The sequence below is a fragment of the Nocardioides speluncae genome (assembly GCF_003121585.1).
In the GTDB taxonomy this organism is placed as follows: domain Bacteria; phylum Actinomycetota; class Actinomycetes; order Propionibacteriales; family Nocardioidaceae; genus Nocardioides; species Nocardioides speluncae.
The window spans coordinates 54,554-150,722 of sequence record NZ_QEOO01000050.1 but is presented as its reverse complement, the minus strand read 5'-3'; the positions used below and the strand labels follow the sequence as shown (position 1 = coordinate 150,722).

Annotated in this window: 89 protein-coding genes and 1 tRNA gene (1 of these 90 only partly in view); 63 read left to right on the top strand and 27 right to left on the bottom strand. The window is 69.3% G+C overall.

The genetic code is table 11. The features are described 5' to 3' along the window. Positions 1-146 precede the first annotated feature (146 nt). From DDV73_RS28545 to DDV73_RS26585, 3 genes are read right to left on the bottom strand one after another with little or no spacing between them, the layout of a single operon-like run. On the bottom strand, positions 147-350 hold the full coding sequence (locus tag DDV73_RS28545; protein ID WP_170126061.1) for a hypothetical protein: 204 nt from the start codon (positions 348-350) through the stop codon (positions 147-149). Between the two features lie 17 nt (positions 351-367). Further along, complete coding sequence (locus DDV73_RS26590) at positions 368-2,824, bottom strand: ABC transporter permease (protein ID WP_109510291.1); 2,457 nt, start codon at positions 2,822-2,824, stop codon at positions 368-370. After that, complete coding sequence (locus DDV73_RS26585) at positions 2,821-3,525, bottom strand: ABC transporter ATP-binding protein (protein WP_109510290.1); 705 nt, start codon at positions 3,523-3,525, stop codon at positions 2,821-2,823. Before DDV73_RS26585 ends, DDV73_RS26590 begins: the two co-directional genes overlap by 4 nt. Before the next feature lie 83 nt (positions 3,526-3,608). Here DDV73_RS26585 and DDV73_RS26580 point away from each other — a divergent pair, with 83 nt between their 5' ends. Together DDV73_RS26580 and DDV73_RS26575 are read left to right on the top strand one after the other, a co-directional pair. Next, positions 3,609-4,238, top strand: coding sequence for a TetR/AcrR family transcriptional regulator (locus tag DDV73_RS26580; protein ID WP_161962542.1), 630 nt, complete (start codon positions 3,609-3,611; stop codon positions 4,236-4,238). Between the two features lie 72 nt (positions 4,239-4,310). Further along, entirely contained in the window at positions 4,311-5,225 is a 915-nt protein-coding gene (locus tag DDV73_RS26575) for a helix-turn-helix domain-containing protein (protein ID WP_109510288.1), read from the top strand. 10 nt (positions 5,226-5,235) lie between these two features. Here DDV73_RS26575 and DDV73_RS26570 read toward each other — a convergent pair whose 3' ends face one another. After that, positions 5,236-5,970 carry a hypothetical protein gene (locus DDV73_RS26570; protein ID WP_109510287.1) on the bottom strand — a complete coding sequence of 245 codons (735 nt, stop codon included), beginning with the start codon at positions 5,968-5,970 and terminating at the stop codon, positions 5,236-5,238. Between the two features lie 79 nt (positions 5,971-6,049). Between DDV73_RS26570 and DDV73_RS26565 the strand changes: the two genes are divergently transcribed. Then, the gene (locus DDV73_RS26565) at positions 6,050-7,912 is read left to right on the top strand and encodes a Na+/H+ antiporter (protein WP_109510286.1); all 1,863 of its coding nucleotides are present in this window, start codon (positions 6,050-6,052) and stop codon (positions 7,910-7,912) included. Between the two features lie 119 nt (positions 7,913-8,031). Next, entirely contained in the window at positions 8,032-8,475 is a 444-nt protein-coding gene (locus DDV73_RS26560) for a hypothetical protein (RefSeq protein ID WP_109510285.1), read from the top strand. Positions 8,476-8,510: 35 nt separating this feature from the next. Here DDV73_RS26560 and DDV73_RS26555 read toward each other — a convergent pair whose 3' ends face one another. The 3 genes from DDV73_RS26555 to DDV73_RS26545 form a co-directional block, all read right to left on the bottom strand. Continuing rightward, positions 8,511-9,353, bottom strand: coding sequence for an alpha/beta fold hydrolase (locus tag DDV73_RS26555; RefSeq protein ID WP_161962541.1), 843 nt, complete (start codon positions 9,351-9,353; stop codon positions 8,511-8,513). A gap of 77 nt (positions 9,354-9,430) precedes the next feature. Continuing rightward, complete coding sequence (locus tag DDV73_RS26550) at positions 9,431-10,021, bottom strand: TetR/AcrR family transcriptional regulator (protein WP_109510283.1); 591 nt, start codon at positions 10,019-10,021, stop codon at positions 9,431-9,433. Then, a complete protein-coding gene (locus DDV73_RS26545; RefSeq protein ID WP_109510282.1) occupies positions 10,018-10,569 on the bottom strand; it encodes a GNAT family N-acetyltransferase in 552 nt (183 codons plus the stop codon). The genes DDV73_RS26550 and DDV73_RS26545 overlap by 4 nt, the downstream gene beginning before the upstream one ends. 110 nt (positions 10,570-10,679) lie before the next feature. Between DDV73_RS26545 and DDV73_RS26540 the strand changes: the two genes are divergently transcribed. From DDV73_RS26540 to DDV73_RS26515, 6 genes are all read left to right on the top strand, one after another. Beyond that, positions 10,680-12,698: a S8 family serine peptidase gene (locus DDV73_RS26540; protein WP_109510281.1), complete on the top strand. Its 2,019-nt coding sequence runs from the start codon at positions 10,680-10,682 to the stop codon at positions 12,696-12,698. A gap of 74 nt (positions 12,699-12,772) precedes the next feature. Further along, positions 12,773-13,414: an MBL fold metallo-hydrolase gene (locus DDV73_RS26535; RefSeq protein ID WP_109510280.1), complete on the top strand. Its 642-nt coding sequence runs from the start codon at positions 12,773-12,775 to the stop codon at positions 13,412-13,414. Further along, positions 13,411-14,328 carry a nucleotidyltransferase domain-containing protein gene (locus tag DDV73_RS26530; protein WP_240617499.1) on the top strand — a complete coding sequence of 306 codons (918 nt, stop codon included), beginning with the start codon at positions 13,411-13,413 and terminating at the stop codon, positions 14,326-14,328. The genes DDV73_RS26535 and DDV73_RS26530 overlap by 4 nt, the downstream gene beginning before the upstream one ends. Beyond that, complete coding sequence (locus DDV73_RS29410) at positions 14,231-14,725, top strand: histidine phosphatase family protein (RefSeq protein WP_240617503.1); 495 nt, start codon at positions 14,231-14,233, stop codon at positions 14,723-14,725. The genes DDV73_RS26530 and DDV73_RS29410 overlap by 98 nt, the downstream gene beginning before the upstream one ends. 135 nt (positions 14,726-14,860) lie before the next feature. After that, complete coding sequence (locus tag DDV73_RS26520) at positions 14,861-15,040, top strand: hypothetical protein (protein WP_109510278.1); 180 nt, start codon at positions 14,861-14,863, stop codon at positions 15,038-15,040. 84 nt (positions 15,041-15,124) lie between these two features. After that, entirely contained in the window at positions 15,125-15,988 is an 864-nt protein-coding gene (locus tag DDV73_RS26515; protein ID WP_109510277.1) for a lysozyme, read from the top strand. Here the strand turns inward: DDV73_RS26515 and DDV73_RS26510 are convergent. After that, positions 15,985-18,798, bottom strand: coding sequence for an AfsR/SARP family transcriptional regulator (locus DDV73_RS26510; protein WP_109510276.1), 2,814 nt, complete (start codon positions 18,796-18,798; stop codon positions 15,985-15,987). The two genes, DDV73_RS26515 and DDV73_RS26510, sit on opposite strands and share 4 nt — an antisense overlap. 51 nt (positions 18,799-18,849) lie before the next feature. Here DDV73_RS26510 and DDV73_RS26505 point away from each other — a divergent pair, with 51 nt between their 5' ends. Next, on the top strand, positions 18,850-19,335 hold the full coding sequence (locus DDV73_RS26505; RefSeq protein WP_109510275.1) for a hypothetical protein: 486 nt from the start codon (positions 18,850-18,852) through the stop codon (positions 19,333-19,335). Positions 19,336-19,387: 52 nt separating this feature from the next. Here DDV73_RS26505 and DDV73_RS26500 read toward each other — a convergent pair whose 3' ends face one another. Both DDV73_RS26500 and DDV73_RS26495 read right to left on the bottom strand, forming a co-directional pair. Further along, complete coding sequence (locus tag DDV73_RS26500) at positions 19,388-20,641, bottom strand: isochorismate synthase (protein ID WP_109510274.1); 1,254 nt, start codon at positions 20,639-20,641, stop codon at positions 19,388-19,390. A 170-nt stretch (positions 20,642-20,811) separates the two neighbouring features. Beyond that, positions 20,812-21,873, bottom strand: a complete 1,062-nt coding sequence (locus DDV73_RS26495; RefSeq protein ID WP_240617498.1) for a L,D-transpeptidase family protein — start codon at positions 21,871-21,873, stop codon at positions 20,812-20,814. A gap of 124 nt (positions 21,874-21,997) precedes the next feature. On the opposite strand from DDV73_RS26495, the gene DDV73_RS26490 reads away from it, so the two are divergent. The 22 genes from DDV73_RS26490 (at position 21,998) to DDV73_RS26385 (ending at position 44,894) form a co-directional block, all read left to right on the top strand. Further along, the gene (locus DDV73_RS26490) at positions 21,998-22,687 is read left to right on the top strand and encodes a demethylmenaquinone methyltransferase (RefSeq protein ID WP_109510273.1); all 690 of its coding nucleotides are present in this window, start codon (positions 21,998-22,000) and stop codon (positions 22,685-22,687) included. Positions 22,688-22,747: 60 nt separating this feature from the next. Next, positions 22,748-23,368, top strand: coding sequence for a nucleotidyltransferase domain-containing protein (locus DDV73_RS26485; RefSeq protein ID WP_109510306.1), 621 nt, complete (start codon positions 22,748-22,750; stop codon positions 23,366-23,368). After that, positions 23,361-23,750, top strand: a complete 390-nt coding sequence (locus DDV73_RS26480; protein ID WP_109510272.1) for a hypothetical protein — start codon at positions 23,361-23,363, stop codon at positions 23,748-23,750. The genes DDV73_RS26485 and DDV73_RS26480 overlap by 8 nt, the downstream gene beginning before the upstream one ends. Before the next feature lie 78 nt (positions 23,751-23,828). Further along, positions 23,829-24,419 carry a helix-turn-helix domain-containing protein gene (locus DDV73_RS26475; RefSeq protein WP_109510271.1) on the top strand — a complete coding sequence of 197 codons (591 nt, stop codon included), beginning with the start codon at positions 23,829-23,831 and terminating at the stop codon, positions 24,417-24,419. A gap of 567 nt (positions 24,420-24,986) precedes the next feature. Further along, positions 24,987-25,472, top strand: a complete 486-nt coding sequence (locus DDV73_RS26470) for an LGFP repeat-containing protein (RefSeq protein WP_109510270.1) — start codon at positions 24,987-24,989, stop codon at positions 25,470-25,472. Beyond that, entirely contained in the window at positions 25,463-26,671 is a 1,209-nt protein-coding gene (locus DDV73_RS26465) for a basic secretory protein-like protein (RefSeq protein ID WP_109510269.1), read from the top strand. Before DDV73_RS26470 ends, DDV73_RS26465 begins: the two co-directional genes overlap by 10 nt. Positions 26,672-26,888: 217 nt before the next feature. Next, entirely contained in the window at positions 26,889-28,187 is a 1,299-nt protein-coding gene (locus tag DDV73_RS26460) for a geranylgeranyl reductase family protein (RefSeq protein ID WP_109510268.1), read from the top strand. A gap of 25 nt (positions 28,188-28,212) precedes the next feature. Continuing rightward, the gene (locus DDV73_RS26455) at positions 28,213-28,572 is read left to right on the top strand and encodes an NADH-quinone oxidoreductase subunit A (RefSeq protein WP_109510267.1); all 360 of its coding nucleotides are present in this window, start codon (positions 28,213-28,215) and stop codon (positions 28,570-28,572) included. A gap of 4 nt (positions 28,573-28,576) precedes the next feature. Further along, the gene (locus DDV73_RS26450; RefSeq protein ID WP_109510266.1) at positions 28,577-29,131 is read left to right on the top strand and encodes a NuoB/complex I 20 kDa subunit family protein; all 555 of its coding nucleotides are present in this window, start codon (positions 28,577-28,579) and stop codon (positions 29,129-29,131) included. Between the two features lie 26 nt (positions 29,132-29,157). Further along, positions 29,158-29,913 (top strand): NADH-quinone oxidoreductase subunit C, encoded by a 756-nt coding sequence (locus tag DDV73_RS26445; RefSeq protein ID WP_276310148.1) that lies wholly within the window; start codon positions 29,158-29,160, stop codon positions 29,911-29,913. Further along, complete coding sequence (locus DDV73_RS26440; protein WP_109510265.1) at positions 29,913-31,280, top strand: NADH-quinone oxidoreductase subunit D; 1,368 nt, start codon at positions 29,913-29,915, stop codon at positions 31,278-31,280. Before DDV73_RS26445 ends, DDV73_RS26440 begins: the two co-directional genes overlap by 1 nt. Continuing rightward, the gene (gene nuoE / locus DDV73_RS26435; RefSeq protein ID WP_109510264.1) at positions 31,280-31,933 is read left to right on the top strand and encodes an NADH-quinone oxidoreductase subunit NuoE; all 654 of its coding nucleotides are present in this window, start codon (positions 31,280-31,282) and stop codon (positions 31,931-31,933) included. The genes DDV73_RS26440 and nuoE overlap by 1 nt, the downstream gene beginning before the upstream one ends. Then, entirely contained in the window at positions 31,930-33,282 is a 1,353-nt protein-coding gene (gene nuoF / locus DDV73_RS26430; RefSeq protein WP_109510263.1) for an NADH-quinone oxidoreductase subunit NuoF, read from the top strand. Before nuoE ends, nuoF begins: the two co-directional genes overlap by 4 nt. After that, positions 33,279-35,708, top strand: coding sequence for an NADH-quinone oxidoreductase subunit G (locus tag DDV73_RS26425; RefSeq protein WP_109510262.1), 2,430 nt, complete (start codon positions 33,279-33,281; stop codon positions 35,706-35,708). The genes nuoF and DDV73_RS26425 overlap by 4 nt, the downstream gene beginning before the upstream one ends. 38 nt (positions 35,709-35,746) lie before the next feature. Next, entirely contained in the window at positions 35,747-37,045 is a 1,299-nt protein-coding gene (nuoH, locus tag DDV73_RS26420; protein WP_170126063.1) for an NADH-quinone oxidoreductase subunit NuoH, read from the top strand. 2 nt (positions 37,046-37,047) lie between these two features. After that, positions 37,048-37,632, top strand: coding sequence for an NADH-quinone oxidoreductase subunit NuoI (gene nuoI, locus DDV73_RS26415; protein WP_109510261.1), 585 nt, complete (start codon positions 37,048-37,050; stop codon positions 37,630-37,632). Continuing rightward, entirely contained in the window at positions 37,629-38,456 is an 828-nt protein-coding gene (locus tag DDV73_RS26410) for an NADH-quinone oxidoreductase subunit J (RefSeq protein ID WP_109510260.1), read from the top strand. Before nuoI ends, DDV73_RS26410 begins: the two co-directional genes overlap by 4 nt. Continuing rightward, positions 38,453-38,752 carry an NADH-quinone oxidoreductase subunit NuoK gene (nuoK, locus tag DDV73_RS26405; protein ID WP_109510259.1) on the top strand — a complete coding sequence of 100 codons (300 nt, stop codon included), beginning with the start codon at positions 38,453-38,455 and terminating at the stop codon, positions 38,750-38,752. The genes DDV73_RS26410 and nuoK overlap by 4 nt, the downstream gene beginning before the upstream one ends. 22 nt (positions 38,753-38,774) lie before the next feature. Beyond that, entirely contained in the window at positions 38,775-40,721 is a 1,947-nt protein-coding gene (gene nuoL, locus DDV73_RS26400; protein ID WP_109510258.1) for an NADH-quinone oxidoreductase subunit L, read from the top strand. Continuing rightward, positions 40,718-42,277: an NADH-quinone oxidoreductase subunit M gene (locus tag DDV73_RS26395; protein ID WP_109510257.1), complete on the top strand. Its 1,560-nt coding sequence runs from the start codon at positions 40,718-40,720 to the stop codon at positions 42,275-42,277. Before nuoL ends, DDV73_RS26395 begins: the two co-directional genes overlap by 4 nt. After that, complete coding sequence (gene nuoN / locus DDV73_RS26390; protein ID WP_109510256.1) at positions 42,274-43,878, top strand: NADH-quinone oxidoreductase subunit NuoN; 1,605 nt, start codon at positions 42,274-42,276, stop codon at positions 43,876-43,878. Before DDV73_RS26395 ends, nuoN begins: the two co-directional genes overlap by 4 nt. Next, a complete protein-coding gene (locus tag DDV73_RS26385; protein ID WP_109510255.1) occupies positions 43,875-44,894 on the top strand; it encodes a polyprenyl synthetase family protein in 1,020 nt (339 codons plus the stop codon). The genes nuoN and DDV73_RS26385 overlap by 4 nt, the downstream gene beginning before the upstream one ends. A 92-nt stretch (positions 44,895-44,986) precedes the next feature. Here the strand turns inward: DDV73_RS26385 and DDV73_RS26380 are convergent, their stop codons facing one another. Both DDV73_RS26380 and DDV73_RS26375 read right to left on the bottom strand, forming a co-directional pair. After that, a complete protein-coding gene (locus tag DDV73_RS26380) occupies positions 44,987-45,700 on the bottom strand; it encodes a class I SAM-dependent methyltransferase (protein WP_109510254.1) in 714 nt (237 codons plus the stop codon). A 133-nt stretch (positions 45,701-45,833) separates the two neighbouring features. Then, a complete protein-coding gene (locus tag DDV73_RS26375; protein ID WP_109510253.1) occupies positions 45,834-47,906 on the bottom strand; it encodes a PhoX family protein in 2,073 nt (690 codons plus the stop codon). 213 nt (positions 47,907-48,119) lie between these two features. On the opposite strand from DDV73_RS26375, the gene DDV73_RS26370 reads away from it, so the two are divergent. Together DDV73_RS26370 and DDV73_RS26365 are read left to right on the top strand one after the other, a co-directional pair. After that, entirely contained in the window at positions 48,120-48,533 is a 414-nt protein-coding gene (locus DDV73_RS26370; protein ID WP_109510252.1) for a hypothetical protein, read from the top strand. Positions 48,534-48,675: 142 nt separating this feature from the next. Then, positions 48,676-49,146: a hypothetical protein gene (locus DDV73_RS26365; protein ID WP_109510251.1), complete on the top strand. Its 471-nt coding sequence runs from the start codon at positions 48,676-48,678 to the stop codon at positions 49,144-49,146. Between the two features lie 24 nt (positions 49,147-49,170). Here DDV73_RS26365 and DDV73_RS26360 read toward each other — a convergent pair whose 3' ends face one another. From DDV73_RS26360 to DDV73_RS26345, 4 genes are all read right to left on the bottom strand, one after another. Next, positions 49,171-50,172: a hypothetical protein gene (locus tag DDV73_RS26360; protein WP_154402922.1), complete on the bottom strand. Its 1,002-nt coding sequence runs from the start codon at positions 50,170-50,172 to the stop codon at positions 49,171-49,173. A gap of 20 nt (positions 50,173-50,192) precedes the next feature. Next, complete coding sequence (locus tag DDV73_RS26355; RefSeq protein WP_206051111.1) at positions 50,193-50,729, bottom strand: SigE family RNA polymerase sigma factor; 537 nt, start codon at positions 50,727-50,729, stop codon at positions 50,193-50,195. 363 nt (positions 50,730-51,092) lie between these two features. Further along, a complete protein-coding gene (locus tag DDV73_RS26350; RefSeq protein WP_109510248.1) occupies positions 51,093-52,166 on the bottom strand; it encodes a 2-oxoacid:ferredoxin oxidoreductase subunit beta in 1,074 nt (357 codons plus the stop codon). Continuing rightward, complete coding sequence (locus tag DDV73_RS26345; protein WP_109510247.1) at positions 52,163-54,094, bottom strand: 2-oxoacid:acceptor oxidoreductase subunit alpha; 1,932 nt, start codon at positions 54,092-54,094, stop codon at positions 52,163-52,165. Before DDV73_RS26345 ends, DDV73_RS26350 begins: the two co-directional genes overlap by 4 nt. Positions 54,095-54,353: 259 nt before the next feature. Between DDV73_RS26345 and DDV73_RS26340 the strand changes: the two genes are divergently transcribed. From DDV73_RS26340 to DDV73_RS26325, 4 genes are read left to right on the top strand one after another with little or no spacing between them, the layout of a single operon-like run. Then, positions 54,354-55,379 carry a sulfate ABC transporter substrate-binding protein gene (locus DDV73_RS26340; protein WP_109510246.1) on the top strand — a complete coding sequence of 342 codons (1,026 nt, stop codon included), beginning with the start codon at positions 54,354-54,356 and terminating at the stop codon, positions 55,377-55,379. Further along, positions 55,376-56,254 carry a sulfate ABC transporter permease subunit CysT gene (gene cysT, locus DDV73_RS26335; RefSeq protein WP_109510245.1) on the top strand — a complete coding sequence of 293 codons (879 nt, stop codon included), beginning with the start codon at positions 55,376-55,378 and terminating at the stop codon, positions 56,252-56,254. The genes DDV73_RS26340 and cysT overlap by 4 nt, the downstream gene beginning before the upstream one ends. Then, positions 56,247-57,068 (top strand): sulfate ABC transporter permease subunit, encoded by an 822-nt coding sequence (locus DDV73_RS26330; RefSeq protein WP_240617496.1) that lies wholly within the window; start codon positions 56,247-56,249, stop codon positions 57,066-57,068. Before cysT ends, DDV73_RS26330 begins: the two co-directional genes overlap by 8 nt. After that, positions 57,065-58,051, top strand: coding sequence for a sulfate/molybdate ABC transporter ATP-binding protein (locus DDV73_RS26325; RefSeq protein ID WP_109510244.1), 987 nt, complete (start codon positions 57,065-57,067; stop codon positions 58,049-58,051). The genes DDV73_RS26330 and DDV73_RS26325 overlap by 4 nt, the downstream gene beginning before the upstream one ends. 206 nt (positions 58,052-58,257) lie before the next feature. Here the strand turns inward: DDV73_RS26325 and DDV73_RS26320 are convergent, their stop codons facing one another. After that, positions 58,258-59,829, bottom strand: a complete 1,572-nt coding sequence (locus DDV73_RS26320) for an alpha/beta hydrolase family protein (RefSeq protein ID WP_109510243.1) — start codon at positions 59,827-59,829, stop codon at positions 58,258-58,260. A gap of 84 nt (positions 59,830-59,913) precedes the next feature. On the opposite strand from DDV73_RS26320, the gene DDV73_RS26315 reads away from it, so the two are divergent. The 4 genes from DDV73_RS26315 to DDV73_RS26300 all read left to right on the top strand — a co-directional run bounded on the left by DDV73_RS26315 (position 59,914) and on the right by DDV73_RS26300 (position 63,564). Further along, positions 59,914-60,234 (top strand): hypothetical protein, encoded by a 321-nt coding sequence (locus DDV73_RS26315; RefSeq protein WP_109510242.1) that lies wholly within the window; start codon positions 59,914-59,916, stop codon positions 60,232-60,234. Then, positions 60,231-60,554 carry a type II toxin-antitoxin system PemK/MazF family toxin gene (locus tag DDV73_RS26310; RefSeq protein ID WP_109510241.1) on the top strand — a complete coding sequence of 108 codons (324 nt, stop codon included), beginning with the start codon at positions 60,231-60,233 and terminating at the stop codon, positions 60,552-60,554. The genes DDV73_RS26315 and DDV73_RS26310 overlap by 4 nt, the downstream gene beginning before the upstream one ends. 165 nt (positions 60,555-60,719) lie before the next feature. Then, entirely contained in the window at positions 60,720-63,077 is a 2,358-nt protein-coding gene (locus DDV73_RS26305; protein ID WP_240617494.1) for a molybdopterin cofactor-binding domain-containing protein, read from the top strand. Between the two features lie 10 nt (positions 63,078-63,087). After that, a complete protein-coding gene (locus DDV73_RS26300) occupies positions 63,088-63,564 on the top strand; it encodes a (2Fe-2S)-binding protein (RefSeq protein ID WP_109510240.1) in 477 nt (158 codons plus the stop codon). A gap of 21 nt (positions 63,565-63,585) precedes the next feature. On the opposite strand, the gene DDV73_RS26295 is transcribed toward DDV73_RS26300, so the two are convergent. Then, on the bottom strand, positions 63,586-64,077 hold the full coding sequence (locus DDV73_RS26295; RefSeq protein WP_109510239.1) for a YajQ family cyclic di-GMP-binding protein: 492 nt from the start codon (positions 64,075-64,077) through the stop codon (positions 63,586-63,588). A gap of 84 nt (positions 64,078-64,161) precedes the next feature. On the opposite strand from DDV73_RS26295, the gene DDV73_RS26290 reads away from it, so the two are divergent. Further along, a tRNA-Tyr gene (locus tag DDV73_RS26290) sits at positions 64,162-64,243 on the top strand. Between the two features lie 56 nt (positions 64,244-64,299). Here the strand turns inward: DDV73_RS26290 and DDV73_RS26285 are convergent. After that, positions 64,300-64,776, bottom strand: a complete 477-nt coding sequence (locus DDV73_RS26285; RefSeq protein ID WP_109510238.1) for a lamin tail domain-containing protein — start codon at positions 64,774-64,776, stop codon at positions 64,300-64,302. A 135-nt stretch (positions 64,777-64,911) separates the two neighbouring features. On the opposite strand from DDV73_RS26285, the gene DDV73_RS26280 reads away from it, so the two are divergent. From DDV73_RS26280 to DDV73_RS26265, 4 genes are all read left to right on the top strand, one after another. Then, a complete protein-coding gene (locus tag DDV73_RS26280) occupies positions 64,912-65,307 on the top strand; it encodes a GntR family transcriptional regulator (RefSeq protein ID WP_109510237.1) in 396 nt (131 codons plus the stop codon). Continuing rightward, positions 65,304-66,233 carry an ABC transporter ATP-binding protein gene (locus DDV73_RS26275; protein WP_109510236.1) on the top strand — a complete coding sequence of 310 codons (930 nt, stop codon included), beginning with the start codon at positions 65,304-65,306 and terminating at the stop codon, positions 66,231-66,233. Before DDV73_RS26280 ends, DDV73_RS26275 begins: the two co-directional genes overlap by 4 nt. Further along, positions 66,230-67,084 carry an ABC transporter permease gene (locus tag DDV73_RS26270; RefSeq protein ID WP_109510235.1) on the top strand — a complete coding sequence of 285 codons (855 nt, stop codon included), beginning with the start codon at positions 66,230-66,232 and terminating at the stop codon, positions 67,082-67,084. Before DDV73_RS26275 ends, DDV73_RS26270 begins: the two co-directional genes overlap by 4 nt. Positions 67,085-67,198: 114 nt before the next feature. After that, positions 67,199-67,474 (top strand): hypothetical protein, encoded by a 276-nt coding sequence (locus DDV73_RS26265; RefSeq protein ID WP_154402921.1) that lies wholly within the window; start codon positions 67,199-67,201, stop codon positions 67,472-67,474. 74 nt (positions 67,475-67,548) lie between these two features. Here DDV73_RS26265 and DDV73_RS26260 read toward each other — a convergent pair whose 3' ends face one another. Next, positions 67,549-68,349 (bottom strand): SDR family oxidoreductase, encoded by an 801-nt coding sequence (locus DDV73_RS26260; RefSeq protein ID WP_240617493.1) that lies wholly within the window; start codon positions 68,347-68,349, stop codon positions 67,549-67,551. Positions 68,350-68,477: 128 nt separating this feature from the next. On the opposite strand from DDV73_RS26260, the gene DDV73_RS26255 reads away from it, so the two are divergent. Then, positions 68,478-69,341, top strand: a complete 864-nt coding sequence (locus tag DDV73_RS26255; RefSeq protein WP_109510232.1) for a methylenetetrahydrofolate reductase — start codon at positions 68,478-68,480, stop codon at positions 69,339-69,341. Here DDV73_RS26255 and DDV73_RS26250 read toward each other — a convergent pair. Genes DDV73_RS26250 through DDV73_RS26230 form a run of 5 tightly spaced genes read right to left on the bottom strand, consistent with a single transcriptional unit; the run spans position 69,315 to position 74,153 of the window. Then, positions 69,315-69,989, bottom strand: coding sequence for a DUF1638 domain-containing protein (locus tag DDV73_RS26250; protein ID WP_109510301.1), 675 nt, complete (start codon positions 69,987-69,989; stop codon positions 69,315-69,317). The two genes, DDV73_RS26255 and DDV73_RS26250, sit on opposite strands and share 27 nt — an antisense overlap. Next, positions 69,922-71,847, bottom strand: a complete 1,926-nt coding sequence (locus DDV73_RS26245) for an ASKHA domain-containing protein (RefSeq protein WP_109510231.1) — start codon at positions 71,845-71,847, stop codon at positions 69,922-69,924. Before DDV73_RS26245 ends, DDV73_RS26250 begins: the two co-directional genes overlap by 68 nt. Positions 71,848-71,854: 7 nt before the next feature. Next, on the bottom strand, positions 71,855-72,733 hold the full coding sequence (locus DDV73_RS26240; RefSeq protein WP_109510230.1) for a dihydropteroate synthase: 879 nt from the start codon (positions 72,731-72,733) through the stop codon (positions 71,855-71,857). Further along, a complete protein-coding gene (locus DDV73_RS26235; RefSeq protein ID WP_109510229.1) occupies positions 72,730-73,395 on the bottom strand; it encodes a corrinoid protein in 666 nt (221 codons plus the stop codon). Before DDV73_RS26235 ends, DDV73_RS26240 begins: the two co-directional genes overlap by 4 nt. Next, positions 73,392-74,153, bottom strand: a complete 762-nt coding sequence (locus tag DDV73_RS26230; RefSeq protein ID WP_109510228.1) for an IclR family transcriptional regulator — start codon at positions 74,151-74,153, stop codon at positions 73,392-73,394. Before DDV73_RS26230 ends, DDV73_RS26235 begins: the two co-directional genes overlap by 4 nt. Before the next feature lie 68 nt (positions 74,154-74,221). On the opposite strand from DDV73_RS26230, the gene DDV73_RS26225 reads away from it, so the two are divergent. From DDV73_RS26225 to DDV73_RS26215, 3 genes are all read left to right on the top strand, one after another. After that, positions 74,222-75,712, top strand: a complete 1,491-nt coding sequence (locus DDV73_RS26225) for a trimethylamine methyltransferase family protein (RefSeq protein WP_109510227.1) — start codon at positions 74,222-74,224, stop codon at positions 75,710-75,712. A 38-nt stretch (positions 75,713-75,750) separates the two neighbouring features. After that, positions 75,751-77,412, top strand: a complete 1,662-nt coding sequence (locus tag DDV73_RS26220; protein ID WP_154402920.1) for an alkaline phosphatase family protein — start codon at positions 75,751-75,753, stop codon at positions 77,410-77,412. A 290-nt stretch (positions 77,413-77,702) separates the two neighbouring features. Further along, entirely contained in the window at positions 77,703-78,704 is a 1,002-nt protein-coding gene (locus tag DDV73_RS26215) for an HNH endonuclease (RefSeq protein WP_161962538.1), read from the top strand. Between the two features lie 140 nt (positions 78,705-78,844). Here the strand turns inward: DDV73_RS26215 and DDV73_RS28535 are convergent, their stop codons facing one another. After that, on the bottom strand, positions 78,845-80,443 hold the full coding sequence (locus tag DDV73_RS28535) for a DUF4244 domain-containing protein (protein WP_109510225.1): 1,599 nt from the start codon (positions 80,441-80,443) through the stop codon (positions 78,845-78,847). Positions 80,444-80,554: 111 nt separating this feature from the next. Then, the gene (purU, locus tag DDV73_RS26205; protein ID WP_240617491.1) at positions 80,555-81,436 is read right to left on the bottom strand and encodes a formyltetrahydrofolate deformylase; all 882 of its coding nucleotides are present in this window, start codon (positions 81,434-81,436) and stop codon (positions 80,555-80,557) included. A 93-nt stretch (positions 81,437-81,529) separates the two neighbouring features. Here purU and DDV73_RS26200 point away from each other — a divergent pair, with 93 nt between their 5' ends. The 11 genes from DDV73_RS26200 to DDV73_RS26150 form a co-directional block, all read left to right on the top strand. After that, entirely contained in the window at positions 81,530-82,303 is a 774-nt protein-coding gene (locus tag DDV73_RS26200; protein WP_109510224.1) for an IclR family transcriptional regulator, read from the top strand. Positions 82,304-82,464: 161 nt separating this feature from the next. Beyond that, positions 82,465-84,090 carry a BCCT family transporter gene (locus tag DDV73_RS26195; RefSeq protein WP_109510223.1) on the top strand — a complete coding sequence of 542 codons (1,626 nt, stop codon included), beginning with the start codon at positions 82,465-82,467 and terminating at the stop codon, positions 84,088-84,090. 157 nt (positions 84,091-84,247) lie between these two features. Next, positions 84,248-85,717 carry an aldehyde dehydrogenase family protein gene (locus DDV73_RS26190; protein ID WP_109510222.1) on the top strand — a complete coding sequence of 490 codons (1,470 nt, stop codon included), beginning with the start codon at positions 84,248-84,250 and terminating at the stop codon, positions 85,715-85,717. Positions 85,718-85,724: 7 nt separating this feature from the next. Further along, entirely contained in the window at positions 85,725-87,425 is a 1,701-nt protein-coding gene (gene betA, locus DDV73_RS26185; RefSeq protein WP_109510221.1) for a choline dehydrogenase, read from the top strand. After that, the gene (locus DDV73_RS26180) at positions 87,422-88,504 is read left to right on the top strand and encodes a quaternary amine ABC transporter ATP-binding protein (protein WP_109510220.1); all 1,083 of its coding nucleotides are present in this window, start codon (positions 87,422-87,424) and stop codon (positions 88,502-88,504) included. The genes betA and DDV73_RS26180 overlap by 4 nt, the downstream gene beginning before the upstream one ends. After that, positions 88,501-90,513, top strand: coding sequence for an ABC transporter permease (locus DDV73_RS26175; protein ID WP_109510219.1), 2,013 nt, complete (start codon positions 88,501-88,503; stop codon positions 90,511-90,513). Before DDV73_RS26180 ends, DDV73_RS26175 begins: the two co-directional genes overlap by 4 nt. A 53-nt stretch (positions 90,514-90,566) precedes the next feature. Beyond that, entirely contained in the window at positions 90,567-91,529 is a 963-nt protein-coding gene (locus DDV73_RS26170) for an ABC transporter substrate-binding protein (RefSeq protein WP_109510218.1), read from the top strand. Between the two features lie 183 nt (positions 91,530-91,712). Further along, positions 91,713-94,190 (top strand): GcvT family protein, encoded by a 2,478-nt coding sequence (locus tag DDV73_RS26165; protein ID WP_206051109.1) that lies wholly within the window; start codon positions 91,713-91,715, stop codon positions 94,188-94,190. Between the two features lie 5 nt (positions 94,191-94,195). Then, positions 94,196-94,966 carry an electron transfer flavoprotein subunit beta/FixA family protein gene (locus tag DDV73_RS26160; protein WP_109510216.1) on the top strand — a complete coding sequence of 257 codons (771 nt, stop codon included), beginning with the start codon at positions 94,196-94,198 and terminating at the stop codon, positions 94,964-94,966. An 11-nt stretch (positions 94,967-94,977) separates the two neighbouring features. Next, the gene (locus DDV73_RS26155; RefSeq protein ID WP_206051108.1) at positions 94,978-95,952 is read left to right on the top strand and encodes an electron transfer flavoprotein subunit alpha/FixB family protein; all 975 of its coding nucleotides are present in this window, start codon (positions 94,978-94,980) and stop codon (positions 95,950-95,952) included. A gap of 69 nt (positions 95,953-96,021) precedes the next feature. Then, a protein-coding gene (locus DDV73_RS26150; protein ID WP_109510214.1) for an acyl-CoA dehydrogenase family protein crosses the window boundary here: on the top strand, positions 96,022-96,169 show its 5' end (the start). The gene runs 1,013 nt beyond the window's last position; only the first 148 of its 1,161 coding nucleotides appear in the window; it begins with the start codon at positions 96,022-96,024; the stop codon falls past the right edge of the window.

Sequence of the window (96,169 nt, the reverse complement as noted above, 5' to 3'; positions counted from 1 at the left end):
CGCCCTGCCACTGGCCGCCGCCGGCCTCCTCAACCCGATGCTGGCCGGTGCCGCAATGGCACTCTCCTCGGTGTTCGTGGTCAGCAACAGCCTGCGGCTGCGCGGCTTCAAGCCACTGACCGACAGCGTCTGCTGACGCGTTGGCATCAGTGACCTCCGGCGGGCGGAGTGTGTCCCGGTGGCTCGCTGCTCGGGGTCTCGCGTCCGGGCGCGTGTCGGCCGGGGCCGTGTTCGCCGCCGCCGATCAGCGTCATCATCAGTACGCCGAGGATGGCCAGGATCGCGATGGTGAGGCCGGTGATCTTGACCCAGCGGGGCAGGCGCTCGGTGTCAGTGTGCGGGTCGGGCATGGTTGTTCTCCGATTGGTCATAGGTAGGCGAGGCCGTCGCGGACGGTGAGTCGGGATGCTCGAGTGGCGGCCGCGTCGGTGGCGAGCAGGGAGCCGAGAACGACGATGGCGACCCAGATCCCGGCCGCTACGGCCGAGATCCGGTAGGGCAGGGGCGCGGAGAAGAAGAGGTTGCCGAGCCCGTCACCGAGGACGGCGGTCAGGCCGAGGGTGGGCAGGATCGCGGCCAGGCAGCTGGCGAGGGCGAGGAAGAGCCCTTCGGCGATCACGATGCGGCGTACGGCCCTGGGCCGGGCGCCGATGGCGTGCATGATCGCGAACTCTCTGGTGCGGTCGAGAATGTTGGCGCTCATCGTGGAGGCGAGCCCGATGGTGCCAACCACGCCGAGTGGCAGTGCAACGCCGAGCAGGATCAGCACGATGGGGCCGAGATGGCCGGCGGAGATGGCTTCGCTGCGGCTGATCGAGACCGCCGACCTGACCTCGATCCCAGCGTCGGTCAGAGCTTGGCCGACGGCGGCGGCTACGGCTTGTCGGGTCTGCTCGTCGTGCGCGTCGGTGGTGATCCGCAGCTGGTTGGCACGCGCTGGTTGGCCGAGCGCTTGGGCGAGACCTTCGGTGGTGGTGTAGACCCCGCCGCTTCCGCCGGCGAGCTCCTCGATGACGCCGGTCACGCGCCAGCTGGTGCTGCGTCCGTTGAGGGTGAGCCGGACGGTGTCGCCGGAGCGGATGCCAGGCACGGTGTTCTTGCGGGTCAGCTGGTTGAGTACGACGGCGCCGGTCTCGCCCTCCCGGAGCCAGCGGCCGTCCAGCAGCTTTGGGCTGGTGGCAGCGAGGCGATCCCCCGGTAGCGCAGTCACCGACACCCGGCCGTGGCCCTGGTCGGGGTAGGTGCGGGTGATCGGGATCTCGCCTTCCCCGGCGACCCCGGCGGGCAGCACCTGGAGGGCCTCGACGGACTGGACGCCGGGCACTCCCTGCGCGAGCTCCGTGACCTCCTCCAGGGTGGTGGTGACGGCAAGCTGGACCTCGACGTCCCAGGTGACTTGTGACTTCTGTTCCTCGGTGATCGCCTCGGTTCCGGTGCTCAGCGACATTCCCGACACGAACACGGTGCCGGCTGCGGCCAGGAGGCCGACCGAGAGCAGAAACCTGGACGGGCGGCGCACGGTGTTGCGCAGCGCCATCAGCAGGCCGCGGTTGAGCCCGCGGATCCGGCCGATCCGGGCTAGGACGCCGGTCGCCGCATGCGGGGTGGTTCCGCCGCCGTGGTGGTCGATCGCGGCGCGCACGGTGGTGCGGCTGGTCCGCACCACGGGGACCACGGCCATCAGCGGAGGGAGAGCCAGGCCGATCACCACGACGACGGCATAGGTCCACCACGGGGGTGCCAGGCTGACCGGTTCGATGCCCAGGAAGCCCAGGAAGGTGCCGACGGCGACGCGGCCCAGGGCGACGGCTACCGGTACCGCGAGTGCCGTGGCAGCGAGCGCCACCACCAGGGTCGTGGCGAGGTAGTGCCGCCCGATCTGGACGGAGCTGGCGCCGGTGGCCTTCATGATCCCGATCTGGGGGATCTGTCGGGTGAACATGTTGTTGAGCATGTTCGCGACCAGGATCGTGCTCAGCAGCAGTGCCGCCGCGCCGCCGGCGAGCAGCGAGACGAGCAGGGCGTCGGCCTGCCACTGGTGCGGATGCTCGAACGGCTCGGGAACCTGGATCTCCCGGACCGTCACGCCAGCCTCCTGCTCCAGCCACGAGCCCACGTCGTTGGCCGCGGTCACGATCGCGTCGCGGTCGCGGGTGGGCTTGCCGGTGGCGGGATCGGGGACCTGGAGCTTGAGCTGGTCGAGCTCGGCCGCGCGTCCAGCGGTCCCAAGCGCGGTCGAGGCCAGGTAGCCGTGGCCGGTCTGCTCCTGCGGCGACGGGGCCAGGCTGGGGTCATAGACCGTTGCTGCGACCCGCACCCGTAGCGGGTCGCCAGCCGGCGTCTCCAGCGTGAGGGTGTCTCCGAGGCTCACCCCCAGCAAGGACAGGGAGTCGGCGCCGAGGAAGATCTCCTCGGTTGTGGGTGGCCACGACGCCTGGTCGACATCGAACCGGGCCACCCGCATCGCGTCGTCAGGACCGGCGGCGAACACCTGGAGCGGGATCTCGCGGATCCGGCCGTCGACCGTGACCTCGCTGGTGAACTGCGTGCGCGCGCTCGCGACCAGGACGTCGGGGCGGCGCTCCGCCTGGGCTGCGAGCGCCACGAGGCGCTCGGCGTCGACGGCCTGGTCGAGCAGGATCGTCGCCGAGGCCGGCTCGGTGCGCGCATAGGCGCCGTCGGTCTCCCGGCCGCTGGCCGACCACGCGAACAGCACCCCGCCGAATGCGGACAGGCTGATCGCGATTGCGATCACCATCATCGTCAGCCGCGGCCAGGTCGCCTTCAGGTCGCGGACCAGCTTGACCGTGAGCAGACTGGTCATCGCTGCGTGCTCCCCACCGCGCGCTCGTCGGCGACGATCCGGCCGTCGGCCAGCGTGACCTCTCGTCCGACCAGGGAGCGGATGTCGCGTTCGTGGGTGACCACCACGATGGTCCGGCCCTCGGCGTTCATCTCGGCGAACAGCCCCAGTACGTCGTCGGCGGTCGCTGAGTCGAGGTTTCCGGTGGGCTCATCGGCCAGGAGCAGAGGCGGATCGTTGGCGAGTGCGCGGGCGATCGCGGCCCGCTGCTGCTGACCTCCCGACAGGGTGCTGGGCAGCTTGTCGGCCTGTTCGCCGATGCCCACGCGATCCAAGAGCCGTTCCGCGCGGGCCCGGCGCTCGGCCGGCGACACCTTGCCGACGAAGTCCATCGGCAACATCACGTTCTCGACCACGGTGAGCGTGGGCAGCAGCTGGAAGAACTGGAACACCAGCCCGACGTGGCGTCCGCGCCACCCGGCAAGGCCCGACTCCGACAGCGTCCCCAGGTCGGCGCCGGCGACCCGCACCGTTCCGGCCGTGGCGCGGTCGATGCCGGCCAGCAGGTTCAGCAGTGTGGTCTTGCCGCTACCGGATCGGCCCACGATCCCGACGAATTCACCCTCGGCGACCTCGAGGTCGAGGTCGTGGATGGCCACAAACTCCCCGGAGTTCGAGGGATACGCCTTGCGGACACCACTGATCTGGATCGCGAGCTCCATGACAACTCTCCACCTTCGGGCCTAGTATGGGCGAACGCCCATAGACTATGGGCGAGTGCCCATTCTCGCAAGAGGACCTTCCGATGCCCCGTGGTGTAGCCATCCCAGAGCTGCGCGAGAACCTGTTCGCGGCAGCGGAACGACTCCTGCTCCGCGACGGCCCGAGCGCCCTGTCCAGCCGGGCGATCACCACCGAGGCAGCCTGCGCCAAGGGCGTGCTGCACAATCACTTCACCGACCTGGACGGCTTTCTCGCCGCGTTCGCCGTCGAGCAGTTCCGCCGAGCGCATGGGGACGTGGCGCAGTTGCACTGTCTTGTCGGCCGGGCGACCGTGGTCGACAACCTCCGGGCCGCCTCGACCACGCTGCTCGGATCCCCGCTTCTCGCCGTACACAGCGTGATCGCACTGCGGCCCACCCTCGCCCAGCGGCTCCGCGAGTCGGGAGGTCACCGGTCTCCCAACCTCGGGGACATCGAACGAGTCATCGCCGCCTACCTTGAGGACGAGAAGAAGCTGGGCCGAATCACGCCGGAGGCCGACACGGCCGCGATCGCGCTCGCGCTCGTCGGAACGATCCACAGGGTCCTGATGAGCGACCACGGGGACTCGACCGAGGCATGCGAGGCAGTCACCAGGGTTCTCGACCTGCTGTTGCTCGGCCTCACTGCCACGACTGAGGCCAGTGGCGAGCAGGAAGGCCGGCCGCGCTGACCGGCCAGTTCGACTGCGCTACAGCGCAAGCTCGATCAAGCCACCGTCGCGGCCCGCCGTCAGGATGAGTGCATGACCGTCGCAGCCGACACCTTCGTCGCCTTCGTGGACGCCCTCGCCGAGGCGCTGGACGATCACGCGGCCACCGCGGAGGAGCTGGCCGGTCGCCTTTATGTGTCTCGGTTCCACCTGGACCGGATCATCAGCTCGGTTGCGGGGGAGGCCCCGCGAGCGTTCCGGCGGCGGATTCTCCTGGAGCGCGCGGCGTACCGGATGATCACCACCCAGGCCCCGCTGATCGACATCGCGGTCGAGGCGGGATATGGCAGTCACGAGGCGTTTACCCGGGCGTTCGTGAAGGGGTACGGCGTGCCGCCGAGCGCGTGGCGGCGGTCTCCCGGGCACATCCAGCTCGAGGCGCCGAGCGGCGTGCACTTCCACCCACCGGCAGCGATCCGGCTGCCCTCCCGAGAAGGAGTCACCGCCATGGAACTGCTGACCAAGATGGTCGAGCACCACATCTGGCTCACCGGCGAGATGGTCCGGCTGGCCGAGCGGCTCACCGACGAGCAGCTCGACGAGCCGATCGAGCTCAACGTCGACGACGACCCGCAGACGATCCGAAGCCTGCTGTCCCGGCTGGTCGGCCAGATGGGCATGTGGAACGCCGCGCTGGCGAACCGTGAGTACGACTGGTCGGTCGAGGAGCACGAGTCGCTCTCGTCGCTGCGCGAGCGGCTCGCCGCCGAGGGGCCGACCTACCTCACCCACGTCCGTGAGGTCGTCGACGCCGGCCGCCTGGACGAGACGTTCGTCGATGCGCTGTGCGACCCGCCCGAGGTCTTCACGTACGGCGGCATGTTCGCGCACGTGCTGACCTTCGCCGCGCACCGCCGTACCCTCGTCGTCCTGGCACTCGGCAAGCACGGCGTCACCGACCTCGGCTGGGGCGACCCGATGCTCTGGGTCGCCCAGCCGACGGCGTGACCGCCGGGGGTCAGTACCGGATCAGCAGCCCGCGGAGGGCGGCAGCGGAGCCACAGGTGTCGCCGGCCTGGTTGATCCGGGTCACGGTCAGCAGGATGAACTGCCCGGCTCGGGTGCCGCTGTAGCGCCAGGTCGCGGTCTTCTTGGCCGCGACCAACCCGGACCCGCTGGGGAACGAGACCGTGCCGAGGATGCTGTCGCCCGAGAACCGCCAGCGGTTGACGAAGCTGATCGCCCCCGAGGAAGTGGGACCTGACTCGCCTTCGACCCGGAACGTAGCCCGGCACGGACCGCCGTTGCCGTGCTGGATGACCATGTCGGCGGAGAGCGGGCTGCCGGCCTTGTAGTCGGGCGGTACGACGAAGCTGTACGCCGCGGACCCGTTCACCGGCAGCACCACCTCACCGGCCGGGGTCACGCTGGCACCACCGGCGAGCGCACCGCCCTGGACCAGCACCGGGATCGTGCGCAGCGCGGCGTGGGTGTAGCCGCCGAGCCGGGACGCGTCGGGCGCCTTCTTGATGATGTTGTCGGGCAGCCGGCCGGTGGTCGGCCTGGTGGCGACCAGCTTGCCCTTGCGCTGCGCCGTACTCGCCCCAGCGCCGACGGCGTGCTTGCCGTCGACCTTGTCGGAGTTGTTGGCGTAGATCGCGCGGGCCTGCTCGGCGGCCGCGGGCAGGGACAGCCCGACCACCAGGCAGCCGGCGGCGACGGCGATGATCTTGACGTTCTCTCTGGACAGCATGGGCCGACGCTAGGGCCGGCGCCAGCCACTCCGCGGGCGAATGCGCACCTCCTAGGGCTCAAGGCACGACACTGTTGCGGTGGAGATCGCCTTCTACCTCGTCCTGCTCGCCGTCACCGTCCTAACGGTCACCGCGATCGCCGAGCGCTTCGACCTGGCGGCGCCGCTGCTGCTGATCGCGGTCGGCATCACCGCGTCGTACCTCCCGGGGATCCCGGTGGTCCATCTGCCCCACGACGTGGTGCTGCTGGGCCTGCTGCCGCCCCTGCTGTACGCCGCCGCGGTGCAGACCTCGCTGGTCGACTTCAACGCCAACCGGCGCCCGATCCTGCTGCTGTCGATCGGGCTGGTGGCGTTCACGACGGCCGGTGTCGCGGTCGTCGTACACGCCCTGCTGCCGGGCATCAGCTGGTGGGCGGCGTTCGCGATCGGCGCGGTCGTGGCTCCGCCTGACGCGGTGGCGGCCACCGCGATCGCGCGCCGGATCGGGCTGCCGCGGCGGATCGTGACCATCCTCGAGGGCGAGGCGCTGCTCAACGACGCGACCGCGCTGGTGGCGCTAAGGACGGCCATCGCGGCCGGTGCAGGCGGGGTGACACTGCTGGAGGTCGGCACGGACTTCGCACTGGCGGCAGGCGGCGGCGTGCTGTTCGGCCTGGTGGCGTTCATCGTGGTCGCCTGGCTGCGCAAGCGGGTCACCGACCCGCTGCTGGACACCGCGATCTCGCTGGTGACCCCGTTCGCGGCGTACATCGCCGCCGAGAAGGTGCATGCGTCCGGCGTCCTCGCCGTCGTGGTCGCCGGCCTGCTGCTCGGCCACAAGGCGCCGATCCTGCAGACCGCGCAGTCGCGGATCGCGGAGCGCATGAACTGGCAGACGATCGCCTTCCTGCTGGAGAACGCGGTGTTCCTGCTGCTCGGCCTGCAGGCGCGCTGGATCCTGCGCGACGTCGGCGAGTCCGAGGTGAGCGCGGGCCGGATCGCCCTGGTCTGCGGGGCCACCCTGGTCGCGGTGATCGTGCTCCGGCTGCTGTGGGTCTTCCCGGCGCGCTACCTGCTGGTGCGGCCGGGCCGTGACCGGGACAGCGGCCGGCGCCCCCCGGCGTCGTACACGTTCATCCTGGGCTGGGCCGGCATGCGTGGCGTGGTCACGCTGGCGGCCGCGTTCGTGATCCCGGAGGACACCGAGCACCGCGAGATCCTGCTGCTGATCGCATTCTCGGTGCTGGCCGGCACCCTGTTCATCCAGGGCATGACCCTGCCGTGGCTGGCCCGGCGGTTGCAGGTCCCGGCGCCCGACCCGAACGAGGACGCGCTGGCCCGGGCAACCCTGCTGCAGCAGGCGTCCAAGGCCGGGCTCAAGGAGCTGGAGAGGCTCGAGTACGACGACCCGCACGGCGTCACCGACCTGATCCGGCAGCGCGTGGACCAGCGCAACTTCGCGGCGTGGGAGCGGCTGGCCACCACGTCCGACAGTGAGCCACCGAGCGAGCTCTACGCGCGTGCCCGGCTGGCGATGATCGAGGCCGAGCGGGGGAGAGTGCTGGAGGTGCGGTCGTCCGGGCAGGTGCCGGCCGACGTGGTGGCCGACGTACTTGCCATGCTCGACGTCGAGGAGTCCATGATCGACGTGGCGTCGCGCGAACGGGAGGAGCTGGTCGTGACCAGAGCAGGAGTCAACCGAGGCGCGGGCTGTGCCCACCTCGACGAGCACCCCGCAGTCGAGACCGAGCCGTCGCCGGTGTGCGCGCAATGCGTCGCCGACGGCGGCACCTGGGTCTCGCTGCGCCAGTGCCTGCACTGCGGCAACATCGGCTGCTGCGACTCCTCACCCGCCCGGCACGCCACCGGCCACTTCTACGACACCACCCACGCCGTCATCGAGTCCGCCGAGCCGGGCGAGGACTGGCGCTGGTGCTACGTGCACCACGTCACGGGGTGACACCGCTTCGTCCCATGCCGCCCTGGACCGGGTGGCAACCCGGACCCCGGCTCTGCTTGGATCGGTGCGGCAATTTACTTCTCTCAGAACGGGGCGACGATGAGGCGGAGATCGCGACGGTGGTGCTGATCGGACTGGCAGCAGTGGGGTGCGGCGAGGACGACGGCGGCGGTGACGGGGACGGCGGTGGCACGGGCGAGGGCAGCAGCTCGACCGATGCCCAGGCCTCGCCGGAGGACCTGCACAGGGAGTTCGCGACCCGGCTGGCCGAGGCGGACAACGACGGTGTCTGCGCTCTCTTCACCGAGGAAGGCCAGGCTGCCTACGCGCAGTCGGCCGGTGCCGAGAGCTGCTCGGGCGCCGTGGATGCGGAGGCGGCCGACAAGGCTGACGTTGCCTTGGACTACGCCGACGCGTTCGACGAGGACTACCCCGAGGTGACCGACCAGTTCGCCGACTGGGGTGGTAACGCCTGCCGCCTCGGAGGCTTCAAGGCGAAGAAGACCGACGACGGCTGGCTGCTGATCGACCACGAGCCCCAGTACGGCACCTGCGGCGGCTGACCCGTCCCCGGCTGGGGGGCGCCGACTATCCAGATTTAGGCCACGGAGTACTCGTCCACGCGGGTGTCGGTGAGGAACATGACGACCTCGCGGAGGACGCCGGGGTCGCTGATGATCCGGTTGTGGCCTAGGCCGTCGGTGCTGACCAGCTCAGCGTCGGGGAGGGCGTCGACGAGCGCGACGGCGTCGGTGTACGGCGTCTGCCGGTCCTTGCGGTCGTGCAGGACCAGGGTCGGCAGCGGGTCTGCGTAGCTGGCCTGGATCCGGGCGTCGAATTCGTCGACCGGGATCCTGACCCAGTCCTTGGTGAGCCGGTCGAATGCGGCCTTGGTGCGCGGCCCGATCCCGAGCGCTTCCTGGAACGCCGCGAACAGCGACGCCGCCTCCACCATCGGCGCCAGCAGCACCAGCCGTGCGGTCCCGGTCCAGCCGAACCGAAGCGCGAGGTAGGTCGCGATCGTGCCCATCGAGTGCGCGACCACGGCATGCGCCGGCCCGAACTCGGCGGCCATCGCGTCCAGCGCGTGCCCGAGCTCGATTCCGTTGGTACGGCGGCGGCCCTGCAGGCCGGGGTCGGACTCGCCGTGACCGAGGCCGTCGAAGAGTACGACGCGGTACCCGGCCGCGGTCAGCGGCCCGACGTACGCCGCGAACTGGGTGCAGTTGCCCGCCCAGCCGTGCACGAAGTAGATGACCGGGCCCTCGCCCCAGACGTGGCCGCGGACGGTCTGGCCGCCGACGGTGACCGAGACCTTTCGGCCGCCGTCGGGCAGCGGGACCCGGCTCGGCCCGGCCGGCACAGAGAACCACAGGTGCCTGGCCAGCCGCCCGCCGAGCGACGGTGCGATCACCTCGGCTGTGCGGAAGAACCTACGCAAACTGACATTTTTAACACGAACGGTCGTACTTTTTTTGAAGGACACCTTGGCCATGAAGAGAACTCCTCGTTGAGTGGTTAGGTCGGGCGGGCCGCGGCGAGCAGTGACTCGAACGCGGTGCGTACGCGGTTGGCCGCCTGCTCGTCGTGCAGCAGCCGGACGTAGAGGTGGTAGCCGACGGTGATCGCCTCGAACTCGAAGGCGAACTGCTCCGGGTCGAGGTCGGCGCGGAAGTGGCCCTCGGTGACCGCCATCCGGGTGACGCCGACGACCAGGTCGCGCCACTCCTGTTTCTGGCCGACGATCGCGTCCTGCATCGGCCCGGGCTGGTCGTCGTACTCGAAGGAGGCGGCGACGAAGATGCAGCCACCGGAGAGGGTGTCGGTGGCCCAGTCGAGCCAGCGGTCGAACAGCTCGCGGACCCGCGGCTCGCCGCGCGGCGCGCGCAGCGCCGGCCGGATCACGACGTCGACCATCTGCTGGCGGGCGTGCTCCAGGGTCTGCAGCTGGAGCTGCTCCTTGGAGCGGAAGTGGGCGAACAGGCCGCTCTTGCTCATGCTGGTCACGTCGGCGAGGTGACCGATGGTGAGCGCATTGAAGCCGACCTTCGACGCGACCTGGGCGGCCTCGTCGAGAATCGCGGTCTTGGTCTCCTGACCCTTGCTCACGAGTTCGAGAATAGCACGACCGTGCTCAGTGCTGATCTGACCAGCCGCACCTCCCAGGTGCCGAGCCGCTCGTACAGCTCCCGGGACCCGTCGGTGACGAAGCCGTTGCGCTCGTAGAACCGGCGGGCCCGGGCGTTGTCCTCCAGCACCCAGAGCGAGCACGCGTTCGCGCCGAGTACGGCGTCCAGCAGGGCCTGGCCGAGCCCGCTGCCCCACCACGCCTGCCGGACGTAGAGCGCGTACAGCTCGTCCGCATGGGCGAGGTCGGGGTCCCGGCACGGCCCGGTGACGCCGAAGCCGACCAGACCGTGGCCCTCGTGTACGGCGAGCTGCCGCGGCGGCCCGGCGGCGAGCTGCTGTCGCCAGCGGCTCTCCCAGTCGGCTTCGTCGGCGGTGGCCTCGGTAAGGCGCCCGGGGTCGGCGTACGGCGCGTAGGCCTCCTGCCAGCACGCTCGATGCAGCGCGGCGCCGGCCGCGGCGTCGGCCTGCGTGGCCGGACGGATCCGGACTCCCGGCGGCAGCGCGGTCATGGTGCCTGATCCTGCCATCGCCTGATTCTGCCAACACTTTCTCCGGTTCCGGGGTATCGCTCGCGACGATCGCTCAGCAAGATGTGCGCAGTCTTGCCCCATCTTCCTGTCTCGGAACGGAGTCTCGGATGTCTCGTACCTCAGCTCGCGTCCGTCGGGTCGGCATAGCCGGTGCGCTGGCGGCGCTCACCGCCGGGTTGGCGCTCGCCGTGCCGGCCCAGTCGGCGCCGTCGGTCGCAGGCGACCCGGTCCCGTACGACGGCAAGAACGCGAGCCCGTCCAAGCCCAACGCCTCGCTGGCGGAGGTGCGTGGCTGGGAGGCCGGGCTGCGGTCCTACTTCGTGATCACCGACCCGGCCAAGGTCGCCGAGGGCAAGGCGGCCGTGACCGCGGCCGACGGCACCGTTTTCTCGTCGTACGACGCGATCGGGGTGATCGTGGCGCACTCGACCTCGGCGAGCTTCGCCTCGACGGTGCGCGGCAACGCCAACGTGCAGCAGGTCGGCGCGACCCGGACGAGCGACGTACCGCAGGAGGCGTACGCGCCGACGATCCCGTCGTCGCCCTCGCAGAGCACGCCGACCGCCAGCGAGACCAACCGCTGGGACATGACCCAGATCAACGCCGACGACGCCTGGGCGATCGACACCGGCTCGCCGTCGGTGACCGTCGGCGTCCTCGACACTGGGGTCGACGACCAGCACTACGACCTCAAGGACAACTTCGACGCCGCCAACTCGGCGTCCTGTGCCTACGGCAAGGCCGACAGCCGCGCGGGCTCCTGGCGCGACACCGACCAGCACGGCACCCACGTTGCCGGCACCATCGCCGCCGCCAAGAACGGCAAGGGCATGATCGGCGTCGCCCCGACGGTGAAGATCGCCTCGGTCCGGGTGGCGGAGACCCCGAGCGGCCTGTTCTTCCCCGAGAACACCGTGTGCGCCTTCATGTGGTCCGGTGACCACGACTTCGAGGTCACCAACAACAGCTACTACACCGACCCGTGGATGTACCTCTGCCCGACCAACGTCGACCAGGCCGCCATCACCGAGGGCGTCAAGCGGGCCACGGCGTACGCCGTGGGCAAGGGCGTGGTCAACGTCGCCGCCGCCGGCAACGACTCGACCGACCTGGCCAACAAGCCGTCCAGCGAGTCGTCGAGCCCCAACGACTCGACCCCGGTCAGCCGTCCGATCACGACCGCGTGCCTCGACGTACCGACAGAGCTGCCCGGCGTGGTCACCGTGTCGTCGCTGACCTCGACCCAGGCGCTGTCGTCGTTCTCCAACTACGGCCTGAACAAGATCGACGTGGCCGCACCCGGCTCCAGCGTCTACTCGACCGTCCCCGGCGGCGGCTACGCCACCCTGTCCGGCACCTCGATGGCCTCGCCGCACGCCGCCGGCGTTGCCGCGCTGCTCGCCGGTGAGCACCCGGACTGGACGCCGACCCAGATCCGCGACGCCCTCGGCGCGCAGGCGATCAACCTCAACAACCCGACCAAGTTCGGCTCCGGTGAGGTGGACGCGCTCAAGGCGGTGCAGAGCGGCACCGGCAACACCGTGACGGTCACCAACCCGGGCGCGAAGACCGGCACCGTCGGCACCGCGGCGTCGCTGCAGATCACCGCGTCCTCCTCGGGCGCCGGCGAGACGCTGAGCTACTCGGCCACCGGGCTGCCGACCGGCCTGTCGATCAACGCGACCAGCGGGCTGATCTCCGGTACGCCGTCCGCGGCCGGCACCTTCAACGCCACCGTCACCGCGAAGGACTCGACCCAGGCCACCGGCTCCATGTCGTTCACCTGGACGATCAGCGGCGGCACGGCTCCCAACGTGCTGACCAACGGGGTCCCGGTCACCGGGATCTCCGGCGCCCGGGGCTCGGCGACCCGCTACACGCTGGTGGTCCCGGCGGGCGCGACCGGGCTGCGGTTCACGCTGGCCGGCGGCACCGGTGACGCCGACCTCTACGTGAAGTTCGGTACGGCGCCCACGACGAGCAGCTACGACTGCCGCTCGTGGAGCTCCACCAATACCGAGACGTGCAACATCACCACGGCTCGGGCCGGCACGTACCACGTCCTCGTCCAGGGCTACGCCGCGTACTCCGGCGTCACCCTGACCGGCCGCTTCACCCAGCCCTGATGTTCAAGTCGTGGGTCTCAGAGGACCCGAACTCATCCCCTGAGGCCCACGACTCCCGGGCTAGCGTGGGTCCCATGCGGATCACCAAGTTCGGGCATGCGTGTGTGCGGGTCGAGCACGACGGGCACGTGGTGGTGCTCGACCCCGGCATGTTCGCGACACCGGATGCGCTGGACGGGGCACACGCCGTACTCATCACGCACGAGCACCCCGACCACGTCGCTGTCGACCTGCTGCGCGACTCCGACGCGGCGGTGTTCACGATCGGGGCCGTCGCCGACAAGATCCGGGCCGAGTCGCCCGAGGTCGCCGAACGGGTCACTGTTGTCGGGCCGGGCCAGGTCTTCGAGGCGGCTGGGCTGCGGGTGCGCACCGTCGGCGAGCTGCACGCCGTGATCCACGCGGAGTACCCGCGGGTGTTCAACTGTGGGTACGTCGTGACCGCCGGTGGCTCGCGCCTCTACCACCCGGGCGACGCACTGGAGGAGCCCGGCGAGCCGGTCGATGTCCTCTGCCTGCCCGTCTCCGCGCCGTGGATGCGCGCCAGCGAGGCAATCGACTTTGCCCGCCGGGTCACCGCCCCGCGCAACCTGGCGATCCACGACCGGGTCTACTCCGAGTTCGGCGCGGCCGTCTTCGACACCCACGCCGGCAACTTCCTGCCTGCCGCCGGCCTCGCCTACCACCGGCTGGCCGACGGCACCGACCTCCCGTGAGATCGCTCGCGCCCGACATGGACGCGAACGTGGCCGCGGCCATCGACGAGCGGCTCGGCGGCGTGGCGCGCGACCACGGCGTGGCGGTCCCGTGGGCCGTCGAGAGCGGCTCGCGGGCGTGGGGCTTCCCGTCGCCGGACAGCGACTACGACTGCCGGTTCATCTTCGTCCGGCCGATGTCGGCGTACGCCGCCCCGTGGCGGGAACGCGATGTCGTCGAGACTCCGCTCGACGTCGTACTCGATGTCAACGGGTGGGACCTGGTCAAAGCTGTCCAGCTCGCCGTCGGCGGCAACGTCACCGTCGCCGAGTGGCTGCGCTCGCCGCTGGTGTACGCCGGGGAGACCGCCTTCCGCGACGACCTGCTCACGCTGTTCGAGGCAGTCGCCGATAGGGCCGCCGTTGGGCGCCACTACCTCCACGTGGGCCGCGACCAGTGGGTCCGGTCCGGCGCGGCCGACGGCGACGAGGTCTTGTTGAAGAAGGTCTTCTACGCGCTGCGCCCGGCGTGCGCCCTGCACTGGATGACGCTCCACGACGGCACCGCGCCGCCGATGAACCTGCTTGAGCTGCTCGCAGAAGCGCCGCCAACGGCCGCCGTCGCCGAGGCGATCGCCGAGCTGGTCGCTGCCAAGGCCGTGACCCGCGAGCTGGGCGTGGGGGCCGACCCCACCCCGATCCGCGACTTCGTCGCCACCCAGTTCGCCGCCGGCGAGGCGTCGTACGAGCGCGTCCCGCCCACTGACCCGGACGGCGCCCGTGCCACCGCCTCCGCCGCCTTCCTCGACCTCGTCGAGCGCTGGGCGGACCCTCTCTCTGATCCGGCACGCCCGGACCGTCCAGGACCGAACTGCTCCGGCCGAGGAGTGGTGTCTGGACCCGGCGGGCCTGAACGAGGTCGCCGCGCTCCGTGACCGCCTCGCCGGCCGGACTATCCACTGGTACGCCTCCGACGAGCCCAAGGCACTCGACACCGCGGCTGCCCTGACCTCCGAGCCCGTCACGGCGGTTGCCGGGTTCCGGGAGGTGCAGCGCGGCGGCTGGACCGACGACTACGACCAGCTGGTCGCCAAGCTCTTCGCCGACCCCGACCGCCCGGCCGCTCCCGGCTGGGAGACCGGCAGCGACGCGGTCCGCCGCTTCGACGCCGCGGTCCGCAACATTCGGGCCAGGCATCACGCCGAGGAGGAGGTTGCAGTCGTCACTCATGGACTAGTCATCTCACTCTGGCGGGCCTATCGCGCGGGTGCGACCGTGGACCTCGCCGGGTGGCGGGCCCTTCGCTTCCCAGACCTGATCGAGCTGGACTGAGCCACGCCGGTCCCACGGATAGGCAAACGGGCGCCGATCGGGCCGAAACCCGGCCCGCTCGGGTGTGTTTGCCTACTGGCAGGGCCCGTCGGCGTGGCGCCGCGCCTCGGCGTTGGAACGTGCCAACGTGGGGACATGAACACCTCCGACCGACTGCTCCACAACGGTGTGGTGGCGATGTGCCCGGACTGCCGGGACGAGCGGCTGCTCGTCCCCGTCGACGCGTTCGAGTACTGCTGCACGACCTGCGACGCCGCCGTCCTCCTCTTCGACGAGGCCGTGAACACCGCCGTGCGGGAGCGCGCAACAGCCTGACCTCTAGCGGACAAGCCCGGTGACACCGGGCTTGTGCCGAGGGCACGGTGGGGATCCGTCCCCACCGTGAGAGGAATCTCGGCTATGTCCCCCACGAAGACCCGGCTTCGCGCGCTCGCAGCGACGGCCGCCGCCGCACTCACCACTCTGGCCCTCGCCGCACCACCGACCAACGCCGTCGACGTACCGTCCGACCGCGACAACCGCACCGACCGTACGCCGACCGCCGCCGCCAAGCGCGAGGGGGTGACCACCGCCAACGGCGGCTACCTCGGCTGGAAGACGCCCGAGACCGGCAACGCACCGGAGGCCCAGACCCGCCTCGCCGCGACCGTCGCCGGCATGGACGTGGCCAGCTACCAGGGCAACGTCAACTGGGCGTCGTGGTGGAACGCCGGCAAGCGGTTCGCCTACGTCAAGGCGACCGAGGGCAGGTACTACCGCAACCCCTACTTCGCCCAGCAGTACAACGGCTCCTACAACATCGGCATGATCCGCGGCGCCTACCACTTCGCCAACCCGAACGACTCCAGCGGCCGCGCGCAGGCCGAGTACTTCGTGGCCCGCGGTGGCGGCTGGTCCCGCGACGGCAAGACGCTGCCCGGCGTGCTCGACATCGAGTACAACCCGTACGGACCGTCCTGCTGGGGCATGAGTGCGTCCCAGCTGGTCAGCTGGATCCGCGACTTCACCACCCGCTACAAGCAGCTGACCGGCCGCGACGCGGTGATCTACACGGCGTACAACTGGTGGTCGCCGTGCACCGGCAACTCCACCGCGTTCAACACCACCAACCCGCTGTGGGTCGCCCGGTACTCCAGCTCCCCGGGCACGCTTCCGGGCGGGTGGCCGTTCTGGACGTTCTGGCAGTACACCTCGACTCCGCTCGACCAGAACTACTTCAACGGCTCCTACGACCGGCTGAGGGTGCTCGCCAACGGCGGCTAACGCTGAGCAGCGGCGGCCGGAGGGAGGTCGGCGAGCAGCTGAACCAGCTCGGTCCGGCTGAACTCCGGCTCGTCGCCCGCACGGACCTCGTCGAAGATGTGCACGGCCTGCTCCCAGGCCGCGCGGGCCCGGTCGGGATGGCCGAGCGCGAGCTGGGCGCGACCCACGTTGACCAGGACGGCGCCTTCGGCCCAACGGTTGCCGGCCTCGACGAAGTACTGCAGGGCGGGCTGGAAGCACTCTGCCGCGTCGTCGGGCCGGCCCTGCGCGAGGCGAACCAGACCGAGCGTGTCCAGGACGCTGACCTCCTCATCGTGCCTTGCCAGCTGCCGATGGATCTCGATGGCCTGCAGGCAGGCCTCGGCCGCCTCGTCGTACCGGTGCGTCGCGAGGTAGGCGTAGGCAAGGTGGTTCAGCGGCGTGGTCAGCTCTCGCGAGTTGCCTGTCCGGCGCGCCAACGCGAGCGAGCGTTGGGCGTAGTCGGCGGCCTCGGCATGCTGGCCGCGACGGACACAGTTCGCACACAGGTTGGCGAGAGCGGCGATCTGACCACGCTCGTGCTTGCTGTGCTCGAAGAGGGCAAGGGCGTGCTCGAAGTGAGTGTGCCCGGTGCCGAAGTCCGCGAGCTGTCGATGAGCGAGGCCGAGGAGGTTCGACACGTGCGCCTCGGCCTGGACCTCGCCCGCCGCGCGAGCAGCGTCCACGGCAAGTGTGGTGAGCCGCAACATCTCGTCGGCCGGCGCGGCCCGGCCCCCGGGGCTCCACACTGCCTGTACCAGCCGGTAGGTGGCCTGGTGGTGACCTGCAACGGTGGCCGCATAGACCGCCGCGATCAGGGTGCCCATCTCCGCGTCGCGCCAGGCCGCGGCCTGAGCAGAGTCTGCGAACGCCATCGGCTCGATGTCGCACTCGTACGCATCGCTGGGGACCAGTGGCGGATCCAGGTTGAGTGCCCGCTTCGCGGCAGCGGTCGAGTGCACCAGCCAGTCGAAGAGTCTCACGATCGCGGCACGGCGCTCGTCCTCGCCGTCATGTGCCTCCGCGAGCTCGGCGGCGTAGGCACGTACGTGGTCGTGGAGCTGGAAGCGGCCCCCGGCGCGCTGGTCGATCAGGCTGCGGTCGACCAGGCGGTCGAGGAGACCGCGCGCCTTGCTGAGCGACGTACCGGCGAGCGCGGCAGCTGCCGGCGCGCTGATGTCGGTTCCGGGCGGCAGCCCGAGCAGGCGAAACATTCGGGCGGTGTCGGCGTCGAGTGCCTGGTAGGACCACGAGAAGACCGCGCGCAGGTTGGTGGTCTCGTCGTCGCCGGCATCGAGCGCGGCCAGCCGGTCGCGTTCGTCGCGGAGCTCGGCGACCACGCTGTGCAGACCACCCGTCGCCTGGCGGGCGGCGCGCTCCGCGGCGATGACCAGGGCGAGCGGAAGGTAGCCGCAGGCCCGCGCCAACTCGGACAGGTCAGCGGCGCTGCCGGGCGCGTGCAGGTCGCCGAGCCGGCTCAGCAGCAGCGCCTCGGCCTCCGCCTCGGACAGGGTGTCCACGGCGATCCGCCGGGCGCCCTCCCGGGCGGCGAGACCGCGGAGCTGGCCGCGGCTGGTCACCAGCACCACCGACCCGGAGCCGGGCAGCAGCGGCCGGACCTGCTCGGCGCCACGTGCGTTGTCGAGCACGAGCAGAACGCGGCGGCCTGCCAGCAGGCTGCGGAACATCGAGCTCCGGCCGTCGATGTCGGCCGGGATCTGGTTGCCGGGGACGCCGAGACCGCAGAGGAGTATGTCGAGCGCGGTCGCCGGCGACAGCGGCTCGCCCGGCCCGAATCCGCGCAGGTCGACGAAGAGCTGGCCGTCGGGGAACTCGCCGCGGACCTGATGCGCCCAGTGCAGTGCGAGCGTGGTCTTGCCGATGCCGCCCAGCCCGTGCAGCGCCAGAATCTCGAGCTGGTGGTCCGGGCCGCCGGCTTCGGCCAGGTGCTTGTCCAGCAGGCGCAGCACAGTGCTCCGGCCGGTGAAGCCGCTGATGCTGGCCGGCAGCTGCTGCGGTACGACGACCGCCGGGGTGCCCGCCGACGCCGGTACGACCGGGGTCCCGGCGAGCAGGGCGGCATGGAGCTCGCGCAGCTCTGGGCTGGGATCGATGCCGAGCTCGTCGGCCAGCCGGACCCGGATCCGCTCGTAGGCGTCGAGTGCCTCGGCGGGCCGGCCCACCTTGTCGAGCGCGATTAGCAGCCGCGCCCACAGCGGCTCGCGGAGTGGGTGGGTGGCGGTCAGCTCCTGGAGCTCGGCCACCACCTCGGCGTGGCGGCCTTCGGCGAGATCGGCGTCGATGCGGTGCTGGACGGCGGCCAGGTGGCGGTCGGTCAGCCGCCGGGTCTCGACCAGGTTCAGCCAGTCGGACAGCGGCTCGTCGAAGGGTGTGCCGCGCCAGAGGGCCAGCGCCTCCCGGACCAGCCGCTGCTCGTCGGCGGGCGGCGCGATCCGGGCTTGGTCGAGCAGTCGCGTGAACCTCAGCGCATCGACCGCGTCCGGCTCGGCGTGCAAGGTGTAGCGGCCGCTGTCGTTGCTGATCGCGTCGTCGCCCAGCACCGCACGCAGGCGGCGTACACAGGCATAGAGACTGCCCCGGACATCGCCGGGAAGGTCGTCGCCCCAGACCCGATCGAAGAGGGTGTCGGTCGCCACGGGACGGCTGGCGGACAGCGCGAGTACGGCGAGCAGTGCGCGCGGGCGAGGGCCTTGGATCTGTACCTGCTCGCCGCCCAGCCGTACCTCGAGTGGTCCGAGGAGCCGGACTTCGAGCGCGGGGCCACGACGCATGGGCAGAGGCTACCGAGAGCTCTCCGCGCGGCCCGACTCGCTGTCAGATCTTTGTCAGACCCTTCCGAGATCCTGGGGGCACGAGCGGGCGTCGCCGTCGCCGCGACGGCGCTCATCGCCAGTCTGGCGCCGTTGACCGGCGCCACGCCTGCCGCGTCGGCGGATAGTTCGTGTGGCGCGTGGACGACCGTCGACCACGCTTCGCTCCCCGACCACGGCTACGACGTGGACTACTACCTCAAGACGCGAAAGTGCACCACGTCCACCGGCGCGGTCAGCAGGCGTTTCACCAGCGTCGCGTGCAACCGGAAGGCAACCGGCAAGTCCGACTGGACGGTCCACCTGGTCAGGAACGGGACGATCGTCTGGCAGCCCGCCCCGGGCTGGACGTTCCCCAGTGTGGGCAACTGCAAGGCGCTCAACAGCGAGGGCGAGTTTGCCCGTGCCGGGGACGAGGTCGTCGGCGGCCTGACCATCGGGTACGACGGTCAGCAGGACGAGGCCGACTACCTCCGCGTCGAGTACACCATGCCCTGAGGATCGTCTGCGCCGACTCTGCCTCTGGGTCGGCGCGGACTCGTCTCCCGGCTCACGCGCTGCCGAGGGCGTCGCGGACCGGGACGAACTTGGCCTGGGACTCGGCGAGTTCAGCCTCGGGGTCGGACTCGGCGACGATGCCGCAGCCGGCGAACAGGCGTACCGACGAGCCGGACACCCTGGCCGAGCGCAGGGCGATGCCCCACTCACCGTCGCCGTCGGCGGCCATCCAGCCGACCGGGCCGGCGTAGCGGCCGCGGTCCATGCCCTCGATCTCGGAGATCAGCGAGACCGCCACGGGCGTGGGAGTGCCACCGACGGCGGCCGAGGGGTGGAGTGCTTCGGCCAGCTGGAGCGAGGAGACCGTCTCCGCGTCGTGGACCACGCCGGCCACGTCGGTGGCCAGGTGCATGACGTTGGGCAGGTGCAGGACGAACGGCACCTCCGGCACGTTCATCGACGAGCAGTGCGGCTCCAGCGAGTCGGCGACCGAGCGGACGGCGTACTCGTGCTCCTCGAGGTCCTTCGACGACCGGGCCAGCGCGGCGGCGAGGGCGAGGTCGTGGGTGTCGTCTCCGGTACGGCGGATGGTGCCGGCCAGCACCCGCGAGGTGACCAGGCCGCGCTCGCGGCGTACCAGCATCTCGGGGGTCGCGCCGAACAGGCCGTCGACGTGGAAGGTCCAGCACATCGGATAGCCCGACGACAGCCGGGCGAGCGGCCAGCGGACGTCGATCGGCGCGGACGCGGTGGCGACCAGATCGCGCGCGAGGACGACCTTCTCCAGGGAGCCGGCACTGATCCGGGACACGGCGTCGGCGACCACCGTCATCCAGGCCTCGCTGTCCAGGGCGCCGTCGGCGAAGCTGACCCCGGCCGGCGCCACTGCGGGCTCGGCGGCGGCGAGCGCCTGGGCCGGCCAGTCGCCGACCACGGTCATCCAGGAGCGGTCGCCGCGGCGGCCGATCACGACCTTGGGTACGACGAGCACAGAGTCGCCGGGCTCGTCACCGAACGCGAACGAGCCGAACGACACCAGCCCGCTGCCGGGCTCGTCGACGTGGTCGTGCACGATCGCGCGGGCAACCATCTCGCTCCACCACTTCGCGGCGTCCGAGAAGCGGGTCGCGCCGCTGGTCCGTACCTCAGCCGCGACGCCCCAGCCCACCAGACCGTCGCCGCGACGCAACCAGGACACGGGCGCCTCGTCGGGAACCAGGTCGAGGAGCGATGCCGAAGGGTCGAGGTCGAGCGGAACCGTGCGTACGACGAGTGGTTGCTCGTCGCCCTCCAGATCCCTCGTCATGGACCGAGCGTAATGGGAATCGGTTCACAAGCGGCTACCGCAGTGGCCGGATTCACTCTGACGGGATGGTGGGCCCGCTGGTTTCGAGACGGTTGCTGCGCAACCTCCTCAACCGGCGAACTGCGCAGGTTGAGGAGGTCGTTCTGCGACCGTCTCGAAACCAAGCCCACCTACGACCAGTAGACGATGACCTTGTCGCCGACGTTGACCTGGTCGAACAGCCAGGCCATGCCGTCGTAGTCGCGGATGTTGGCGCAGCCGTGCGACGCCCCGTTGTAGCCGTTGGCGGCGAAGTCGGGGGAGTAGTGCACGGCCTGGCCGCCGGAGAAGAACATCGCGAACGGCATCGAGGTCCCGTAGAGCTTCGAGACGTGGTCGCGCGACTTCAGGTAGACCGAGAAGGCGCCTTCGCGCGTCGGCAGCTCGGCGGAGCCGAAGCGGACGTCGTACGTCGACTGCACCTTGCCGTCGATCACCCACCGCATGCTCTGGGTGGTCTTGTCCACGCACAGCGCCCGGCCTTCTCCGCAGCGCGGGTCGAGGGCGCCAGGCTGAGGCTCGATGTTGTACATCTCCTCGTGGGTCGGCTCGTAGGTCATCGCCACCAGCCGGTCCAGCGTGCGCTGGTCGACGTTGCCGGTCACCGGGATCTCGCGCTTCTCCTGGAAGCCCTTCACCGCGGTGACGGTCGCCGCGTCGTACGTTCCGGTCACGTCACCGGCGTACCAGTCGATCTGCTTGAGCCGGGCCTGTACGGCGCGCACGTCGTCGCCGCTGGCTCCCGGACCGTGCAGCGTCGCGCCGGCCTTGAGGACGTTGAACTTCTGGTCCCGAGTCGGCGCCTTGGTCATCTTCACCAGCGCGTCCCAGGTCTTCTGGTCGACCGCGCCGGTCGCCTTGAGTCCGCGCTTGCCCTGGAAGCCCTTGACCGCCTCGACGGTGGTCCCGTCGTACACACCCGTGGTCAGCTCGGGCAGCCACTGCAGCTGGAACAGCCGGTGCTGTAGCTCCCGAACCTCCTCGCCCTTGTCGCCGGACCGGAGTGAGAACGGCGGCTCCGGGCTGTTGGACGGCTCGGTCCCCCCGTCTGACGGGCTCGCCGACGGCGTACCCGACGACGCCGGCTTGCTGCCGTCGTCGAACTGCTTGATGGCGTAGCTCGCACCGAACGCAGTCGCGCTCAGCAAGCACACCGTCATCACCATCAGCGCCAGCGCGCGTAGTGCCTTCATGACTTCCCCCAATGGGTGCTCGCGTGTTTTCAGTCTTGCCCAGTTGACGCACTGAACGAGGGATTGGTTGCCGCAGGGACGGTCACGAGTTTGTGATCTGCGCCAACGCTCTACGATCGACGCCGTGGCCCGAGCTGAGCTGGACAAGAAGCCGACCGACGTCGCCCGGATGTTCGACGCGGTGGCGAAGCGGTACGACATCGCCAACGATGTGCTGTCCCTCGGGCAGGACCGGCGGTGGCGCCGCGACGTGATCGAGGCGGTCGGCGCCAAGCGTGGCGAGCGGGTGCTCGACCTGGCCGCCGGCACCGGCACCTCCAGCGAGCCGTTCCACGAGCTGGGCGCGGTGGTCGTGCCCTGCGACTTCTCGGTCGGGATGCTCAAGGTCGGCAAGCAGGCGCGCCCGCACCTGCCCTTCACCGCCGGTGACGGCACCCGGCTGCCGTTCGCCGACCAGACCTTCGACCACGCCACGATCTCGTTCGGGCTGCGCAACATCGTCGACCCGCACGCCGGCCTCCGCGAGCTGCGCCGCGTGGTCCGGCCCGGCGGCCGGCTGGTTGTGGCTGAGTTCAGCACGCCGACCTGGGCGCCGTTCCGGATCGCCTACCTCGAGTACCTCATGAAGGCGCTCCCCGCCGTCGCCCGCGTGGTGTCGTCGTCACCCGACGCCTATGTCTACCTCGCCGAGTCGATCCGCGCCTGGCCGGACCAGCAGGGCCTCGCCCACATGATCGAGGACGCCGGCTGGCGCGACGTCGAATGGCGCAACCTCTCCGGCGGCATCGTCGCCCTCCACCGCGCCACCGCCTGAAGGTGACGCGCACTATTGTGCGCGAACGTGTACTATAGTCCACGTCAGGAGGTGTTGAGGGTGCTTCTCGAGCGGCCGTTCCTCGTTGTCACGCCCACCGTGGATGGTGACATCTTGCTTGCGCTGGCGTCAGCGGAGGCCGAGTTCACCCCTGGAGAGGTGCACCGACTGATCGGCGAGCACTCCCTGAGTGGGGTTCGGAAGGCGTTGGCCCGGCTGACGGACCAGGGCATCGTGGCTGCCACCCGCCGCGGCAACGCCTTCACCTACCAGCTGAGCCGCAAGCACTTGGCTGCGCCCGCGATCGTCGAGCTCGCCGGACTGCGGCAACGGTTCGTCGAGAAGCTCCGGCTCGGGTTAGCTGAGTTCACGCATCAACCGGCGTACGGCGCGCTTTTCGGGTCGGCGGCTCGCGGAGACATGCGGGTAGACAGCGACGTCGATCTGTTTTTGATTCCGCCAGATCGGCTCGATGAACTCGAGCGGCAGAAGTGGGAGGTCGACGTCGCTGCTCTGTCCGAGGCTGCCACTGCGTGGGTCGGGAACGACCTTCGGGTCTTGGAGATGAGCGGGACCGAGGCGCGACAGGGGCTTGCCGAGCGCGAGCCGGTGCTGGTCGCCGTCCGTGCCGAGGGCATTCCCTTGGCGGGCAGCGACAGGGTTTGGCGGGCAGATGCCTAGGACCTCGCCGTGTACGGCGGCGACCCGCCGTGGGCGTCTGTCGAAGGCCGCTCAGTTCGCGGATGCTGCGGCGACGATCGAGGCGTTCGCTGACCAGGCCGAGGATGTGGCCGACGCGTACGTCACGCTCCTGGTGCACGCAGGCATTGCCGCCGCAGACGTGATGTGCTGCGCGCGGCTCGGCGAGCATGCGGCGGGCGACAACCACAATGAGGCAGCTGTCCTGCTCGGCAAGGTCGACCGCGGGCTTGCGAACGATCTGCGGACGCTGCTGGGTATGAAGACCAAGGCCGGCTACAGCGCTCTGGCGGTGTCGAGTGAGGATCGGGTCCGGGCGGGCCGCGCCAGTGCACGGCTGCTCGAAGCCGCAAGGCTCGTCTAGTCCGTTCTTGGTCGAGGACGCTGGCTGGCACCACCGCCTGACCGTCGACAGTGATATCAGATCTGATATCGTCGCAGTGTGAACGTCGATGAGCGAGCCTGCGTCGACGGACTCAACGAGGCCCTGACTCGTAGCGGTCTGTCGCAGCGCGCGTTCGCGATCGCGCTCGGCACGTCAGGGTCGCGGCTGTCGACGTATCGCGCTGGCAAGGTCGCCCCTTCGGCTCCCTTCTACCTCCGCGCTCGCCGCATTTCTCGAAGCCTCGAAGGTGCTAGGCGGTCGGGCTGGATGACGGCCCCGCTTGCTGCCGCAACGATCGCTGGCGCGCTCGCGGAGCGGGATGAGGCGTGGGCGTTCAAGCTGGCCTTGCAGGCGCGCGACCACTTGCGCGAGCTACTCAAGGCAGAGGCCGGTCTGGCGGGCGCGTGGGAGGCGATCCCGGACACGACCGGGTCCGATGAGTGGGATGTGTTTCTCGCCGCGTTGGCGGGCCATGAGTTCGAGTACGCCGGACTCGCGGCGCCGCCTTGGACCGACCGATCGCCGCTTGCCGCACCGTGGACGCTGGACAGTCCGCGATTGTCCGCCGAGCAGGTCCGTGACCGCACTCCCGAGTGGTTGGCCAAGCGTCACATCTTCGTCAACCCGCGTGACCTGAAGACCGCCTGATGGGCGACAAGGTCGAGTTTGATGTGACGACGTCCGTGATCTCCTCTCCGAGCTTGACTGTCGCCTCCGAGGTCGTGGCGCCAGCGCCAGCGTGTACGTCGTCGGCGGCGCGGCGATCGCTCTCAGCGTTGCCGACACTCGCCGTACGCAGGACGTCGACGCCGTCGTGTCCGACCGCGCCGTCCTGGAGGAAGCGGCGGTGCTCGCTCGCGAGCGAGCCATCCCACCGTCGTGGCTCAACGACAACGCTCGCCCGTGGGTGCCGCCCCTGCCCGGGAGACGCTGCTGCTGTGAACACGCCCGGGCTCCGTGTCGACCTGGCTCCACCGCGTCACCTGCTCGCGATGAAGTTGGTCGCCCTGCACTGCGCCGCCGCCTAACAACTGGCCGCCGAGTGTCCGGTGGTTTCGAGACGGTCGTAGAACGACCTCCTCAACCGCCGGACCGGCCGCTGGTTGAGGAGGTTGCGCAGCAACCGTCTCGAAACCAAGGCGAAGCGGCGCACGGAGTTTCCAGAGTTTCCGGCGTAGGCGCAGTTGTCCGGTTTGCGCTCGCATAGTGGGCGCCATGACCAACACTCGCAGCAGCAGGCGCCTCGGGTTCGCCCGGACGCTTACAGCGGCGGCGCTGACCGTCGCCGTCGTCGGCCTCTCCGGCTTCACCGGTACGGCGCCGCCGGCGTCGGCAGCGGCCTGCCTGAGCCCGAACGTCGTACACGGCGCGATCGGGGACAAGTACTGGGGCATGGGCGGGCCGAACAGTCCGCTTGGCTGCCCGACCACCTACGAGATCGCCAACCCCAACGGCAAGGGCGTCCGCCAGCACTTCGCCGGCGGCACGATGTACTGGTCGCACGGCACCGGCGCGCACCCGGTCTGGGGCGCGATCGGCGGCTACTGGGGCCAGCGCGGTTGGGAGCAAGGCGTCTACGGGCTGCCGACCAGCGACGAGCAGCCCAAGTGGGCCAACGGCGGGTTCGTCCAGTACTTCGAGTGCGGCGTCATCCACTGGGAGCGCAGCACCGGCGACACCTGGGGGCAGACATGTCGGTGATCCGTCGAGTGCTCGTTGCCGCTGCCGCGACAGCGGTCGTCGCCGCCACGTTCGCCGTCGGTACGGCGTCGTCGGCCGTGGCGGCGGACTGCCTGCCGGAGAGTGCCGCTCAGGGCGCGATCGGCGTCAAGTACCGGGAGATGGGCGGCGCGCGCAGCCCGCTCGGCTGCCCGACGACGTACGAGATCGGCGTATCGGGCGGCGCCCGGCAGGTCTTCGCTGGCGGCTCGATCTACTGGTCGGCGACGAGCGGCGCGCACCCGGTCTGGGGTCTGATCGGCGAGAAGTGGGGCGAGACCGGCTGGGAGGGCGGGCACCTCGGCTTCCCGACCTCCGACGAGCTGACCAACCCCGACGGCGTGGGCAAGCGCCAGGTGTACCAAGGCGGCACGATCTACTGGAAGGCCGACACCGGCGCGCACCCGGTCTGGGGCGCGATCGGCGAGGCGTGGGGTGACCTCGGCTGGGAGGCCGGCGACTTCGGCTACCCGGCGTCCGACGTGGTCGCCTCACCCGACGGCGTGGGCGTCTACACCGAGTTCCAGCGCGGCTGGATCTACTGGTCGCCGGGGATCACCTGCACCGTCAACGCCAAGCTGCTCGGCGCCTTTCCGAACGCCCGGGCCTTCGCCGCCGCAGCCGGCAAGCAGCGGTGCGGTGAGCAGTGGCGCCAGATCAGGGACCGGGTGGTCGCGGGCCGCTACCAGGAGTGGAACCGGGTGGACATCAAGTTCTGCCACAACTGCCCGGTCGGCGAGGTGCCGTGGGGCAGCAACCAGGTCTCGCTCCTGGTCGAGCACGTGCAGGCCAGGCCCAACGACTGGGGCATGCTCGCGCACGAGCTGACCCACGCCGCCCAGGCCTACCGGGGCGACGGGTCCGGCTGGGTGACCGAGGGCATCGCCGACTGGCTGCGCTACGACCTCGACCTGCCGCCGGACGGCCGCGGCAACGACCCGCGGTGCGAGCAGTTGCACCACAACCACTACACGCAGGGCTACGAGTGTGCGGCCGCGCTCCTGGGCTACATCCAGCGCACGGTCGGCGGTCACGTGCTGCCGGACCTGAACGCCTACCTGCACGACCAGAACCGGTCCGGCGATGCCATCCGCAGCTGGCTCCAGAACAAGACAGGGCGTACGCCGGACCAGCTCTGGGCGGCCTGTCGGGCGGCCGAATGTGCCGGTGGACGCCCCTGACCTGGCGTTACTCACCCTCGCGACGCCGAGTTAATTACGCAAGGCAAACGTGCGGTAAATCCGCAGATCAGAGCCGGAATTGGCGCGTCGACCCCCTTCTGTACACAGCCTGGTTCAATCCTCGTAGACTGTGTCTCACGCCACCTCGTGAACGGTTTCACAAAGTCACACTTTGACCCGGTCGCGGACCCCCGATTGGCACGAGAGGTACGACGGAATGAGCAGGTCCAGCGCAGACGCGCGGGTCGCTGATGTCATCGTCGTCGGCGCAGGCCCGGCGGGCGCCGGGACGGCGTACCACCTGGCGAACGCCGGGCTCGACGTGCTGCTGCTGGAGAAGTCCAGTTTCCCGCGCGACAAGATCTGCGGCGACGGGCTCACCCCGCGGGCGGTCAAGCAGCTGATCGCGATGGGCTTCGACCTGGACGCGCCGGGCTGGCAGAAGAATCGCGGACTCAGGATTCTCGGCGCCGGCCACCGGATCGAGCTGCCGTGGCCCGACCTCGCCAGCTTCCCGCCGTACGGCATGGTCCGGGCCCGGATGGACCTAGACGAGATCCTCGCCAAGCACGCCGAGAAGGCCGGCGCGAGACTTCACGAGCGGACCAACGTCACCGGCCCGGTGTTCGACGAGCGCACCGGCCAGGTGGTCGGCGTGACGGCTAAGCCGGTCGACGACCGCGGTCGCAAGGTGGGCGACGAGGTGACCTACCGGGCGCCGGTCGTGGTCGCCTGCGACGGCGTCTCCGCCAAGCTGGCGCTGAGCCTCGGCATCGAGCGGCGCGACAACCGGCCGATGGCGGTCGCGGCGCGGGCCTACTACAAGACCCCGATGCACGACGACCCGTGGATGGAGAGCCACCTGGAGCTCTGGGATGGCAGGCCCCACCAGAGCAACCAGCTGCCCGGCTACGGCTGGATTTTCCCGTGTGGAGACGGCACCGCCAATATCGGGCTCGGCATCCTCGACTCGAGCGCGCACTTCCGGAGCTTCAACCCGAAGGACGCGATGCGGCGCTGGCTGGCCAACACTCCGGAGGAGCTCGGCTTCCGCGACGAGAACCTGGTCGGCGACATCAGGAGCGCGGCGCTGCCGATGGGCTTCAACCGCAAGCCGCACTACCGCCGCGGCGTACTCCTGGTCGGCGACGCGGGCGGCATGGTCAACCCGTTCAACGGCGAGGGCATCGACTACGCGCTGGAGGCCGGCCACGTCGCGGCCGACACCATCGTGCAGGCGCTCGCCCGGCCCGCCGGCCCCAGCCGCGAACACGTCCTGAGCGGGTACGCCGCCGCGATGGACCAGGCCTACGGCGGTTACTTCACGCTCGGCCGCTGGTTCGCCGCGGCGATCGGCAACCCGACCTTCATGCGGAACGCCACCAAGTACGGCCTGCCCCGGCCGGCGCTGATGCGGTTCACGCTGAAGCTGATGGCCAACCTCACCGACCCGCGCGACGGCGACGCGCACGACCGAATCATCAACGCGCTGAGCCGGCTGGCTCCCACCGCGTGAGCACGAGAAGAGGAGGGTGACGGCTTTGGAGCTCTACACCCCGATACTGGGACTGATCCTGCTGGCGGCGGCATTCGCGGTCGGCTCGGTCATCATGAGCGCCTTCGTCGGGCCGGCGCGCTACAACCGCGCCAAGCTCGACTCCTACGAGTGCGGGATCGAGCCGACTCCGCAGCCCGTGGGCGGCGGCCGCTTCCCGGTGAAGTACTACATCACCGCGATGATGTTCATCGTCTTCGACATCGAGATCATCTTCCTCTACCCGTGGGCCGTGCACTTCGACGCGATGAAGCTGTTCGGCCTGGTCGAGATGGTCATCTTCATCGCCACTGTGTTCGTGGCCTACGCCTATGTCTGGCGCCGCGGCGGATTGGATTGGGACTGATCGCATGGGTATCGAAGAGAAGCTGCCGAGCGGCGTACTCCTGACCACGGTCGAGGGTGTCGCGGGCTACATGCGCAAGGCGTCGTTCTGGCCGGCGACGTTCGGCCTGGCCTGCTGCGCGATCGAGATGATGACCTCGGGCGGACCGAAGTACGACCTGGCCCGCTTCGGCATGGAGGTCTTCCGGGCCTCGCCGCGGCAGGCCGACCTGATGATCGTGGCCGGCCGGGTGAGCAACAAGATGGCGCCGGTGCTGCGCCAGATCTACGACCAGATGGCTGAGCCGAAGTGGGTGCTCGCGATGGGCGTCTGCGCGTCGAGTGGCGGGATGTTCAACAACTACGCGATCGTGCAGGGCGTGGACCACGTCGTCCCCGTCGACATGTACCTGCCCGGCTGCCCGCCGCGGCCGGAGATGCTGATCGACGCGATCCTGAAGCTGCACGACCAGGTCAAGTCCACCCCGCTCGGCGCCAACCGGCTGGCTCAGATCGAGGAGCTGGAGACCACCGCCCTCAACGCGCTGCCGACCTCCGAGCAGATCGGGATGCTGCGGTGACCGCGAGCGACGAAGGAGCGAGCTCGGTGAGTGCCGACAAGCAGGTCGAGCAGACCACCTCCACCGAGGTGGACGAAGGGACCGCAACCACGGATTCGGGGGTCCACGGGGGCGGAGCCCCCGTGCGTGGTGTCCGCACCGGCATGTTCGGTGTCAGCGGCACCGGCGACACCAGCGGGTACGGCGGGCTGGTCACGCCGATCGTGTTCCCCGGCGCCAGCCAGCGGCCGTACGGCGGGTACTTCGACGAGGTCGCCGACGCTCTCTTCGAAAGGCTGGAGGCCACCGACCTCGGCGGTGTTGGTCGAGGCGCGATCGAGAAGGTTGTCGTCCACCGCGGCGAGGTCACCTTCTTCGTACGCCGCGAGGACCTGCCGTTCGTGGCCCAGATGCTGCGCGACGACGAGAAGCTGCGCTTCGAGTTCTGCTCCGGGGTTAGCGGCGTGCACTACCCGGACGACACCGGGCGCGAGCTGCACGCGGTCTACCACCTGCTGTCGATGACCCACAACCGGCGGATCCGGGTCGAGGTGACCTGCCCCGACGCCGACCCGCACATCCCGTCGATCGTCAGCATCTACCCCACCAACGACTGGCACGAGCGCGAGACCTGGGACTTCTTCGGGATCGTGTTCGACGGCCACCCAGCGCTCACGCGCATCCAGATGCCCGACGACTGGCCGGGCCACCCCCAGCGCAAGGACTACCCGCTGGGCGGCATTCCTGTGGAGTACAAGGGCGGCACGATTCCCCCGCCCGACCAGCGGAGGTCGTACAACTGATGACTGCCACGCACGAAGAGCCCGACCCGACCCAGCCGGACCCTTATGGCGCGTCCGAGGCCGAGACCAGCCAGGGCCGCGTCTTCACGGTCACCGGCCAGGACTGGGACACCGTCGTCGAGGGCATCAGCGAGACCGCCGACGAGCGGGTCGTGGTGAACATGGGCCCGCAGCACCCCTCGACCCACGGCGTACTCCGGCTGATCCTGGAGCTCGAGGGTGAGACGGTGACCGAGGCCCGCTGCGGCATCGGCTACCTGCACACCGGCATCGAGAAGAACATGGAGTACCGCTCCTGGGTGCAGGGCGTCACCTTCTGCACCCGGATGGACTACCTCAGCCCGTTCTACAACGAGGCGACCTACGTGCTCGGCGTGGAGCGGCTTCTCGACATCGAGGACGACATCCCGGAGAAGGCGCAGGTCATGCGCGTGCTCCTGATGGAGCTCAACCGGATCTCCTCGCACCTGGTCTGCATCGCGACCGGCGGCATGGAGATCGGCGCGCTGACGGTGATGACCATCGGTTTCCGTGAGCGGGAGCTGGTGCTGGACCTGTTCGAGCTGATCACCGGCCTCCGGATGAACCACGCGTTCATCCGCCCCGGCGGCGTCGCCCAGGACCTGCCGCCCGGCGCGCTCGACGAGATCCGCGACTTCATCGCGCTGATGAAGAAGCGGCTCCCCGAGTACGCCGCGCTCTGCAACGCCAACCCGATCTTCAAGGCCCGGCTGGAGGGCGTCGGCCACCTCGACACCGCCGGCTGCCTGGCCCTCGGCCTGTCGGGCCCGCCGCTGCGCGCGGCCGGCTACCCGTGGGACCTGCGCAAGACCCAGCCGTACTCCGGCTACGAGGAGTACGACTTCGACGTACAGACCTGGGACACCGCCGACGCGTACGGCCGGTTCCGGGTGCGACTGGCCGAGATGTGGGAGTCGCTGCGGATCGTCGAGCAGTGCGCCAACCGGCTCTCGAAGCTAGAGGGCGCGCCGGTCATGGTCGCCGACAAGAAGATCGCATGGCCGAGCCAGCTGGCCATCGGCAGCGACGGCATGGGCAACAGCCTGGACCACATCCGGCACATCATGGGCGAGTCCATGGAGGCGCTGATCCACCACTTCAAGCTGGTGACCGAGGGCTTCCGGGTGCCGGTCGGCCAGGCCTACGTGCCGGTCGAGTCGCCGCGCGGCGAGCTCGGCGCGCACGTGGTGTCCGACGGCGGCACCCGGCCGTTCCGGGCGCACTTCCGCGATCCGTCGTTCACGAACCTGCAGGCAACCAGCGTGATGAGCGAGGGCGGCATGGTCGCCGACGTGATCGTCGCCATCGCGTCTATCGACCCGGTGATGGGAGGCGTCGACCGCTGATGAGCGAGAACACAGGAATCGACGAGAAGACGTACGGCGAGCTCCGCGAGATCGCCGACCGCTACCCGCACGCGCGCTCCGGGCTGCTGCCGATGCTGCACCTGGTGCAGAGCGCCGAGGGCAGCGTGACCCCCGAGGGCATCGAGGCCTGTGCCGAGATCCTCGGCATCAGCGCCGCCGAGGTCAGCGGCGTGGCGACGTTCTACACGATGTACAAGCGGCGCACGGTCGGCGACTACCACGTCGGCGTGTGCACCAACACGCTGTGCGCGGTGATGGGCGGCGACCAGATATTCGCCGAGCTGAAGGACCACCTCGGGGTGGGGAACGACGAGACCACCGAGGACGGCAAGATCACGCTGGAGCACGTCGAGTGCAACGCGGCGTGCGACTTCGCTCCGGTGGTGATGGTCAACTGGGAGTTCATGGACAACCAGACCCCGGAGTCCGCCAAGCAGCTGGTCGACGACCTGCGCTCCGGCACCGAGGTCAGCTCCACCCGCGGCGCCCGGCTCTGCACCTGGCGGGAGGCGGAGCGGGTGCTCGCCGGCTTCCCCGACGGCCGTGCCGACGAGGGCCCGGCGGCCGGCCCGGCGAGCCTGGTCGGCCTGGAGCTGGCCCGCGAGAACGGCTGGAAGGCACCGGAGAAATGACCGACACACTGACCCCGGTCCTCACCAAGAACTGGGATGCAGACCGAGCCTGGACGCTTGCGTCGTACGAGCAGGGCGGCGGGTACGGCGCGCTCAAGAAGGCGCTCAAGATGGCGCAGGACGACGTCGTCACCGCGGTGAAGGACTCCGGCCTGCGCGGCCGGGGCGGCGCCGGCTTCCCGACCGGCATGAAGTGGGGCTTCATCCCGCAGGACAACCCGAACCCGAAGTACCTCGTGGTCAACGCCGACGAGTCGGAGCCGGGCACCTGCAAGGACATCCCGCTGATGATGGCCTCGCCGCACACGCTCGTCGAGGGCGTGATCATCAGCTCCTACGCGATCCGCGCCAACACCGCCTTCATCTACGTCCGCGGCGAGGTGCTGCACGTCATCCGGCGGCTGCAGGCCGCGGTCGAGGAGGCCTACAAGGCCGGCCACCTCGGCAAGAACATCCACGGCTCGGGCTACGACCTCGACCTGATCGTGCACGCCGGTGCCGGCGCCTACATCTGTGGCGAGGAGACCGCGCTGCTGGACTCGCTGGAGGGCCGCCGCGGCCAGCCGCGGCTGCGGCCGCCGTTCCCCGCGGTCGCCGGCCTCTACGCCAGCCCGACGGTGATCAACAACGTCGAGTCGATCGCGTCGGTGCCGTCGATCATCGAGCACGGCGCCGACTGGTTCGCCTCGATGGGCACCGAGAAGTCCAAGGGCTACGTCATCTACTCGCTCTCCGGCCACGTCAAGACGCCCGGCCAGTTCGAGGCGCCGCTCGGGATCACCCTGCGCGAGCTGATCGATCTCGGCGGCGGCATGCGCGAAGGCCACGAGCTGAAGTTCTGGACCCCGGGTGGGTCGAGTACGCCGATCCTCACCGCCGAGCACCTCGACATCCCGCTCGACTACGAAGCGGTCGGGGCGGCGGGCTCGATGCTGGGCACCCGGGCGCTGCAGATCTTCGACGAGACCACCTGCGTGGTGCGCGCCGTACTCCGGTGGACCGAGTTCTACAAACACGAGTCCTGCGGCAAGTGCACGCCGTGCCGCGAGGGCACCTGGTGGCTGGTCCAGACGCTCAACGCGCTCGAGCACGGCCAGGGCCAGGAGTCCGACCTGGACCTGCTGCTCGACCAGTGCGAGAACATCCTCGGCCGTTCGTTCTGCGCGCTCGGCGACGGCGCCACCTCGCCGATCACCTCGTCCATCGAGTACTTCCGCGACGAGTACGTCGCGCACCTGACCCACGGCGGCTGCCCGTTCGACCCGGCCGCCTCGACCCTCTTCGCCCGCACCCTCGGCAGCACCCCGGGCGCTGGAACTGACAAAGGTCAAGTAGGAGTCACCGCATGACGACCGCCCCCGAGAAGACGGCCTCCGCTGAGAAGGCCGTCGAGAAGTCCGACCTGGTCACGCTGACCATCGACGGTGTGTCGGTGTCGGTGCCCAAGGACACCCTGGTGATCCGGGCCGCCGAGCAGGTCGGCGTCCAGATCCCGCGCTTCTGCGACCACCCGCTGCTGGCGCCGGTCGGTGCCTGCCGGCAGTGCCTGGTCGACGTACCCGACGCCGGCAACGGCCGGCCGATGCCGAAGCCGCAGGCCTCGTGCACCATGCCGGTCGCCGAGGGCATGGTCGTCAACACCCAGGTCACCTCGCCGGTCGCCGACAAGGCGCAGCAGGGCGTGATGGAGTTCCTGCTGATCAACCACCCGCTCGACTGCCCGGTGTGCGACAAGGGCGGCGAGTGCCCGCTGCAGAACCAGGCGATGTCCAACGGCCGCGGCGACTCGCGGTTCGCGGCCAGCGGCGGCGTGAAGCGGACCTTCCCGAAGCCGATCCATCTCTCCGCGCAGGTGCTGCTGGACCGCGAGCGCTGCGTGCTCTGCGCGCGCTGCACCCGGTTCTCCGAGCAGATCGCGGGCGACCCGTTCATCGCGCTGGCCGACCGCGGCGCCCTGCAGCAGGTCGCGATCTACGAGAAGGAGGCCTTCGAGTCCTACTTCTCCGGCAACACCATCCAGATCTGCCCGGTCGGCGCGCTGACCAGCGCCGAGTACCGCTTCCGGTCCCGCCCCTTCGACCTGGTCTCCAGCCCGGCGATCGCCGAGCACGACGCCTGCGGCGCGGCGATCCGGGTCGACCACCGGCGCGGCAAGGTGATGCGCCGGCTCGCGGGCAACGACCCGGAGGTCAACGAGGAGTGGATCACCGACAAGGACCGCTTCGCGTTCCAGTACGCCAAGCAGGCCGACCGACTGACCTACCCGCTGGTCCGTGACGAGGAGACCGGCGAGCAGCGCCCGGCGTCCTGGCCGGAGGCGTTCGCCGTCGCCGCGCGCGGCCTGCGGTTCGCCGGCTCATCGGCGGTGCTGACCGGCGGCCGACTGACCGCCGAGGACGCCTACGCCTACAGCAAGTTCGCCCGGGTGGCCCTGGAGACCAACGACATCGACTTCCGGGCCCGGCCGCACTCCGCCGAGGAGGCCGGCTTCCTGGCGTCGGAGGTGGTGCTCAAGCAGCCTGCAACGTACGCCGACCTCGAGGCCGCCTCGACCGTCCTGCTGGTCGGCCTCGAGCCCGAGGACGAGGCAGGCACGATATTCCTGCGGCTGCGCAAGGCCTCGCGGCAGAAGTCCGCGACCCAGGTCGTCTCGCTGGCGCCGTACACGTCGTGGGGCCTGGCCAAGATGAACGGCCGGCTGATCCAGACGGCGCCCGGCGACGAGGCCGCGGCTCTCCGGAAGCTGGACGTGGCGCTCGACAGCAACAGCGTGATCCTGGTCGGCGAGCGGCTCGCGACCTCGCCCGGCGCGTTCGCTGCCGCCACCGAGGTCGCCAAGGCGACCGGGGCCAAGCTGGCCTGGGTGCCGCGCCGCGCCGGGGACCGTGGAGCGGTCGAGACCGGCTGCCTGCCCAACCTGCTGCCCGGCGGCCGTCCGGTCGACGACGCGGCCGCCCGGGTCGACGCCGCCACCGCGTGGGGCGTCTCGCACCTGCCGTCGCGGCCCGGCCGCGACGGCGACGCGATCATCGCGGCGCTGGCCTCCGGTGAGGTCGGCGGCCTGGTGGTCGCCGGCATCGACCTGCGCGACCTCAGCGACCCGCACGGCGCCCTGGAGGCGCTGCAGGCGGCGGACTTCGTGGTCGCGCTGGAGCAGCGCGAGACCGACGTGACCCGGGCCGCGAACGTGGTCTTCCCGGTCGCGCCGGTCACAGACAAGGCCGGCATGTTCGTGAACTGGGAGGGCCGGCCGCGCACGTTCGACGCGGTTCTCGCCAACCCCGCCTCGCTGCCCGACCTGCGTATCTTGTCCGGCATCGCCGAGGAGCTCGGCCACCCGCTCGGCTTCCGCACCGTCGCCGAGGCGCGGGCGCAGATGGAGGAGATCGGGCCCTGGGACGGGGATCGCTCCACGCCGGCGGAGGGCCTTGGTTTCGAGACGGTTGCTAGCGCAACCTCCTCAACCGGCGGTTTTAAGCTCGCGACCTGGAAGCAGCTGCTCGACAACGGGCGGATGCAGGAGGGCGACGACAACCTGCGGGCCACGGCCCGGCGTACGGTCGCCCGGGTCTCGGCTGCGACGTACGACGGCCTCGGCGCCGGCGCCCACGAGGTCACCCTCACCGGCGACCGCGGCTCGGTGACGCTGCCGGTCGAGGTGGCCGACCTCCCCGACGACGTGGTGTGGGTGCCGCAGAATTCGTTCGGGCACGGCGTACACGCCGACCTTTCCTCGCCGGGCGGCACGGTCAGTGTCGCGAAGGGAGCCGAGTGATGATCTCGACAAGCTCGATCACCGAGCTGGCGCCGCTGATGATGGCCGCGGCCGAGGGCGACGACCTCTCGGCGTTCGGGCAGGACCCGTGGTGGGTCATCCTGATCAAGACGCTGCTGATCTTCGTGATCCTGGTGCTGCTGACGCTGTTCAACATCTGGTTCGAGCGCCGGGTCGTGGCCCGGATGCAGCACCGGATCGGCCCCAACGTGCACGGCCCGTTCGGGCTGCTGCAGTCACTGGCCGACGGCGTGAAGCTGGCATTGAAAGAGGACATCGTCCCGAAGGCCGCCGACAAGGTGGTCTTCATCCTGGCGCCGGTGATCGCGACCGTGCCGGCGTTCGTGACCTTCGCGGTGATCCCGTTCGGCCCCGAGGTCACGATCCCGTTCACCGACACCGTCACCCCGCTGCAGCTCACCGACATGCCGGTGGCGGTGCTGTTCGTGATGGCGATCGCCTCGATCGGCATCTACGGCATCGTGCTCGGCGGCTGGGCCTCGGGCTCGACGTACTCGCTGCTCGGCGGGCTCCGTTCGAGCGCGCAGATGATCTCCTACGAGGTCGCGATGGGCCTCGCGTTCGTCGCGGTGTTCCTGTACGCCGGCACGGCGTCGACCTCGGGGATCGTCGAGGCGCAGGACCGGCTGTGGTTCGGGCTGATCCTGGCGCCGTCGTTCGTGATCTACGTGATCGCGATGGTCGGTGAGACCAACCGTGCGCCGTTCGACCTCCCGGAGGCCGAGGGCGAGCTGGTCGGCGGCTTCCACACCGAGTACTCCTCGCTGAAGTTCGCGCTGTTCTTCCTCGCCGAGTACATCAACATGGCGACGGTCTCCGCGCTCGCGGTGACGCTGTTCCTGGGCGGCTGGCACGCTCCGTTCTGGATCGACGAGGTGTGGGCGGGCGCCAACGAGGGCTACTGGCCGGTGCTGTGGTTCTTCGGCAAGCTGATGGCGTTCATCTTCTTCTTCATCTGGCTGCGCGGGACGCTGCCCCGGCTGCGCTACGACCAGTTCATGGCGTTCGGCTGGAAGCGGCTGATCCCTGTCGCACTGGTGTGGACGGTCGCGGTCGCGACGATCCGGGTGATCACCCTGGACGGCGGCCTGGACCGGAGTTACCTACTGGCCGCGATCGGGGTGCTCGCCGTACTCTTCCTGGCGCTGTTCTTTGTCGGCGAGCCCGCTGAGCCGGAGCCGGCCACGGCGGCCGCGCCCGAGGACGCGTACGCCGGCGGTTTCCCGGTACCTCCGATGCCCGCCGGCGGAGCGGTCCGCGGTGCCGCCGCACCGCTCACCTTCGGACAGACTTTGCAGACCGAGGAGAAGTCCTAGACATGGCCAAGCAAGCCAAGCCACCCACGCCGAAGGGCCCCACGCTCAAGGAGCAGCTGTGGGACCCGGTCGCCGGCTTCGGTGTCACCTTCCGGACCATGTTCAAGAAGGTGGTCACCGAGCAGTACCCCAAGGAGAAGTTCCCGACCGCGCCCCGGTTCCACGGCCGGCACCAGCTCAACCGCTGGCCCGACGGCCTGGAGAAGTGCATCGGCTGCGAGCTGTGCGCCTGGGCCTGCCCTGCCGACGCGATCTACGTCGAGGGCGCCTCGAACACCGAGGACGAGCGGTTCAGCCCCGGCGAGCGGTACGGCCGGGTCTACCAGATCAACTACCTGCGCTGCATCCTGTGCGGGCTGTGCATCGAGGCCTGCCCGACCCGGGCGCTGACGATGACCAACGAGTACGAGCTGGCCGACGACAACCGCGCCGATCTGATCTACGAGAAGTCCGACCTGCTGGCGCCGCTGCTGCCCGGGATGGAGCAGCCGCCGCACCCGATGCGGCTCGGCCGCGACGAGGGCGACTACTACCGCGGGACCTACGCCAACGGGGACACCGTCGCGAGTAAGGACGCGCAGTCATGACCGCCTTCTGGGTCCTGGCCCCGGTGATGGTGCTGGCGGCGCTCGGCATCCTGTTCGTCCGCAAGGCCGTGCACGCCGCGATGCTGCTGGCCGTGGTGATGATCAGCCTGGCCGTGCTGTACGCCGTCCTCGACGCGCCGTTCCTGTTCGCGGTGCAGATCATCGTCTACACCGGCGCGATCCTGATGCTGTTCCTGTTCGTGCTGATGCTGGTCGGCGTCGACGCGTCCGACTCGGTCGTGGAGACCATCCGCGGCCAGCGGCTGCTGGCGATCGTGGTCGGCCTGCTCTTCGGCGGCACCCTGGTCGCCGGGCTCGGCCAGCTGTCGCTCGGCACGGTGGTCGGCCTCGACGAGGCCAACGACGGCGGCAACATCCAGGCGCTGGCGAACCTGCTGTTCAGCAAGTACGTCTTCGCCTTCGAGACCACCAGCGCACTGCTGATCACCGCCGCGATCGGCGCGATGGTCCTCGCCCACCGCGAGCGGCTGACTCCGAAGGCCGGCCAGGCCGCCACCGCCGCCCAGCGGATGAAGGACTACGCCGAGTCCGGCAAGCACCTCGGCCCGCTGCCGGCTCCCGGCGTCTACGCCCGGCACAACGCGGTCGACACCCCGGCGCTGCTGCCGGACGGCACCCCGTCCGAGCTCTCGGTCAACCGGGTGCTCGCCGCTCGCGGCACGGTCCGCTCCGCGCCGGCGTACGCCGAGAAGGTCGACGAGGTCGAGCGGCAGCTCGGCATCTCCCCGCCGGTTGAGGAGGTCGCGCAGCGACCGTCTCGAAACCAAGGGTCCACCGCCACGGACGAGGAGGAGCAGGCGTGAACACCGAGCCGTACATCATCCTCTCCGCGATCCTGTTCACCATCGGCTGCGTGGGCGTGCTGACCCGGCGCAACGCGATCGTGGTGTTCATGTGCGTGGAGCTGATGCTCAACGCCAGCAACCTCGCACTGGTGACCTTCGCCAAGCAGCACGGCAACCTCGACGGCCAGATCGCGGCGTTCTTCGTCATGGTCGTGGCCGCGGCCGAGGTCGTGGTCGGGCTCGCGATCATCATGACCATCTTCCGGACCCGGCGCTCGGCCTCCGTCGACGACGCCAGCCTCCTGAAGTACTGAGGAAGAGACCCACATGACCTCAATGACCGCGTCCCTGGTGACGGCCGCGTCCGAAGTACATGTCCCGGTGGTTGCCCCGACCGAGGCGGACGGCGTCTTCAGCCTGCTCTGGCTGGTGATCGCGCTGCCGCTGGCCAGCGCCGCGATCCTGCTGCTCGGCGGCCGGCGTACCGACTCGTGGGGGCACTGGCTCGGCGTGGCCGCGCCGGCCGCGTCGTTCGTGCTCAGCTGCGTGCTGCTCGCCGCGCTGATGGGCCGCGACGAGGGCGAGCGGCAGGTCGGCCAGCACCTCTACACCTGGATCGACACCGGCAGGTTCGAGGTCGGGATGGACCTGCTCTACGACCCGCTGTCGGCGTTGTTCATGCTGCTGATCACCGGCGTCGGCGGGCTGATCCACCTCTACTCGGTCGGCTACATGGCCCATGACGCGCGCCGCCGCCGGTTCTTCGGCTACCTCAACCTGTTCGTCGCCGCGATGCTGATGCTGGTGATGTCGGCCAACTACCTCGGCCTGTTCCTCGGCTGGGAGGGCGTCGGCCTGGCGTCGTACCTGCTGATCAGCTTCTGGCAGCACAAGCCGACCGCGGCCGCCGCGGGCGTGAAGGCGTTCGTGATGAACCGGGTCGGCGACCTCGGCATGTCGCTGGCGATCATGCTGATGTTCGTCAGCTTCGGTACGACGGCGTTCGCCGGCATCAGCGAGGCGGCCGGCAATGCCAGCGAGGACCGGATGACGATCATCGGCCTGCTGCTGCTCCTCGGCGCCTGCGGCAAGTCCGCCCAGGTGCCGCTGCAGGCCTGGCTGCTGGACGCGATGGAGGGCCCGACCCCGGTGTCGGCGCTGATCCACGCCGCGACCATGGTCACCGCCGGCGTCTACCTGATCGTCCGCTCCAACTTCGTCTTCGAGTACGCGCCGACCGCGCAGACCGTGGTGGTCATCGTCGGCACCGTCACCCTGCTGTGGGGCGCGGTGATCGGGTGCGCGAAGGACGACATCAAGAAGGCGCTCGCTGGGTCGACGATGAGCCAGATCGGCTACATGCACCTGGCCGCGGGCCTCGGCGTGGTCGGCTACCCGTTCGCGATCTTCCACCTGCTGACCCACGGCTTCTTCAAGGCCAACATGTTCCTGGGCGCCGGCTCGGTGATGCACGCGATGAACGACGACGTCGACATGCGCCACTACGGCGCGCTGCAGAAGATGGTCCCGGTCACCTTCCTGACCTTCGCGATGGGCTACCTCGCGATCATCGGCTTCCCGGGCTTCTCCGGGTTCTGGTCCAAGGACAAGATCATCGAGGCCGCGTGGGCCGACAACTGGGTGATCGGCCTGTGTGCGCTGCTCGGTGCCGGCATCACCGCGTTCTACATGACCCGGCTGATGCTGCTGACCTTCTTCACCAAGAAGCGGTGGGCCGACGACGTACACCCGCACGAGTCGCCCGCGGTAATGACCGGCCCGCTGGTCGTCCTCGCCGCGCTGTCGGTGCTCGGCGGCGTGCTGCTGGCCGGTGACTGGATCGTCGACTGGCTGACCCCGGTGGTCGGCCACGCCGAGCATCACGAGCTGTTCGTGCCGCCGATCGTGTTCAGCGGCATCGTGGTCGCCGTGGTGGCGGTCGGGGTCGCGGTGGCCTGGCTGGTGTTCCAGGTGCCCGACGAGATCCCGCGCGAGGCGCCCCAGGACGTGTCGTTCGCGACCAAGGCCGCGCGCGCCGACATCTACATGGACGACATCAACGACACCCTCGTGGTGCAGCCGACCGGCGCCCTGGTCAAGGGCCTGGCGGTCTTCGACAGAACCGTGGTCGATGGCCTGGTCGAGGGCGGCAGCGCCACCACCGGCGGGTTCGCCAACGTGTTCCGGCGAGTCCAGAACGGCTTCGTCCGGTCTTATGCCCTGTCCGTGTTCGGCGGCGCCCTGCTCGTCGTACTGGCCCTGCTGGCGGTGAACTTCGCATGAGCGACTTCCCTTGGCTGACCACGCTGATCCTGCTCCCGATCCTGGGTGGGGTGGCGCTGGCCTTCCTGCCGCGGACCCCTGCGAGCGAAGCGAGCAATCAGCGCAGTGCTGAGCTGCCGAAACAAGTTGCGCTGAGCGTGTCGGTGCTGACCCTCGGCGTCGCGGTCGCGATGATCCTGCAGTACGACGCCGACGGCGGCATGCAGTTCACCGAGACCCACGAGTGGATCAAGGCGTTCGGCGCCCACTACGCGCTCGGTGTCGACGGCCTCGGCGTGACCATGGTCGGGCTGACCACGGTGCTGGTGCCGATCGTGATCCTGGCGTCCTGGCCGGACGCCGACGACCGGCCCACCAATGTCTTCTTCGCCTGGGTGCTGATCCTGGAGGGCCTCGCGCTCGCGGTCTTCACCGCGACCGACGTGCTGCTGTTCTACGTCGTCTTCGAGGCCACGCTGATCCCGGCGTACTTCCTGGTCGGCGGCTTCGGCCGCGGCAAGGAGCGCTCCCGCGCGGCGGTGAAGTTCCTCATCTACATGCTGGCCGGCGGCCTGATCATGCTGGCCTCGGTGGTCGGCCTGTACGCCGTCGCCGCGGACGCCGGGAACCCGTCGTACCTGATCTCGGACCTGTCCCAGCTGTCGCTGGACACCTGGACCGGGCGCTGGCTGTTCGTCGGCTTCTTCATCGCGTTCGCGATCAAGTGTCCGCTGTTCCCGGTGCACACCTGGCTGGCCGACACGACCGCGTCGGCGACGCCCGGCACCAACGTGCTGCTGGTCTGCATCCTGGACAAGATCGGCACCTACGGCATGCTCCGCTTCTGCCTCGAGCTCTTCCCCGAGGCCAGCGAATGGGCAACGCCGCTCGTGGTCACGCTCGCGGTGATCAGCATCATCTACGGCGCGCTGGTCGCGATCGGCCAGGACGACATGATGCGGCTGATCGGCCTGACCTCGCTGAGCCACTTCGGCTTCATCGTGCTCGGCATCTTCGTGCTGAACTCGCACGGCACCGCCGGCGCGATCCTCTACATGGTCAACCACGGCCTGGCCACGACCGGTCTCTTCCTGGTCGCCGGTTACCTGGTCCGGCGCCGCGGGACCGCGTCGATCAGCGCCACGACCGGCGTCGAGAAGGCCGCGCCGATCCTGGCCGGGCTGTTCCTGGTCTCCGGTCTGGCGACGCTCGGCCTGCCCGGCCTGTCGCCGTTCGTGTCGGAGTTCCTGGTCCTGGTCGGCTCCTTCGACTACGGCTGGTACGTCGGCGCGCTCGCCGTCACCGGCATCGTCCTGGCGGCCGTCTACGTGCTGCTGATGTACCAGCGCACGATGACCGGCCCGACGCCCGACGACGTGGCCACGATGCCCGACCTGTCGATCCGCGAGATCGCCGCGGTCGGCCCGGTGGTGGTCGCGATGGTGCTGTTCGGCTTCTTCCCGCAGCCGCTGCTGGACGTGATCAACCCCGTGGTCGACCAGACGATGGAGCGGGTCGGCGTGGTCGATCCGCCGCCCGCCGTCTCCGACGTGCCTGCTGAGGAGGCCCACAAGTGAACGAGGTACCGGACTTCGTCAAGCCGTCGATCGAGTACGCCGAGCTCTGGCCGCTGCTGCTGATCTTCGGTGCCGCGTGCGCCGGCGTACTCGTCGAGGCGTTCCTGCCGCGGAAGCTGCGCTATCCGGTGCAGGCACTGATGTCGATCGCCGCCGTCGTGGTCGCCTTCGTCGGCGTCATCCTCATCGCGCTCGACCTGCCCGAGATCGAGGACGGCGCCGGCCGCGGCATCCTCGCGGCCGAGGGCGCGATCGCGGTCGACGGGCCGACGGTCTTCCTGTGGGGGCTGATCCTCGCCCTGGCGTTCGCCGGGATCCTGCTGTTCGCCGAGCGCCAGCTCGAAGGCGGGGTGTCGGCCTTCGCCGGCCAGGCCGCCGCGATCCCCGGCACCGAGGCCGAGCGGCAGGCGTCGACCCGCGGGCTGGACCACACCGAGGTCTTCCCGCTGATGCTGTTCGCGGTCGGCGGCATGATGCTGTTCCCGGCCTCGAACGACCTGCTGACGCTGTTCGTCGCGCTCGAGGTGCTGTCGCTGCCGCTCTACCTGCTCTGCGGCCTGGCCCGTCGGCGCCGGCTGCTGAGCCAGGAGGCGGCGCTGAAGTACTTCCTGCTCGGCGCGTTCTCCTCCGGGTTCTTCCTCTACGGCCTGGCGCTGGTCTACGGGTACGCCGGGACCATGGACTTCGGCGGTATCAACGACGCCATCGCCAACTCCACTGGCAATCACGCGCTGCTGCTGACCGGCATCGGCCTGCTCTCCGTCGGGCTGCTGTTCAAGGTCGGCGCGGCGCCGTTCCAGGCCTGGACGCCGGACGTCTACCAGGGCGCCCCGACCGCGGTCACCGCGTTCATGGCGGCGGCCACCAAGGTGGCGGCCTTCGGTGCGCTGCTCCGGCTCTTCTACGTCGCGTTCGGCAACGAGCGCTGGAACTGGTCGCCGCTGCTGTGGGCGCTTGCGATCCTGTCGATGGTGGTCGGCGTGATCCTCGCGGTCGCGCAGACCGACGTGAAGCGGATGCTGGCCTACTCCTCGGTGGCGCACACCGGGTTCCTGCTCACCGGCGTCCTCGGCCTCCGGGCCACCGGCGACATCACGCCCGGCCAGATCACCTCCACCCAGGCGGTGCTCTTCTACCTGGTCACCTACGGCTTCCTGACGATCGGCTCGTTCGCGGTCGTCTCGCTGGTGCGCGACGCCAGCGGCGAGGTGACCAACCTGAAGCGCTGGGCAGGGCTCGGCAAGGAGTCGCCGGTTGTGGCCGGCATCTTCGCGCTGTTCCTGCTCGGCCTCGCCGGCATCCCGCTGACCTCCGGCTTCACCGGCAAGTGGGCGGTCTTCTCCGCCGCGATGTCCGCGGGCGCCTGGCCGGTCGTGGTGGCGGCGGCGCTGAGCAGTGTGGTGGCGGCGTTCTTCTACATCCGGGTGATCGTGCTGATGTACTTCACCGAGCCCGCGCCGGGCGAGGCGCCGGCGGTCACCATGCCGTCGGTGCTGACCGCGACGGCGATCGCGATGGGCGTCGGTGTGACCGTGCTGCTCGGCGTACTCCCGGGGCCGGTGCTGGAGATGGCAGCCAATGCGGGAGAATTCATCAGGTGACCGCCTCACCCGCCAGCCCGACCAGCTCAGGCCTCGCCCTCCCCATCGATGATGAGGAGCTCGCGGCCAGGCTGAATGCTCGGCTGGACGTGGTCGAGAAGGCGCTGTACGCCCACATCCAGAGCGAGGCTGACTTCGTCACCGAGGCGGCGCGACACCTGATGGAGGCCGGCGGCAAGCGGTTCCGGCCGCTGCTGGTGCTGCTGGCCGCCGAGGCCGGCGACCGCGCCGACAGCGACGACGTGATCACTGCCGCCTGCGTGGTCGAGCTGACCCACCTGGCCTCGCTCTACCACGACGACGTGATGGACGAGGCGGACATGCGCCGCGGCACCGAGTCAGCCCACTCGCGCTGGGACAACCTGGTCGCGATCCTCACCGGCGACTGGCTCTTCTCCCGCTCCTCCGAGCTCACCGCCGACCTCGGCGCGGACGCGGTCCGGATCCAGGCGCAGACCTTCACCCGGCTGGTCGAGGGCCAGATCCTGGAGACCGTGAAGCCCGCGGAGGGCGCGGATCCGCTGGAGCACTACCTGCGCGTGGTCGCCGGCAAGACCGGCTCCCTGATCGCCACCTCCGCCCTGTACGGCGCCCGCTTCGGCGGCGCCTCGCGCGAGGTCGAGGAGGCGCTCGCGGCGTACGCCGAGATCGTCGGCATCGCCTTCCAGCTCTCCGACGACATCCTCGACATCGGCTCGGACTCCGACGAGTCCGGCAAGACTCCCGGCACCGACCTCCGCGAGGGCGTCCCGACGCTGCCGGTGCTGATGGCGCAGCGGTCCACCGACCCCGCCGACGCCCGCCTGCTTGAGCTGCTCGGCAGCGACCTCACCGACGACGCCCGGCACGCCGAGACTCTGGCTCTGCTCCGCAAGCACCCCGCGATGGCCGAGGCCCGTGCCTACGTCATCGCCCGCGCCGCCGAGGCCAAGGCCCTGCTGGCGGCACTCCCCGAGGGCGGTGTCCGCCAGGCCCTCGAGGCCTTCGCCGACGTCGTCGCCACCCGCACGGCCTAACTCACGCCGACCCGGCCCGTGTCGACGCGGGAGCACGTTGACCCGGCTCCTGCCCGACGCGGAGGAGGCGCTCGCTTCGCTCGGCCTCTTCTCTACGCCGGGCGCAGGGCGCAGGTTCCGCGTCGCCGGTCCACTTCCTTCGGGTCCCGGTAGTACTCGCCCAGGCCCTTGCGCTTCTCCGGCGGTACGTCGTACCAGTTGGCCCACTCGACGGTGTAGCCGAGCGAGCCGGCCATCATCTCCATCGCCGCGTGGCTCGGGATGCCGATCGGGGCGCGCTGCTGGCCGTCGACGTGCGCGATCGTGTTGAGGAACTTGCCGGTGTCCTCGTACATCAGCTTGATCATGGGCTGTTTGTAGGTGGCGAACTCGCTGTCGATGATCACCAGCTTCGGCTTCAGCTGGGACACCAGCTTGAGCAGCCGGTAGTGATCCATGATGTGGTAGTAGAGGCCGTAGATCGCGACCACCTCGAACTTCTCGCCGCGGTCCACCATCGCCGGAAGCTCATCGAAGACGTCGGCCTCGATGAACGAGATTCGGTCCCGGACCTCGCCGTGCGGGTACTCGTCGAACTGTGCGATCAACTCCGGGCGCGCCTCGATCCCCACGACCTCGCGTGCTCCCGCGGCCGCCAGGGCGTAGGACCAGCGGCCGTCGTGGGAGGCCAGGTCGAGGATCCGGGCTCCGTTGATCTCGGTCTGGTACGGCGAAACCAGGAACTCGCGGCGCAGGTCCAGTCTCCCGACCGCGCTCTTGCTGCCGGCGTACCTGGTGGTCGACTTCAGGAAGTCGAAGAAGCTCATACACACCCATTCCGAGTCGGTTTCCCGAGACCCTAGCGAGGGCCCCTCAGCTACGTGAAGAGTGTCCCAAAAATCACCGACGGACCGCGGCGCGCGCACACCGCGCCGCGGTCCTGTCTGTGTTTTTCGCCGGTCAGCGGCGGTAGGCCACCGCCACCGACGGCCGCGGGAAGTCGTGCGTGTGCGGCCAGGTGCTTACCGGCTGGTCGAACGTCGAGCCAGTCGCCTCGCCCGGGTGCTGGACGGCGACCCAGACGGCCTCGTCACGGTGGCTGACGAACGGACCACACGCCTCGGCGGCGACCGGCGTGCTCAGGAACTGCTGGACCTGGCCCCGGCGGCTTCCCTTCAGCGGCACCCGGAAGATGCCGTCGTTGGAGCCGAGGACGTTGCCGTCGGTGGAGATCCACAGGTTGCCGCGCGAGTCGAACGCGACGTTGTCCGGGCAGCTGATCGGGCTGACCTTGTCCTTCGGGAAGCCGGCGAAGTAGGTCTCCGGTGCCTCCGGGTCGCCGCACACCAGCAGCAGCGTCCACCGGAACGCGGTGCCGGAGTGGTCGCCGCCGTCCTCGGTGAGCTCCAGCACGTAGCCGTTGCGGTTGCCGCTCTTCTTGACCAGCGGGCCGTCGAGGTGGTCGCGGGTGTGGCTTTCTGCGAGCGGGTTCGCCTCGTCGACCGGGTGCGTCGTACCCCGGTTGGAGTTGTTGGTCAGTGCGGCGTAGATCTTGCCGTTGGCCGGGTTGACGTCGACGTCCTCGGGACGGTCCATCTTGGTCGGGGCGACCTTGTCGGCGGCCAGCCGGGTGTCGATGAGTACGTCGGCCACGCTCATGCCGTCCACGAACGACTGCTTGTCGGTGGTCAGCTTGATCCACTCGCCGGTGCCGTCGTACTCGCCGTCGGCGGAGCCGTCGCCGGTGAGCTTCGCGACGTACAGCGTGCCCTCGGTCAGCAGCGTCATGTTGTGCCGCTTGGCCGAGCTCGAGTCGCCGCGACGGACCTTGTTCTTCGACACGAACTTGTAGAGGTAGTCGCCGCGCTCGTCGTCGCCCATGTAGGCGACGGCGTGGCCGTCGTCGGCGACCGCGACGTTGGCGCCCTCGTGCTTGAACCGGCCGAGCATCGTGTGCTTGCGCGGCGTCGAACGACGGTCGTAGGGGTCGATCTCGACGATCCAGCCGAAGCGGAAGGGCTCGTGCGGCTCCTTGCCCAGGTCGAAGCGCGGGTCGACCTTCGCCCAGCCACGGCCCGCCGTCGCGGCGATGCCGTAGCGCTTGTAGCTGGCGGCGTACCGCGGGTCCGTCGTGCCGGTGGAGGACTCGAAGTACTGGTTGAAGTTCTCCTCGCCGGACAGCACCGTGCCCCACGGCGTCAGGCCGCCGGCGCAGTTGTTGAAGGTGCCGAGCACCTCGGAGCCGGTCGGGTCGGCCGTGGTCTTCAGCCGCGCGTCGCCAGCCGCCGGGCCGTCGACCTTGAACTTGGTGGTGCCGGTGATCCGGCGGTTGTACGCCGACTCCCGCGGGTGCACGGCCTCGAACGAACCGTTGCGGCGGCGCTTGATCTTCAGCACCGACATGCCGTGCGACTGGATCGCGATCTTGCGGATCGTGTCGGCGTCGTACGAGCCGTCGCCGGGGAACATCAGCTCCTCGTTGGTGTACTCGTGATTGCACACCAGCAGCGAGTGCTTGCGGTCCAGCGGCAGGATGCCGACATAGTCGCAGTTGTAGCCGAACTGGAGCGCCGCGGACTCCGGCGTCTGCTTCAGCGCGTCGAACGCCGGCGCGCCCGCGACGACCGGGTCGCCCCAGGACGCGACGACGGTGGTCGCGTAGCCGTGCGGCACGCTGAGCTCGTCGCGCACGTTCGGCGCCACCGGCGTCCACCGGCCCGTGGCCGGGTTGTCGCCGCCGTCGTAGTCGTCGTGATCGCCGCCCCGAGTGGCGACGTCCGGGCCAGGCGCGGCCGCCGCGGACCCGACCGCGGCGTGACCGACGACGAGCGCGCCGGCACCGACCGCCGCGCCGCGGAGGAGCGCACGCCGAGCGAGTGCGCCCTCGATCAAAGTGGAAACGTGCGTGTTGTCGGAGGTGTTGGGCTCCGGGTGGTCGCAGGCGTTGCCGCACCGGTAGTAGCAGGTCGCCCAGCTCCGCGAGCCGTGCGGCCCGCTCTGGATCAGGGGCAGGAGTTTGCGGGTGGTCGTCATTGAGTCCCTCACTCGGAATTGCTGTCTCGGGATCGAGCCGGACGCAACGTAAGCCACCCGAGATGCCCGCGGGGCGACGTCCGGTTAACGCAAGGTGAACCGGACCAACCTCAGGGGCCCCAGTTCCGGACACGTAGGGTTGGCCGTCTGCGCTCGGGGTAGATCGCCATCAGCAGTTCATCTGTCACTACTCATTGGGGGGTACATCCCAGAATGAAACGCATCATCGTCGGCGTCCTCGCCGCCTTCATCGCTCTCTTCCTCGCCGCCACCCTCGCTCCTGCCCAGGCCACCGCCCCGGCGGCCGAGGACGCCGCCATGGCTCTGGAGAAGCGGTTTGTCGGCATCAAGGCGTCCGGCACTCAGATTCCGAATGCGCACCTTTCGGGTCACGTCGGCCCCAGGCAGACCTACAAGTGGAGCAAGGTCATCATCCAACGGCGGGTGTGCGCCAGCGGCACTTGCAAGTGGTCGAAGGTCAAGGTGATCAAGACCAACGGGGTCGGCAACTACCACACGGTCGTTAACCTTCCCTCAGGTGCCCGACGGACCTACCGGGCGCTCGTTCCGCCTCGGGGCAACTACGGGTGGTCGCCCAGCAAGGCCCTCGAGGTCTTCTGGACCTGACCGGATTGATAGTTCCGGCACGGCGATGCCCTCCCGCCCAGGCGAGAGGGCATCGCCAAGCGTGGGCGTTGCTCGCCGAGCGCGGAGTTATGGTGAGAGGGCGAAAGGCTGCACGTCTTTCGCGGGAGAAAGGACTTTTGCGATGCATCGCATCATCACGGGCGTTCTCGCGGCGCTGACCGCCCTGCTTCTCGCCGCTACGCTGGCGCCGGCCCAGGCAGCCGCGGCCGCCGACAAGAGCCTTACCGTCAGCACGGTCGACGGTCGACGCGCCAGCTGCGAAGCGGACACGGATGTGCCGGAAGGTGAGCGCAACGTGCAGATCTGCATCAACCAGACGGTTGGGACCTCCTTCAACTTCTTCGGCAAGGTCAAGCCACACGGCAAGTTCAAGCCGACCCGGCTGCAGTACCGCCCGATCAAGAAGGTCGGAGCGAAGTGGGTGTGCCGCCTCGGTGTGAAGTGGCAGGACACGCGTCGAGACAGAACCGATGACACTGCCTTCTACACGTACAAGGGCGTGACGAAGCCGGGCTGCTACCGAGTGAAGGTTGTCCCCGGGCGCGAGTACCTGCGCTCGTTCTCGATGGCCTACATCATCAGCCCGCGCTGACACCACCTAGACATCGAGCGGCAGCTACCGCTCGATCGCCGAGTCCCAGAGCACCCCGCCGTCCTGATCCATCACCTTGGCGTCGAGTCGGTCCGGCGTACCGCTCTCCTTGTCGGACCGGACGACGATGGCAAACGCGCCCCGATTCGTGACGAACTCTTTGACCGATCCGTCGGGCCGGACGACCTCGATCCGGTATCCATCTGGCAGGCCCGGGATGACACCGGTGCTGAGGCAGCGTATCTGCCGCTCCTCGCGGTAGCAGCGTGGTGCGATGCCAACGTAGCGATCGGGATCCTCGGGACCGGCGTCGTCCGGTGGGAGGATCGGCTCGCCCTCGTCATCGTGGAGCCGGCCTTCGCCGAACCTAATGCCGGTGCTCGACTCCGGTGGGGAGATATTGCAGTGGACGGCGTAACCGTTCGCCGACATCAGAACGACATTGACTCCATCGACGCCCGGGCGTCCACGAGCCGCAGACGCCAGGATCGTCCAGTCGGTGAAGTCGTAGCTCGCTTGGCGAGAGCACTGTTCGGTCAGGGCGTCCGTGTCGGTCGGTAGCGGCATCTTTGCCGGGTGGGCACGACGCGGCTGGTGGAGCATCTTCTCCTGCGGGATCACGCAGTTTTGGAGGAACGCCGCAGCGTGGCTGCCACCGTTGCCTGTGAGATCGGTCGTCTGCATTGCAATCGTCCGTCCCACTCGGGTCTCGGTCGAGTCGGTCACCCAGGTGTACTTCGTTTGCCCGTCGGCGTTCATCACGATGGTGCAGCGACGTTCGACCTCCGCTGGTGCCAGGCGCTCTTCGACGTAGAAGCCACTCTTGTCAGGCTTTACAGGGTCGGGGTCGGCGCGGTTGAGGCCAGGAATCCCGGTGAGGGCGGCGGTGGTGCCGATGATGGCGATGACGGCGGCGGCGGTGCCGGCGGCGATGAGTTTGCGGCGGCGTACTCGCTTCTGGCCGGCGGCGATCAGGGTGGGGATCTCGGCGTTCCAGTCGTCGCGGGGGGCGCCGGCGTCGAGCATCGCTTCGCGTAGGTCCTTCATCACCCCTCCCCTCCGAACTCGAGCACGTCGGCCCTACCGAGTCGGGTGAGCTCGGCCTTGAGTGCGCGCAGGCCGTGCGAGGTCTGGCTCTTGATGGTGCCGATCGAGCACTTCAGCGCGGCGGCGGTGTCGGCGACCGACAGGTCCTCGAAGTAGCGGAGTACGACGCAGGCGCGCTGCCGCTCGGGCAGCGCCTTCAAGGCTTGCACCAGGACCTCACGCTCGGCGTGCTCCTCGGTGCCGTCGCCGACCGAGGTCGCCCTCGGGGCCCGGTCCTCGTTCTTCTCGCGCCGGCTGTGCTTGCGGTGCTGGTCGACCACGGCGCTGTGCAGGGCGCGGTGGGCGTACGACGCGAGCCCGCCGTCCTTCTTCTCCAAGCGGGGCCACGCGACGTACAGCCGGATCAGCGCTTCCTGGGTGACGTCGGCTGCGGTCGCCCAGTCGCCGGTCATGAGGTAGGCCGAGCCTCGGAGCCGGTGTTGGTAGGCAGCCACGAACTCGGCGTACTGACTGTCATCGCGCCGTCCCACACTCACCTCCCGAGGTCTCTGAGGAAGGAACGCCCGCCAAGCCAACCAGGTTGGCTCGAACCTCGGAAATTCAGATCAGAGCGCGACGATGACGAACGGCCACCGGTCGGTGTGGTCGCCATGGGTGTTGTGGCTGTGGACGCGGACCTCGACCTCCCCCGTGGGACACAGGCTTCCTTGCTCCCCTTGATCGATCCGGATGTAGGCCGGCGCCGGGTTCAGCGGATGAGTGAACTCAGAGGCTGCACGAGGTCCATGGTTGCGTGCTTGTCAGAAAACCGGTCACTTGCTAAGAATTCCTGTCGCTCGAAAGGCGCGCCTGTCAGGGTGGGTCTGTAGACAGGGAGCGACCGGTCCGGACGTCCGGAATCAGACGACGGTCCAGGTGTCGCCGCCGCTGATCAGCGCGGCCAGCTTGTCGGCGGGCTCGCCGGGAGCGGCGGCGTGGGCGGTGGTCACCTGCTCGCGGGCCTGGTCGTCGTACGTCGGCCGCTCGACGGCGCGGAAGATGCCGATCGGAGCACGGTGGAGTACGCCGTTGTCGGTGAGCCGGGACAGCGCGAAGGCCGTGGTCGGGTCGGGGGAGTGGGCGTCGTGGACCAGCAGGTCCTTCTCGGCCACGTCGGCGACCTCGACGGCATGCACCGAGCCGGTGTCCTGGTCGCGGACCACGCCGTACTGCCGCTCGGCGCCGAACCGGATCTGCTCGCCATCGACCAGCGGGATGATCGCGTCGGCCTTGGTGTCGGGCGACTTGATCGCGTCGAAGGCGCCGTCGTTGAAGATCGGGCAGTTCTGGTAGATCTCGACGAACGAGGTGCCGCGGTGGGCGGCGGCCGCGGACAGCACCGAGGTGAGGTGCTTGCGGTCGGAGTCGATGGTGCGAGCGACGAACGAGCCCTCTGCGCCCAGCGCCAGCGAGACCGGGTTGAACGGGTGGTCGAGCGAGCCCATCGGCGTGGACTTGGTGACCTTGCCGGCCTCGGACGTGGGCGAGTACTGCCCCTTGGTGAGGCCGTAGATTCGGTTGTTGAACAGCAGGATCGTCATGTTGACGTTGCGGCGCAGCGCGTGGATCAGGTGGTTGCCGCCGATCGACAGCGCGTCGCCGTCACCGGTCACCACGAACACCGAGAGGTCCTCGCGGGCGGTGGCGATGCCGGTTGCGATCGACGGCGCGCGGCCGTGGATCGAGTGCATGCCGTAGGTGTCGAGGTAGTACGGGAACCGCGACGAGCAGCCGATGCCGGAGACGAACACGACGTTCTCGCGGCGGATGCCGAGCTCGGGCAGGAAGCCCTGCACGGCCTTGAGTACGGCGTAGTCGCCGCACCCGGGGCACCAGCGGACCTCCTGGTCGCTGGTGAACTCCTTGGCCGTCTGCTTCTCGTCGGCCTCGGGTACGCCGCGCAGGCCGGGGAAGGGAAGGGCGGTCGTGCTCATCGACGTGCCTCCTTGGTCTTTGCGTCGGTCGCGACCAGCTCGACCTCGATGCCCTCGGCCTCGCCGACCAGGGTGCCGATCGCGTCGGCGAGCGCGGCGGCCTTGAGCGGCATGCCGTTGACCTGGTTGTAGCCGATGGCGTCGACGAGGTACTTGCCGCGGAGCAGCAGTGAGAGCTGGCCGAGGTTCATCTCGGGGATCAGCACCTTGTCGTAGCGCTTGAGGATCTCGCCGAGGTCGTTCGGGAACGGGTTGAGGTGGCGCAGGTGGACCTGCGCGACGTGGTAGCCGGCCTTGCGCACCCGGCGTACGCCGGCGCCGATCGGGCCGTACGTCGAGCCCCAGCCGAGCACCAGCACCTTCGCGGCGCCGCTCGGGTCGTCGACCTCCAGCGGCGGCAGCGAGTCGGCGATCCGGTCCACCTTGGCCTGGCGGGTACGGACCATGAAGTCGTGGTTGGCCGGGTCGTAGGAGATGTTGCCGTGGCCGTCGCCCTTCTCGAGCCCGCCGATGCGGTGCTCGAGGCCCGGCGTACCCGGGATCGCCCACGGCCTGGCCAGCGTCTCCTCGTCGCGGAGGTACGGCCAGAACTCGGCCTTCTCCTCGCCGGTCTTGTCGGTCGTGGTGTGGTTGGTCTCGGTCGCGAATTTCGGGTCGATCTCCGGCAGTTCGGCGACCTCGGGGATCCGCCACGGCTCGGAGCCGTTGGCGAGCATGCCGTCGGACAGCAGCATCACCGGCGTCCGGTAGGTGATCGCGATTCGCACCGCCTCCAGCGCCGCGTCGAAGCAGTCGCCGGGCGACTGCGGCGCCACGATCGGCACCGGCGACTCGCCGTTGCGGCCGAACATCGCCTGCAGCAGGTCGGCCTGCTCGGTCTTGGTGGGCAGGCCGGTGGACGGCCCGCCGCGCTGTACGTCGATCACCAGCAGCGGCAGCTCGGTCATCACCGCGAGCCCGAGCGCCTCGGACTTCAGCGCGATGCCCGGGCCGGAGGTGGTGGTGACGCCGAGGTGGCCGGCGAAGGAGGCGCCGATCGCAGCGCCGATGCCGGCGATCTCGTCCTCGGCCTGCAGCGTGGTGACGCCGAAGCCCTTGTGCTTGCTGAGCTCGTGGAGGATGTCGGAGGCCGGCGTGATCGGGTACGAGCCGAGGAAGACCGGCAGCCCGGACTGCACGCCGCCCGCGACCAGGCCGTAGGCGAGCGCCAGGTTGCCGGTGATGTTGCGGTAGGTGCCCGGGGGCATCGGCGCCGGCTTGACCTCGTAGGAGACCACGAACGCCTCGGTGGTCTCACCGAAGTGCCAGCCCTTGTTGAACGCCATGATGTTGGCGTCGCGGATGTCGGGGACCTTCGCGAACCGCTTCTCCAGGAACGCCACCGTGGTCTCGGTCGGGCGGCCGTACATCCACGACAGCAGGCCGAGCGCGAACATGTTCTTCGCGCGGGCGGCGTCCTTGCGGGACAGCCCGAACTCCTTGACCGCCTCTACGGTCATCCCGGTCAGGTCGAGCTCGTGTACGGCGAACTCGGCGAGCGAGTCGTCCTCGAGTGGGTTCGCGGCGTACCCGGCCTTGGTCAGGTTACGGGTGGTGAAGTCGTGGGTGTCCACGATGATCGCGGCACCCTTCGGCAGGTCGCCGAGGTTGGCCTTCAGCGCGGCCGGGTTCATCGCGACCAGTACGTCGGGCGCGTCGCCCGGGGTCAGGATGTCGTGGTCGGCGAAGTGGACCTGGAAGCTGCTGACGCCCGGCAGCGTGCCCTGCGGCGCGCGGATCTCGGCCGGGAAGTTCGGCAGCGTCGAGAGGTCGTTGCCCCACGCTGCTGACTCCTGGGTGAACCGGTCTCCGGTGAGCTGCATGCCGTCACCGGAGTCGCCGGCGAACCTGATGATGACGCGGTCGAGTTGCTTGACCTGCTTGGACACCCCAGCTGCCTCCTCCTTCGGCGTGCGTTATGCGGACGAGTCCTTGACCCGTTCCAGCCTCCCAGGATAGTCGGGCTGACGTGAAACCGGGCCTCGTCTCCCGCATTGGACGTGCGTACGACGACCTCTATACGCCAGCGACGTGAGCAACGCCACCCATCTCACGCAATGTCGTCAATGATGCTCACTTCAGTTAAGTCGACTAGACTTCTGGACATTGACAAGAAACGCTCTGGGTGCAGGGCGGGAAGAGAGTGCCATGAAGCTCAAGATCAAGGCTGCGGTAGCTGTATCACTTGCCGGGGTGCTGGCCTTGTCGGCGTGCGGGGGAGAGTCGGCTGCTGAGAGGCAGTCGAAGAAGGTCGACGTGGTTGGCTTCTCGATTCTGAAGACCGCGAACGCCGAGGTGTTCGACGCCTTCAAGAAGACCGATGACGGCAACGGCGCCGACCTGACGCCGTCGTACGGCCCGTCCGGTGACCAGAGCCGCGCGGTCGAGGCCGGCCAGAACGCCGACTTCGTCCACCTGTCGCTCGCCAGCGACGTCACCCGCCTGGTCGACGCCGGCCTGGTGGCGAAGGACTGGGACCAGGGCCCGAACAAGGGCATCGTCACCTCCTCGGTGGTGGTGTTCGTGGTCCGCAAGGGCAACCCGAAGAACATCCAGACCTGGGACGACCTGGTGCAGGAGGGCGTCGAGGTCATCACGCCGCACCCCGGTTCGTCCGGCGGTGCGCGGTGGAACATCCTCGCCGCGTGGGGCTCGGTGATCGCCAACGGCGGCTCCGAGAAGGAGGCCGAGGCGTACACCAAGGAGCTGATCGACCACACCATCAAGCTCCCGGGCTCGGCGCGCGACGCCACGTCGGCGTTCGTCGACCAGGGCCAGGGCGACGTCCTGCTCTCCTACGAGAACGAGGCGATCCTCTCCAAGCAGGCCGGCGCGGAGGTCGACTACGTCATCCCACCGGAGACGCTGCTGATCGAGAACCCGGGTGCGATCACCACCGAGGCCAGCGACGCCGCGAAGAGCTTCTACGACTTCCTGCTCACCGAGGAGGCGCAGACCCTCTACGCCAAGTTCGGCTTCCGTCCGGTCGGTGTCGAGGTGGACACCGAGGTCGAGGGTGCCAACGACCCGGCCGACCCGTTCCCCGCGCCGCAGAAGCAGCTCACCATCGACGGTGACTTCGGCGGCTGGGGCGAGGCCAAGGACAAGTACTTCGACGAGAAGTCCGGAATCATCATCCAGCTCCTCAACGAAGCGGGTAAGGGCGCGGAGTGACCTCCGCTGCCGCGGTTCCCGCGGCTAGGCCGGCGCCTCCGCGCCGGCCGCGTCGCGGTCTGGGTGCAGTCTCGCTGACGCCGGCTTCCAGCCTGGCGTTGGGCGTGACGATGACGTGGTTCAGCCTGCTGGTGCTCATCCCGCTGGCGGCGGTCGTGGCGACCGCCGCCGGTGGCGGGTGGAGTGGCTTCTGGCAGTCGATCACGTCGGAAAACGTGGTAGCAGCTATCAGGTTGACGGTGTGGCAGGCCTTCCTGGTCACGCTGATCAATGCAGTGATGGGTACGGCGACGGCCTGGGTCCTTGTCCGCTACCAGTTCTACGGCAAGCGGCTGCTCGACGTAGCCATCGACATCCCGTTCGCGCTGCCCACGATCGTCGCGGGCCTGGTGCTGGTCTCGCTGTACGGCGACGGGTCCACCGCGGAGATCCCGCTCCTGGGCATCCCGCTCGACTGGGCAACCGACGAGCGCGCGATCACGCTGGCCTTCCTGTTCGTGACGCTGCCGTTCATCGTCCGGACCGTGCAACCGGTGCTGGAAGAGCTCGACCACGACGTCGAGGAGGCGGCCGCGTCGCTCGGCGCGAGCCGGCTCACCATCTTCCGCCGGATCATCCTGCCCAGCCTGACGCCGGCGATCGCGGCCGGCGCAGCGCTGTCGTTCGCGCGGGCGATCTCGGAGTTCGGCGCGCTGGTGCTGCTGTCCAGCAACCTGCCGAACAAGACCGAGGTGATCTCGATCCGGGTGCTGTCCTTCATCGAAGGTGACGACCCGGCGGCGGCGGCCGCCGTCGCGACGGTGATGCTCGCCATCGCGCTGCTCGTGATCGTCGTACTCGACATCTTGCAGAGGCGGGTGAGCCGTCGTGGTTAAGGAGCCCCGTCTCTTCCGGATCGTGCTCGGCACGCTGGTCTGCGGCTATGTGTTCATGCTGGTGCTCTGGCCGGTCGCGCTGGTGGCCCAGAAGACCTTCGAGGGCGGCCTGGACAACATCCAGACCGCGCTGCAGAACCCCGAGGTCACACACGCGCTGCTGGTGACCGCCAAGGTCGCCGGGCTCGCCGTACTCATCAACATGGTGTTCGGCGTGACGATGTCGCTGCTGCTGGTCCGCTCGGAGTTCCCGGGCAAGCGCCTGGTCTCCGCGCTGATCGACGTACCGCTGTCGGTGTCGCCGGTGGTGGTCGGCTTCGCGCTGGTGCTGGTCTACAACGGGCTGGACGGCTGGTTCGGACCGACGCTCGAGGCCAACGGCCTCATCGTCATCTTCAACACGCCTGGCATGGTGATGGCCACCTGTTTCGTGGCCCTGCCGCTGGTGATCCGTGAGGTCGTCCCGGTGCTGACCGAGATCGGCGACGACCAGGAACAGGCCGCCCGCTCGCTGGGCGCCAACGGCCGGCAGACCTTCTGGCGGATCACGCTGCCCAGCATCAAGTGGGCGGTCGTGTACGGCGTGGTGCTGAGCCTGGCGCGCTCGATCGGTGAGTACGGCGCGGTCCGCATCGTCGGCACCAACGTCGCCGGCGACTCGCAGACCGCCACGCAGTACGTCACCGAGGCCCACAACAGTCCGTTCCCGGTCGATCACGCTGCGGCGTACACCGTGTCCTTCATTCTTGCCGCGGTGGCCGTGCTCTGCATCGTCGTCGTGTCCCTGTTGCGTCCCAAGGAGGCCGCAAAATGAGCATCGACATCAAAGGTGTCAACAAGCTGTTCGGCGACTTCGTCGCCCTGGAAGACGTCAACGTCACCATCCCCACCGGCCAGCTGACCGCCCTGCTCGGGCCGTCGGGCGGTGGCAAGTCCACGCTGCTGCGGATCATCGCGGGCCTCGACTCTGCCGACTCGGGGTCGATCGAGATCGAGGGCGTCGACGCCACCAAGCTGCCGCCGCAGAAGCGCAACGTCGGCTTCGTGTTCCAGCACTACGCCGCCTTCAAGCACATGACCGTGGCGAAGAACGTCGCCTTCGGCCTGGAGATCCGCAAGAAGTCCAAGGCCGAGGTGCGCGACCGGGTCGACGAGCTGCTCAAGCTGGTGCACCTGTCGCAGTTCGCGCACCGGCTGCCGTCGCAGCTCTCGGGTGGCCAGCGGCAGCGGATGGCGCTGGCGCGGGCGCTCGCCGTGGAGCCGACGGTACTGCTGCTCGACGAGCCGTTCGGTGCGCTCGACGCAAAGGTCCGCAAGGAGCTCCGCGACTGGCTGCGGCGGCTACACGACGAGGTGCACGTGACCACGATCTTCGTGACCCATGACCAGGAGGAGGCGCTCGAGGTCGCCGACGAGATCGTGGTCATCAACGAGGGTCGGGTGGAGCAGAAAGGCACTCCCGACCAGCTGTACGACGAACCCGCCAACAACTTCGTCATGGGCTTCCTCGGCGAGGTCACCACGCTCGGTGGTCACCTGGTCCGACCGCACGACATCGAGATCACGACCGACCCGATCTCTGCTGGTGCGGAGGAGGGCGAGGTGTCGCGGGTGCTGCGGATCGGCTTCGAGGTGCGGCTGACGGTGCTGACCGACGACGGCGAGGAGGTGGTCGTCGTACTCACGCGGACCCATGCCCGCTCCCTCGGGCTCGACGTCGGCTCCCACGTCTGGCTGGCACCCGCCGAGGGCGCGAACACCGTCCTGGCGCTCGACAAGGCGGCCACATCGGGCTAGTCAAAGCGACCTGGGGATGACCCTGTGGACGCGGATTTGTGTCCTCGGGGTAGTTGCGATGTAAACTCTTTCCACGCCCTGGCCGGAGACCCGAGACTCCGGCCAGGGCCCTTTCTATTTCGCTGGCCGGAAGCTGCCGCGCTCACCTCGATGCTCGGCGCCACCTTGCTCACGAACGCGCCTCTGCTCGTGCCCGGCTGCCGGCCTCAGCTGGACGCGCCGACGAAGCTGTACTCCCCGGCCCAGCCGTCCTGGCTCTTGGGCACCATCCCGGCGCACGCCCGGCGCAGGTTCTCGCAGCGGTACGCCGTCCCGTTGTCGCGGGTGATGTCGAGCCGCGACCGGTAGTGCCACGACAGCATGTTGGCGTCGCCGGCCGGATCCACGGCGCCGGCAGCCGGGTCCTGGCGCCAGCGGTGCGAGAGCAGCATCCGCTCGCCGGCCGGGTCGTGGGCGACGTACTTCAGCATCCAGGCAGTGGTGTACCAGGCGATCAGGTCGATGCCGCGCAGCGTCGCGGGCACGATCAGCGGCGTGTCGGTGAAGTCGATGTGGGTGCCGCCCCGGATCACGATCGCGCCGGTGTCGACGCCCGCGGCGGAGTACTTCTGTGAGGCGCGCGCCTTGCCGAGCGGATGCGGCGGCAGGGGGTACGGCGTGATCCCGGTGAAGTAGTCGGTGGTGATCCCGAGCACGGGCTTGGTGATCGCGGGCGCCGGACCGTTCGGCGCGCCGAAGCAGTCCGTCGGCAGCCCCCACATGCCCGGCAGGTAGTTGACGTCCGGGTTCGGCCTGGTGATCGCCTCGAGCTCGTCGGGCGACGGTGAGACCGGCACGCACAGGTTGTCGTGGGCCACGCCGGCGTCGACGCGCGGGTCGGACTGCGTCAGCCACGAGGTGGCCTCGGCTCCGTAGGAGTGCCCGGACAGGCCGACCCGGCTGCGGTCCAGCAGCCTCCACAGCGGGTTGTACGCCGCGTTGTGGCCGGCCTCGACCCGGCGCGCCTGCTTGGCGGCGTGCGAGGTGCCGGTGCTCCGGCTCTTGCGGGGGACGAAGGGGCGCTCCGGGGTGGACAGGAAGAAGTCGAGCGCGTCCTGGCCGCCGTCGTAGAAGGGCAGGCCGTTGCCGCCCAGGAAGTCGCCGGTGGTGCCGGTCGGCCCGAGCGGCCCGAGGAACGGCGTACCGGCGAAGGCGTCCTCCAGCTGGTCGGGCGCTTCGCCGAACTGGTCGGAGTTGCCCTCGCCCTGTGCGTCGAACGTCATCACCACGAAGCCGGCCTTGGCGAGCGTCTGCGCGAGATACCAGTAGGTCTGCTCGTAGCCGAGGATCGAGCCGTTGATGTAGAGCGCGCCCGGCCGCTTGGCCGGGCCCTCCCAGGTCGCCCAGATGTGGCCGGACATGGTGGCGCCCGAGCGGGAGGTGTAGAGCACCGGCTCGACGATGCCGCCGCGTTCGGTCCACCCGCTCGTCCGCGGGTCGACGGCACACACGACCGCTGCGGTGCAGGTGTTCGGGTTGGGCTGCCGCTCCGGGTCGGCAGCGATCGCCGCGGCGCGGGCCCGCTGGTAGGCGAGCGTCTCTGCGGCAATGCCCGGCGCGAGGTCGAGGTGTGCGGCGGCGTTCTGCGTGGACACCGCGGCATTGCGTGCCGAGCACCCGGCCCAGGTCAGTGACGGGTAGAAGACCTCGGCGCAGTCGGCGGTGGCCGCGGCCGCTGTCGGCTGCTGGAGGAGCGGGGCGGCCACGACCAGCAAGGTGACGGCAAGTAGGCGGCGCATGACCGACCAACGAACCGAAGAGTTGGGGGTCACCCGTGTCGATGCACCTTCTCTTGCACCACAATGTGGTGTATGTTGTGGTGCATGACCAAGAGGCTGAGCGTGACCCTCGACGACGAGGACGTGCGCACCATCGGCGAGTTCGCCGATCCGAACTCACTCGCCCACGAGGCGCTGGTCCGTTGGCTGACCGGCCAGAGCCTCACGATCTCGGCCGAGACCCTGAGTGACGCCGCGCTACTGCGGATGCTGGTCCGGGCCGGCGCGGAGGCGCTCCGCGAGCAGACGATTGCCCGAGGGTACGAGCTGCTCGCCGAGACCTACGACGAGGGCGATGCGCCGGCAGAGCGGCGGGCGGCTCGCAAGGTCTACGCCGATCGCGTTGACCGCCTGTACGACGAGTGAACGCGCCTGTGCCTGCTCGAGGGCAGGTCTACCTCGTCGACCTGGGCTACGGTCGGAAGCCTTGGGTGGTGGTGTCCAACAACCACCGCAATCGTGCGCTGTCGTCAGTGCTCGCGGCCCGGTTGACGACCACCCGACGCCAGCGCGAAGTGCCGACGATCATTGCGCTGTCGGACGGCGACGCCCCGCTCGTCGGCTTCGTCGTGTGTGACGACATTGAGCAGCTCGATCGCGAGTGGTACCTCACTCGACCGGCTGGCGCACTGACCCCGGCCACCATGCGGAAGATCTCAGAGGCGATGCGGATCGTGATTCCCTGAGGCCGGCGGGCGCAGTTGGGCAATCTACACAGACCGGGCAGCCACTTCTTGGGCGACTGCACATGGCGTCAGGTCGGCCTGCTGGGCAATGCTGACAGTGACGGCTGACACACGTGGAACGGCTCGCATCCCCCGGCGGGTCGCCACGCACCGAAGGGACCCCTCGTGACCCCCGCACTTCCCATCCCTGAGCCGCTGCCCGGAGGTGACGCCGCACCAGGTGCGGGCGCACCCGCCGGCGGCGTCTCGCGCCGGGGCTTCCTCGGCTACGTCATGGCGGCCAGCACGCTGGTCGCCGCAGCTGACCTCGGACTCTCCTCGCCCGCCGCGGCGATGATCCCGTCCGGCCCGCAGATCCCGGAGCTCTACGACCTCGGAGACGCGCAGACCGACGCGGCGCGGCCGACCGCCAACCTGATCACGATCAGGATCACCGAGAACGGCGAGGCGGAGTTCGCGCTGCCGCGATCCGAGGTCGGCCAGGGCATCACCACCTCGACGGCGATGATCATCGCCGAGGAGCTCGACCTTCCGGTCGACAAGGTGCACGTGACCCTGGCGCCGGCCCGCCCCGAACTGGCGTTCAACCAGCTGACCGGCGGCTCCAACACCACGGTGTCGACGTACACGCCGATCCGGGTGGCCGCGGCGATCGCGAAGCAGGCGCTGCTCGAGGCGGCCGCGATCCAGCTCGGCTCGGTGGTCGCGCTGCTGGTCTCGAAGGCCGGCGTCATCTCGGCGCCCGACGGCTCCTCGATCACGTACGGCGAGCTGGCGCCGATCGCGGCCAGCCCGGTGACCAGGCCTGTCGGCATCGTCCTCAAGGACAGCTCGGAGTTCACGGTCGTCGGCAAGCCGCAGAACCGGGTGGACGCGCACGACATCGTCACCGGCAAGAAGCGGTTCGCGATGGACCTCGACATCCCGGACGCGCTGCCGACGATGGTGTGCCGGCCGCCGACGCTGAACGGCACGGCGAAGTCGGTGCGCAACACGCTCACGGTGCAGGCGATGCCCGGGGTCACCGACGTGGCGATCATCCCGACCGGTGTCGCGGTCCGCGCCAAGACGTTCGGCCAGTGCATCGACGCCATCCGTGCTCTCGACGTCGCCTGGAACCCGGGCACCGTGGAGGGACAGGACGACGCCTCGGTTCTTGCCAACCTGCGCAAGGCCGAGCTGCCGCTCCTGGTCCCGAACGTGCCGCTGCTGGCCAAGCAGGTCAACGCCAGCTTCGAGTTCATGTTCAAGTCCAGCGCCGCACTGGAGCCGTACTGCGCGATCGCTGACGTGCGCGGTGACCGGGCCGAGATCTGGGCCGGCCTCAAGGTGCCGATCGTCGCTCAGGTCGAGGTCGCGAAGGCGGTGGACCTGCTGCAGACCCAGGTCAAGGTCAACGTGATCACCGGCGGCGGCTCCTTCGGCCACAAACTCTTCCCCGACCACGCGGTGGAGGCGGCCCGGGCGTCCAAGGCGTTCGGGAAGCCGGTCAAGCTGATGTGGCACCGCGCCGACGAGCCTCGGCAGGGCCGGATGCACCCGATGGCGACGTCGCGGATCCGGGCGACGTACCTCGGCGGGCAGGTGCTCACCTTCGAGCAGCGGCACACCTCGGTGTCCACCGACTTCACCCACGGCTTCGGCGAGATGATCTCCTCGCTCGGCGCCCAGCTTCCGACCGGCTTGGGCAACCTCGGGTACGCCGAGCTGATCTTCACCCTCACCCAGGAGCTGCCGTACCACTTCGGGCTGATCACCCAGACCCTGACCGAGACCGATCAGCGGTTCAAGACCGGGTCGATGCGCAACATCTACTCACCGGACGTGGCGACCGCCAACGAGCTGGTGGTCGACATGCTCGCGGCCAAGATGGGCAAGGACCCGCTGGCCTTCCGGCTCAGCACCCTGAAGGACGCGCGGACGAAGGCGGTCCTGAAGAAGGTCGCCGAGGTCGGCAAGTGGGGCCGGCCGATGCCGGCCGGCATGGCCCAGGGGATCGCGATCCACAAGGAGTACAAGGGCTCCACCGCCTGCCTGGTCGAGATCGACTGCCGGCCCGAGACCGTGAACCGCCCGATCCGGGACGGCGTCGGCGGGCCGCGGGTGACCAAGGCGGTGATCGCGATCGACGCCGGACTCGTGATCAACCCGCGCGGGCTCGAGGCCCAGATGATGGGCGGCTTCGCCGATGGCCTGGCCATGGCGCTGACCGGCAGCGTGCACCTCAAGGAGGGTCACTTCCTCGAGGCGAGCTGGGACAACTACTTCTACACCCGGCAGTGGAACATCCCGCCGGACTTCACCGCGATCGCGATGCCGTCCAACGGCGAGCAGCCTGGCGGTGCCGGTGAGGCCGGCGTCGCGTGCTCGGTGGCCGCGGTCGCTTGCGCCTACGCACGCGCGACCGGCCGGGTCCCGAAGCGGTTCCCGATCAACCACGACGACCCGATCTCCTTCGAGGTCAAGCCCTTCATCCCGCCCGTACCGCAGTCGCCGACTGACGGCCTGGACTGGACCTTCTGAGGAGATCACGATGAGCCAGCACACCTTCATCGTCAACGGCACCTCTGTCACCGTCGACGTCGAGGACGACGTCCGGCTGCTGTGGGTGCTACGCGACGTACTCAAGCTGACCGGGCCGAAGTACGGCTGCGGGATCAACGTCTGCAAGGCCTGCACCTCGCACTTCAATGGGAAGGCGTTCAACCCGTGCGCGGTGCGGGTCGCCGACATCGGCCCGGACGACGAGATCACGACCATCGAGGGGCTCGCGGACACCGCGCCCGGCGACCTGCACCCGATGCAGGAGGCGTGGCTGGAGCACGATGTGGCTCAGTGCGGCTACTGCCAGCCGGGCCAGATCATGGCGGCGGTCGCGTTGGTCAACAAGGCGCACGCGCAGAACCGCGAGATCACCGAGGCCGACCTCGACGAGATCCGCAACGTCTGCCGCTGCGGGACCTACTCGCGGATCCGGGAGGCGATCAAGGCCGGCGCCGCCAACATGTGAGGCGGCACCGGCGTACGCCGGTCAGCGGTAGTTGGTGAACTGCACCGCGAAGTCGTAGTCCTGCTCGCGCACCAGCGCCTGCACGGCCTGCAGGTCGTCGCGCTTCTTCGACGAGATCCGCAGCTCGTCGCCCTGGATCTGCGCCTTGACGCCCTTGGGGCCCTCGTCGCGGATCAGCTTCGAGATCTTCTTGGCGTCCTCGGAGCTGATGCCCTCCTTGAGCGCGATCCCGATCTTGCTGACCTGGCCGGACTGGCGCGGCTCGCCGGCGTCGAGGATCTTCAGCGACTGGTTGCGCTTGACCAGCTTGCCCTTGAACACGTCGAGCACGGCGCTCGCGCGGTCGTCGGCGGACGCGGTGATCTCGATCGCCTGCTCGCCCTGCCACTCGATCGTCGCGCCGGTGCCCTTGAAGTCGAACCGCGTCGCGATCTCTCGCGCGGTCTGGCCCAGCGCGTTGTCGACCTCCTGCCGGTCGAGCTTGCTGACGATGTCGAATGACGAGTCGGCCATGGGTTCTCCTCAGTTTTCGGCTGCCGGGCGTGCTGCGCTATTGTTTCGTCTTGCTGCCCATCGGCCAAGCCGGGGCAGCACCAAGGCAGATTGCCCGAGCGGCCAATGGGAGCGGACTGTAAATCCGTCGGCTTTGCCTTCGAAGGTTCGAATCCTTCATCTGCCACACCCAGAACGGCCCCTGACCTGCGCAAAGCGCGGGTCGGGGGCCGTTTCGGTGCTTCAGCAGCTGGTCGCGGAGCCGGCGCCGTTGTAGGTGCACCGGTCAACGACCGTGCCCGCGGCGTTCTTGAGTACGGCGGTGTCCCCGCTGTTGTTCCACACGTAGTTGTCGAGCCGCCAGTACCGGTCGGCCTTGGTGTTGGTGCCGCGGCCGGTGTGCAGGCGCACGCTCTTGCCGGCGCCGAGCTTGAGGGTGCCGAACTTGTAGACGTGCCCGGAGGCGTCGCGGACCTTCCAGCCGGTGATCTTGCGTGCGGAGTGGAAGTGGTTGGTGATCCGGATCCACTCGCCGTTGAGCTTGGCGTTGGTCACGGGCAGGTCGTTGCCGGGTGGGTCGAAGGCGATCCGGGTGATTCGGATTCCGTGGTGCTGCGCGCTTGCCTGTGGTTCAGCGGGCGCGGCTGTGGTCGGGGTGGCAGTGATGGTCACGGTCAGGATGGCGGTCAGGACGGACGCGGCATAGTGATGAGTTCCCATGCCCAGCAATCGTTGCAGCGGACGTGCAGCCACGTATAGGGCTTTTGCCCGGGTTAATTACGATTTCTCGATCTTGACGACCGAGGTTTCACCTGTTTTCCTAGGTTCATAGGAAAACAGGAATAGGAGGGCGCGATGTTCGCGTTTCGGCTCGATACGGCGGCTGGGGTGCCGCCGTACCTGCAGCTGGTCCAGCAGGTACGTCAGGCGGTGCTGCTCGGCTACCTCGGTGAGGGCGACCAGCTGCCGCTGATCCGGGAGGTCGTCGAGCAGCTCGCGATCAACCCGAACACGGTGTCCAAGGCCTACCGCCAGCTGGAGCAGGAGGGGCTCGCGACGCCGCGGCCGGGCGTTGGGACGTTCGTGACGGGGTCGACCGGGGCGACAGTGTCGCCGGCGACGTACTCCGCGCTGCGCAAGCGCCTGGACCGCTGGCTGCGCGACGCGCACGCCGCGGGCCTGGCAGACGAGGAGGTCAGCGCGCTCGTCTCGGTCGCGCGGAGGGAACTAGCACAGGAGGGCGTGGCATGAGCGTCGTACTCGAGGCCCGCGGGCTGGGCAAGCGCTACCGCTCGAACTGGGCGCTGCGCGACTGCGACATTGAGCTGCCGAGCGGCCGGGTGATCGCGCTGGTCGGTCCCAACGGCGCCGGCAAGACCACGTTCCTGCGGCTGGCGACCGGCCTGCTCCGGCCGACGACCGGGACGGTCACCGTCCTCGGCGCGGAGGCCACCGCCGACTCCGCCGAGGCGCACGCGCAGGTCGGGTTCGTCGCACAGGACCACCCGCTCTACAAGCGGTTCAGTGTCGCCGACCTGCTCCGGATGGGCCGCGAGCTCAACCGGACCTGGGACCAGGACTGGGCGGTACGCCGGATCACGGCGCTCGACATCCCGCTGACCCGCCGCGCGGGCGAGCTGTCCGGCGGCCAGCAGTCACAGGTCGCGCTGGCCCTCGCGCTGGCCAAGCGGCCGCGGCTGCTGGTCCTCGACGAGCCGCTCGCCAGCCTCGACCCGCTCGCCCGGCGGGAGTTCATGCAGACGCTGATGTCCGCGGTCGCGGAGCCGATGAGCGGAGACGAGGAGCTGACCGTGCTGCTGTCGTCCCACAATGTCGCCGACCTGGAACGGGTCTGCGACCACCTGGTGATCATCACCGATGGCCGGGTCCAGCTCGCCGGCGACATCGAAGACCTGCTGGCCGAGCACCGGGTGCTGTCGGGGCCGAATACCGGCGTACTCGACCACGCCGACAGCGCCCACGGAGACAGCACCATTCACGCCACCCGAGGCGACCGCCAGGTTCACGTCGTGGTGCGCAACGGCGGCACCCAGGTGATGCCTGGCTGGGAGTCGCATCCGATCGGACTGGAGGAACTTGTGCTTGCGTATCTGAGTCGATCGAAAGTGGGCGACGAGCCGGTACGGCGTCCCGAGGTCGAGGAGGTGCGGTCATGATCTGGCTGACCTGGCGCCAGCATCGCGCCGAGCTGCTCGGCCTGGTCGCCGTCGTGGCGGCGTTCGCGATCGTGATCCTCGCCCACGGGTTGCCGATGCACGCGGCGTACGACCGCGACAACATCGCGGCCTGCTGGACGGCGCACAACGACAGCTGCATGGGCAAGCTCGGAGAGTTCAACCAGAAGTACTCGGAGTTCCCCGACATGGCGACGTCCTGGCTGCCGCTGGCGCCGGTCTTCGCCGGCATCCTGATCGGGGCGCCGTTCCTGGCGCGCGAGTTCGAGCAGGGCACCTGGCAGCTGGCCTGGACCCAGGGCGTGTCGCGAACCCGCTGGCTGCTGGTCAAGCTCGGGCTGGTGCTGCTCGGGGTGCTCGTCGCCGCGGCGGCGATCGCGGCACTGCTGTCGTGGTGGCTGGCGCCGCTGCATCCGCACCGGTTCTCGTCCGGGCAGTTCAACCACGGGGTGCTGGTGTTCCCGAGCTACGTGCTGTGGGCGGTCGCCGTCGGCATCACCGCGGGCGCCTTCCTGCGCCGTACCATCGTGGCCGCCGCGGTCGGTATCGTCGCCTGGCTGGCGGTCCGGCTACCGGTCGAGTTCCTGCTGCGCCCGAACTACCGGCCGCCGCTCACGGCGCGCGACGGCCAGGAGGCCGTGATGAAGGGTTGGCTGACCCACGAGAACGTCGGGGGCCCTGCGGATGGCTCCGGGCCGGTGACCGGCCTGGTGACCTACCAGCCGCTCGACCGGTTCTGGCAGTTCCAGATCATCGAGGCCAGCATCTTTTTCGGGCTCTCGATCCTGCTGCTCGCGGCGACGTTTGTGCTGGTCACAAGGGTAAGGCGGTAGCTTCTCGCAGACTCTGCTTGAAGATTCACAAAAATCACCCGTTACAAAACGGACAATCCGGCGTTTCACCTACATCCGGGAGATTCGGCTCGCGGCGGTAGATGGAGGCTTGAGTTGACGAACACTCGTCCGTTGCTGCTGGGCTACATCCGCGCTGACGCGCTGACCACCGAGCGCGACGTCGAGGAGCGTACGTCGGACCTGGCCGCGTTCGCGGACAGCGAGGGCTATGCGCTCGGCACCGTCTTCATCGAGCGAAACGACAACGCCCCGGCAGCCTTCGAGGCGCTGATGACGGAGGCGACCCGCACCGGCGTGAGTGCGGTCGTCGTCCCCGGACCGCGACTGCTGCCCTGCGGTTCGGTTCGAGTCCCGCAGGGGGCTCCCTAAGCCGGCGGGGCGAGGCGCGCCGACAGATCCCTGAGTCCGCGCCCGCCCCGCCACGCCACGTGCCTCGACCTGGGTCAGATGTCCGGAATTCCCAGGTCGAGGCTCGGCCGGTCCAGGCCGCCGTCCACCTCGAGGATCTTGCCGGTGAGGTAGCCGCCGGCCGGTGCGCACAGGTAGACCACGGTCGCAGCGACCTCGGCCGGGTCGGCGATCCGCCGCAGCAGTGTGTTGTCCTCCAGCTGGCTGCGCATGCCGTCGTCGGCGAGCACGAAGTCGAGAGCGGAGGTCTCCGCGGAGCCGAGCGCGATCGCGTTCACCCGGATCTGCGGGGACAGGTCGGCGGCGGCCATCCGGGTGTAGTGCGCGAGCGCGGCCTTCGCCACGCCGTACGCCAGATAGCCGCGGCCGGAAACCCGGCCGACCACCGACGAGATGTTGACGACCGAGCCGCCGCCGTTCGCCAGCATGATCGGCACTGCGGCCAGGGTGAGCGCGTGGGCGGTGAGCACGTTGAAGCTGAACGCCTTGGCGAGGTGCTCGGGCTTGGTCTTCAGGAACGCGTTGGGCATGCTGCCGCCGACGTTGTTGACCACGATGTCGAGCCGCCCGAACTCGCTCTCGGCTCGCTCGGCGAGGCCGGCGACCGCGTCCAGGTCACGCAGGTCGGCGGGTACGACGACCGCCCGGCGGCCGCGGTCCGCTACCTGCTTGGCGACCTCGTTCAGGTCGGCCTCGGTGCGTGCCGAGATCACCACGTCGACGCCGCTCTCGGCCAGCGCGAGCGCGGTCGCGGCACCGATGCCGCGCCCGGCGCCGGTGACGACCGCGGCCCGGCCGTCGAGCCGGAAGGCTTCGCCCATCGTCAGTCCGCTCATGAGCGTCAGCCTACGCGGCCTACTGCAACGTGTTCTAGTTCTGAACCTTGTCCGGCCGGGATCTTGTCGGTGGTGGGCGCAGGCCTTAGCCTGAGTCTGTTGGTGCGTATCGCGAAACGAGTTCCATTATGCGCAACAAAACCAGGGAGGCCGTGACTCGGCGGCTGCTGCAGGCTGCCCGCTACGAGGTGCTGCCGACACCGAGCATCGAAGCAGTGATCGTCGAGCACGTCGGCACCGACCGGACCATCACCGTCACCGCCTCGCCGACGAAGGGACTCGGCGCGACCCTTGACCTCGCCGAGCGGCTCGCCGCGCAGGGGTACGCCGTCGTACCCCACCTGGCTGCCCGGATGATCTCCGGCCGCGACGAGCTGGCCGACATCGTCGCGCGGCTGCAGTCGGCCGGGATCGGCTCGGTGTTCGTGCCGGCCGGCGACCAGGACCCGCCCGCCGGCAAGTACCACGAGTCGCTCGACCTGTTGCAGGACCTGGCCGACCTGGGCTCGCCGTTCCCGAGCGTCGGCGTGACCGGCTACCCCGAGTCGCACCCCTCGATCCACGACGACCTGACCGTGCAGGCGATGTGGGACAAGCGCCGGTTCGCGACGAACGTGGTCAGCAACCTCACCTTCGACCCGGACCTGGTGATCAGGTGGGTGAAGCGGCTGCGCGACCGGCGGGTGCCGATGCCGGTGCTGATCGGGCTGCCCGGTCCGGTGGAGCGGGCCAAGCTGCTGTCGATGGCGACCAAGATCGGGGTCGGCGACTCCACTCGCTTCCTGGCCAAGAACAAGGGCATGTTCGCCCGGATCGCGGCCCCCGGCGGCTACGACCCGATGCGCTTCCTGGAGCGCTGCGCGCACGGGCTGGCCGACCCGGCGATGCTGGTCGACGGCGTGCACATCTTCACCTTCAACCAGGTCGCCGAGACCGAGCGCTGGCGCACCGAGCAGCTCGATCGCCTAGGCCCCGCGGTCTCCGAGGTCTGAGAGGAGCACGCCGAGCGCCCGCTCCAGGCCCGAGGTCTCCGTCGGTACGACGGTCAGCGGCAGGCCGATCCGGCGGGCCGCCTCCTCGGCGAGCCCGGTGAGCTCGGCATCGGGAGCCTGCGCCAGCCAGACCACCCGGTGGTAATGGCCGAAGTAGTCGTCGCGCAGCTCCGGGTGCCGGTCCAGCCCGAGCTCGGCGATGACCGTCCGCGCGAAGGAGCGGACCAGGAAGTCGGTGAGCAGGTAGGTCCCGGGCTCGTCCTCGAACAGCCGGCGCACCCGCTCGGGGCCGGCGTACAGGTCATAGCAGTGCAGCCCGGCCAGCCGTCGGAGACCGAGCCGCGTGCAGACCTCGTCGAGCGCGCCGTATGTCCCGCAGTCGGCATAGCCCACCGCGACCGCGTCGTACGTCGTGGCCAGCCGTGCGGCCAGCGCCTCGACCTCGCCGGCGATCTTCTGTGGCTGGTTGTGCAGCAGCGGCGGCAGTGGGTGTACGTCGACCGGCCAGCCGTTGCCGGCCACGATCTCGGCGGCCGGCTGGGCGATCGCGCCGCAGGCGATGAGGGCGACAGCGGCCGGCTCAGCCCGGGAAGGCGAGCTGGTCGACGAACTTGTCGTTGAAGTCAGCCCGGTCGGAGAGCTCGACATAGCGCACCTCCTCCAGCAGGGCGGCCGCGCCGGCTCGTTCGCGCAGTGACAGCAGGGCCATCTTCGCGCCCTCGCCAGCGACGTTGCCGGCCGAGACGATGCGCAGCACCGGCAGCTTCGGAACCAGCCCGATCCGGATCGCCGAGGCGGGGGAGAGGTAGCTGCCGAACGACCCGGCGAGCAGCACCTGCTGCACGTCGCGCGGGTCGACCTCGAGCTCGTCGAGCAGCAGCGTCCAGCCGGTCGAGATCGCGGCCTTCGCGAACTGCAGCTCGCGCACGTCGCGCTGGGAGAGGTAGACAGACTCGGCGGCCTCGGTCACGCCGCGCGGCCGGTGCAGGACGAACACCCGCTCCTCGCCGACATAGGTCAGCCGGTCGGCCAGCGCCGGCGCGACCTCCTTGGCGATCTCGTCGCTGACGAACCGGCCGCTGTGGTCGAGCAGGCCGACCCGGACCAGCTCGGCCACGCCGTCGACCAGTCCCGAGCCGCACAGCCCCTGCGGCTCCACCTCTCCGATCACCTGGAGTACGACGTCCTCGCCGAGCTTGATCACCTCGATCGCGCCGTCGGCGGCGCGCATCCCGCAGCGGATCGCGCCGCCCTCGAACGCCGGGCCCGCGGGCGCGGCAGTGGACAGGATCCGGTCGCCGTCGCTGAGCACGATCTCGCAGTTGGTGCCGACGTCGATGAACAGCCGCACCCGCTTGTCGCGGTCCATGCCGGTGGCCAGCATGCCGGAGACGATGTCGCCGCCGACGTACGCACCGAGGGCCGGGAATAGCGAGGCCCGGGCGCCCGGGTGCAGCGACAGGCCGAGGTCGGCGGCGCGGACGTCGGTCGGCGCGGCCGTCGACATCACGAACGGCGCCACCCCGAGCGGCTCGGGATCGATGCCGAGCACCAGTGCGGTCATCGTGGCGTTGCCGGCCAGCGCCACCTCGTAGACCAGCGCCGCGTCGACCTCGCCCTCGGCGCAGACCCCCACCGCCAGCTCGGCGAGCGTCTCCTGGGCCAGCAGCCGGAGCCGGCCGAGCGCGTCCGGGTCCATCATCGTGGCGCTGATCCGGGTGATCACGTCGCCGCCGAACGGCTGCTGCTTGTTGAGCATCGACTGCACCGCGACAGGGGTGCCGGTGGCCAGGTCGAGCAGGGTGGCCACGACGGTGGTGGTGCCGAGGTCGAAGGCGATCGCGTAGCGCTGCTCGCTGGTGTCGCCGGGCTCGACGTCGATCAGGTCCTCGTCGACGATCACCGCGGTGATCTTGTAGTCGGCCTGGCGGAGCACGGTCGGCAGCCGGCGCAGCGCGTGCAGGTCGGCGCGCAGCTCCAGGTCGTCGATCGCGTCGTACAGCCGCTGCAGGTCGGGTCGCTGGTCGGCGAGCGTGGGCTCGTCGAGCTCGACGTACCGCTTCTGTACGGCGGGCCGCAGGATCACCTGGCGGCCGACGCCGACCGTCGCCGCCTTGGGCCGGGTCGTCAGCGGCGGTACGTCGACGCCGAGGTCCTGGGTCGCGTGGGCCAGACAGGCGAGCCGCCAGCCGTCCTTCAGCTGGTCGGCGGAGAACGCCCGGACGTCGAGCCGCGACACCGGGACGGTGCCGTCGACGACCTGGATCTTGCACTTCTTGCAGGTGCCGTGGCCGCCGCAGGTCGAGTCGATCGCGATCCCGTTCCAACTCGCCGCGTCGAACAGGGTCACGCCCTGCGGCACCCGCACCGTCCGGCCCGACGGCGAGAAGGACAGGTCGACCCGCCCGGTGCCGTCGTGGGCCGGCCCGGTGCCGGTTTCAGCGGGTTCCAGCAGGCCTTCCCGCCGGAACGCGTCGACGGCGAACTCGTACGGCTCGTCGCTCATCCCGCCCTCACGTGACCGCGGCGGCTGCCGCCTGCTTCGCGCGGTGCGCGGCGATCCAGTTGCCGCTCCACTCGTCGTGGTCGAGGATCAGGTCGGCCGCCTTGACCGCCTCCACGATCTGCGGGGTGCGGGCATCCATGATCGCGCTGGTGAGACCGGCGGTCATCGCCATGGGCAGGAACGCCGCTCCCAGCGCATGCCGCCCCGGCAGCCCGAACGAGGTGTTGGACGCACCGCAGGTCATGTTCAGCCCGAACTCGTCGCGGATCCCACTGACGGTCTCGAAGAACGTGTTGCCGACCGTGGTGTCCGCGCCGATCGGCATCGCCAGCGGGTCGATCACGATGTCCTCGATCGCGATGCCGTACTCCTCGGTGGCCACCCGGACGATCTTGCGGACCAGCTCGAGCCGCTTGCCGGACTCCATCGGGATCTCGTCGTGGTCGTTGGGGAGCGCGATGATCGCGGCGTCGTACTTCTTGACCAGCGGCAGGATCGCGGCCAGCCGGTCGTCCTCGGCCGTGACCGAGTTGACCAGCGCCCGGCCCTGGTACGCCGCGAGCCCGGCGTCCAGCGCCTCGACGACCGAGGAGTCGATGCAGATCGGCAGGTCGGTCAGCGACTGGATCATCGTGACTGCCTTGGACAGCAGCTCGGCCTCATCGGTGAGCGGCACGCCCATGTTCACGTCGAGTACGTCGGCGCCGCCGGCCACCTGGGCCGCGACGTCGCGCTCGATCGCGGACATGTCGCCCTCGCGCAGCTGCTCCTGGAAGATCCGCCGGCCGGTCGGGTTGATCCGCTCGCCGATGATGCAGAACGGCCGGTCGTGACCGATCACGACCTCCTTGGAGGCGGAACGGAGCCGGGTGTGGTGGCGCCTCATGCGCTCACCAGCGAGCGCCGCCGGGAGAGCAGGTCCTTGGCCTTGCGGACCGTGGCCGAGGCGTCGGAGGCGTAGCCGTCGGCGCCGACCGCGTCGGCGTACTCCTGGGTGACGGGGGCGCCGCCGACCATGATGATCACCTGGTCGCGGATGCCGGCCTTCTGCAGCGCGTTGATGTTGGCCTTGAACATCGGCATCGTCGTGGTCAGGAACGCCGAGAAGCCGACGATGTCGGGCTGGTGCTCGTTGATCGCGTCGACGAACTTCTCGGGCGCGACCTGGACACCGAGGTCGATCACCTCGAAGCCGGCGCCCTCCAGCATGATGTTGACCAGGTTCTTGCCGATGTCGTGGACGTCGCCCTTGACCGTGCCCATCAGGAACTTGCCGATGGTCTCGACGCCGGTGTCGGCCAGCAGCGGCCGCAGCACCTCCATCGCGCCGGCCATCGCCCGGCCCGCGATCAGCATCTCCGGCACGAAGAAGTCACCGCGCTCGAACCGGGCGCCGACCTCTTCCAGCGACGGGATCAGCGCGTCGAAGAGCAGTGACTGCGGCTCCATCTGCATCCCCAGCGCCTGATGGGTCAGGTCGAGTACGGCGGGCCCGTTGCCGCGCAAGGTCTCGTCATAGAGGCCTTGCAGGATCTCCTCGGGTGTCATGCTGCTCCCTCCTTGAGTGTCCGTCGACGAAGCAGCGCCGACAGGGAGTCGGCCTGCTCCACCAGGAGCCGACCGATCTGGTCGGACTCGGTGGCGATCCGTGCGCTCGGTCCCGAGACGCCGAGTGCCGCGATCACGTTGCCGTCGCGACCGCGCACCGGAGCGGCGACGGCGGACAGGCCGGGCTCCAGCTCGTCGCGGGTCACGGCGTATCCGTTGCGGCGAGCCTTCGCCAGGTCGCGTTCGAGCTCGGCGAGCGTGCGCAGCGAGCGCTCGGCCGGGGTGTCGAGCTCGCCCTCGGGCAGCGGCAGTGCGTCGAAGGCGTAGAGGACCTTGCCCTGCGCCGAGGTGTGGGGCGGCACCTCCACACCCATCCAGTCGCGGGTGCCGAGCACGTAGCGGGTGTCGACCTGCGCCACCTGGACCACGGTGTCCCCGCGCGGGATGGCGAGGTGGACGGTCTCGCCGGTGTCGTCGGCGACCCGTTGCAGGGTCGGCCGGGCCAGCCGGCCGATCTCCCGCCACGGGTCGTGGCGGGCGGCGTACAGAGCGAAGAGCGGGCCGGCGACGTACGCGCCGCCGGCGTCGCGCTCCAGCAGATGCGCGCGCTCGAGCGCGGCGAGCAGGCGGGAGGTGGTCGACTTCGCGAGCCCGGCCTCGTCGACCAGGGTCGTGAAGCTGATCGGCTCGTCGGCCTGGACGACGAGCGCGATCAAGGCCGCGGCCCGATCGACGGCCTGCGTCCCGTTGGCACTCATGAGCTTTCCCTTCTCCACACATCCCGAGAGTTCCATAATATGGAACCGCATTCCCACATCATGAGGCTATGCTGCGGCGAGACACGCGGTCAAGGAGTTGGTTCAGAGAGGACTTGGGAATGTTCGAGAACGCAATGCCGCGCTACGAGGTCCTCTCGGCCGACGCGATGGCCATGCTGGACAAGGGCTGGCGCCGGCTGGTCAGCGAGATCGGCGTGGAGTTCATGAGCGACCGGGCGCTGGAGCTGTTCCGCGCCGCCGGTCAGCGGGTCGAGGAGAACACCGTGTTCCTCGACCCGGAGTTCATTCTCGAGCAGGTGGCGAAGGCGCCGCGCGAGTTCGACGTCGCGGCCCGCAACCCGGCCAACAGCATTCACATCGGTGGGAACTCGATGGCGTTCGGCGCGGTCTACGGGCCGCCGTTCGTCCGGCAGGGTGAGGTACGCCGCGACGCGACCATGGACGACTTCCGCAACTTCACCAAGCTCGCCCAGTCGTTCGCGGTCCTCGACTCCGCCGGCGGCGTGATCTGCGAGCCCAACGACACCCCGCTCGACTCGCGCCACCTCGACATGACGCTGGCGCTGCAGACGCTGACTGACAAGGTCTACATGGGCAACGTGGTGTCGGGCGTCAACGCGCGCGACACCATCGAGATGGGCGCGATCCTGTTCGGTGGCCGCGACGTCATCGAGCAGACGCCGGTGTCGATCTCGCTGATCAACTGCAACTCGCCGCTGCGCTGGGATGACCGGATGCTCGACGCGCAGTTCGAGTACTCCGAGGCCAACCAGCCCGTCGTACTCACGCCGTTCATCCTGATGGGCGCGATGTCGCCGGTGACCATCCCGGCCGCGCTGGTCCAGCAGATCGCCGAGGCGCTGTCCGGGATCGCGCTGTCCCAGCTGATCCGGCCGGGCTGCCCGGTGATCTTCGGGTCGTTCCTGTCCAACATCGACATGCAGTCAGGCTCGCCCACGTTCGGTACGCCGGAGTCCGGTCTGGGCCTGCTGTGCACCGGCCAGATCGCCCGCCACTTCGGGCTCCCGTTCCGGTCCGGCGGCACCCTCACCTCGTCCCAGGTCCCCGACGCGCAGGCCGGCTACGAGGCGCTGATGACGCTGTTGCCGACGTTCCTGGCCGGCGCCAACTGGGTGATGCACTCGGCGGGCTGGCTCGAGGGCGGTCTGGTCGCCGGCTACGAGAAGTTCATCGTCGACATCGAGCTGCTGCAGATGATGCAGGTCCAGTTCACGCCGCTGGAGATCACCGAGGAGTCGCTGGCGTTCGGGGCCCACGAGGAGGTCGGGCACGGCGGCCACTTCCTCGGCGCCGCGCACACCATGGAGCGGTTCCGCGACTGCTTCTACCGGCCGCTGCTGTCCTCGTCGGAGAACTACGAGCGCTGGATGCGCAACGGGGGTGTCGACGCCGCCGGTCGGGCCACCAAGATCTACCAGCAGAAGCTTGACGAATACGCCGCTCCGCCGCTCGACGACGCCGTGCGGGCCGAGCTGGAGGAGTACGTCGGCAGGCGGCGCAAGGAGCTCGGCGACTGATCCTGGCAGTCGCTCGATCAACAGAGGGAGAACTGAATATGTCGCTCAACCGAGTCAGGCTGGCCCGCTGGGCGGCCGTCATGGCCGTGGTCGCCGCCTCGACCAGCCTTGCCGCGGTGCCCGGGTCCGGCGCCGCGGACGGTCCGTCGTCGGGTGGTCACGAGGCGCGCGCGAAACGCGTCGTACTCATCGTGGTCGACCAGTTGCGGCCGGCGTTCGTGGACGCCTTCGACATGAGGAACATCCAGCGGCTGATGGCCCGCGGTGCCAACTTCGACAACGCCTATCTCGGGCACATGGCGTCCGAGACCGTGATCAGCCACAACGTGATGACCAGCGGTCAGCTGCCGAAGCACATGGGCTGGTCCGACGAGTGGTTCCGCGACGTCGATGGTGTACTCGGCACCAAGGACGCCATGCACGTCACCGGCTCGATGAGCCAGGCGCAGTTCGACGCGGTGATCAAGCACGGCGACTACCCGAAGCTGGCCGACTACCTGCACAGCGCGTTCCCCGGGAAGACCGTGGCGACCGTCGGCCAGAAGAACTACGCCGTGCACACCATGAGCGGGCCCGCCTCTGACATCAGGCTGACCTTCGGCGGCCGCAGCTTCGACTGCGACGGCGACGGCGTGAACAACTGGCGCGGGCCGACGGGGACCAACGTCCCGGCGTACATCTCGGGGCCGGTCTGCAACCAGTACTACGTCAACGCCGACCGGGCGCGCGACCGGGGTACGGCGACGACGTCGCCGGCGTGGATGTACCCGCTCGAGGGCGACCGCGACATCAGCGGCCTGGACCCCGCACACCCGGGCGGCGACGTGTGGACCACCGACGCGGCACTGGACATCATGGCCAATGAGGACTGGAGCGGCGTGATGCTGACCCTCGGCGGCGTCGACAAAGCCGGTCACATGTGGGGCGGCCTCAACGACCGGCCGCCGTACCCCGGCGGTGACCCGTCGACGCACCTGGAGTCGGCTGCTCGGGTAGCGGACCAGCAGGTCGGCCGGATCATCGACCGGCTCCGCTCCGACGGCCTGCTGGACGAGACGCTCGTCGTACTCACCACCGACCACGCCCAGAGCACCACCAAGGACCACTACGGCATCGACGCCGCCGGTCGCGGCAACTTCAACTGGTATTACGGGGCAGACGCCGACGAGAGCTATCTCAGCCCGCAGCCGGAGATCAAGCGCCTCGTCGACGAGACCGGCAACGTGCAGGCGAGCATGCAGGACTCCGCGATCCGTACCTGGCTGGTGGACCGGTCGCCTTCTGCTCTTCGCGAAGCGGCCGACGTGATGGCGACCCTGGGTGGGGTGCGAGCGACGTACTACCGCCAGGGCACCCGCTACGTGCGACGGTGGGAGGCGCCGCGGAAGGCGTTCTCGCGGGCTGAGTGGGCATGGCATCGCCTTCACGGCCAGGAGCTGGTCGACACCATGGCGGCGCCGTACGGTCCGGACGTGATCGGCCTGCTCGCCGACGGTTCGAGCTACGGCGTCAAGGGCGACCACGGCGGGGCACAGGAGTCGGTCCAGCGGATCCCGATCGTCTTCTACGGCGCCGGCGTCCGGCCCGGTACGTCGCCGGGCGCCCCGATCCGCTCCGTCGACATCCTGCCGACGATCCTGCGCGAGCTGGGGATCCGTGAGACCACGCCGACCGATGGGGTTGCCTATCGGGTTCGTTGACAGGGCTGTCTCGGGCCGGGGTTTCGTCGGGTGAGGTAGCAGGTGGGCGGGCGGCCCGGCGCCGGTCCCCCTGGCGAGCGCTGCGGCGGCGCGTCGGCCGGGCATGTCGCCTGTGGTCCTGCGCCGCTGCGGCCGCCGCGGCCAAGCCGCTTGACGCTGCCCGCCAGCGCGACCGGCACCGAACCGCCCGCGCGCGTGGCGGGTGCGGGTGGACCAGTGCTCCGGGTGGTCGAGCAGCGAGCGCTAGCGAGCGTCGTCGAGACCACCGGGCTGCAAGCTCCGCTCGGGATGTGGCGGCGTGGCCGGCGCACAAGGCTCACGACGGCCCGCCATCGTGCCTCGCCGACCTGCACATCGGCGTCGCCTTCGACTCCCGGTGGACCCGGCTTGGTACGGCGGTCGCGGCTGGTGCGGTGAACCTGGCGCAAGCCAGGGTCATCGCCCGGGCGTTGGATGAGCTGCCCGACGATCTCAACCCGGCGCTGCTGGTGCAGGCGGAAGAGCATCTGGTTGAGGCCGCCAAGGAGTATCGCCCAGACCAGCTGCGCGTGTTGGGCCGCAGGATCCTGGACGTGATCGCCCCCGAGGTCGGCGAGGCCGAGGAAGCCAAGCAGCTCGCGCGTGAGGAGGAGCGCGCCTGGGAGACCGCGAGTCTGACGCTGACCAGGCGCGGAGACGGCGTCACCCGACTCAGCGGGCTGCTGCCTGATGCTGCGGCGACCAGGCTGGCCACCTACCTGGATGCGTTCACCTCACCCCGCCAACACACCGCCGTGGTGCCGCAGCACCGCGCCCGCGGCCAGGCGTTCGTCGCGCTGTTGGAGCACCTCGACCCAGCCAAGCTCCCCGACCACGGCGGGGACGCGACCATGGTCATGGTCACCATCGACCACGACTCGCTCACCAAAGACCTCGCCACTGCCGGATTGGTTGGTACCGACGACAAGATCACCGCGTCCGAAGCCCGGCGGCTGGCCTGCACCGCCCAGATCGTGCCCGTAGTACTGGGTGGGAAGTCCGAGGTCCTCGACCTGGGCCGCGCCCGCCGCCACTTCAGCCCGGCGCAGCGCAAAGCGCTCCGGCTACGCGACCAGCAATGTCGTGGCGAGTACTGCACGATCCCGGCACCTTGGTGCGAGGCCCATCATCTGCAGCCGTGGTCAAGACACGGAAAGACCAACCTCGCCGATGGAATCCTGCTCTGCAGCCACCACCATCACCGAGCCCACGACCATCGCTATTCAACAGAGAGAATGCCCAACGGCGATATCCGATTCCACCGGAGAAACTAGTGGACCGCAACCACAGAACGACGACCACAGCGGCGCGCAAGAATAGGCGCCGACATTGAGTAGTACCGCAACCAAGCACAGACGGTAACCACGTAAATCGGTAGGCACCTTAAGCCAGGAAGTCCCTCGCCTTGCTGGCGTCAGTCGAAAGCGACGATCTTGTCGTCCTCGTTGTACTCGAACTGACCGGCGAAGCCCCAGTTCTGCCAGCCGCCGTCGCCGGTGTTGGTGATGGCTCCGGAGTCGATCGAGAAGATGTTGACGCCGTCGACGACGGCGATGTGCTCCACGCCGGACAGGCCGGTGAAGCGGATGTCGTTGAGGTTCTTGACGGCGATGATGTTGGTGTCGGGGAACGTGTCGCTGTACTCGTGGATCAGCGACTGGATCAGCTCGGCCTTGTCCCCGGGCTTGTCGCCGTCGAAGTCCGTGCCGGGATAGGTGCCGTCGGTGTACTTCGGGGTCTCGTCGTTGAAGTTGACCTTGTCGCGGCCGAACGGCGGGTCGGCGTCGAGGTTCGCCGGCGGCGGAGGTTCGAAGCTCACCTCGGAGCCGTCCCGCTCGAAGTCGCCGTAGAAGTTCCAGTTGGTGTAGCCGCCGTCGCCGTCGTTGTTGAAGGTGCCGTTGTCGAAGACGTAGACGTCGAAGACCGCGCGGCCCGACTCGATGTCGTTGCCCTGTTCGTCCTTGTGGTACTCGGGCGAGTTCAGCCGGTACCGGCCCTGGTAGACCATCGTCTCCGGCTCGTCGACCCAGTGCCCGCCCTGCTCGGAGTGCATGGCCAGCACGTTGTAGTCCGGGTAGCAGCGCCGCAGCTCGCTCACCAGCGACTGGACCTGTGCCGCGGAGCCTTCGTTGTCCAGCGGCGAGTAGGTGTTGTAGTAGTTGCTCCGGTCGGGCGGCTCGACGCCCTCGACCTGGCAGCCTGGGTCGCCCGGCTTCCAGCCTTCCTTGCGCTTCGGCTTGGGCGGCTCGGTGAAGGTCACGGTACGGCGGTCCTCGCTGACCTCGAAGTAGCCGTAGAAGCCTCGGTTCTTCCAGCCTAGGTCGGCGTCCTCGTCCCAGGTGAAGGTGCCGGTCTTGAAGGCGTAGACCCGGAACGTCGAGCCGCCGATCTCGATCGTCTGCACCAGTGCCGCGCCGTCCATCTCCTGGGTGTTGCCGTCGTGCAGCTGGGAGATGACGATGTTGTAGTCGGGCATGCAGCGGTGCATCTCGGCGAGTGCCTCCTGGACCCACTTCTCCTTGTTCTTCTCGTTGTTGATGGCGTCGGCGATCAGGTTGTACAGCCACTGGTAGGTCTTGGCGGCAGCGGTCGACTTCGGACCGCCGCCAGGGATCACGACGTTGGAGTTCGACGAGTACGCGCCCGGGTCGAAGCAGACCTGGGGCAGCGCCTCGCCCTCCTCCTCGGGTTCCTCGCCGTCAGTCGGATCATCGCTCGGGTCGTCGCCAGGGTTGTCGTCCGGGTCGTCATCGCCCGGGTCGTCGTCGCCGGGATCGTCATCCGGGTCGCCCGGCTCGCCGTCCTCACCGTCGCCGCAGCTGCCGTCGCCGGACGCGAGTGCGGCGCCGATCTTCGCGTAGGCACACTGGACGGTGGCCTCGGCCTTGGACGCGACGGTCACCGAGATGGTGAGAATCGCGACGGCCAGCAGGGCCGCGAAGGTGACCAGTGCGACGTACTCCGCGGTGGACTGACCGGACTCCCGAGAGTGCGGCCGGCGATCGGCTGTCATACCTGCACGGTAGGAAATTGCTTGGCGGACGCACACGGTCCACCGACCTAAACACAGGCCCAGAAATTTGGGAATATTTGGTTTTATGTGGAATTAGTTGGGACTACGGGCCTAACGGAAGACGACGGTCCGGTTGCCGTTGAGCAGGATCCGGGTCTCGGCGTGCCAGCGTACGGCGCGGGAGAGGACCTGCGACTCCACGTCGCGGCCGGCGGCGACGTACTGCTCGATGCTGGCGGTGTGGTCCACGCGGGTGACGTCCTGCTCGATGATCGGGCCCTCGTCGAGGTCGGCGGTGACGTAGTGGGCGGTGGCGCCGACCAGCTTGACGCCGCGCTCGAAGGCCTGGTGGTACGGCCGGGCGCCCTTGAAGCTCGGCAGGAAGCTGTGGTGGATGTTGATCGCCCGGCCCTCGAGGTGCTTGGCCAGGTCGTCGGAGAGCACCTGCATGTAGCGCGCCAGCACCACCAGGTCGATGTCCAGCGACGACACCAGCTCCAGCAGCTGCTCTTCGGCGGCGGGCTTGGTCTCCGGCGTGACCGGGATGTGGTGGTAGTCGATCCCGTAGAGGCGGGCCAGCGGCTCGAGGTCCGGGTGGTTGGACACGATCGCGGGGATCTCGATCTGCAGCGCGCCCACGCTCCAGCGGTAGAGCAGGTCGTTCAGGCAGTGCCCGAACTTGGAGACCATGATCAGCGTGCGGTACGGCGCGCGTGCGGTCCACAGCTGCCAGGTCATCGAGTATCGGGCGGCGACGACCTCGAAGCCGGCCCGGAGCTCCTCGAGGGTGCTGGCGCCGGGGCCGGTCTCGAAGTGGATCCGCATGAAGAACCGGCGGGCGGGCCGGTCGCCGAACTGCTGGCTCTCCAAGATGTTGCCGCCGTTGCGGACCAGGAACCCCGAGACGTCGTGCACGATGCCGGGACCGTCGGGACAGTCCAGGGTGAGCACGTACTCCGGCCGCGGTTCCATCCGTGAGTCGCTGTCGGCCATGGGCTTCTCCTACCTCGGTCGTGCGCGCGCCTTGTTGCGCTTGAGAGAACTCAGTGTGGGATACGCAACGCCCTCTCCGCTACGGTATGCGACATGGGCGACGCCCCGGAGAGCGCGAGTACCGTTCAATCGGTCGACCGCGCGGTCACGATCATGGAGATTCTGGCCCGCGCGGGCGAGGCCGGCGTCACCGAGATCAGCGGCGAGCTCGGGGTTCACAAGAGTACGGCGTTCCGGCTGGTCGCGGCCCTGGAGCGGCGTGGCCTCGTGGAGCAGGTCGAGGGTCGCGGCAAGTACCGCCTGGGCATGGGCCTGCTCCGGCTCGCGGGCGCGACGACGGCCCGGCTCGACGTCGTCCAAGAGGCCCGGCCGATCACGCGCAAGCTGGCGGCCGACACCGGCGAGACCGTGAACGTCGCGGTGCTGGCCGACCGCTCGGCGCTCTACCTCGACCAGGTGGCCGGCTCGTCCGCGCTGCAGTCACACAACTGGGTCGGCCAGCACATCCCGCTGCACGCGACCGCCAACGGCAAGGTGCTGCTGCTCGGCCTCGACGGGCAGCGGCAGGGCGAGCTGCTCGGCCGGCTACAGGCCTACACCGAGAGCACGATCACCACCCGGGACCGGCTCCGCAAGGAGCTGGTACAGGTGCGCGAGCAGGGGTACGCCGTAGCCGTCGACGAGCTCGAGATCGGGCTCGCCGCGATCGCCGCGCCCATCCACAACGCGCACGGCGACGTGATCGCCTCGATGAGCGTCTCCGGGCCGACGTTCCGGCTCACGCAGGAGCGGATCGACCAGATCATCCCGCCGCTGGTCGAGGCCGCGGCGGAGGTCTCGCACCGCCTGGGGTGGGGCCACCGCTGACCGAGAGCGCCTCGGTTAAGGTAAAACTGCGCCCCTTGACGGGGTGACCCAGATCACACAACAGTGGTTTGACGTGTTGTGTGTGGAGCACCGCCTGAGCGTCATACGCAACGTCACTCCTACCGGCCACCTCGGGCGGCCCACGAGAACGGAGCAGACGGATGACCGACATCAAGGACCCTCCGACAGCTGACCAAGTAGCCGCCGCGGATGAAGGCGAGCACCTTCCCCTCGACCGGGTGGTGTTCGGCGTCGCCGCGATCCTCGCGGTGGGCTTCGTGACGGCCGGCGCGATCTGGCCGGAGCGAATGGCCACCGAGACGACCGAGGCGCTCGGCTGGGTGACCAGGAACTTCGGCTGGCTGTTCGTGCTGACCAGCGCCGGCTTCGTGCTGTTCTCCGCCTACCTCGCGATCAGCCGCTACGGCAACATCAAGCTCGGCCCGGACGACAGCGAGCCCGAGTTCTCGACGTTCTCGTGGGTCTCGATGATGTTCGCGACCGGCATGGGCATCGGGCTGATGTTCTGGGGTGTCGCCGAGCCTCTCACCCACTTCAACGCGCCGCCGCTCGGTGAGGGCGGCGCAGGTACGCCGGGCACCGCCGAGAAGGCGATGCAGTACTCCTACTTCCACTGGGGCTTCCACCCGTGGGCGATGTACGCCGTGATCGGCCTGGCGATCGGCTACTTCGCCTACCGGAAGGGCTACGGCAACACCATCTCGTCGACGTTCCGGCCGCTCCTGGGCCGCCGCTCGACCGAAGGTCCGGGCAAGGCGATCGACGTGATCGCGATCTTCGCGACGCTGTTCGGCTCGGCCACCTCGCTCGGCCTGGGCGCGCTCCAGATCACCGGTGGCATCGACGACGTGTTCGGCGAGGGTGGCGGCAACAAGTCGCTCGCGGTCGCGGTGATCGCCGTACTGACCGCCTGCTTCGTGGTCTCGGCGATCTCCGGCATCGAGCGCGGCATCAAGTACCTGTCCAACGCCAACGCGGTCGCCGCGGCGCTGCTGGTGTTCTTCCTGTTCGTGGTCGGCCCGACTGTCTTCATCCTCGGCACCTTCACCACGACCATGGGTGACTACCTCACCCAGCTGCCCGCGATGTCCTTCAACACGGGTGTGTACGACGCCGAGGCGAGCACCTGGCTGAGCGGCTGGACGGTCTTCTACTGGGCGTGGTGGATCTCCTGGACGCCGTTCGTCGGCATGTTCATCGCCCGGATCTCGAAGGGCCGGACGATCCGGCAGTTCGTGATCTACGTGATCGTGGTCCCGAGCGTCGTCTCCTTCGTCTGGTTCGCGATCCTCGGCGGCGCGGCCATCGACCTGCAGCTCAACGAGGGCTGGAACCCACCCAAGACCGACACCGGGGCAATCGCGCTCGAGGCGTCGCTCTTCGACACGCTGCGCGAGTTCCCGCTGGCGTCGATCACGGTCGCGCTCGCGGTGTTCCTGGTGGCGATCTTCTTCGTCACCGGCGCCGACGCGGCGTCGATCGTGATGGGCATGCTCAGTCAGCGCGGCACCGAGGAGCCGCACCGCGCGCTGATCGTGTTCTGGGGTGTCGCGACCGGTGCGGTCGCCGGCGTCCTGCTCTGGGCCGGCGGTCTAGCGGCGTTGCAGACATTGGTGATCCTGGTCGCGGGACCGTTCATGTTGATCCTGATCGGCATGTGCGTCTCGCTGATCATCGAGCTGCGCAAGGAGTCGTTCGAGTCGACGCTCCCAGGCCGGGTACGGCGCGCCGTCGAGCATGCCGATCGCTATCCGGAAGGCCCGTGAGGAGTGCCGGAACGTGAGTTGCGGCTCGATGACAGATCTGGGGTCTTCTTGACGCGAGCGCCTGACGACTCCATCCTCAATTCACCCGACCAGTTGCGTGTCGAGCAATTGGTTGCGACATACGCAACATCGGGGTTGTGTAACGAAGGAACCGCCGATGGCTGAGATCTATCTGGATGGCAGGTGGGTGGGTGCATCGGCCGGGGCGCGCCGAGAGATCCGCTGCCCGGCCGACGGCTCGCTGGTGGCCGAGATCGACGAGGGCGGACCCGACGACACCGACCTGGCCATCGCCAGCGCCCGGCAAGCGTTCGACGACGGCCGCTGGTCCGGCGTACCGGCCCGCGAACGCGGCGAACTGCTCGCCCGGGTGGCCGACCTGCTGGTCCGCGACAGGGCCGCGATCGCGCGGGCGGAGTCGCTGGACACCGGCAAGCGGCTGGTCGAGAGCGAGTACGACGTGGACGACGTCGTCGGCGTCTTCCGGCACTTCGCCGCGGTGGCCGCCGAGGACGCCGGCCGGCTGGTCGACACCGGCCGCCCGGACGTGGTCTCCCGGATCGAGCACGACCCGGTCGGCGTCTGCGCGCTGATCACGCCGTGGAACTACCCGCTGCTGCAGACCGCCTGGAAGGTCGCGCCCGCGCTGGCGGCCGGCAACACGTTCGTGCTCAAGCCCAGCGAGCTCACCCCGCACACCGCGATCCTGCTGATCCGGCTGCTGGCCGAGGCCGGGCTGCCCGGCGGGGTCGCCAACCTGGTGCTCGGCGCCGGCCCGGCGGTCGGCGCACCGCTGGCCGACGACCCCAGGGTCGACCTGGTCTCGTTCACCGGCGGCCTGGAGACCGGCAAGCGGATCATGTCCGCGGCCTCCGGCACCGTGAAGCGGATCGCGCTCGAGCTCGGCGGCAAGAACCCCAACATCGTGTTCGCCGACGCCGACCGTGAGACCGCGCTCGACATGGCGCTGACCGCGGTCTTCCTGCACTCCGGGCAGGTCTGCTCGGCCGGTGCGCGGCTGGTGGTCGAGGAGTCGATCCACGACGAGTTCGTCGACGAACTGGTCGACCGAGCCAGGAAGATCCGGCTCGGCGGGCCCTTCGACGAGAAGGCCGAGACCGGGCCGCTGGTCTCCGCGGCGCACCGCGACAAGGTCGAGGCGTACGTCGCCGACGCGCTCGCCGAGGGCGCCGTACTCCGCTGTGGCGGCGCCCGCCCGGACGACCCGGCCCTGGCCGACGGCTTCTACTTCCTGCCCACCGTGCTCGACGGCTGTCACACCGGCATGCGCGCGGTGCAGACCGAGTCGTTCGGACCGGTGCTGACCGTGGAGACGTTCACCGGCGAGGACGAGGCGGTGGCGATCGCCAACGACAGCATCTACGGGCTGGCCGGTGCGGTCTGGACCCAGGACGGCGGCAAGGCCGAGCGGGTGGCGCGCCGGCTGCGGATGGGGACGGTCTGGATCAACGACTACCACCCGTACGTGCCGCAGGCCGAGTGGGGCGGCTACAAGCAGTCCGGCATCGGGCGCGAGCTCGGCCGCGCCGGTCTCGAGGAGTACCGCGAGACCAAACACGTCTGGCACAACATCAGGCCGGAACCCCAACGCTGGTTCGGAGGATAGGAAGAGCGTGAGGACCTACGACTTCGTGATCGTCGGCGGCGGCTCGGCGGGCAGTGCGCTGGCCAACCGGCTGAGCGAGGACCCCGGTACGTCGGTCCTCGTGCTGGAGGCGGGTCGCTCCGACTTCAAGGTCGACCCGTTCATCCACATGCCGGCGGCGCTGCCGATCCCGATCGGGAACCGGCTCTACGACTGGAAGTACGAGTCCGAGCCCGAGCCGCACATGAACGACCGCCGGATCTTCCACGCCCGCGGCAAGGTGCTGGGCGGCTCCAGCAGCATCAACGGGATGATCTTCCAGCGCGGCAACCCGCTCGACTACGAGCGCTGGGCGGCCGACCCCGGGATGGAGACCTGGGACTACGCGCACTGCCTGCCGTACTTCAAGCGGATGGAGACCTGCCGGGCCGGCGCGGACGAGTGGCGCGGCGGCGACGGGCCGCTGGTCCTGGAGCGCGGTCCGGCGACCAACCCGCTGTTCGGCGCCTTCTTCGAGGCGGCCCAGCAGGCCGGCTACCCGCTGACCGACGACGTCAACGGCTACCGCCAGGAGGGGTTCGCGCGGTTCGACCGCAACGTCAACCGGGGTCGCCGGTGGAGCGCCGCGCGGGCCTACCTGCACCCGGCCATGGGGCGCCGCAACCTCACGGTCAAGACGCTGGCGCTCACCACCAAGGTCCGGTTCGAGGGCAAGCGCGCGGTGGGTGTCGAGTACACCCGGTTCGGCCGGCAGCACTCGGTGACCGCCGGTGAGGTGATCCTGTGCGGCGGCGCGATCAACTCGCCGCAGCTGCTGCAGCTGTCGGGGGTCGGCAACGCCGACGACCTCGCGCGCCTCGGCGTACCCGTGGTCGCGGACGTGCCGGGCGTCGGCGAGCACCTCCAGGACCACCTCGAGGTCTACATCCAGTACGCCTCCAAGCAGCCGGTCTCGATCGCGCCCGGCCTGAAGTGGCGCAACCGGCCCAAGCTCGGCGCGGAGTGGCTGTTCCTGCGCAAGGGGCTGGGGGCCACCAACCACTTCGAGGGCGGCGGCTTCGTCCGCAGCAACGACGACGTCGACTACCCGAACCTGATGTTCCACTTCCTGCCCATCGCGATCCGGTACGACGGCACGCAGCCCGCCGGTATCGACAGAGGGGGGCACGGCTACCAGGTGCACATCGGCCCGATGTACTCCGACGCCCGAGGCAGCGTGAAGATCCGCTCGACCGACCCGCGCGAGCACCCGGCGCTGAGGTTCAACTACCTGTCCACCGAGCAGGACCGGCGGGAGTGGGTGGAGTCGATCCGGGTCGCGCGCGACATCCTCAACCAGCCGGCGTTCGCGCCGTACAACGACGGCGAGATCTCGCCCGGCCCCTCCGTCGAAACCGACGAGGAGATCCTCACGTGGGTCGCCGCCGACGCGGAGACCGCACTCCACCCCTCGTGTACGGCGCGGATGGGCGTCGACGAGCTGTCGGTCCTCGACCCGCTCGACATGCGGGTCCGGGGGACCGACGGGCTGCGGGTGGTCGACGCGTCGTCGATGCCCTACGTCACCAACGGCAACATCTACGCCCCGGTGATGATGCTGGCCGAGAAGTCGGCCGACCTGATCCTCGGTAACACCCCGCTGCCCGCCGCCGACGCGCCGTACTACCGGTTCCGCGACGGCATGCCGCTCTATCCGGATCCATCTCTGAGCCAAGGAGAGTCTGAATGACCACCGATAGCAGTGAGGCCGCACTCAAGGTCGAGTCGCTGTGGAAGATTTTCGGAAGCAAGGCTGACCGGATCCTCGGCACACCCGACGCCGATCTGTCCCGTAAGGAGCTCCAGGCGAAGACCGGCTGCGTGATGGCGGTCAAGGACGTGTCGTTCGAGGTCGCGCCCGGCGAGGTCTTCGTGGTGATGGGTCTGTCCGGCTCCGGCAAGTCCACCCTGGTCCGGCTGTTGACCCGCCTGATCGAGCCGACCGCCGGGACGGTGGTGATGAACGGCGACGAGATCACCGCCGCGTCCGAGGACCGGCTCCGTGAGATCCGCCGGCACCACGTCGCGATGGTGTTCCAGCACTTCGGGCTGCTGCCGCACCGCAAGGTGATCGACAACGTCGCCTACGGCCTGGAGATCCGCGGCGAGGACAAGCAGACGCGACTGGCCAGGTCGCAGGAAATGGTCGACCTGGTTGGCCTGTCCGGCTACGAGTCGTCGTACCCCGACCAGCTGTCCGGCGGCATGCAGCAGCGAGTCGGTCTGGCCCGGGCGCTGGCGGTCGACCCAGAGCTCATGATGTTCGACGAGCCGTTCTCCGCGCTCGACCCGCTGATCCGCCGCGACATGCAGAACGAGGTGATTCGGCTCCACGAGGAGGTCGGGAAGACGATGGTCTTCATCACCCACGACCTGCAGGAGGCGCTCAAGCTCGGCGACCGGATCCTGATCATGCGCGACGGTGAGATCGTCCAGATCGGTACGCCGGACGAGGTGGTCGGCGCTCCGGCCGACGACTACGTGAAGGACTTCGTCAGCGAGGTGCCCAAGTCGCACGTGCTCACGCTCAAGTGGGTGATGCGCGAGCCCCGACCGGGAGAGTCACTCGAGGGCAAGGTCATGCAGTCTGACCGGATCGTGAAGGACGCGGCCCGGGAGATCCTCGACTCCGACGACCCGGTTCGGGTGTACGACGGTGACGAGTTCCTGGGCGTGGTCGACGACGACGACATCCTCCGGGTGGTCGTCGCCGAGGAGGACGAGCCCGGCTCGGAGCCGGCTCCGGTAGGACTCGGCAAGTCGTCATGACCGTCACCGCGCCGCCACCCGAGAGCAAGCCTCAGGCCAAGGTGGTCGAGGAACAGCCCTTCGTCGAGGAGGCGAAGCAGCGGCACACCCGGCTGCTGCTGCTCGCCACGTTCGTCGCCTGGGTCGTCGGCTGGGCGCTGTGGAAGGGCAACCACACGCTTGCGATCGGCGGCGCCGAGCTCACCGACCTGCACCGCTGGCTCAACGACGTACGCGACGACTTCGACAACTCCCGGGACAGCAACTTCTTCCTGCAGTACGTCGTCGGCGGGATCAGCGACGCCATCGACTGGGTGGTGACGTTCCTCCAGGAGCTGTTCAGCCAGCCCGCCTTTCCGCGGCCGGTCCCCGAGGTCGGCTGGCTCGGCGTGGTCGGCCTGCTGACGTGGCTCGCCTATGCCCTGGCCGGCATCCGCTCCGCCGTCCTGGTCGCCGCGAGCCTGCTTCTGTTCGGCTTCCTCGGCTACTGGGAAGACAGCATCGACCTGCTGATCGTCACCGCGGCCGCCGTGGGCATCTGCATCCTGATCGGGCTGCCTCTGGGCATCTGGATGGCGAGAAGCAAGATCGCCTCAGCCGCGATCACACCGATCCTCGACCTGCTGCAGACGGTGCCGTCGTTCGCCTACCTGACCCCGCTGGTGCTGGTCTTCGGGATTGGCCCGGCCTCCGCCGTCGTGGTCACGCTGATCTACGCGCTACCGCCGCTCGTGCGGATCACCGAGCACGGCCTGCGCAGCGTCTCCGAGACCACCATCGAGGCCTCGTCCTCGATGGGCGTCACCCGCCTCCAGCTGCTCCGCAAGGTCCAGCTGCCGATGGCCCGGCGCACCATCATCGTTGGCGTCAACCAGTGCACGATGGCGGCCCTGTCGATGGCGACGATCGCGGCCCTGATCAACGGTCCCGGCCTCGGCCAGCCCGTGACCAAGGCACTGCAGAGCCTCGACGTCGGCACCGCCTTCGTCAGCGGCCTGGCGATCGTGATCATGGCGATCATGCTCGACCGCACCACGACTGCGGCCAGCGAACGCTCCGAGCTGCTGGCCCGCCGCGGCCCGGGGTCGGCGCAGCGGCGGCGGATCGTGCTGGCCGCGACGGGTGCGGTCGCCGCGGCGTTGGTCTACGTGTCGCACACCTACCTGTGGGCGGCAGAGTTCCCGGAGGAGCCGGACCTCGGCCGGCCGCTGGCCGAGCGGGTGACGTCGTTCAACGACTGGCTGACGGGCAACATTGACGAGACCACCAACGCGCTCAAGGACCTGGTCAGCTACGGACTGCTCAATCCGCTGCAGGCGCTGATGGCCGACTCGCCCTGGTGGCTGGTGGCGGCGGTCCTGCTCGTGGTCTCCTACCTGCTCGGCGGCTGGCGCCCGGTGATCACCACCGCGATCTGCGAGGCCGTGATCCTCGGAACCGGGCTCTGGAACGAGACCATGAGGACGCTGACCACGACGCTGGTCGCCACCGCCGCGGTGATGGCGATCGCGGTCGCGGTCGGAGTCTGGATGGGTCGCAACAAGCGGGCCGACACGATCGTCCGGCCGTTCCTCGACGCCTTCCAGACGATGCCGCCGTTCGTCTACCTGGTCCCGGCGCTGGCGCTGTTCGGGCCGAGCCGGTTCACCGCGATCGTGGCCGCCGTCGCGTACGGCGTGCCGATCGCGACCAAGCTGATCGCGGACGGCATCCGTGGGGTGTCGCCGACCTCGGTCGAGGCCGCCCGCGCTGCCGGTACGACGGCGTGGCAGATGATCAGCAAGGTCCAGCTGCCGATGGCCCGCGCCGCCGTCGTACTCGCCAGCAACCAGGGCCTGCTCTACGTCCTGTCCATGGTCGTCATCGGCGGCCTGGTCGGCGGCAGTGGGCTGGGCTACTTGGTGGTCAGCGGGTTCTCCCAGGCCCAGCTCTTCGGCAAGGGCCTCGCCGCCGGCATCGCGATCACCGCGCTCGGCGTGATGCTCGACCGGATCACCCAACATGCCGCCGCCAGATCGGGGCGGCACTGATCGACGTACGCACAACAAGGCCGCAGCACCGCGGCTCGAGATGAGGAGAAGCAATGGCACGAGGAAGAACCAAGCACCTCAGGATGGTGGTGTTGACCGCCGTCGTGGGCCTCGGTCTCGCGGCGTGCGGGGGCGGCGACATCGAGTCCGCCGACACCGGGAATGGGGCTGATTGCGGCAAGTTCGACATCGCGATCAATCCCTGGGTCGGCTACGAGGCGTCGGCTCACGTTGTGGGCTACGTCGCGAGGACCGAGCTCGGCTGCGACGTCGAGTACAAGGACGTCAAGGAAGAGATCGCCTGGCAGGGCATGGGCAACGACGAGATCGACGTTGTCATCGAGAACTGGGGCCACGAGGACCTCAAGGAGAAGTACATCGAGGGCACCAAAACCGCCCAGGAGGCTGGGTCGACGGGCAACATCGGCGTGATCGGCTGGTACGTCCCGCCGTGGATGGCCGAGCAGTACCCCGACATCACCGACTACAAGAACCTCAACAAGTACGCCGACATGTTCAAGACCTCGGAGTCCGGCGGCCAGGGTCAGCTCCTCGACGGCGACCCGTCCTTCGTCACCAACGACGAGGCACTGGTCAAGAACCTCGACCTCGACTACAAGGTCGTGTACGCCGGCAGCGAGGCGGCGTTGATCCAGGCGTTCCGGCAGGCCGAGGAGAACAAGAAGCCGCTGATCGGCTACTTCTACGACCCGCAGTGGTTCATGGCGGAGGTGCCGCTGGTGAAGATCGATCTGCCGCCGTACGAAGACGGGTGCGATGCGGATCCCGAGAAGGTCGCGTGCGACTACCCGGAGTACGACCTCGACAAGATCGTCGCCACCGACTTCGCCGAGTCGGGCTCCCCGGCGTACGACCTGGTGAAGGCCTTCAACTGGACCAACGAGGACCAGAACGTCGTCGCGAAGTACATCGCCGAGGACGGGATGGCCCCGGAGGACGCCGCCGAGAAGTGGGTCAAGGACAACCAGGACAAGGTCGACGCCTGGCTCAAGTAGCAAATCGCAGGGCAAGTCGAGGGGAGGGCGGGGTTGACAGCCCTCCCCTCGGCGCTTGATCCTGGAAACTCCTTGTTTCACATAACGCAATAGGTTGCGTTATACGCAACTGACTGAATGGCTCCGGCCAGGTCGAGAGGGGTTCCGAAGATGGCGACGGTTCCAACAACTGCACGGTGCGTCGTGATCGGCGCAGGCATCGTCGGGAACAGCCTGGTGTACCACCTGGCCAAGCTCGGCTGGCGCGACATCGTGCAGATCGACAAGGGGCCGCTGCCGAACCCGGGCGGCTCGACCGGCCACGCGTCAAACTTCATCTTCCCGGTGGATCACTCCCGCGAGATGACGGATCTGACCGCGGACTCGATGCGGCAGTACAAGGAGCTCGGCGTCTTCACCGAGTCCGGCGGCTTCGAGGTAGCGCGCACCGAGGAGCGGATGGAGGAACTGCGCCGCCGGATGTCCTCGGCCAAGGCATGGGGCATCGAGGCGTCGCTGGTCACGCCCGAGGAGGTCGTCGAGAAGGTCCCGTTCCTCGACCCGTCGGTGATCATCGGCGCCTTCTGGTGCCCGAGTGTCGGCGTGGTCGACTCGCTGCGCGCCGGCACCCTGATGCGCGAGCGGGCGATGGAGCTGGGTGCCCTGAACGTGGTCTCGACGGTCGAGGTCACTGGCCTGGACGTCGAGGACGGCGCGATCCGCCGGGTGCGCACCACCGGCGGCGACATCGAGGCCGAGACCGTGGTCATCGCCTGCGGCGTGTGGAGCCCGAAGCTGGCCGCGATGGCCGGTGCGACCATCCCGCTGACTCCCGCCGTACACCAGATGATCAGCGTCGGCCCGGTGTCGCAGCTCGCCGAGCGGCCGGGTGAGATCTCGTTCCCGATCGTGCGCGACATGGACACCTTCTGCTACGAGCGCCAGCACGGCAGCGACATGGAGGTCGGCTCCTACGCGCACCGGCCGATCCTGCACGACGCCGAGGAGATCCCGTCGATCGAGCAGTCGAAGCTGTCGCCGACCGAGCTGCCGTTCACCTCCGACGACTTCGATGACCAGCTCGAGCAGGCGCTGGAGCTGATGCCCGAGGTCCTCGGCAACCCCGACGTCGAGATCCGGTACGCCATCAACGGGCTGCTCTCGCTCACCCCCGACGGCTTCCCGATCCTGGGCGAGACCGCCGAGGTGAAGGGGCTGTGGTCCGCGGCCGCTGTCTGGATCAAGGAGGGCCCGGGCGTCGGCCGACTGGTCGCGGAGTGGATGACCCACGGCAACCCCGAGTACGACGCGCACCAGTCCGACATCGCCCGCTTCTACGACTCCCAGCGCACCCGCGAGCACGTCAAGGCCCGCACCAGCGAGGCGTTCAACAAGACCTACGGCATCGTGCACCCGAGCGAGCAGTGGGCCAGCAGCCGCGACGTACGCCGCTCGCCGATGTACGACCAGGAGCAGGCGCTCGGCGCGATGTTCTACGAGACCGCCCACTGGGAGCGGCCGTTCTGGTACGCCGCCAATGAGGCGCTGCTCGGTGAGTACGGCGACCGGGTGATGCCGCGCGAGGCCGAGTGGGACTCGCGCTGGTGGTCGCCGATCATCAACGCCGAGCACCTCGCGATGCGCGAGCGGGCCGCGGCGGTCGATCTCTCGGCGTTCTCGATGTTCGACGTCAAGGGGCCGGGCGCGAAGGACGGCGTACAAGGCGTCGTCGTCGGCCAGGTCGACGTCGAGCCGGGCCGGGTCGTCTACACACCGGTGCTCGACCAGCGCGGCGGCTTCCGCTCCGACCTGACCGTGATGCGGCTCGGCGAGGACCACTACCGGGTGGTGACCGGCGGCATGACCGGCAACCAGGACCGCAAGTGGTTCCGCGACCACATGCCGGCCGACCTGGTCGTCGAGGACACCACGTTCGCCTACACCACGATCGGCCTCTGGGGGCCGCGCGCCCGCGACATCCTCGGCAAGCTGACCGACGCCGACATCAGCCACGAGGCGTTCGGGTTCTCCCGGTGCCGCGAGATCCAGATCGGCAACCAGACCGTGCTCGCCTCCCGGATCAGCTACGTCGGCGAGCTCGGCTGGGAGCTGTACGTGCCGATGGCCGAGGGCAGCTCGGCCTGGGACCTGGTGTTCGAGGCGGGCCGCGAGCACGACCTGATCGCGGCCGGCATCGGCGTCTACGGCACGACCGGCCGGCTCGAGAAGGGCTACCGGGCTCACGGCGCCGAGCTCGACACCGAGCGCAGCATCGTCGAGGCCGGGATGATGCGGCCGCGGGTCAAGGAGGCCGACTTCATCGGCCGCGAGGCCTATGTCAAGCAGCGTGGCGAGGATCCGCTGACCGTGCTCTGCACGCTCACCGTCGACGACCACACCTCGTCGACCGGCGTACGGCGGTACATGCTCGGCGGCGAGCCGATCGTGACGTCGGACGGCGAGCCGCTGGTCGACGGCCACGGTCGCCGCGCCTACGTCACCTCGGCCGGCTCCGCACCGTCGCTCGGCAAGCACATCCTGATGGCCTACCTGCCGCCCGACCAGGCGGTCGTCGGCAACAAGCTGGCGGTGTCCTACATGGAGGAGCTCTACCCGGTCACCGTCGGCGCCGCCGACGCGACGTCGCTCTTCGACCCCGAGAACAGCCGGGTCAGGAGCTGAGGGCGATGGTCAACGTCCTGGTCTGCATCAAGCGGGTCCCCGACACCTCCGAGTCGGTGCTGCTCACCGACGACGCGATGGCGGTCGACGGCCGCCACGTCGGCTACACCGTGAGCCCGCACGAGCTGTGCGCGGTCGAGCTCGCGGTCCAGGCCGCGGCCGATGGCGGCACGGCCGGCGTGGTCAGCGTCGGGTCCGGCGACGCGGTCGAGCAGCTGCGCGATGCGCTCGCCGTCGGCGTACAGCACGCCGTCCTGGTCGAGGCCGATGACGCGGCCTTCGGTCCCGCCGATGTCGCGGCGGCGCTCGCCGAGGTGGTCGAGGCCGGCACCCCGGACGGTACGCCGTACGACCTGGTGCTGCTCGGCAACGACGCCGCCGACACCGGCGACTTCCAGGTCGGGATCCGGCTGGCCTACGCGCTGGGCCGGCCGGTCGTCTCCGGCGTCTCCACCATCGCGGTGAGCGACGGCGTCGTCCAGACCACTGGAGCCGGCCCCGCCGGCACCGAGGTTTTCGAGGTACCGCTGCCCGCGGTCGTGACCGTGATGGAGGGCGGCGTCGCGCCGCGCTACCCGTCGGTGATGGGCCGGGTGAAGGCCAAGAAGGCCGAGATCGACACCCGTACCCCGTCGGTCACCCCGCGTGGCAACGGCCGGGTCCGCCTGAAGCTGCCGCCCGAGCAGCCGAGCCAGGTCGTGGTCCTGGGCGAGGGCGCGGCGGCCGCGCCGGCCCTGGTGGACCTCTTCGAGACGATGGGGGTGCTGACCAAGTGAGCATTGTTCTGGTGGCCGTCGAGACCGACGAGACCGGCATTGCGCTGACCTCGCTGGAGACACTGACCCTGGCCAGGGAGCTCGCGGAGCCGGCGGGCGTGCCGCTGCACGCGCTGCTGTTCGCGACGACCGAGCCGCCGACCGAGCAGATGCTGGGCCAGCTCGGCGAGCAGGGCGTCGCGACCGTCTACATCACCGCCGAGCCCCGGCTGGCCGCCTACGCTGCGGCGGCCTGGGCGTCGGCGGCCGTCCAGGTGGCGCAGGCGGTCTCGGCGCGGGTGGTCGTGGCATCCGGTACACCGCGCGGCGGCGAGCTGCTGGCCCATATCTCCGCCCGGCTCGACGTCGCGATGGCCGCCAACGTCACCGCGATCGAGGGCCTCGCGCCGTTCACGGTGACTCGGCAGGTGATGGGCGGCTCGGTGCTGGAGGAGATGCGGCTGGCCGACTCGCCCGCGGTGTTCACCGTCGCCGGTCACGCCTGCGAGGCCACCCCCGCCGCAGCGGTCAGCACGCCTGTCGTGACGCCGTACCGCCCGACGGTGGAGGACGCCGACCTGGTCGCCCGGGTGGTCCGCACCGAGGCCGGCGAACAGGACCACTCCGCGGCCCTGTCGGCGGCGCGTGTGGTCGTCGCCGCCGGCCGTGGCGCCAACGGGCCGGACGGCTTCAAGTCACTTCTGGAGCTGACCGACCTGCTCGGCGGCGCGCTCGGGGTCTCCCGGGTGGTGACCAGCCTCGGCTGGCGGCCGCACCACGAGCAGGTCGGCCAGACCGGGGTCCGGGTCGCGCCGGACCTGTACGTCGCGTGCGGGATCAGCGGCGCCATCCAGCACTGGGCCGGGATGTCGAGCTCGAAGACGATCGTGGCCGTCAACACCGACCCGGACGCGCCGATGGTGACCCGCGCTCACTACGCGGTGATCGGCGACCTGCACGAGATCGTGCCGGCGGTCAACGACGAGATTCGGCGCAGGGGTCACTGACCGATAGGTATAACGTGTTCTAGTCTTGGGTCTCGACAGCCATGTTGAGACCGGCCGAGAGGAGCGCGTGTGGACCTGCGGGAGACGCCTGAGCAGCTGGCGCTGCGGGCGGAGCTGCGCGCGTACTTCGCCGGCCTGCTGCCGCCCGAGGAGCGGCGCCGGGTCGGTGAGGGCGGCGTCGGCGGCGAGCGGTTCCGCGAGGTGGTGCGGATGCTCG

What these genes read in the sequence shown, in the direction of transcription:
- DDV73_RS28545 (WP_170126061.1), bottom strand. Translation starts at nt 350, where the DNA reads ATGCCCGACCCGCACACTGACACCGAGCGCCTGCCCCGCTGGGTCAAG.
- DDV73_RS26590 (WP_109510291.1), bottom strand. Translation starts at nt 2,824, where the DNA reads ATGACCAGTCTGCTCACGGTCAAGCTGGTCCGCGACCTGAAGGCGACC.
- DDV73_RS26585 (WP_109510290.1), bottom strand. Translation starts at nt 3,525, where the DNA reads ATGGAGCTCGCGATCCAGATCAGTGGTGTCCGCAAGGCGTATCCCTCG.
- DDV73_RS26580 (WP_161962542.1), top strand. Translation starts at nt 3,609, where the DNA reads ATGCCCCGTGGTGTAGCCATCCCAGAGCTGCGCGAGAACCTGTTCGCG.
- DDV73_RS26575 (WP_109510288.1), top strand. Translation starts at nt 4,311, where the DNA reads ATGACCGTCGCAGCCGACACCTTCGTCGCCTTCGTGGACGCCCTCGCC.
- DDV73_RS26570 (WP_109510287.1), bottom strand. Translation starts at nt 5,970, where the DNA reads ATGCTGTCCAGAGAGAACGTCAAGATCATCGCCGTCGCCGCCGGCTGC.
- DDV73_RS26545 (WP_109510282.1), bottom strand. Translation starts at nt 10,569, where the DNA reads ATGGCAGGATCAGGCACCATGACCGCGCTGCCGCCGGGAGTCCGGATC.
- DDV73_RS26540 (WP_109510281.1), top strand. Translation starts at nt 10,680, where the DNA reads ATGTCTCGTACCTCAGCTCGCGTCCGTCGGGTCGGCATAGCCGGTGCG.
- DDV73_RS26535 (WP_109510280.1), top strand. Translation starts at nt 12,773, where the DNA reads ATGCGGATCACCAAGTTCGGGCATGCGTGTGTGCGGGTCGAGCACGAC.
- DDV73_RS26520 (WP_109510278.1), top strand. Translation starts at nt 14,861, where the DNA reads ATGAACACCTCCGACCGACTGCTCCACAACGGTGTGGTGGCGATGTGC.
- DDV73_RS26515 (WP_109510277.1), top strand. Translation starts at nt 15,125, where the DNA reads ATGTCCCCCACGAAGACCCGGCTTCGCGCGCTCGCAGCGACGGCCGCC.
- DDV73_RS26510 (WP_109510276.1), bottom strand. Translation starts at nt 18,798, where the DNA reads ATGCGTCGTGGCCCCGCGCTCGAAGTCCGGCTCCTCGGACCACTCGAG.
- DDV73_RS26500 (WP_109510274.1), bottom strand. Translation starts at nt 20,641, where the DNA reads ATGACGAGGGATCTGGAGGGCGACGAGCAACCACTCGTCGTACGCACG.
- DDV73_RS26495 (WP_240617498.1), bottom strand. Translation starts at nt 21,873, where the DNA reads ATGAAGGCACTACGCGCGCTGGCGCTGATGGTGATGACGGTGTGCTTG.
- DDV73_RS26480 (WP_109510272.1), top strand. Translation starts at nt 23,361, where the DNA reads ATGCCTAGGACCTCGCCGTGTACGGCGGCGACCCGCCGTGGGCGTCTG.
- DDV73_RS26470 (WP_109510270.1), top strand. Translation starts at nt 24,987, where the DNA reads ATGACCAACACTCGCAGCAGCAGGCGCCTCGGGTTCGCCCGGACGCTT.
- DDV73_RS26465 (WP_109510269.1), top strand. Translation starts at nt 25,463, where the DNA reads ATGTCGGTGATCCGTCGAGTGCTCGTTGCCGCTGCCGCGACAGCGGTC.
- DDV73_RS26460 (WP_109510268.1), top strand. Translation starts at nt 26,889, where the DNA reads ATGAGCAGGTCCAGCGCAGACGCGCGGGTCGCTGATGTCATCGTCGTC.
- DDV73_RS26450 (WP_109510266.1), top strand. Translation starts at nt 28,577, where the DNA reads ATGGGTATCGAAGAGAAGCTGCCGAGCGGCGTACTCCTGACCACGGTC.
- DDV73_RS26440 (WP_109510265.1), top strand. Translation starts at nt 29,913, where the DNA reads ATGACTGCCACGCACGAAGAGCCCGACCCGACCCAGCCGGACCCTTAT.
- nuoE (WP_109510264.1), top strand. Translation starts at nt 31,280, where the DNA reads ATGAGCGAGAACACAGGAATCGACGAGAAGACGTACGGCGAGCTCCGC.
- nuoF (WP_109510263.1), top strand. Translation starts at nt 31,930, where the DNA reads ATGACCGACACACTGACCCCGGTCCTCACCAAGAACTGGGATGCAGAC.
- DDV73_RS26425 (WP_109510262.1), top strand. Translation starts at nt 33,279, where the DNA reads ATGACGACCGCCCCCGAGAAGACGGCCTCCGCTGAGAAGGCCGTCGAG.
- nuoH (WP_170126063.1), top strand. Translation starts at nt 35,747, where the DNA reads ATGATGGCCGCGGCCGAGGGCGACGACCTCTCGGCGTTCGGGCAGGAC.
- nuoI (WP_109510261.1), top strand. Translation starts at nt 37,048, where the DNA reads ATGGCCAAGCAAGCCAAGCCACCCACGCCGAAGGGCCCCACGCTCAAG.
- DDV73_RS26410 (WP_109510260.1), top strand. Translation starts at nt 37,629, where the DNA reads ATGACCGCCTTCTGGGTCCTGGCCCCGGTGATGGTGCTGGCGGCGCTC.
- nuoL (WP_109510258.1), top strand. Translation starts at nt 38,775, where the DNA reads ATGACCGCGTCCCTGGTGACGGCCGCGTCCGAAGTACATGTCCCGGTG.
- DDV73_RS26395 (WP_109510257.1), top strand. Translation starts at nt 40,718, where the DNA reads ATGAGCGACTTCCCTTGGCTGACCACGCTGATCCTGCTCCCGATCCTG.
- DDV73_RS26380 (WP_109510254.1), bottom strand. Translation starts at nt 45,700, where the DNA reads ATGAGCTTCTTCGACTTCCTGAAGTCGACCACCAGGTACGCCGGCAGC.
- DDV73_RS26375 (WP_109510253.1), bottom strand. Translation starts at nt 47,906, where the DNA reads ATGACGACCACCCGCAAACTCCTGCCCCTGATCCAGAGCGGGCCGCAC.
- DDV73_RS26370 (WP_109510252.1), top strand. Translation starts at nt 48,120, where the DNA reads ATGAAACGCATCATCGTCGGCGTCCTCGCCGCCTTCATCGCTCTCTTC.
- DDV73_RS26365 (WP_109510251.1), top strand. Translation starts at nt 48,676, where the DNA reads ATGCATCGCATCATCACGGGCGTTCTCGCGGCGCTGACCGCCCTGCTT.
- DDV73_RS26360 (WP_154402922.1), bottom strand. Translation starts at nt 50,172, where the DNA reads ATGCTCGACGCCGGCGCCCCCCGCGACGACTGGAACGCCGAGATCCCC.
- DDV73_RS26350 (WP_109510248.1), bottom strand. Translation starts at nt 52,166, where the DNA reads ATGAGCACGACCGCCCTTCCCTTCCCCGGCCTGCGCGGCGTACCCGAG.
- DDV73_RS26340 (WP_109510246.1), top strand. Translation starts at nt 54,354, where the DNA reads ATGAAGCTCAAGATCAAGGCTGCGGTAGCTGTATCACTTGCCGGGGTG.
- DDV73_RS26325 (WP_109510244.1), top strand. Translation starts at nt 57,065, where the DNA reads ATGAGCATCGACATCAAAGGTGTCAACAAGCTGTTCGGCGACTTCGTC.
- DDV73_RS26320 (WP_109510243.1), bottom strand. Translation starts at nt 59,829, where the DNA reads ATGCGCCGCCTACTTGCCGTCACCTTGCTGGTCGTGGCCGCCCCGCTC.
- DDV73_RS26315 (WP_109510242.1), top strand. Translation starts at nt 59,914, where the DNA reads ATGACCAAGAGGCTGAGCGTGACCCTCGACGACGAGGACGTGCGCACC.
- DDV73_RS26300 (WP_109510240.1), top strand. Translation starts at nt 63,088, where the DNA reads ATGAGCCAGCACACCTTCATCGTCAACGGCACCTCTGTCACCGTCGAC.
- DDV73_RS26295 (WP_109510239.1), bottom strand. Translation starts at nt 64,077, where the DNA reads ATGGCCGACTCGTCATTCGACATCGTCAGCAAGCTCGACCGGCAGGAG.
- DDV73_RS26285 (WP_109510238.1), bottom strand. Translation starts at nt 64,776, where the DNA reads ATGGGAACTCATCACTATGCCGCGTCCGTCCTGACCGCCATCCTGACC.
- DDV73_RS26280 (WP_109510237.1), top strand. Translation starts at nt 64,912, where the DNA reads ATGTTCGCGTTTCGGCTCGATACGGCGGCTGGGGTGCCGCCGTACCTG.
- DDV73_RS26275 (WP_109510236.1), top strand. Translation starts at nt 65,304, where the DNA reads ATGAGCGTCGTACTCGAGGCCCGCGGGCTGGGCAAGCGCTACCGCTCG.
- DDV73_RS26270 (WP_109510235.1), top strand. Translation starts at nt 66,230, where the DNA reads ATGATCTGGCTGACCTGGCGCCAGCATCGCGCCGAGCTGCTCGGCCTG.
- DDV73_RS26260 (WP_240617493.1), bottom strand. Translation starts at nt 68,349, where the DNA reads ATGAGCGGACTGACGATGGGCGAAGCCTTCCGGCTCGACGGCCGGGCC.
- DDV73_RS26255 (WP_109510232.1), top strand. Translation starts at nt 68,478, where the DNA reads ATGCGCAACAAAACCAGGGAGGCCGTGACTCGGCGGCTGCTGCAGGCT.
- DDV73_RS26250 (WP_109510301.1), bottom strand. Translation starts at nt 69,989, where the DNA reads ATGTCGAGCTCTCCGACCGGGCTGACTTCAACGACAAGTTCGTCGACC.
- DDV73_RS26245 (WP_109510231.1), bottom strand. Translation starts at nt 71,847, where the DNA reads ATGAGCGACGAGCCGTACGAGTTCGCCGTCGACGCGTTCCGGCGGGAA.
- DDV73_RS26240 (WP_109510230.1), bottom strand. Translation starts at nt 72,733, where the DNA reads ATGAGGCGCCACCACACCCGGCTCCGTTCCGCCTCCAAGGAGGTCGTG.
- DDV73_RS26235 (WP_109510229.1), bottom strand. Translation starts at nt 73,395, where the DNA reads ATGACACCCGAGGAGATCCTGCAAGGCCTCTATGACGAGACCTTGCGC.
- DDV73_RS26230 (WP_109510228.1), bottom strand. Translation starts at nt 74,153, where the DNA reads ATGAGTGCCAACGGGACGCAGGCCGTCGATCGGGCCGCGGCCTTGATC.
- DDV73_RS26225 (WP_109510227.1), top strand. Translation starts at nt 74,222, where the DNA reads ATGCTGCGGCGAGACACGCGGTCAAGGAGTTGGTTCAGAGAGGACTTG.
- DDV73_RS26220 (WP_154402920.1), top strand. Translation starts at nt 75,751, where the DNA reads ATGTCGCTCAACCGAGTCAGGCTGGCCCGCTGGGCGGCCGTCATGGCC.
- DDV73_RS28535 (WP_109510225.1), bottom strand. Translation starts at nt 80,443, where the DNA reads ATGACAGCCGATCGCCGGCCGCACTCTCGGGAGTCCGGTCAGTCCACC.
- purU (WP_240617491.1), bottom strand. Translation starts at nt 81,436, where the DNA reads ATGGCCGACAGCGACTCACGGATGGAACCGCGGCCGGAGTACGTGCTC.
- DDV73_RS26200 (WP_109510224.1), top strand. Translation starts at nt 81,530, where the DNA reads ATGGGCGACGCCCCGGAGAGCGCGAGTACCGTTCAATCGGTCGACCGC.
- DDV73_RS26195 (WP_109510223.1), top strand. Translation starts at nt 82,465, where the DNA reads ATGACCGACATCAAGGACCCTCCGACAGCTGACCAAGTAGCCGCCGCG.
- DDV73_RS26190 (WP_109510222.1), top strand. Translation starts at nt 84,248, where the DNA reads ATGGCTGAGATCTATCTGGATGGCAGGTGGGTGGGTGCATCGGCCGGG.
- DDV73_RS26180 (WP_109510220.1), top strand. Translation starts at nt 87,422, where the DNA reads ATGACCACCGATAGCAGTGAGGCCGCACTCAAGGTCGAGTCGCTGTGG.
- DDV73_RS26175 (WP_109510219.1), top strand. Translation starts at nt 88,501, where the DNA reads ATGACCGTCACCGCGCCGCCACCCGAGAGCAAGCCTCAGGCCAAGGTG.
- DDV73_RS26170 (WP_109510218.1), top strand. Translation starts at nt 90,567, where the DNA reads ATGGCACGAGGAAGAACCAAGCACCTCAGGATGGTGGTGTTGACCGCC.
- DDV73_RS26160 (WP_109510216.1), top strand. Translation starts at nt 94,196, where the DNA reads ATGGTCAACGTCCTGGTCTGCATCAAGCGGGTCCCCGACACCTCCGAG.